This is a genomic window from Denitratisoma sp. agr-D3 (assembly GCF_054658675.1).
Genome location: NZ_BAAGIA010000002.1, coordinates 504,757 through 617,032 on the forward strand (window position 1 = coordinate 504,757; position 112,276 = coordinate 617,032).

Below are 112,276 nucleotides of genomic sequence, written 5' to 3' on the forward strand. Positions count from 1 at the left end.
CAACGCCGTCGGCGGCGAAGGATTCCAAGGCGGCGGCCGTGGTGCCGCCCTTGGAGGTCACCTTGGCCCGCAGTTGGGAGATGCCTTCACCGCTGGCCTCCGCCAGCTTGGCGGAACCGAGGAAGGTTTCCACGGCGAACAGCCGTGCCGTGGGCACATCGAAACCCAGGTCCAGGGCCGAGCGTTCCAGGGCCTCGATGAAGTAGAAAACGTAGCCGGGACCGCTGCCGGAAATGGCGGTGACGGCGTCCATCTTGGCTTCATCGTCCACCCACAGGGTACGGCCCACGGCTGCCAGGATTTTTTCCGCCGTGGTGCGGCCTTCCAGGTCCACCGCCGGGGCTGCGCAGAGGCCGGTGATGCCGGCGCCGATCATGGCCGGGGTGTTGGGCATGGTGCGCACGATGTTGCCGTAGCCGCCGAGCCAGCGCGACAGCACCTCCAGGCGCAGGCCGGCGGCGATGCTGATCACCAACTGACTACCCAGCTGGCCGGTGACGGGAAGCAGGGCCTCGCGCATGACCTGGGGTTTCACCGCCAGCACCAGCACCTCGCAATTGAGGGTGGCGGCGTCCACCTGGGGCGTGCAGCGCACGCCGTAGGCGTCGGTGAGGGCGCTGCGCAGCTCTTCCACCGGTTCCACGACCTGGATGCCGGCGGCGGAATAGCCCTGGTGGCGCAGGCCGCTGATCAAGGCGTTGGCCATGTTGCCGCCACCGATGAAGGTAATTTTCATTTTGACTCCCGTTGAAGATTGAAGGCCGCAGGGGCGGACATAAGGTGGTGGTTTTGCATGGTCAGTGGCCCGTTGCCGGGTATTGCCGGGCGCCGAAAATCGCGGTGCCGATCCGCACCATGGTTGCCCCTTCGGCGATGGCCGTTTCGAGGTCGTGGGACATGCCCATGGACAGGGTGTCGAGGGCCAGGCCCCGGGCGTTGAGGCGATCCTTCAGTTCGCGCAGCAGGGCAAAGCGTCGATGCAGCAGTCCCGCTTCGTCGCTGGCCTCGGGAATCGCCATCAGGCCGCGCAGGTTCAGCCGGGGCAGGGCGGCGACCGCCAGGGCCAGGGCTTCCGCTTCTTCCGGCGGGCAACCGCTTTTGCTCGCCTCGCCGCTGACGTTGACTTGGATGCAGACCTGGAGCGGCGGCAAGGCCGCCGGGCGTTGTTCGGACAGACGCTGGGCGACCTTGAGGCGATCGATGGAATGCACCCAATGGAAGTGCTCCGCCACGGGCCGGGTCTTGTTGCTTTGCAGGGGACCGATGAAGTGCCATTCCAGTCCGGGCAGGTCGTTCAGGGCGGCGATCTTGTCCACCGCCTCCTGCACGTAGTTTTCGCCGAAGGCCCGTTGTCCGCTGGCTGCCGCCGCGCGCACGGCTTCGGCGGGGAATGTCTTGGCAACCGCCAGCAGGGTGACGCTGTCGGTAGGACGTCCTGCCGCCGCACAGGCCGCGGAAATGCGGTATTGAACCGTGCGGAGGTTGGCTTGCAAGTTGGGCGGGATTGTTATCATATAGCGGCCTTCGAGTATATCGCAGCGACCCCGCACGCAAGGACCTCCATGGACATCACCGAGCTGTTGGCTTTCGTCGTCAAAAACAAGGCTTCCGACCTCCACCTTTCCGCCGGCCTCCCGCCCATGATCCGGGTGCACGGCGACGTGCGCCGCATCAACCTGCCGCCCCTGGAGCACAAGGACGTGCACGCCATGGTGTACGACATCATGAACGACGGCCAACGCAAGGTGTACGAGGAACACCTGGACATCGACTTCTCCTTCTCGGTGCCCAACCTGGCCCGCTTCCGGGTCAACGCCTTCGTCCAGCAGCGGGGCGCCGGTGCCGTGTTCCGTACCATTCCCTCCAAGGTGCTTTCCCTGGAGCAGTTGAACGCACCCAAGATTTTCGCCGACATCGCCCGTACCCCTCGGGGCATCGTGCTGGTCACCGGCCCCACCGGCTCCGGCAAGTCCACCACCCTGGCGGCCATGATCGACGACATCAACGAGAACGACTACGGCCACATCCTGACGGTGGAGGATCCCATTGAGTTCGTGCATGAGTCGAAGAAGTGCCTGATCAACCAGCGGGAAGTGGGGCCGCACACCCTGTCGTTTTCCAACGCCCTGCGCTCCGCCCTGCGGGAGGATCCAGACGTGATCCTGGTGGGGGAAATGCGCGACCTGGAAACCATCCGTCTCGCCCTCTCCGCCGCCGAAACGGGCCACCTGGTGTTCGGCACCCTGCACACCTCCAGTGCCGCCAAGACGGTGGACCGGATCGTGGACGTCTTCCCCGCCGCCGAAAAGGAAATGGTCCGCGCCATGCTGTCCGAGTCCCTGCGCGCCGTGATCTCGCAAACCCTGCTCAAGACCAAGGACGGCCAGGGCCGGGTGGCCGCCCACGAAATCATGATGGGCACGCCGGCCATCCGCAACCTGATCCGGGAGAACAAGATCGCCCAGATGTATTCGGCCATCCAGACCGGTCAGCAATTCGGCATGCAGACCCTGGACCAGAACCTGCAAGACCTGGTCCGGCGCAACATCGTCTCGCCCGCCGAGGCGCGCAGCAAGGCAGCGAACAAGGACAACTTCCCGGGCTAGGCCCGGGATTTGTCTTTGTTGCCTAACTGATACTGTTCCTCCCATCCTCTCCTCGCGGGGAGGCTTTTAGCAAGCGCCGCCTGGGCGGCGAAGGAAACCGAAAATGGAACGCGACGAAGCCCTCAAGTTCATGTACCAACTGCTGGCCATGATGGTCCAGAAAAAGGGGTCGGACTTGTTCATCACCGCCGGTTTCCCGCCGGCCATCAAGATCGACGGCAAGATGACGCCGGCCACCACCCAGGCCCTAACGCCCCAGCACACCCTGGAACTGGCGCGGGCGATCATGAACGACAAGCAGGCCGCCGAGTTCGAGGCCAGCAAGGAATCCAACTTCGCCATTTCCCCGGCCGGCATCGGTCGCTTTCGGGTCAATGCCTTTGTCCAGCAGGGGCGGACCGGCATGGTGCTGCGGACCATCAACGTCTCCATTCCCGACTTCGACGACCTTAAGCTGCCCCAGGTGCTGAAGGACGTGGTGATGACTAAGCGCGGCCTGGTGCTATTCGTCGGCGGCACCGGTTCCGGCAAGTCCACCTCCCTGGCGGCCATGATCGGCTACCGCAACCAGAACAGCTACGGCCACATCATCACCATCGAGGATCCGGTGGAATACGTGCATGAGCACAAGAATTGCGTCGTCACCCAGCGCGAGGTGGGCGTCGACACCGACTCCTGGGAAGCCGCCCTGAAGAACACCCTGCGCCAGGCGCCGGATGTGATCCTGATCGGCGAAATCCGCGACCGGGAAGTGATGGAGCACGCCATCGCCTTCGCCGAAACGGGCCACCTGGCCATGGGCACCCTGCACGCCAACAACTCCAACCAGGCCCTGGACCGGATCATCAACTTTTTCCCCGAGGAGCGCCGGCCCCAGTTGTTGATGGACCTGTCGCTGAACCTCAAGGCCATCGTCTCCCAGCGCCTGATTCCCCTCAAGGAAGGCAAGGGCCGCGCCGCCGCCGTGGAGGTGCTGCTCAACTCGCCCCTGATCTCTGACCTGATCATGAAGGGTGAGGTGCACGGCATCAAGGAGATCATGAAGAAGTCGCGGGAACTGGGCATGCAGACCTTCGACCAGGCCCTGTTCGATTTGTACGAGGCCGGTCGCATCAGCTACGAGGATGCCTTGCGCTTTGCCGACTCCATGAACGAAGTGCGCTTGATGATCAAGCTCCACGGCCAGGACGCCAAGGACAAGGATCTCAACGCCGGCATCCAGCACCTGGATATCGTTTAGCCGGAGCGCTGTCCCGGCGCCCGGGCGCGCCGGGAATCCGGTAATTCCCCTACTGCTTGTCAAACAATTCCGCATGTCATATACTATGCTGTTAGTAATACATGCATCGCGGCATCTATTTGTTTTTATTGAAAAATAAATAATCACCATAATGGTGCGACGCCGCCGGTGCCTCTTTAAAGCAGAGGAGAAAAGATGTTCGGCATGGTCAGCAAGCAAGCTCTGGAACAAGTGAATGCTGCCCTGGCGGCGGCGCTGTTGCGGGAACAGGAATACCAGCAGCGCATCGCGGCTCTGGAGCAGGAAACCCAATCGGTGCGGGAGGATGTGGAAACGGTCCGGCTGCGCAACGAGGTTTACGAGGCCCTGATGGCCCAGTTGGAAACCTTTTCCGCCAGCTTCGCCCTGAGTCAGAAAAGCCTGGCCCACTTGGCCGGCACCATGCAGCAGGAACGTAATCATGCGGTGGATACCTCTAAGGTCTCCTCCGCCAGCCGGGATTCCTTCGGCCAGATCGCCCAAAGTCTGGACCAACTGTCCATGCGCTCCCAGGCCGCCGCGGACAGCGTCGCCAGCCTGTCCTCGCGGGCTTCCCAGATCGTGGGCATCGTCAACCTGATCAAGGAAATCGCCGACCAGACTAATCTACTTGCGCTGAACGCCGCCATTGAGGCGGCCCGTGCCGGGGAACAGGGCCGTGGTTTTGCCGTGGTGGCTGACGAGGTGCGCAAGCTGGCGGAGCGCACCACCAGCGCCACCAAGGAAATTTCCACCCTGGTCACCCAAATTCACCAGGACACGGGTTTTGCCACGGAGAGCATGGGTGCCCTATCCGGCGAGGCCCAGGTGTTCAGCCAGGAGGGCAGTACCGCCACGGAAAGCATGGAAAAGCTGCTGGGACTGTCCCAGGGCATGGAAAAGACCATTTCCGCTTCGGCCCTGCGCTGTTTCGTCGAGGTGGCGAAGGTGGACCATCTGGTCTTCAAGTTCGCTGTCTATGAAGCCTTCTTCGGCTTGAACAACAAGACCGCCGACGACTTGGCGGACCATACCCATTGCCGCCTGGGCAAGTGGTACTACGAGGGCGAGGGGCGGGAGTGCTACTCCACCCTGGACGGTTACCGGGAGATGGAAGGGGCCCACAAGGCCGTGCACGAAGCGGCAAAGGCCGCCCTGCGGGCGCTGCGCAACGGCGACATGACCAAGGGCGCGGCGGAGGTCGGGCGCATGGAGGCGGCCAGCCTGGATGTGGTGCACGCCCTGGAAAAAATCGCGGCCTACGGCGAAGCCCACCCCGAGCTGCTCTGCGTCACCGAGCAAGCGGTGGTCTAACCGAGTTCCGGATCCGGTCGGCCCGACCCCCGTGGGGCGGGCCGCCGTCCCGGCTGGCCGAGGCGGCTGCGCGCGCCTGGCGACGTCGGCAGTGCCGCCTTAAAGGGAGAGGATGAACTCCTCGTAGCTCACGCCCTTTTGCGTCAGGACGTTGACCAGCCAGGTCAGGGAGGCCGTCATGGCGTCCTTGGGGCCGGCCTGCTGTTCTTCCGCCAGCATGGCCCGATAAACGTCGGCCATGGTATCCACCGCTCCCCGTCCCGGTTTCCGGCGCACGGAAAAATAACCGGTGATGTTGCCGTTCTGGTCGTAGTCGGGCGTGACGTTGGCGAACACCCAATAAAAGCTGCCGTCCTTCGCCATGTTCTTGACGTAGGCGAAGCATTCGTTGCCTTGGCCGATGGTGTCCCAGAGAAACTTGAACACGCCGCGCGGCATGTCCGGGTGGCGGATGATGTTGTGCTGGGTACCGAGCAGCTCCGCCTCGCGATAGCCGGAAAACTCGATAAAGATGCTGTTGCCGTAGGTAATGCGCCCCTTGGTGTCGGTCTTGGAGACGATGAAGTCTCCTTCGCGCATCACCTTTTCCTGCTGGGTTGGTTGAATTTTCGGCTTCACGCCGGTCTCCTGGCGCAGGATCGAGGAGACGTTCTAAGGACAGAAAATCCCTTTCCCCTGAGAATATTGAGGGCTAGGGCTGAATGATATTACTTTCGGATGATAAATACCAAGCCCTGGCCATGAGCGACTGGCCGCTGGGGCGTCAGCGATCGGGGCGGGGCGCCCCGGCGCGGTGAGGCTGAGTTACAAGTCCCGGGCGGTGCCCGCCACCATGGGAAAGGTATACAAACGGCATTCCAGGTTGCCGTTGAACAAGGGGGTTTTGCGCTTGGGCTTGAGGCCCATCAGCTTGGGCAGACGTTCGTCGGCGGTGAGGAAGCAGCAGGTCCAGCCGGCGAAGCGTTGCTTGAGCACGCTGCCCAGTTGCGGATAGAAACGGGCCAGATAATCGTCGTCGCTGAGGCGTTCGCCGTAGGGCGGGTTGCTCACCAGGATGCCCGTGGCCGTCGGCGGCGACACGTCGAGGATGTCGGCCTGGCCCAGCCGGATCAGGTCGTCGTAGCCGGCGTGGGCCAGGTTCTGCCGTGCTCGGGCCACGGCGTCGGCGGAAACATCCGAGCCCCAGATGGGCAACTGGTTCACCGACACCCGCTTGTCCGCCGCCTCGATGCGCAGGCGCTTCCAGAGGGCGCCGTCGAAATTCTTCAGCCGTTGGAAACCGAAGCCTCCCGCGTCCCGGGACAGGCCGGGCGCATCGCCCAGGCTCATCTGGGCCGCTTCCAGGAGGAAGGTGCCGCTGCCGCACATAGGGTCGAACAGGGGCGTGCCCGGCGTCCAGCCCGACAGGCGCAGGATGCCGGCGGCGAGGTTTTCCTTGATGGGCGCTTCCACCTTGGCGATCTTGTGGCCGCGCTGGTAGAGGGGTTCGCCCGAGGTGTCCAGATAGAGGGTGGCTTCCCGGTCGGTCAAGAACAGGTGGATGCGGATGTCGGGGTTCTTGGTGTCGATGCTGGGACGGGAACCTAGTTCGGCGCGGAAGCGGTCGCAGACGGCATCCTTCACCTTGAGGGTGATGAACTCCAGGCTCTTCAGAGGCGAGCGTTGGGCCGTGACGTAGATGCGGATCGTCCGCGCCACGTCGAACAGCTTGTGCCAGGCGACGTCGTAGGCCAGGCGATAGATGTCGGTCTCGCTGCGGTAGGGGCCGCTGGCCTGGCGCCACAGCACCCGGGTGGCGATGCGGGATTCCAGGTTGGCCCGGTAGCAGGCTTCCCAGCGGCCGTCGAAGCCCACGCCGCCGGGGACGATCTTGACGTTGCTGGCACCGATGGCCGTCATGTCTTCCTGTAACAGGGGCTCCAGCCCGCGCGGACAGGGAGCGAAAAACTGTTCGCTGCTGGATGCGCCGGAGGGGGCGGCGGAGGTGACTTTGCGCAGGATAGCCATCAGAAGGGTTTCACCACGACGAGGATGAGGATGGTCAACAGGGCCAGCACCGGGATTTCGTTGAAGACGCGGAACCAGACATGGCTACGGGTATTGATGCCGGCCTGGAAGCGTCGCAACAGGGCGCCACAGCCCAGGTGGTAGGCCACCAGACCGAGCACCAGGGTGGTCTTGGCATGGAGCCAGCCGCCGGAAAAACCGAAGCCGAACCAGAGCCAGAAGCCGAAACCCACCGCCAGGGCGCCGATCGGCGTGACGAAGCGGTAGAGCTTGCCGGCCATGAGCAGTAGCCGCTCCCGCACGGCGCTGGGTTCATTGCCGCACAGGGCCAGGTTCACGAAGATGCGCGGCAGGTAGAACAGGCCGGCGAACCAGCTGACGACGAAAAAGATATGGAAGGTTTTAACCCACAACATGGAAGAACCTCGGATGGTGGAAGGCGACCGTTGCCGGCGGAGTCAGGCTTGCGCCCTTTTCCCCGCCGCGCCGGCCAGGGCAGCGGCGATGCCGGCGGTCACGGTCGGATGGATCAGGCGCAGACCCAGCTCGGTTTTCAGCCGGTCATTGCGAATGCGGCGGGATTCTCCCATGAAGGAGCGTTGCATGGGGCTCAGGGCGGCCATCGCCGCCGCCTTGTCCAGGCGCGGCGCGCGGGGCAGGGCGAAGGCATCCGCCAGCAGGTCGAACCATTCGCCCATGGCGATGGCAGAGTCGTCCACCACGTTGATGGCCCGCTGCGGGGCACCATGCCGGAGCGCGGCGACGCAGGCGGCGGCCAGGTCGTCGGCGTGGATGTGGTTGGTGTAGGCGTCCTCCTCGGCCCGCACCAGGGGCGTGCCGGCCCGCAGGCGTTGCAGCGGCAGGCGGTCGGCGGCGTAGATGCCCGGCGCCCGCAACAGCACCACGCGGCAGCCGCTGCGGCGGCCGAAGGCGCGCAGTTGTCGTTCCGCGTCGGCCCGACGCCGGGCCCGGTCCGAGAGGGGCGCCAGGGGTCGGGTTTCGTCGATCTGGGCGCCGTCGCAATCGCCGTAAACCCCCGTGGTGCCGATGTAAACCAAGCTGCGTGGTAGACTTTTCCCCTTGCCCAGGGCCGCCAGCAGCCGCGTCGTGCGGGGATCTTTTTCCCCTGTCGCGGGGGGCGGGGCGCTGTGCAGCACCGCGTCGGCGATGCCGGCCAGGCGGTCGAGGCTGCGGCCCCGGTCCAGGTCGCCGACCAGTTGCACCACGCCCAGTCCGGCCAGGACCGGGTCGTGCTGGCGCACCAGGGCGATGACCCGCCAGTGGTGCAGCAAGCTTGGCAATGCGCGGCGCACCACGTCGCCGCAGCCAATGATCAACAACCGTCTCATCGTTGGATTATCTCCGAATTTTTCCTATGAGCTACCAAGTCACCCTCCAGCCCAGCGGCCATACCTTCAGCGCCGACCCGGATCAAACCCTGCTGGCCGCCGCCGATGCGGCCGGCCTCAGCCTGCCCTACGGCTGCCGCAACGGCGCGTGTAGCGTGTGCAAGGTCACCGTGCTGCAAGGCCAGGTGGATCACGGCGAAGCACAGGAATGGGGCCTGCCCGCCGAGCAACGGGCCGCCGGCAAGGCCCTGCTCTGCTGCGCCATGGCCCGTTCCGACCTGGTGTTGGAAACCAAGGAGGTGAAGGTCAACCGGGACATCCCGGTCAAGACCCTGCCCTGCCGCGTGCAGCGCATGGAAAAACTGGCCCCGGACGTGATGGCCCTGTGGCTCAAACTGCCCGCCAACGAGCGGCTGCAATTCCTTGCCGGCCAGTACATCGAGTTCATCCTCAAGGACGGTGGTCGGCGCGCCTTTTCCCTGGCCAACGCGCCTCACAGCGACGACACCCTGGAGGTACATGTGCGCCTGATTCCCGGCGGCCAGTTCACCGGCCACGTGTTCGAGGGCATGAAGGAAAAGGACATCCTCCGCTTCGAAGGTCCCCTGGGGACTTTCTTCCTGCGGGAGGATTCGTCCAAGCCCGTGATCATGCTGGCCGGCGGCACCGGCTTCGCCCCGGTCAAGGCCCTGGTGGAACACGCCATCCACAACAAGATCGCCCGCCCCATCCACATCTACTGGGGCAGCAAGGACAAGGCCGGGCTCTACATGCCCGACCTGCCCGCCCAGTGGGCCGCCGAACACGCCAACATCCAGTTCGTGCCCGTGCTGTCCGAACCGGCGTCTGGTGACGATTGGGTGGGACGGACCGGCCTGGTGCACAAGGCCGTGCTCGCGGATTTCCCTGATCTGTCTGGCTTCCAGGTCTATGCCTGCGGTTCGCCGGTGATGATCGAGGCCGCCCAGAAGGACTTCGCCGCCGCGGGCTTGCCCGAGGACGAGTTCTTCGCCGACTCCTTCACTTTCGCCGCACCCAAGCCGTGACCGCGGCGAAGAAGCCCTGCGTCAATTGCACCTGCGCCACCACGGGCTTCTGCCCCCGGGGCGTGGGGGCGAACATTCCCGAGTCCATGAAAAAGACCGAAGCGGCGTTGACGCCTGTTCAACTAGCCAAGCGTCGGGCGGAGGCCCGCCAGGCCGAGTTGCGGCAGTTGCCGCAGAATCGCAAGCGGATGCGGTTTTAGCCGAAGAGGAGGGGCGGCGCTAGCGGCGCCGCGTGTCGGAGTGAGTCGGGGTGGGGCGCAATGAGCCGCGTTGGCCGTACGGCCCGGCGGCTCCTGCGCTACTCGCCCAGATAAGCCGCCCGTACCCGGGGATCGGCGGCCAGATTGGCGGCGGTATCCACCAGGGTGATGGCACCGCTTTCCATAACATAACCCCGCTGGCAGGTTTCCAGGGCCAGCCGGGCATTCTGTTCCACCAACAGGATGCTGACCCCCTTGGCGGCGATGGCGCGGATCAGTTCGAACACCTTCTCCACCATGATCGGCGCCAGGCCCATGGAGGGCTCGTCCAGCAGCAGCAACCGGGGGCGGCCCATGAGGGCGCGGCCGATGGCCAGCATCTGCTGTTCGCCGCCGGAAAGGGTGCCGGCCAATTGGGTGCGCCGCTCCTTGAGGCGGGGCAGCAGGGTGTAGATCTCTTCCATGTCGGGGCCGATGTCGCCATCGCGGCGCAGGTAGGCGCCCATGGTCAGGTTTTCCGCCACGCTCATGCGGGCGAAGACGCCGCGGCCTTCCGGCACCAGGGCCAGGCCCTTGCCGATCAGGGTGTGGCTTTCCTCATGGTCGATGCGCTGACCGGCGTAGTGGATCTCACCCCGGCTGGGCAGCATGCGGGCCAGGGCCTTGAGGGTGCTGGTCTTGCCGGCGCCGTTGGTGCCGATCAGGCAGACCATTTCTCCTTCATCCACGGCAAAGGACACGCCCTTCACGGCCGCGATGCCGCCGTAGTGCACTTCGAGGTTGAGGGCGTCGAGCAGGGGGCGGGTCGGCTTATCCATGGCTGCCCCCCAGATAGGCTTCGATGACTTTCGGATTTTTCTGAACCACCTCTGGTACGTCTTCGGCGATCTTCTCGCCGTAGTCGAGGACCGCCAGCCGGTCGCACAAACCCATCACCAGTTTGACGTCGTGCTCGATCAGCAGCACCGTGAGGCCGTCGTCCCGCAGGCCGACGATGAGCTTGCGCAGCTCGGCGGTCTCGGTGGCATTCATGCCGGCGGCGGGTTCGTCGAGGGCCAGCAGTTTGGGTTCCGTGGCCAGGGCCCGGGCGATTTCCAGGCGGCGCTGGTCGCCGTAGCTGAGGTTGCGGGCCAGGTCGTTGGCGCGGTGGGCGATGCCCACATAGCGCAGCAGTTCCTCGGCCCGGCGCTGGATGGCGGCTTCTTCCTGGCGGTTCTGCCGAGTGCGGAACATGGCGCCGATCAGGCCGCTACGGGTGCGCACATGGCGACCCACCATGACGTTTTCCAGGGCGGTCATGTTGGCGAAGAGGCGAATGTTCTGGAAGGTGCGGGCAATGCCGGCGGCGGCCACGGCGGAAGGGTTGCCCAGTTGCAGGGGCTGGCCGTTGAACAGCACCGCGCCATCGTCCCGGGAATAAAGCCCTGTCAGCACATTGAAGAAGGTGGTCTTGCCGGCGCCGTTGGGGCCGATCAGACCGTAGATTTCACCGGCATTGATGGTCAGCGACACATCCTTCAAGGCCTGCACGCCGCCAAAGCGCTTGGCGATGCCAACCGCTTCCAGCAAAACAGTGCTGCCCCTCCCAGCCGCCCCTGCCGGACGGAGGAGCTGACTGGCTTGAGCCGCAGCTGCGGTCTGGGTCAGGTGGTTGCTCATGCCGCCTCTCCCCGTTTCTGCTCCAGCTCTCGGCTACGACGTTTTTCCGGCCAGAGGCCGGCGGGGCGATAGAGCATCACTACCACCAGGGTCAGACCGAACAGCAACATGCGCAGGGTTTCCGGGTCGATCAGCACCTTACCGAAAATCCATTGCTGCACCGGTGTGGCGGCATAGCGGAAGAACTCGGGCAGGATAGTCAGCAGCAGGCTGCCCAGGATGACACCGGGGATGTGGCCCATGCCGCCCAGCACCACCATGGCCAGGATCATGATGGAGTCGATCAACTGGAAGCTCTCGGGGCTGACGAATTGCTGGAAGCCGGCGAACAGCCCGCCGGCCACGCCGCCGAAGCTGGCGCCCATGGCGAAGGCGGCAAGCTTGATGTTGCGGGTGTTGATGCCGCAGGCCTTGGCGGCGATCTCGTCCTCGCGGATGGCGACCCAGGCACGGCCGATGCGGGAATCTTCCAGTCGTACCGACACCACGATGATCAGTAGCACCAGCACCAGGAACAGGTAGTAGTAGAGGTGCAGGCTGGGGATGACGAAGCCGAACAGATTGAAACCCCGATCCAGGGCCAGGGGCCCCAAGTGGATGCCGTCGATCTGGGTGATACCCTGGGCGCCGTTGGTGATGTTCACCGGCCGGTGCAGGTTGTTCATGAAGATGCGGATGATCTCGCCAAAGCCCAGGGTGACGATGGCCAGGTAGTCGCCCCGTAGGCGCAGGGTGGGCGCGCCCAGCAGAATGCCGAACACGCCGGCCAGCACGGCCCCCGCCGGCAGCAACAGCCAGAGGGGACCATGCAGGCCCTCGGGGAACATGGTGGCGATGGCAGGGAAATTCTGAACCAGATGGGGACTGGAGAGCAGGGCGTAAAGGTAGGCGCCCACAGCGTAGAAGGCCACGTAGCCCAGGTCCAGCAGGCCGGCGTAGCCCACCACGATGTTGAGGCCGAGGGAAAGCAGTACGTAGAGTAGGGCGAAGTCCAGCACCCGCACCCAGGCCGGGCCGGCGGCGGCACCGACGACGAAGGGCAGGAAGGCGAGGCTGGCGGCAACGAGGGCCACGCCCCACCAGGGCTTGTCGAAAATGAATCTGCGCATCACAGACATCAGCTATTCGCGCCGCAGGCGCGCAAATCAGTCGCCCCCACCCTCGGGGTGGGGGATGGGGGGAGGGTAATCCCTTTCCCGAAGGGGAGCGCGGGCGCTCCCCCCACCCTTGGGGTGGGGGATGGGGGGAGGGTAGTTGTTTTCGCCGTAGGCGGAGCGGGCAGGTTTCTCATGCGCGCTCCGCTACGCGTTCACCCAGCAAGCCGGAGGGGCGGAAGATCAGCACCACGATGAGGACGATGAAGGCGAACACGTCCCGGTAGTTGGAACCGAACACGCCGCCGGTCAGGTCGCCCACGTAGCCGGAACCCAGGGCCTCGATCAGGCCCAGCAGCAGGCCGCCCACCATGGCCCCGGCGAGGTTGCCGATGCCGCCCAGTACGGCGGCGGTAAAGGCCTTGAGGCCCAGCATGAATCCCATCTGGTAGTGGGCCACGGAGTAGTTGATGCTGACCAGCACGCCGGCGATGGCGCCGAGGCCGGAACCGATGACGAAGGTCATGGTGATCACGTGATTGATGTTCACCCCCATCAACCGGGCGACGGCAGGGTTCTCGGCGGTGGCGCGCATGGCCCGGCCGAGGCGGGTGTGGTGCACCAGCCAGAGCAGGGCGCCCATCATCAGGGCGGAGAACACCACGATGATGATCTGGGCCGGGCTGATGCGGGCACCGGCGATGTCGATGGGGGTCGTGGGCAGCAGTTCGGGGTAGGGGTGATAGCTGCGACCCCAGATCAGCACCACCAGGTATTGCAGCACGATGGACACGCCGATGGCGGTGATCAGCGGCGCCAGGCGTGGGGCATTGCGCAGGGGGCGGTAGGCGACCCGTTCGATGGTGGCGCCCAGGGCCATGCAGGTGGGAATGGCGACGGCGAGGGCGATCAACAGTTGCACCGTGAGGGGCAGGCCGCTACCGGCCAGCAGCTTGATCACGGCCAGGGTCACCATGGCGCCCACCATGACCACCTCGCCGTGGGCGAAATTGATCAGGCCGAGGATGCCGTACACCATGGTGTAGCCGAGGGCCACCAAAGCATAGACGGAGCCCAGGACGATGCCGTTGATGAGCTGCTGGAGAAGGGTTTCCATGGGCCGCGATATTAAGGGAGACGACATGAAAACGGCGCTTGAATAAGCGCCGTTTTATGGGGGTGAAGGCTGCTGTTTACTTGGCCGGAGCGGTATTGGTACTGGCGTTGATAGTCTCCACCGGCACCCACTTGCCGTCCTTGACCACGTTGATGGTGATGGGACCGTTCTTCAGGTCGCCCTTGTCGTCGAAGGCGATGGGGCCGGTGACGCCGTTGAATTGAACTTTCTTCAATTCGGCCAGGACCTTGGCGGACTCGGTGGAGCCGGCTTTCTTCATGGCTTCGGCGATGGCGAAAACGGCGTCGTAGCCCATGGGGGCGAACAGTTCCACCTCGACGCCGAAGCGTTTTTTGAACTTGTCGAGGAAGGCGGTGCCGCCGGGCATCTTGTCCTTGGGCAGGCCGGGGATGGAGGCGATGGTGCCTTCGGCGGCGTCGCCCGCCAGGTGCACCAGATTGGGGGTCTGGATACCGTCGCCGCCCATCAGCTTGGCGTTGAGACCGAGGGACTTGATCTGCTTGAGCATGGGGCCGGCCTGGGTATCGATGCCGCCGAAGAAGATCAGGTCGGGGTTCTTGCTCTTGATGTTGGTCAGGATGGCGGCGAAGTCCGTGTCCTTGTCGGTGGTGTGCTCGATGGCCACTACGTCGACACCGGCGGCCTTGACCGTGCGCTCGAAGGCCGAGGCCAGGCCCTGGCCATAGGAAGTGCTGTCGTCCACGATGGCGACTTTTTTCACCTTCAGCGTGTTAAGGGCGTAGGTGGCGCCGGCCGGGCCCTGCTGGTCGTCATTGGCTACGACGCGGAAGGTGGTGGCGTAGCCCTGTTGGGTGTAGCGGGGGTTGGTGGAGCCCGGGGAAATCTGGGGAATGCCCGCATCGGCATAAACCTTGGAGGCCGGGATAGAGCAGCCGGAGTTGAAGTGGCCCACCACGGCCACCACCTTGGCGTCCGCCAGTTTCTGGGCCACGGTGGTGGCCTTGGCGGGATTGGCCTCGTCGTCCTCCGCCAGCAATTCGAACTTGACCTTCTTGCCACCGATCTCGATGCCCTGGGCGTTGAGTTCCTCCACGCCGAGCAGGGTGCCGTTCTTGATGTCCTGGCCAATGTGGGACTGGGTGCCGGTCAGGGGCGAGGCCATGCCGATCTTGATGGTGTCGCCGCCGTTGGCGGCGGTTTCCTGTTTGCCGCAACCGGCAAGGACCAGGCTCAGGGCGGCGGACAACAGGGCGGCGGAAGTGCGCAGATTCATGTAAGGGCTCCGGGGGATGGGCAACCGCCGGATTCTTGCGGCGGCACGACGCCTTGTCAACAATCTTCAGGCATAAAAAAACCGCTCCGAAGAGCGGTTTTGGCGAAGCCGGGAAGAATCACTTGAGGGACAGGATCCAGCCCACCAGCTTCTTGGCGTCGGCTTCGGTCAGGCCGGTGGCCTTGTTGGCGGGCATGGGCACGGCACCCCAGACGCCGGAGCCGCCTTCCAGAACCTTCTTCACCAGCTTGTCGGTGTCCTTGGCGGTGTACTTCTTGGCCACGTCCTTGTAGGCGGGACCGACAACCTTGGCGCCCACTTGGTGGCAAGCCATACAGCCCTTGGAGGTGGCCAGGGCGGTTTCGTCGGCAGCGTTGGCGACACCGGAGAACAGGCCGGCGGCGGCGATCAGGGAAATCAGGGAGATCTTCTTCATGTTTCGCTCCAAATTCGGTGAAAGAGAAAAAAGCTCGGGGAGTTTATAAGGTTTTCGCCATGTTGCCCACTCGTATCAGCACCCTAGCTGGGATGCCCTGTTGCAGGAACACGGGGAGCGACGGGGCATGGGATTAACGCCCTGCCCTGATGGCGCGTTGACTGGACCCTCGCCAAGCAAGCGAGTTCCCCATCCTGTGGCGCAAGTTCGCCGGCATGCTTTACCATGGCCGTTCACCAACAAAAACAAAGGAGGAGATTCGCTATGGCGATCAAGAACATCATGGTCCATCTGGACCAGAGCCCCCGCAGCGAACTACGGCTGACGCTGGCAGTGGCGTTGGCAAAGCGCCACCAAGCCCGCCTGGTCGGTGTCTTCGGCCAGCGGGGACAGGCCCAGCAGGTGGGTTTGGTGGCGGTCTGGCCGAGCCCGGAATATGCCGCGGCTGCGGCGGCCAGCAAGACCCGCTTTGAACAGCTTGCCGCCGGTCTCGCTAACGCGGAATGGCAGGACGTCAATCGGGGCAGCGACACCGAGGTCATCCGCCGGGTGGTGGACTGCGCCCGTCATTTCGACCTGGTCATCGCTGGCCAGCACGAGGAAGCCGCCGCCCTGCTGCCCAAGGATCTGGTGGAAATGCTGGTGCTCGATTGCGGTCGGCCGGTTTTGATCCTGCCCTATGCCGGCGAGTTCGGCGACGTGTTCGGCCACCCGATGATCGCCTGGAACGATGCCCGGGAAGCGGCCCGGGCCCTGAACGACGCCCTGCCCCTGATCACCGGTGCCGGTGAGACTGTCGTGGTGCGGGTGGCGCGGGACAACAAGGACGTCCAGGCGGACCAGGCCGCGGTGATGGCCCAGCTTGCCGCCCACGGCATTCCCTCCCGGATGCGGGTGGTGGTGCCTGACAGCGACCAGGTGCAACTGATGGACGTCCTGCTCAATAGCGTCAGCGACGAAGGCGCGACCCTGCTGGTCATGGGCGCCCAGGGCCACGGCAACAGCCCCTTCAGCGGACGCGGGGCCGGCACGCGCTATGTGCTGGAGCACATGACCGTGCCGGTGCTGATGTCCCATTGATGCGCCATGCTCCCGCCCCGGGCGGGAGCTTTCAGTTGCGTTTGTTGCCGTTTTTCCAGTGCTGGACGTAGTTCATGGCGAAGGCGCAGATGAACTCCCGCTCCCGTTCGGGCAGTTCGTCCAATAGGGCGTTCAGCGTCTGGTCAACGCACAGGTTGTCGGTGAGCAGCAGCGCCAGGGACAACCCCAAGGCCGCGGCAATCTCCTCCAGTCGTTCGAGGGAGGGGAGTTGCGCCCCGGTTTCGATCCGGGACACCGTTTCCACTTCCACTCCGATGATTTCCGCCAATTGTGCTTGGGTCATGCCTGCACGCCCTCTGGCCATTTTGATGTTCTGGCCAACGCGCACCCCTAGCCCGTTGTGATTCTTCTTTTTTCTCGGCATCTGATGTGTCGCTTTCCAATGGCATCACATAGTCAGCCGAGGCGCCGAAGTATGAAAAGACATAAGATGACGTGAGTATTGACATAAAAAATCATCCCTGTAGCATTTGAAAAAAACGTCCGTTTGAGCCCTTCGGGACGGAAGGGAAAAAACGACGGATTGGGTGCTCATCTTCCACTCCTTTACTGTGACGTACCCGGCCATGGGTGAAATGCCTGCCAAGATGCGATTAACGTGAGATGAGCTATTCACCGGACGAAACCGTGGTGGACAACGCCTCTGCACTCCTGCTGGGGTTGATGGAAAGTCTGGCCGAGGGCGTTGCCATTACCAACGCCGAAGGCCGCATCATCAAAACGAACGCCGCTTTCTCAGCCATCACGGGCTACGCCGAGCAGGAAGCGAATGGGCAAAGCTTGTCCATGCTCAAGCCCCGTGCGGCGGATGCCATGCTTGATGGCGACGAGGACGGTTGGCTGCGGCGGCGGGATGGCTCGGTGATTGCCACGACGCGCCATCAGTATCCAGTGCGCGGCCAGCGGGGGGCGATCACCCACCATATCGCGGTGATTACCGACTTGACCCCGCAGCGACAGAACGACACCCATAGCGAACGATCGGTCCATTACGACGAACTTACCGGCCTGCTCAACCGGCAGATGGTGCTGCAACAACTGGCCAAGCTGATCGAGGACGGGCAGCGGGAGCGAACGACCTTTGCCGTCTTGTTGATCGACCTGGACCGGTTCAAAACCTTCAACGATTCCCTCGGCCACACCGTCGGCGACCGGATTCTGCAAGAAGCCGCACAGCGGATTGAATCAGCGATCCGCCGCTCGGAACTTGTATTCCGTCAAGGCGGAGACAAATTCGTCACAGTGCTGCCCCAATTGAAAGGGCCGGAAGAAGCCGCGCTGGTGGCGAACAATATCCAAGTGGCAATGGCTAGGCCGATTTCGGTTCCTCCCTATCTGCTCACGGTGACCGCCAGTATAGGCATCAGTCTCTATCCCCACGATGCGCCCAACCCCGAAACCCTGTTGCGTTGTGCGGATACGGCCATGTGTCACGCCAAGGAAAAGGGACGCAACAATTATCAGTTCTACACTCCCGCCCTCAATTATCGGATTCAACAGCGCATGGCGCTGGAAACCGCCCTGCGGGCGGCCATGGCGGCCGGGGAATTGAGCGTGCATTTCCAACCGCAAATCTCCCTGGAAAATGGTGGGGTAATCGGCGCCGAGGCGCTCCTGCGCTGGCAACGGCAGGATGGCACGTGGACGCCGCCGGCCCAGTTCATCCCCGTGGCCGAGGAATGCGGGCTCATCGTCAGCCTGGGGGGCTGGGTGCTGAACGAAGCGTGCCGCCAGCGCAAGGCATGGAACGACCAGGGTTTGCCCGCCTTCCCCATCGCGGTCAATTGCTCGGCCCTGCAATTCCGCCAAGCCAATTTCAAGCAAACGGTGCTGGACACCATCGCCGCCTACGGCCTGGGCAACGACGCCATCGAGCTGGAAATCACCGAATCCATCCTGATGGACAGTCCCGATCTGGCGCGCAAGGTGCTCGAGGAATTGCGCGCCGAAGGCATCCGGGTAGCCATCGACGACTTTGGCACCGGCTATTCCAGCCTTGCCTATCTCAAGCGCTTTCCGGTGGACCGGCTCAAGATCGACGGCGTGTTCATCCGCGAACTGGACCAGGACGCCACCAACCGGGCTATTGTCCAATCCATCATCACCCTGGCCGACAACCTGGGGATGGACCTGATGGCCGAGGGCGCCGAAACGGCGCCGGTGATCGACCTCCTGGCCCATCTGGGCTGCCGCGGCGTGCAGGGCTACGGCATCTGCCGTCCCATTCCAGCGACGGCGCTGACCGCCTGGATCCTCGCCCGCTCAGGGGCGGCCGAGGAATAAGTAGATCGCCCGGTAGCCGCCCTCCGCCGCGCCCACTGCCACATAGGCCGGTCCCAGGGGCGTGTCGGCGGCGAGGAACAGGCTGCCTGCCTTGCGCATCCGGCCCCAATCCATCTGACTGCGGTCCGCCCAGGCGTTGCCCATCTCGTAGGAGGCGCCCACATAGGCCGCCCGGCCAAAGGGAGTGATCTCCGCCAGACGATAGCGGTAGCTGACCTTACCCAGGGCGAGGAAGTTGCCGTCGATCTGGTCGTTGCGGTAGCCCGACAGACGCTGGAAGCCGCCGAGACGGAAGTCCGAATAGCCGATCCGACTGCGGTCCATGAAGCCGCCCAGTTCCCCGCCCCACTGCCAGGTGTGGCGACCGCTGCTGACGGCGCCGGTGGCGGCGGCCTTCCAGCGGGTGTAGCTGGCGGCGGTGATGGTGTCGCTGGCCGAATGGTTGCGGGCGTTGAAGAACTCGCCGGCCACCCGCCAGCCGCTGCGGGGGAAGGCGGCGTTGTCGAGGCGGTCCAGCACCAGGCTGCCGGTGAGGCCGGACTCGTTGAAGTGAATGTCCGCCGCGCCGGGCGAACCGATGGTCTGGTCCGCCTGGAAGCGTCCCCGGGCCAGACCCAGCCGGGCTTCGCCGAGGGTGCCGAACACCCCCACGGGCATGCCCAGGTCGATGCCGATGCGGTCGAAGCCGCCCTGCCACTGGGAGGTGCGCTGATCACCCTGGAACACGTCCAGGGTGCGCCGTTCCAGTTCGATGCGGGGGGCGACGAACAATGGCGTGTGGGTGCCCAGGGGCTGGACGAACTCGCTCTTGAAGGCGCGGGTACGGCCCAGCTGCAAGCGGTTGCGCCATTCACCGCCCAGGTCGTTGACCCAGGGCAGACGGTGACCCAGCAGCAGGTCGAAGCCCGCGTCGCCGCGAAAATCCGTGCTGCCCCCCAGGCCGATGCGCAGGTAGTGGGGACCCCATTCCTTTTCCTGGACTTGGTAAACCACGCCGAAACGGTCCTCGCTGAGGCTCGATGCCACCAGGCGGTAATCCACCCGCTCGAAGTCGCCCCGTCCCAGCAGACGGGCGGCGTCGGCCTGGAGCTGGGCGTCGTCCACCTCCTGGCCCGGTTCAGTGACGATGGCGCCGAGCAAGGTTTCGCTGTTGCTGCGGCGGGTGCCTTCCACCTGGACGAAGGCCAGCTTGCCCCGCAGCGATGTCGGCGCTGGCCGGGCCGCCAGGTGTTTCTGCCAGGCGTCGTCGCCGAGGGCCAGGGCTGCCAGCCGCGATGCCGTGCCCCGGGCGGCCTGCTCCCCGGCGGCGATGCCGTTCAAGGCATTGGGAAAATCGAGGGAACTGAGGGCACCCAATTCCGGGGTGATCAGCACGTCTTTCGCCGTGAGCCGGGCCAGTTGGGCCTTGACGTTCTGCCCGGCAAGGATGGAAATCATCTGCCGCGTCACCCCCAGCACGTTGCTCAGGCTTTCCCGGGAGGCCAGGGGTGTGCCGATGTTCACCGCGATCACCACGTCGGCGCCCATGGCGCGGGCCACGTCCACCGGCAAATTGGCCACCAGGCCGCCGTCGCCGAAGATGCGTCCCTCCACCTCGATGGGGGCGAAGGCGCCGGGGACCGACATGCTGGCGCGCATTACTTGGGCCAGGTTGCCGTGGTCGAACACCATCTCCTCGCCGCTGACCATGTCCGTGGCCACGGCGCGGAAGGGGATGGGCAAATGGTCGAAATCGGGCACCGCCGACACCCGGCGGGTCAGCCGGGACAGCATGCGTTCGAAGCCGACGCCGCCCAGGGTGCCCTTGGGCAGGCGCAATTGGCCGTTGCCGTAGCCCAGTTCCAGGGAAACGGGGAAATCGAAGTCCTCGTTCTTCTGCTGGAGGGAACGTTCCTGGCGGGGCGGCTTGTCGTCGAACTGCTCGGCCCAGTCCAGGTCGCGCACGATCTTTTCCAGTTCGTCGGCGGAATAGCCGGCCGCATAAAGGCCGCCGACGATGGCGCCCATGCTGGTGCCGGCGATGCAATGGATGGGCACGTGGTGCTGTTCCAGCACCCGCAGCACGCCGATGTGGGCGATGCCCCGGGCGCCGCCACCGGACAGGACCAGGCAAATCCGGGGGGCGGCGCCGGCGGTTTCGGACGTAGTGGGGGTGGTGGTGAGCGCGGCGGCGGGGGAGGCTCCCGGCAGCGCCAACAACAGGGCGAGACAGGGGGCGAGCAGATTTTTCAGGGACATGGCGAGCGGCAGGGTCCGGCGGGACCGCCATTATCGGCCAGGGCGGTCCTCAGCGCAGCTTGATCTCCACCCGCCGGTTGCGCGGCTCGGGCACGCCGGGCCGGCCTGTGACCAGGGGTTCCCGTTCGCCCCGGCCCACCACCTGGATCACGTCGCGGGGAATGCCGGCGCCCACCAGCAGTTCGCGGATGCGCTGGGCCCGGTCCAGGGACAACTTGTCGTTGTAGGCGGTGTCGCCCACCGAATCCGTGTGGCCGATCACCACCACTTCGGGGGCGGGGAAGTCCTTGAGCATTTTCAGGATGTCCGGCACCAGGGCCCGGGACTGGGCGGTGAGCCGGTCCGAGCCGAACTCGAAGTTGAGTTCAATGCGGCGCGGACGGGAGGGCAGCCCTTCCAGCACCGCGCCGTAGCGACGTTGCACGGCTTCGCCATCGGACTGGCTGGTGCGGGGACCGCTGCTGCTGACCTCCGCCACGGCGTAGGCCTGGGACAGTTCTGTGGCGCCGCCCCGGGTGCGTACCTCGATCCGTCCTACCTTGCCGTCCCGGTCGGGCAGCAGCACGACTTTTTCGCTGGCGCAGGCGGCCAGCAGGGCAACGGCGGGCAGCAGAAGCAGGCGGCGGTCCATCAATTGGCCACCTCCACGATGAATTCGGTGCCGCGGATGCCCAGGGTGGCGGTGGGGGTGGTGACCCGCATCGCGTCGGGGGAGCTTTTCGCCACCAGGCCGGAAACGAAGGCGCTCACGCCCCGCAGCACGGCCACTACGACGCTGCCCTTCTGGGTGGAAGGATTGAAAACGAATTCATTGATCAGTAACTGGCTGTCGGGGCCGCCAGAAATCAGCGTGTCGTCGCGCAGGGTGACCGCGACCTGGCTGTTCTTGCCGGTCAGCAGCTTGTCCTGGGGATAGACCTTGTCACCCAGGGCCAGGGGCAGGCGCTTGCCCTCCCGTTCCACTTCCACGCTGCCGCTGGCGGCCTTGACGGTGCCGGCCCATTCCGCCGCCAGGGCGGGACAGGTGGCGAGCAACAACAGCAGGGGCAGGATGCGGGATCGCAACGATGGGCTCATGACGATGCTCGACAAAAGGCGCGGGGCGCGGAGGGGCTTACTCTACGGCGCCCGCCGGGCGCCGCCAAGGAGATGCGTCACGACTGCGGGGCGCGGTTTCCGGGTACTGCTGCCCGGAAACCGCGCGGCCGCCTCATTTGCGCTTCAATTGTGACGCTTCAATTGGCTTACGTCCCGCACCGCGCCGGTGTCGGCGCTGGTGGTCATCGCGGCGTAGGCCTGGAGAGCCGGGGAAACCACGCGCTGGCGGTTGACCGGCTGCCAGGCGTGGGCGCCCTTGGCGGACATTTCGGCCCGGCGCCGGGTCAGCTCGGCCTCGGTCACGGCCAGGTGGATGCGGCGGTTGGGGATGTCGATCTCGATGCTGTCGCCCTCGTTCACCAGGCCGATGGCCCCGCCTTCCGCCGCCTCGGGGGAGGCATGGCCGATGGAAAGGCCGGAGGTGCCGCCGGAGAAGCGGCCGTCGGTGAGCAGGGCGCAAGCCTTGCCCAGGCCCTTGGACTTGAGGTAGCTGGTGGGATAGAGCATTTCCTGCATGCCGGGGCCGCCCTTGGGGCCTTCGTAGCGGATCACCACCACGTCGCCGGCCACCACCTGGTCGGCCAGGATGGCCTCGACCGCGTCATCCTGGGACTCGAAGACCCGGGCACGGCCGGTGAACTTGAGGATGGAGTCATCCACCCCGGCGGTCTTGACGATGCAGCCCCGCTCGGCGATGTTGCCGAACAGCACGGCGATGCCACCGTCCTGGGAGTAGGCGTTGGCCTTGTCGCGGATGCAGCCGTTGCTGCGGTCCATGTCCAGTTCGGGATAGCGCTTGTCCTGGCTGAAGGCCACCTGGGTGGGCACTCCGCCGGGGGCAGCCTTGTAGAACTCGAACACCGAGCCATCGTGGGTCTGCATCACGTCCCACTGCTCCAGGGCGCCGCCCAGGGTCTTGGTATGGACGGTATGGGCGTTGCGATGGATCAGGCCGGCCCGGTCCAGTTCGCCGAGGATGGCCATGATGCCGCCGGCCCGGTGCACGTCCTCCATGTGGTACTTCTGGGTGGCGGGGGCCACCTTGGCCAGGCAGGGCACGCGACGGGATAGGCGGTCGATGTCCTTCATGGTGAAGTTCACCCCGGCTTCACGGGCCGTGGCTAGCAGGTGCAGCACCGTGTTGGAGGAACCGCCCATGGCGATGTCCAGGGTCATGGCGTTCTCGAAGGCCTCGAAGGTGGCGATGGAGCGGGGCAGCACGGAGGCGTCGTCCTGCTCGTAGTATCGCTTGGCCAGTTCCACGATCAGGCGGCCGGCCTTGAGGAACAGGTTCTTGCGGTCGGCGTGGGTGGCCAGCAGGGAACCGTTGCCGGGTAGGGACAGGCCCAGGGCCTCGGTCAGACAGTTCATGGAGTTGGCGGTGAACATGCCGGAACAGGAACCGCAGGTGGGACAGGCGGAGCGTTCCATGCTGTCCACTTCGGCGTCGCTGTTGTGGCTGTCGGCGGCTTCGATCATGGCGTCGATCAGGTCCACCTTGCGGAACTGGCCGTGCCACTGCACCTTGCCGGCTTCCATGGGGCCGCCGGAGACGAACACGCAGGGGATGTTGAGGCGCATGGCGGCCAGCAGCATGCCAGGGGTGATCTTGTCGCAGTTGGAGATGCAGACCATGGCGTCGGCGGTGTGGCCATTCACCATGTATTCCACCGAGTCGGCGATCAGGTCGCGGCTGGGCAGGGAATACAGCATGCCGCTGTGGCCCATGGCGATGCCGTCGTCGATGGCGATGGTGTTGAATTCCTTGGCGATGCCGCCGGCCGCCTCGATCTCGCGGGCCACCAATTGGCCCAGGTCCTTCAGATGCACGTGGCCGGGGACGAACTGGGTGAAGGAGTTCACCACGGCGATGATGGGCTTGCCGAAGTCGCCGTCCTTCATGCCGGTGGCACGCCAGAGGGCGCGGGCGCCGGCCATGTTGCGGCCGTGGGTGGAAGTGCGGGAACGGTATGCGGGCATGGTGGGGCTCCGGGAATGCGCAAAGTCGAGCCGCGCATTTTAGCCCCGCCGTCCCCTCCCGCGGGGAGGGGAATGACCCTGACTGGGGTGCGGTTCGGGAAAGGAGGAGCAACCCGTTCCGCACCCAGCCCTGGCTACTGCGAGCCGGCGGCTCGCCAAAACCGCCGGCAGACCAATAGTGGCGGCGGACGGCTGTCGTTGTCCTGACAGCAGATGGTCGTTTTTTTTTACGGTATTCCTATTGCCCCATCCCTTCTTTTTGCAAAATTTTTAGACACCTCTGACTAGGATGGCTTTGTCCCAATACACAAGGGGAGTGGTCATGGACGTCGTCTATTTTGCAGGCATCGTTCTGTTTTTATTTGTTTTTCTTGGCATGGCCAAAGGCTGTGCCCGGCTGGGAGGGGAGAAATGAGCTGGATCACCATCGTCAGTGCCATTGCTGCCGTAGGACTGCTGGTTTATTTGATCGCAGCCCTGCTTAACCCGGAGGATTTCACATGACAAATCATGCCTGGCTCCTGCTCGGATTGTTTTTGTTGAGCTTGCTGCTCTTGGTGAACCCCTTGGGCACTTTCATCGCCGACATCATGGAAGGGCGCGCCAATTTTCTACAGCGTGTCGGTAGTCCGATCGAATCTATGCTCTATCGTCTTTGCGGCGTGCGTAAAGATCAGGAAATGGGCTGGCTGCACTACGCAGTGGCCATATTGGTCTTCAATGCCTTCGGCGCCATGGCGGTGTACGGGTTGCAACGGCTGCAACTCTGGTTACCGCTGAATCCCCAGCAGCTGGCCAATGTCAGCCCGGACTCATCCTTCAATACCGCCGTTAGCTTTGCCACCAACACCAATTGGCAGGGGTATGCCGGCGAGGCCACCATGAGTTACCTGACCCAGATGTTTGGCCTGACGGTGCAGAACTTCCTTTCTGCCGCCACCGGTATTGTTGTCGTCATCGCGTTGATCCGGGGTTTTGCCCGCCACTCGGCCAAGACTGTAGGGAATGCCTGGGTGGACCTGACCCGCGTCACGCTCTACGTGCTGCTCCCCCTCTGCCTGGTTTATTCGGTCTTTCTGGTGAGCCAGGGTGTTATCCAGAACCTCGATGCCTACAAGGAGGTGACCACCGTGGAAGTTACCCACTATGACGATCCCCAGATGGATGCTGATGGACAGCCGTTGAAAAATGAAAAGGGTGAGGTCATCACGCGACCGGCCGAAACCCGCATTCAAACCCTGGCCATGGGGCCGGTGGCCTCTCAGGAAGCGATCAAGATGGTGGGAACCAATGGCGGAGGTTTTTTCAATGCCAACTCGGCCCATCCCTTTGAGAATCCGACACCGCTTTCCAACTTCATCCAAATGCTGTCGATTTTTCTTATCCCCGGGGCCCTGTGCGTCACCTTTGGGCGGATGGTGGGAGACAGCCGCCAGGGTTGGGCGGTTTTGACCACGATGACCCTTCTTTTCGCGGCCATGGCGATGGCGGCAATTTTCTTCGAGCAACTGGGTAATCCCGCCTTGGCGCAAATTGGCGTCGATCAGTCGGCTTCCGTTCTTCAGGCCGGCGGCAACATGGAAGGCAAGGAGGCACGTTTCGGCATTGCCGATTCCAGTCTGTTCGCCACCATCACCACCTTGGCTTCCTGCGGCGCGGTCAATGCCATGCATGATTCCTTCACCCCCATGGGGGGCTTTGTTCCCCTCTGGAACATGATGCTGGGCGAAGTGGTGTTTGGCGGGGTCGGCACCGGTCTCTACGGCATGCTGGTCTTCGCCATCTTGGCTGTTTTCATCGCTGGCTTGATGATCGGCAGAACACCGGAATACCTGGGAAAAAAGATCGAGTCCTTCGAGATGAAGATGGTTTCCATCGCCATTTTGGTCACCCCTTTGCTGGTGTTGGCGGGGACCGCGGTCGCCTTGGTATCGACAGCCGGCATTGCTGGCGTCGCCAATCCCGGTGCCCACGGTTTCTCGGAAATTCTCTATGCCTTTACGTCGGCGGCCAATAACAACGGCAGTGCCTTTGCCGGTCTCTCGGCCAATACGCCCTTCTACAACGTCATGCTGGCTATCGCCATGTGGTTCGGCCGTTTCGGCGTGATCGTGCCGGTCCTGGCGCTGGCCGGTTCCCTGGCCGCCAAGAAACGCATCGCTACCAGCGTCGGCACCATGCCCACCCATGGCCCCCTGTTCGTGGTGTTGTTGATCGGCACCGTGATTCTGGTCGGGGCACTTAACTATGTCCCTGCACTCGCTCTTGGTCCGGTAGTCGAGCATTTGATGCTTTGGTCCGGTCATTGAGGCAAAGGAGAAGCGTGATGACACACAAAAAACTTGCCATGTTCGACCCGACCTTGATCCGGCCGGCCATCGTCGACTCCTTCCGCAAACTCAACCCGGCCGTGCAGTGGCGCAATCCGGTGATGTTCGTGGTCTATGTCGGCAGTCTGCTGACTTCGGCCTTTTGGATTCAGGCCATGAGCGGCCAAGGCGAAGCGCCTTCAGGTTTCATTCTCGCCGTATCCCTCTGGCTGTGGTTCACCGTGTTGTTCGCAAATTTTGCCGAGGCTTTGGCCGAAGGTCGCAGCAAGGCCCAAGCGGCTTCACTGCGCGGCTTGAAGAAGGAAACCTGGGCGAAAAAACTGCATGACCCACGCTTTGGTGCCGAGTGGCACACGTTGCCCGCCGCCGATCTGCGCAAAGGCGACGTGATCCTGGTGCAGGCAGGAGAAACCATTCCTGCCGATGGCGAGGTGATCGAAGGGGTTGCCTCGGTGGACGAGTCTGCCATTACGGGCGAGTCGGCACCTGTGATCCGGGAGTCTGGCGGCGACTTTTCCGCCGTCACCGGCGGCACCCGGGTTTTGTCCGACTGGATTGTGGTCAAGGTGACCGTGAATCCGGGTGAGACCTTCCTTGATCGCATGATTTCAATGGTGGAGGCCGCCAAGCGGCAAAAGACGCCCAATGAAATCGCCCTGACCATCCTTTTGGTGGCGCTGACCATCGTTTTTCTCGGCGTGGTGGTGACATTACTGCCCTTCTCCATGTTCAGCGTGGCGGCATCCGGAGCCGGTTCCCCCGTCAGCATCACGGTGCTGATCGCGCTACTGGTTTGTCTGATCCCCACCACCATCGCCGGCCTGCTCTCGGCCATCGGCGTGGCCGGCATGAGTCGTTTGATGCAGGCCAACGTGATTGCCACCTCGGGGCGTGCCGTGGAGGCCGCAGGCGATGTTGACGTCCTGTTGCTGGACAAGACGGGCACCATCACCTTGGGCAATCGGCAAGCGACCGCCTTCATTCCGGCGCAATGGGTGACTGAGGCGGAGTTGGCCGATGCTGCCCAATTGGCCTCCCTTGCCGACGAAACGCCGGAAGGGCGCAGCATCGTGGTGCTTGCCAAACAGAGATTTGGGTTGAGGGAGAGGGATATTCAGGCCCTGGACGCCCATTTTGTGCACTTCTCGGCCCAAACGCGCATGAGCGGGGTGGATCTGGGGGATCGATCGATTCGGAAGGGGGCTGCGGACGCCGTTCGCCAGTATGTTGAATCCCTTGGCGGAACCTTCCCGACCTCTGTGCTCGGCTGCGTGGATGAAGTGGCGCGGCGCGGGAGTACCCCTCTGGTCGTGGCGGAAGGCGACAAGGTCTTGGGTGTCATCGAACTCAAAGACATCGTCAAAGGCGGAATCAAGGAGCGATTTGCCGAGTTGCGCCGGATGGGCATCAAGACGGTGATGATCACCGGTGACAACCGACTCACTGCCGCCGCCATCGCCGCCGAGGCCGGGGTGGATGATTTCCTTTCAGAGGCCACGCCTGAGGCCAAGCTGGCTCTGATTCGTCAGCACCAAGCCGCTGGACGCCTGGTGGCCATGACTGGTGATGGCACCAACGATGCGCCAGCCTTGGCGCAGGCGGATGTGGCGGTGGCCATGAACACCGGTACGCAAGCTGCGAAGGAGGCGGGGAACATGGTTGATCTTGACTCCAATCCGACCAAGCTGATCGAGATCGTCGAAACCGGGAAGCAAATGTTGATGACTCGGGGCTCCCTGACAACCTTCAGTATCGCCAACGATATTGCCAAATATTTCGCCATCATTCCGGCGGCCTTCGTCAGTACTTATCCACAACTCTCGGCCCTCAATGCGATGAACTTGGCCAGTCCCGCCTCGGCGATTCTTTCGGCGGTGATCTTCAATGCGTTGATCATCATGTTCCTCATTCCGCTCGCGTTGAAGGGGGTGAAGTACCGGCCCCTCGGTGCCGCCATTCTGTTGCGCCGCAATCTGCTGATTTACGGTCTCGGTGGTGTGATCGTTCCCTTCATCGGGATAAAACTGATCGACATGGTCATTGCCGCTGCCGGCTTGGCGTAGTTCGGGCATTACAAGGAGACATTCCATGAGCAACATCCTGCGTCCCGCTGCTTCTCTTTTTATTGCTCTTTCGGTCATCACCGGCTTGGCCTACCCTCTGGCGGTGACTGGTCTGGCCAAGGTGGTGTTTCCGCACCAGTCGTCGGGCAGTCTGATCGAGCAAGACGGCAAGGCCATCGGTTCGCGCCTGATCGGGCAAAACTTCTCCGATCCAGGCCACTTCTGGGGCCGTCCGTCGGCCACTGCTCCCCAGGCGAACAATGCCGCCGCTTCCGGTGGTTCCAATCTGGGACCAACCAATCCCGCCTTGATCGAAGCGGTCAAGAGTCGCATCGAAACCCTCCGGGCGGTGGATCCGGAAAACCACTTACCGATTCCGGTCGATCTTGTGACGGCTTCAGCGAGCGGTCTTGATCCTCATATCAGCCCGGCGGCGGCGAGCTACCAGGTCAGCCGTGTGGCACGAGCACGGAAATTATCCGTGGTCGAAGTGTCTGCGCTGGTTGAGCAACATACGGAAGGGCGACAATTCGGCTTGCTCGGTGAGCCCCGGGTGAACGTGTTGACGCTGAATCTTGACCTTGACCGGATTGCAGGTAAGTAGACTTGCCGGGTCTGCGCCGCCTAGGGCCAAGTACCATTGGCGGATCGTGCTGCAAGCTCCTATTGTTGTCGCCAACTGTTCCCAGCCTATCCGATGATCACTAACCAACGTCCAGACCCAGATCAGTTGTTGGATCGCCTGAAAGAAGACGAGGCCCGTGCCCGCCGGGGGAAATTGAAAGTATTTTTTGGCGCTTCTGCCGGGGTCGGCAAAACCTACGCGATGCTCGCCGCGGCACGGCAACAGCAGGCATTGAGTGTCGATGTGCTGGTTGGCGTGGTGGAAACCCATGGCCGTAGGGAAACCGAGGCCATGGTGGTTGGTCTTGAGCGGCTGCCCATGAAAGAAGTGAGCTATCGGGGGCGGGTGCTGAAGGAGTTTGACCTGGACGCCGCACTGGCACGCAAGCCGGCCCTGATTCTGATGGATGAGTTGGCCCATTCCAATGTGGAGGGTTCTCGTCATCCCAAGCGCTGGCAGGATGTGGAAGAGCTATTGGCGGCAGGCATTGATGTTTATTCCACCGTGAACGTTCAACACCTGGAAACGCTCAACGATGTGGTGGGGGGCATTACTGGCATTCGAGTCTGGGAGACAGTTCCCGATCGGATATTCGACTTGGCGGACGAGGTCGTGTTGGTGGATTTGCCCCCGGATGAATTGCTACAGCGACTCAAGGAGGGCAAGGTTTATCTGCCGCATCAAGCGGAACGGGCCATACGCAATTTTTTCCGCAAGGGTAATTTGATTGCCCTGCGGGAACTCGCCCTACGCCGCACGGCCGATCGGGTGGACGATCAGATGCAGCGTTACCGACGCGATCAGTCGGTATCCGCGGTATGGAAAACGAGAGAGTCGCTGTTGGTTTGTATCGGTCCTGGTGAAGGGAACGACAAAATCATCCGTAGCGCGGCGCGACTGGCCAATCAGTTGGACGTGCCCTGGCATGCGGTGTATGTGGAAACTACTGAGTTACAGCGTTTGCCCGAGGCCCGCCGTGACCGAATCCTGTCCTCCCTCAAGCTGGCGGAGAGTAGCGGGGCGCAAACGACAACCTTGTCGGGCGAGGATGCCGTGCAAAAGGCCGTGGAGCATGCCCGCCGCTACAACCTGACCAAAATTGTCGTCGGTCGCGATCACCCCCGCCGCTGGCGGCCATGGCACTTGTCCTTTGCCGACAGAATCGGACGCCAAGCGCCAGATATCGACGTGATACAGGTGGCTAGAAACAATGCGACGGAAACCCGTCCGCACTGGGGAAAGCGAGATGAACTGAATCCGATCGACGAGACGATTCACTGGAAATCCTACCTGTATAGCGCGTTGGCGTGCGCCTTCGCCGGCTTTGTCGCCTGGCCGTTGTACAAATACTTTGATCTGGCCAACATCGTCATGCTGTTCCTGTTGGCCGTTGTTCTGATCGCCGTGCGCTGGGGGAGGGGGCCGGCGGTGCTGGCCTCTTTTCTCAGTGTGGGGATTTTCGACTTTTTCTTTGTTTCCCCTCGTTTGTCCTTTGCCGTCAGCGACGTGCAGTATCTGATGACTTTTGTCATCCTGCTCGTCGTTGGCTTGATCACCGGGCAGTTGATGGCCAGCATGCGTTACCAGGCGCGCATCGCCACCCAGCGCGAGGCACGGGTGCGTGCGCTGTATGAGATGTCGCGGGATCTGTCCGCTGCACTGCTGCCGGAACAGATTGCCGAGGTCAGCCACCAGTTCTTATCCACCGGTTTCGATGCCCACTCGACCATCTTGTTGGCAGATGACAATGACCAACTGACGACGATTCAAAGCGGAATCCCCGGCGCGGCGTTTGACCCGGGGATTGCCCAATGGGCTTTCGATCATCAGGAGTCTGCTGGCAATGGCACCAATACCCTGTCCGCCAGTCCGCTGCTTTATTTGCCGCTCAAGGCGCCGATGCGCATTCGAGGCGTGCTTGCCATTGAAGCGCAGAACCCTCAGCGTCTGCTGATCCCGGAACAACGTCGTCTGTTGGACACTTTTGCCAGCCTGATCGCCATTTCATTGGAGCGTATCCACTATGTGGACATTGCGCGCAGTACGATGGTCCAGGTGGAGTCGGAACGTTTGCGCAACTCCCTGCTCTCGGCGATTTCTCATGATTTGCGCACACCCTTGACCGCATTGATTGGCCTCGCCGAATCCTTCTATCTGACGCAGCCGCCACTGTCGCCGCAACAGGAGGAAATCGCAGGGGATATCCGCGAAGAGGCGCTGCGCATGAATGCCCTGGTGAACAATTTGCTCGATATGGCTCGCTTGCAATCTGGCGAGGTCCAACTGAATCGGCAATGGCAACCATTGGAGGAAGTCGTGGGGAGCGCCCTGAAGGCAACCCGACTTCCCCTGGCGGGACACTTAACCCAAGCCCGTCTGCCGGACGATATTCCCTTGCTGGAGTTCGATGCCGTGCTGATGGAGCGTGTGCTCGTCAATCTCCTGGAAAATGCCGCCAAGTACACTCCATCCGGTAGCACGATTGAGGTGGGCGCCCAGGCGCGGCCCCAGGAGGTGGAGGTCTGGGTGGCGGATAATGGTCCAGGACTACCGGTGGGAGGTGAGGAGGAAATTTTCAAAAAATTCGCCCGGGGTCAAAAAGAAAGCGCCACTCCCGGGGTCGGTCTCGGTTTGACTATTTGTCGTGCCATCATTGAAGCGCACGGCGGACACATCCGCGCCGAAAATCGGCCGGGAGGTGGCGCCCGGTTTATTTTCACCTTGCCGCGAGGGACGCCTCCGGCCTTCGATGAACAGGAATTGGCATGAATGATCCGGCTCCCGTGGTGATCGTGGTTGAAGACGAGCCCGCTATTCGCCGTTTTATTCACATGGCCTTGGAGAGCGAAGGGTGCGACGTCCATGAAGCCGACTCCCTCAAGCGCGGGCTGATCGAGGCGGGGACACGCAAGCCCGACATGGTCGTGCTGGATCTGGGACTGCCGGACGGTAATGGCGTGGACTTCATCCGCGATCTGCGTACCTGGTCGGGGATCCCCGTCATCGTGCTGTCCGCCAGAACCGCCGAAGCCGACAAGATCGACGCCCTCGACGCCGGTGCCGACGACTACCTAACGAAACCCTTTAGCATTGGCGAACTGTTGGCGCGGGTACGGGCTCAACTACGGCGTCACTCCCGTAGCAGCGAAACCGGGCAGACCGTATTCGAATTTGGCGACAATCGGGTGGACTTGACTCGACGGACGGTTGAACGGAGTGGGGTTGCGTTACATCTGACCCCGATCGAATACCGCCTGCTGACCTACCTGATTGCAAATCCCGATAGCGTATTGACCCATCGCCAGTTGTTGCGCAATGTCTGGGGCCCCTCCCATGGGGACGACAGCCACTATGTGCGCATCTACATGGGGCATTTGCGTAAGAAACTCGAAAATGACCCCTCACAACCTCAGCATTTTGTGACGGAGTCCGGCATCGGGTATCGCTTTATTCCCCGTTGATGCCTTCTTGATGGCCTTGGCAGCCACCCTGCCAAGCTTTTTTACACAATTTTTATACCCGCATCGCAACAATAGTCGGCGAAGGGTTGTGGCTTTTGTCGTCCATACCCCATGCCTTCAATCAACCGAGTTTGCGATGAACCCCACTTCTCTCTCCATCCGTGAAAAGGATGGCATTGCGGCACTTTCTCTTGCCGCCCTCGGCGTCGTCTACGGCGACATCGGCACCAGCCCCCTCTACACCATGAAGGAGGTCTTTGCCGGGGCCCACCATCCGGTGCCCATCACCCCGGACAATGTGTTGGGCATTCTCTCCCTGATCTTCTGGTCCCTGATGGTGGTGGTCACCCTCAAGTACGTGGCCTTCATCCTCAAGGCCGACAACAAGGGCGAGGGCGGCATCATGGCGCTGATGGCCCTGGCCCTGCGGCCCACGCCGGCCGGCAGCCGGCGCCAGGCGGTGATCCTCGGCCTGGGCCTGTTCGGCGCGGCGCTGTTCTACGGCGACGGTGTCATCACCCCGGCCATCTCGGTGCTGTCGGCGGTGGAGGGACTGGAAGTGGCGACCCCGGCCTTCAAGCCCTACATCATCCCCATCACCCTGGCGGTGCTGGCGGGCCTGTTCCTCATCCAGCGCCATGGCACCGGCAGTGTCGGCAAGTTGTTCGGCCCCATCTGCGGGCTGTGGTTCCTGACCCTGGCGGTGCTCGGCGTGCTCAACGTCGTGGACCATCCCCGCGTGCTGCTGGCCCTGGACCCAAGTCACGGCCTGGCCTTCTTCTTCGCCCAGCCCAGGCTGGCCTTTCTTTCCCTTGGCGCCGTGGTGCTGGCCTTGACCGGGGCCGAGGCCCTGTACGCCGACATGGGCCACTTCGGTCGCAAGCCGATCCAGTTGGCCTGGTTGGGCCTAGTGCTGCCTTCCCTGGTGCTCAACTATTTTGGCCAGGGCGCCTTGCTGCTGGACGATCCCAGTGCCATCGACAATCCCTTCTATCGCCTGGCGCCGGAATGGGCCTTGTTGCCCATGGTGGCCCTGGCCACCATTGCCACGGTGATCGCCTCCCAGGCGGTGATTTCCGGCGCCTACTCCATGACCCAGCAGGCCATGCAACTGGGCTACTCGCCGCGCCTGGAGGTGCATCACACCTCGGCCAAGGAAATCGGCCAGATCTACCTGCCGGGCATCAACTGGACCCTGATGATCGCCGTCATGGCCCTGGTGCTGGGTTTCGGCTCCTCCACCAATCTGGCGGCGGCCTACGGCATCGCGGTGACCGGCACCATGGCTATCACCAGCGTGCTGGCCTTCTGCGTCGCCTACTGGCTCTGGGGCTGGCCCCTGTGGCGGGCCCTGCTCGGCGCCACGCCCTTCCTCATCATCGACCTGGCCTTCTTCTTCGCCAACGCCCTCAAGATCGCCGATGGCGGTTGGTTTCCCCTGGCCTTCGGCCTGCTGGTGTTCCTCTTGCTCACCACCTGGAAGCAGGGGCGCAATCTGCTGAGCCGGCGCCTGGAGGCGGAGTCCATTCCGGTGGACGCGTTTATTCAAAGTTGTGGTCCTGGCAGCGTGACCCGGGTGCCCGGTACCGCCGTTTTCCTCACCACCAATCCCGACGGCGTGCCCCATGCCCTGCTGCACAGCCTCAAGCACTACAAGGCCCTGCACGAACGCGTCGTGCTGACCACCGTCAAGGTGCTGGATGTGCCCCGGGTGGCCGAGTCCCAGCGCATCCAGGTGGAAAAGCTGGCCAACGACTTCTGGCGGGTGCGGGTCTTCTACGGTTTCATGGACCAGCCGGACTTGCCGGCGGCCTTGGATTGGTGCGGCGAGCAGGGGTTGGCCCTGGACACCATGGACACCACCTTCTTCCTCGGCCGGGAAACCTTGATTCCCAAGCTCAAGTCGGACATGCCCTTCTGGCGCGAGGTGCTGTTCGTCACCCTGTTCCGCAATGCCGGCAGCGCGGCGACCTATTTCCAGCTCCCCCCCGGGCGAGTGGTGGAACTGGGTGCCCAAGTGGTGCTCTGAGCACCACGCGGCTCAGTACTCGTCGTCGTCCTTGGGCGGGCTGTGGCGGGCCCGGTCCAGTTCGACAAACCAGGACGGCCGGGCCGGGACTTGCAGGCGCACCGTGAAGCGCTCGCCATCGGGCAGTTCCACGGCCAGCAGGCGCGGCCCGGGGGCAACGTCGGGCAGGCGGAAGAAGCCCTGGCCATCGCTGCTGACCATGGCCCCGTCGCCCAGCCGAATGCGGGCACCCTCGTAACTGCGTTGCTCCTGGCTATCCACTACCCGACCGGTGAGGGTCAGGGCCGAGGCTGGCAAGGCGGCCAGGACAAGGAGCCAAGGCAAGGTTCGCCGCAGCGTGTTTGCGCGCATGGAATTCACCATCCCGTCACCATGCCGCCGCTCGCGCCGGGGACATTCCCCTTGCCGCCGAGGGCGCGTACCAGTCGTGGCGTGATGCTGGTGTTCTCATAGACGCCGCTGAAATGGTTGGCGCCGGCACCGTCGGCGGAGACGGGCACGTCATCGCCGGCGTGGGGCGCGATGTTCACCGCGCCGCTGGTCTTGTTGGCACCGCCGCTGACGTTGGCGGTGGGCAGGTTGCCGCTCATGAACAGGCCCTCGGGCTGGCGCTGGGGATTGGGCAGGGCGGTGCGTTCAATGGCCTTGCCCGCGCTGTTCTTGCCGTTGAAGGAGGGCTCCAGGGGATAGGGGTTGGTGCGGTAGCTGGTGCTGTAGGCCGGGCGGAAGCCGTCTTCGATCACCAGCTTGATGGCGGGATCGGGATCGTCCGGGAAACCGTCGCCATTGGCGTCCACATAGGTGGGCGGCGTGGCGTCGTTGAAGGTGCCCAGGGCATCCTGTAAGGGGCAGGGACGATCCGGATCGCTGGCGGCGCCCAGCAACACGGGAAAGGCATTGTCGCTGCTGGCAAAACAGGAATTCGGCCCACCCACCAGGGCGTCGGTGAGCACGACGCCGCCCAGGGTTTCCGGCTGGGCGTGATCGGAGGTGACGACACGCAGGCTGCGCTTGCCCTCCTTGAGGGATGCCAGTTTCTTGCCCACGGCGGCCACGGTGTTGTCGGCCTCGATGACTTCATAGACCACCCGGTCGTATTCCAGGATGTGGCCCAACTTGTCGGTCTGGGATTGCTCCACCAGCAGGATCCATCCCCCCTTGCCGCCGGAGAGGCCTTCCAGCACGTCGATGGCCTTGTCCGCCATTTCGGTTTTCATGGGCACCTTGCGGAAGCATTCAGCCACGGTGTCGCCGCAGCCCTTGCCTTTGGGCGGCGCCAGGTTGAGGGCCAACTCGGCGTCGTTCACGCCCTTGCCGTGAATGGTGGCGGCACCCCGGGCGGCGAGGCGATCCAGCACGCCGGGAATGTTGTCGGGGCCGAGGCCGCTGGAGGCGGGACGGAATTCGCCGGTGAACAGGCCCAACAGCTTGCGGTTGTTGGGGGCGACCTTGAGTTCATCCCCGTTGCGCACCACGCCGTAGCCCAGTTTGGGCGCGGCGTCGGCCACCAGGTCTACGTCCTTGCGACCGCCCTTGCCGTATTGATAGAACTCCGCCAGTTGCGGATTGCTCTCCTTCAACCAGTAGGCTGCGCCGCCGCCCAGCATCACGTCCAGGGGCTGGGCCAGGGCGGCCAGGGCCGCGTAACCGCTCTTGGGCTGGGCGCTGCCGTCGGCGTACCAGCCGATCATCTGCTGGGTGATGGCGTTGTAGATGCGGCGGGAACGGCTGTGGGCCACGGTGGCGGCGGGGGTGGCGTCGGCCAGGAAGGCGTCGGTGACCACGCCGATCTTCCAGCCGTGGACCCGCTTCATGTACTCGAAAATGGTTTCGATGCGGGGATTGTCCAGGGCGTTTTCCGGCGTGTTGTCCGGACTCACGTTGAGGGCGTTGTTGGCCTGCTTCATGCCGGTGACCAGGCTGGCCATGCCGGGGGCGGAGTCGGTGATGATGGTGTCGAAGGCGGCGGTCATGGACAGACCCTGGACCGGCATCTTTTCCATGGCTAGGCGGTCCCGGGCGCGGCCCTCGAACACGCCGCGCGAAGCAATGCGGGCGGCGGTGCGCAGGGGCAGGCCGGTACCGTCGGTAAGGAAGAAGACGATGCGCTTGGCGGCATCCGCCGCCTTGGGATTGGGTGCCGCCGCCACGTCGTAGTGGTTGCGGATGCTGCGGCTGACGCCGTCCACCGCCACGTCGACCTGCACTTCGTAGCGGCCCGGCTTGTCGAAGCTCAGGTTGCGGGCGGAGGCGCCGAAGAGTAGGGAACTCTGGGGCGTGCCGGACTCGGGGCCGTTGCCCTGGCGCGCGATGCGGGCCCTGAAGGCCTCGGTCACATCCTTGCCGTTCACGCGAAGACGCAGCAATTGGACGCTGCGCTCGGCGGGCAACTGGGTTTCCACCCGCAGGTCGAAACGCTGGCCGGCGAACAGCTCGGTGCCCGTGGGCGGGAAGATGCGCAGACCCGATTCCGGCTCGGCATGGGTGGGAAAGTCCGCCAGCTTGCCGCCGAAATAGATGGGGTCGCTGGCGTTGCGGCTCTTGCCGTCGCTCTTGAAAGGGGCGTCGTCGTCCTGGCCGGCCAGGGTGGGCTGGGCCAGCAGTGCCAGGGCAAGGGAAACCAGAAGGGCGGACGTGCGGGGGAAAGAATGGCGGGCTGACATGGAGGCTCCGGAGGGTGCGATCAGGGAAACCCCGGTGGATACGCCCCTTTGATGACAATTTTATGTCACCACAGCCGGCTGCTGCGGGCCACGGCGGGATGTCCGTTGTCGATCACGCTGGCTCCCTGAGAGTGAGCCCGACGCCAATGCCGTCGGGGCGAACCCACCCTGGTCCTTATAATGGCCGTCTCGTTCCATACCCCCGTTCGCCGATGCTGATCCATCCCCAATTCGACCCCGTCGCCCTGCACCTGGGACCCCTGGCCATTCGCTGGTACGGGCTGATGTACCTGGTCGGTTTCATGGCCTTCATGGGCCTGGGCCACTATCGGGCCCGGCAGAACGTGCTCAACGGCTGGTTGCCGCGGGACATCGACGACTTGTTGTTCTACGGCGTGCTCGGCGTGGTGATCGGCGGCCGCCTGGGTCAGGTGCTGTTCTACGAGCCCGGCTACTATTTCAGTCAGCCCCTGGAAATCCTCGCCGTGTGGAAAGGCGGCATGAGCTTCCATGGCGGTTTCCTCGGCGTGCTGGTGGCCATGGCCTGGTTCGGCCACAAGACCGGTCGCAGTTTTTTCCAGGTCACCGATTTCATCGCTCCCCTGGTGCCCCTGGGCCTGATGACGGGTCGCATCGGCAACTTCATCAACGGTGAGTTGTGGGGCCGCGCGGCCGATCCCAGCCTGCCCTGGGCCATGGTGTTCCCCCAGGTGGACGACCTGCCGCGCCATCCTTCCCAGCTTTACCAAGCCGGCATGGAGGGGCTGCTGCTGTTCCTGATTCTCTGGTTCTATTCCGCCAAGCCCCGGCCGCGCCGGGCCGTGTCAGGTGTTTTCCTGGTGGGCTATGGTACGTTCCGCTGGATCGGCGAATACTTCCGCGAACCCGATGCCGGGGTGTTCGGCCATTCCTATCTGGTCAGCATGGGTCAGTGGTTGTCCCTGCCCATGATCGTGATCGGAATCCTCATGCTCATCCATGCCTATCGTCAGGAGAAAACCCAATGACCCGTCCCTTCAAAGTACTCGGCATCCAGCAAATCGCCATTGGCGGCCCCAGCAAGGAAAAGCTCAAGACCCTCTGGGTGGACAAGCTGGGCCTGGAAGTGACCGGCACTTTCCAGAGCGAACGGGAAAACGTGGACGAGGACATTTGTGCCATGGGTACGGGCCCCTTCAAGGTGGAAGTGGACCTGATGCAGCCCATGGACCCGGAAAAGAAGCCCGCCGTGCACGCCACCCCCCTGAACCACGTGGGGCTGTGGATCGATGATCTGCCCAAGGCGGTGGAATGGCTGACGGCCAACGGCGTGCGTTTCGCCCCCGGCGGCATCCGCAAGGGCGCGGCCGGGTTCGACATCTGTTTCCTGCACCCCAAGGGCAACGAGGAGTTCCCCATTGGTGGCGAGGGCGTGCTGATCGAACTGGTGCAGGCCCCGAAGGAAGTGGTGGACGCCTTCGCCAAGCTGGCGGGCTGAATCCCGATTTCCGGCCCGCCCTGGGCGGGCCTAGCCGGCCTTGAAACAGGCCCGCTTGCCGCCGGCGGCCTTGGCCTCGTACATGGCCAGGTCGGCCCGGGCGATCAAGGCTTCGCGGGTGATGTCCCGCTCCGTCATCAGGGTGACGCCGATGCTCACGCCCACCTGGACGTGGGGCCCCGCGGAGAGCCGCACCGGACGGCAGAGGGCCTCGATCAGCTTGTCCGCCACGGCCATGGCGGCTTCCACCGAGGCCACCGATTCCAGCAGGATGATGAATTCGTCGCCGCCAAGGCGGGCCACCGTGTCGCTTTGACGGACGATGCCCTGCATGCGCAGGGCCAGTTCGATCAGCAAGTCGTCGCCGCCGCCGTGGCCGTACTGATCATTCACCGGCTTGAAGCCGTCCAGGTCCAGCAGCATCACCGCCACCGTCCCGCCTTGGCGCGAGGCCGACTGCATCGCGTGTTCCAGGTGGATGTCCAGCAGCAGCCGGTTGGCGAGGCCGGTGAGGGCGTCGTGGTGGGCCATTTCCCGCAGCAGTTTCTGGCTTTCCTGGAGTTTGGCGTTGGCCTTTTCCAGCTCCTGGGTCCGGTCGGTCACCCGTTGTTCCAGCAGATATTCGTTTTGTTGCAGGGCCTCCACCATGTTCTGCTTGGACAGCAGGGCTTCCTGCTGGGCCGATTCCTTTTCCTGTTGCAGCATGTTGTAACGGTGGGCCAGGGCGAAGGAGAGCAGCATCATCTCCAGGGCCGAACCGATCTGCATGCCGTTGAGGGTGATGAAGTTGCTCGGCAACCAGCCCAGGTTGCGCAGGGACATGGTGGTGGTGAAGATCAGCAGCAGGCCCCAGGCCGCCAGATAGAAGCGGGCGCCGTGGTGGCGACGACGGACGAACCAGATGCCCAGGGCCAGGGCGAAGGGTGAGAACACCGTGGCGGTGAGGGAGACGAAGATGGCCCCCCACTGGTATTGGACGAAGGGCAGCACCGCGTTGAAGGCGAACAGGCCGATGAGGATTTTGAGGAAGCGGTCGGAGCGCGGGACGTGCCGGGGCGTGTCGAGGAAGCGGCGGGTGAACAGGGCGCCGAACATGCCGGTCAGGGCGAAGCCGCTGGGATAGGCCACGTTGGCGATGAGGGGCGACTGGGGCCAGAGGAACTGGTAGGCCAGGCCATATTGGCTGGACAGGCCGATGGCCATGCTGGTGACGAAGGCCACGTAGATCAGGAACACCCGGTCCCGCAGGGAGAAGAACAGGATCAGGTTGTAGATCGCCATCGCCAGGAAGGCGCCGAAATACAGGGCCAGGATGCCGTAGCCCTGTTGGTTGTATTGAAGGAAGGCCTGACTGCTCCAGAGGGCGAGGGGCAGGGTGAGGCTGCCCTGGGAGCGGATGCGCAAATAGTAGGTTTGCGGCGTGCCGGCCGGGGCGCTAGCCAGGTCGAGGGGGAAAACGTAATTGCGGTGGTTGATGGGGCGGGTGGCGAACAGGGTGTGGTCGCCGGTTTCCAGCCCCGTGTATTCGCCCCAGGCTTGGTTGCGGTAAAAGGTCACCGAATCCAGGGTGGGAAAGGCGAGTTCCAGCAGCCAGGCGTCCTTGCTGCCCGACGGCGGGGTGCGCACCACGGTCTTGAGCCAGACGGTGCCGTTGTAATAACCCAGGCTGAGATTTTCGTCGGAGGACAGGGACTGGAACGCCGCCTTGCCCTGGACGATGTCCTGGATCGTCAGGCGATTGTCGGGGTCCCGCAGGATTTCCACCCGGCCCGCCAAGTCGTAATGGCCGACGCCGTCCTGGACGGTGATCGGTTCGGCCCAGGCGAGGCAGGGGACGAGAAAAAGGAGAAGGACGAACAGGGGCATGTGCCCCCATTCTAATCGGCTATGCGGTCTGGGAAACCGGGCCGCAAGCTCCTGCCCCGGATGGCGTTGCATCCGGGGCAGGGCGCTGCCTTACTTGAAGGCGATGATCACCTGGTCCACCGAGAGGCTTTCGCCGGGGGCGGCCTGGATTTTTTCCACCACGCAGTCACGTTCGGCCTTGAGGACGTTTTCCATCTTCATGGCCTCGATCTTGGCCAGCACTTCGCCGGCCTTCACTTCCTGGCCCACCTTCACCGCCACTTCGGTCAGCAGACCGGGCATGGGGGAGAGCAGGTACTTGGACATGTCGGGCGGTGCCTTGAAGGGCATCAGCTTTTGCAGTTCGGCGGCATGGCCGTCCAGCACCAGCAGGTTGGCCACGGTGCCCCAATGGAACAGGCGGTACTTGAGGCCATGGCGTTCCACCTGCATGCAGAACGGTTCGCCGTTGAAGGTGCCGGTGTACAGCAGATCGCCGAAGTTCCAGTCGGAGCGCACGGTGTAGGTCTGGCCGGCGTAGGTGATGTCGAAACCACCCTCGGCGGGCTTGACGGAGACCGGATGGTGCTCGTCGCCGCGGATCACTACGTAGTCGTCGCCGGGCTTGAACTCATGGCCGGGCATCTGGCCGCTGATGCTGCTGCTGCGTTCCAGGTACTGGCGATGGATTGCGGCGCCCACGGCCACGATCATGGCGGGGTCGTCGTGGGGCACGTCGGCGGCGTTGAAGCCCTTGGGATACTCCTCGGCGATCAGGCCGGTGTTGAAGTTGCCGGAGATGAAGCGGGGATGCTGCATCAGGGCGGCCTGGAAGGAGATGTTGGCGGCCACGCCACGGATGACGAAGGCGTTGAGGGCTTCGCGCATACGGGCGATGGCCTGGTCGCGGGTGGCACCGTGCACGATGAGCTTGGCGATCATCGAGTCGTAGTACATGGAGATCTCGCCGCCTTCATAGACGCCGGTATCCACCCGTACGCCGCCGCTGGCGGGCATGGGCGCGGCGGCGACCATGGTCTGGGCCGGGGGCTGGAACTTGACCAGGCGACCGGTGGAGGGCAGGAAGCCGCGGAAGGGATCCTCGGCGTTGATCCGGCATTCCATGGCCCAGCCGTTGATCTTCAGGTCTTCCTGCTTGAAGGCCAGCTTTTCGCCGGCGGCCACGCGGATCATCTGCTCCACCAGGTCGAGGCCGGTGATGCACTCGGTGACGGGGTGTTCCACCTGGAGGCGGGTGTTCATTTCCAGGAAGTAGAAGCTCTTGTCCTTGCCCACCACGAATTCCACGGTGCCGGCGGATTCGTACTGCACGGCCTTGGCCAGGGCCACGGCCTGTTCGCCCATGGCCTTGCGGGTGGCGGGGTCGATGAAGGGGGACGGTGCTTCCTCGATCACCTTCTGGTGACGGCGCTGGATGGAGCACTCGCGCTCGTGGAGGTAAACCACGTTGCCGTGGGAATCGCCCAGCACCTGGATTTCGATGTGGCGGGGTTCTTCCACGAACTTCTCGATGAAGACGCGATCGTCACCGAAGGCATTCTTGGCTTCGGTTTTGCAGGAAGCGAAACCTTCGTGGGCTTCCTTGTCGTTGAAGGCCACCCGCAGACCCTTGCCGCCGCCGCCGGCGGAGGCCTTGATCATCACCGGATAGCCGATGCCCTTGGCGATCTCGACGGCCTGTTCGGGGGTGTCGATGGGATCGTTGTAGCCAGGAATGGTGTTGACCTTGGCTTCCTTGGCCAGCTTCTTGGAGGCGATCTTGTCGCCCATGGCGGCCACGGAGTGGGCCAGGGGGCCGATGAACTTGATGCCTTCCTCAGCCAGACGGCGGGAGAAGGCCTCGTTCTCGGAAAGGAAGCCGTAGCCGGGGTGCACGGCCTGGGCGCCGGTTTCCTTGCAGGCGGCGATGATCTTGTCCATCACCAGGTAGCTGTCCTTGGACGGCGCGGGGCCGATGCACACGGCCTCGTCGGCCAGCTCCACGTGCAGGGCGTCCTTGTCGGCCTCGGAATAGACGGCAACGGTCTTGATGCCCATCTTGCGGGCGGTCTTGATGACGCGGCAGGCGATTTCACCGCGGTTGGCAATCAGGATTTTGGTAAACATGTCTCTATTTCCTCCCCGGCATCACAGCGGAATGTTGCCGTGCTTGCGCCACGGATTGGTCAGTTGCTTGTTCTTCAGCATCACCAGGGAACGGCAGATGCGCTTGCGGGTTTCGTGGGGCTGGATCACGTCGTCGATGAAGCCCCGGGCGCCGGCGATGAAGGGGTTGGCGAACTTGGACTTGTACTCGGCTTCCCGCTCGGCCAGCTTGACCGGATCGTTCTTGTCCTCGCGGAAGATGATTTCCACGGCACCCTTGGCACCCATCACGGCGATTTCGGCGCTGGGCCAAGCCAGGTTCACGTCGCCGCGCAAGTGCTTGGAGGACATCACGTCGTAGGCGCCACCGTAGGCCTTGCGGGTGATCACGGTGATCTTCGGCACGGTGCACTCGGCGTAGGCGTAGAGCAGCTTGGCGCCGTGCTTGATGATGCCGCCGTATTCCTGGGCGGTGCCGGGCATGAAGCCGGGCACGTCCACCAGGGTGATGACGGGGATGTTGAAGCTGTCGCAGAAGCGCACGAAGCGGGCGGCCTTGATGGAGGACTTGATGTCCAGGCAGCCGGCCAGCACCATGGGCTGGTTGGCGACGATGCCCACGGTCTGGCCTTCCATGCGGGCGAAGCCGATCACGATGTTCTTGGCGTGGTCGGGCTGCAACTCGAAGAAGTCGCAGTCATCCACCATCTTGATGATCAGTTCCTTGATGTCGTAGGGCTTGTTCGCATTGTCCGGCACCAGGGTATCCAGGCTGTAGTCCAGACGATCGGCGGGATCGTTGGTGGGACGGATGGGCGGCTTTTCCTTGTTGTTCAAGGGCAGGTAGCTGAAGAAGCGACGCAGCATGACCAGCGCGTCCACGTCGTTCTCGAAGGCCAGGTCGGCCACGCCGGACTTGCTGGTGTGGGTCACGGCGCCACCCAGTTCCTCGGCGGTCACTTCTTCGTGGGTCACGGTCTTCACCACTTCAGGACCGGTGACGAACATGTAGGAGGTGTCCTTCACCATGAAGATGAAGTCGGTCATGGAGGGGGAATACACCGCACCGCCGGCGCAGGGGCCCATGATCATGGAGATCTGGGGCACGACACCCGAAGCCATCACATTGAGCTGGAACACGTCGGCGTAACCGCCCAGGGCGGCGACGCCTTCCTGGATCCGGGCACCGCCGGAGTCGTTGAGGCCGATCACGGGGGCGCCCACTTGCATGGCCTTCTCCATGATCTTGCAGATCTTCTCGGCGTGGGTCTCGGACAGGGCGCCGCCGTAGACGGTGAAGTCCTGGGAGAAGACGAACACCATGCGGCCGTTGATGGTGCCGTAGCCGGTCACCACGCCGTCACCGGGAATCTGCTGGTCGGCCATGCCGAAGTCGGTGCAGCGGTGCTCCTTGAACATGTCCCATTCTTCGAAGGTGCCCGGATCGAGCAGCAGTTCGATGCGTTCCCGCGCGGTCAGCTTGCCCTTCTTGTGCTGGCTGTCGATACGCTTCTGGCCCCCGCCGAGGCGGGCCCTTTCGCGCTTTTCCTCGAGCTGATGGATGATGTCGTACATGGAAAACTCCCTATAGAAAATCGGGTGACGTGGTTCAGTGGTTCAGACAATCGAGCAGGGCGTAGGCGGCAGCAGCGGGTGTGCTACGGCCCTCCTCGACGGCGCGGGTATACGCGGGCAGGTTTTCCTGCACGCGGGGATGATGACGGAACAATTGATGCAGGCCGCTTTCGATCAGCTGCCACATCCAGGCCAGGGACTGATGTTGGCGTTTGGCGGCGAATTCGCCGCTGGGCTTGAGGGCGGCCTGGAATTTCTCCACCTGTTCCCAGAAGTCGACGATGCCCTGCTTGTGCAGGGCGGATAGGGCCACCACCGGCGGCGACCAGTGGGCAGAAGCCGGCCGCAGCATGTGCAGGGCGTTTTTCCATTGGGCCTTGGCCACGGCGGTGGCCTGGGGATCGATGTCGGCCTTGTTGATCACCACCAGGTCGGCGATCTCGACGATGCCCTTCTTGATGGCTTGCAGGTCGTCGCCGGCATTGGGCAATTGCAGCAGGCAGAACATGTCCACCATGCCGGCCACGGTGGTTTCGGACTGGCCGACGCCCACGGTCTCGATGATGATCACGTCGTAGCCGGCGGCTTCGCAGAGCAGCATGGCTTCCCGGGTCTTCTCGGCGACGCCGCCGAGGGAACCGGCGGAGGGGCTGGGGCGGATGAAGGCCTCCTCGCGCTGGGACAACTGCTCCATGCGGGTCTTGTCGCCCAGGATGGAGCCGCCGTTCACCGACGACGAGGGATCGATGGCCAGCACCGCCAGGCGCTTGCCCTGGTCGATCAACCAGACACCGAGGGCTTCGATGAAGGTGGACTTGCCGGCACCGGGCACGCCGGAAATACCGATGCGGATGGCCTTGCCGGTGTGGGGCAGCAGCGCCGCCAGCACCTGCTGGGCGCGCTGCTGGTGATCCAGCCGAGTGGATTCGATCAGGGTGATGGATTTGGCCAGTGCACGGCGCTGGCCGGCCAGGACACTGTCCACCAGTGTCTGGTCGGCTGCCGAGAGCGGATGGGCCTGCACCATGAAGCTGCCGTGATGCCCGGGATCAGGCGCGGGCCTTGCGGATTTCTTCCAGCACCTTGCGGGCGGAATCCTCGATGCGGGTACCGGGGCCGAACACGGCCTTGGCGCCCGCAGCCAATAGCGCATCGTAGTCCTGGGCAGGGATCACACCGCCGGCGAAGACGATGATGTCGTCGGCGCCTTGGGCCTTCAGGGACTGGATCAACTGGGGCACCAGGGTCTTGTGGCCGGCGGCCAGGGAAGAACAGCCGATGGCGTGCACGTCGTTCTCGATGGCCTGGCGGGCGGCTTCATCGGGGGTCTGGAACAGGGGGCCCATGTCGATGTCGAAGCCCAGGTCGGCGTAGGCGGTGGCCACCACCTTGGCGCCCCGGTCGTGGCCGTCTTGGCCCAGCTTGGCGATCATGATGCGAGGGCGACGGCCCTCTTCTTCGGCGAACTTGGCCACGTCGGCCTTGATCTGCTCCCAGCCTTCCTGACCTTCCACGACGCCTCCGTACACCCCGGAAATGGTTTGGTTGTTGGCGCGGAAGCGACCGAAGATCTTTTCCAGCGCGTCGGACACTTCGCCTACGGTAGCACGCAGACGGATGGCCTTGACGGTCAAGTCCAGCAGGTTGCCTTCGCCGCTTTCGGCGGCCTTGGTCAGGGCTTCCAGGGCCGCATTGACGGCGGCGCTGTCGCGGCTGGCGCGGATGCTCTTGAGACGGGCAATCTGGGCTTCGCGCACGGCGTGGTTGTCGATGTCGAGGATGTCGATCTCGTCTTCCTTGGCCAGCTTGTATTTGTTCACACCGACGATCACGTCCTTGCCGGAGTCGATGCGGGCCTGCTTGTCGGCGGCGCAGGTTTCCACCTGCATCTTGGCCCAGCCGGATTCCACGGCCTTGGTCATGCCGCCCATGGCTTCGATTTCCTCGATGATGGCCCAGGCCTTGTCGGCCATGTCCTGGGTCAGCTTTTCCATCATGTAGGAGCCGGCCCAGGGGTCCACCACGTTACAGATATGGGTTTCTTCCTGGATGATGAGCTGGGTGTTACGCGCGATACGGGCGGAGAACTCGGTGGGCAGGGCGATGGCTTCGTCCAGGGCGTTGGTGTGCAGGGACTGGGTACCGCCGAACACGGCCGCCATGGCTTCGATGGTGGTACGCACCACGTTGTTGTAGGGATCCTGCTCGGTCAGGGACCAGCCGGAAGTCTGGCTGTGGGTGCGCAACATCATGGACTTGGCGTTCTTGGCGCCGAACTTCTGCATGATGCGCCACCACAGCTGGCGGCCGGCGCGCATCTTGGCGATTTCCAGATAGAAGTTCATGCCCACCGCCCAGAAGAAGGACAGGCGGCCGGCGAAAGTGTCCACGTCCATGCCGGAAGCGATGCCGGTGCGCACGTATTCCATGCCATCGGCCAGGGTGAAGGCCAGTTCGATGGCCTGGTTGGCCCCGGCTTCCTGGATGTGATAACCGGAAATGGAAATGGAGTTGAACTTGGGCATGTTCTTCGCGGTGTAGGCGAAGATGTCCGCGATGATCTTCATCGAGGGCTTGGGCGGGTAGATGTAGGTGTTCCGCACCATGAACTCTTTGAGGATGTCGTTCTGGATGGTGCCGGACAACTGTTCCTGGGACACGCCCTGTTCCTCGGCGGCGACGATGTAGCCCGCCAGGATGGGCAGCACGGCGCCGTTCATGGTCATGGAGACGGAAATCTTGTCGAGGGGAATGCCGTCGAACAGGATCTTCATGTCCTCCACGGAGTCGATGGCCACACCGGCCTTGCCCACGTCACCGACGACGCGGGGATTGTCGGAGTCGTAACCGCGGTGGGTGGCCAGGTCGAAGGCCACGGACACGCCTTGGCCACCGGCCGCCAGGGCCTTGCGGTAGAAGGCGTTGGAGGCTTCGGCGGTGGAGAAGCCGGCGTATTGGCGGATGGTCCAGGGCCGGGCGGCGTACATGGTGGCCTGGGGGCCGCGCTGGTAGGGGGCAAAACCGGGCAGGGTGTCGGCGTAGGGCAGGCCCTTGATGTCCTCGGCGGTGTACAGGGGCTTGACGGTCAAACCTTCGGGGGTGGTCCAGTTCAGGGCGCTGACATCGCCGCCGGGGGCGGACTTGGCGGCAGCCTTGTTCCAGGCGTCGAGGGAAGGAATGTCCACTTGAGGATACTTGCTCATGTTCGGCCCTGTCTCTATTGATGGTCTATGCGGCCCTGGGGGGCCGGGTTGCTGATTTTGCGTGATTTTGTGGTGCAATGCCGGCCTTCGGCCTTGACAGCACCCACCCTCACATAATACGTTATCCATAATTATGAATGCAAGAGAGCCGCAAGGAAGCCCGGACATGAACCCCCAACCCCTCGCCCGAACCGCGCTGTATGAGGAAGTCGCCGAGCTTTTGCGCACCCGTATTTTCACCCACGAACTGGCCCCCGGCAGTTGGATCGACGAGCAGGCCATCGCCGAGGAGCTCGGCATTTCCCGCACCCCCATGCGGGAAGCCCTCAAGGTGCTGGCCTCGGAAGGCCTGGTGATCCTCAAGCCGCGACGCGGCTGCTACGTTGCCCAATTGTCCGAGCAGGACCTGGACGAGGTGTTCCCCATCATGGCCCTGCTGGAAAGCCGTTGCGCCTTTGAAGCCGCGCGCAAGGCCACGGACGAGGACATCGCCCGTCTGGAGGCCCTGCACCAGGCCCTGGAGGACTACGCCGCGCAGGGCGATGCCGACCGTTTTTTCGCTGCCAACGACGCCTTCCATGGTGCCTTGCAGGACATCGCCGGCAACGGCTGGCTCAAGCACCTGATCGACGACACGCGCAAGGTGATCAAGCTGACCCGCCGCCATTCCCTGCAACTGGAAGGCCGGGTTGAGCAATCCTTGCTGGAGCACCGGGAAATCATGGCCGCCCTGCGGGCCAAGGACGCGGAACTGACCTCCCGCCGCATGCACGACCACCTGCTCTCCGGGCGCCAGGCCCTGGCCAAGCTGAGCAGCAACTAGCGCAACGCCCAGGCCCAAAACAAAAGCCCCGCACTGCGGGGCTTTTGTTTTGGGGGATGACCCGTGTTCAGAGATTGCAGAAGGTCAGGTCGAACTTCACGTCCGCTTCCACCTGCTTGGGGCGTTGATCGACGCCGGGGCCCATGAAGCGGATGTTGAGGGCGTACTTGCTGGCGCTGATTTCCGGTACGAAGGGGTCGCCGTTGGCCAAGCGCAGGCGCACCAGTTGGGCGCTGCGGCCGGCGAGCATCATCTGGTAGCTGCCGTGGCCGGCGAACTGCTCCTCGGGGCGGCCCGAGGAACGCAATAAGCGCAGGACGATGGCGATGGCCTGGCGCATGCCCAGCATGGGATTGAGCCAGCCTTCCAGGTCGGTCCGACGCGACGAGGCGTCCCGGTGCAGCCAGTAATGATAGGAAGGCAAGTCGAATTCGCAGACCCCACCGGGGATGGCTGCCCGGTTCTTGATGGCCATCAGCCACTCGTTTTCCCGCAGGTAGTGGCCGATGCGGCCCTGCATGGCGAGCAGGGCGGCGGACGCCTGCTCGATCTCGTAGAGAGCGCCGGACAGGGCGTCCTCGGAAATGTCGGGGTTGTTGCGGAAGGACAGCAGTATCTGGCGCTGACGTTCCAGTTCCTGCATCAGGTCGAACTTGAGGTCGGCGCGGCCGGCGACTTCCAGCACCTCGAACAGGGTGACCAGGGCCACGTGGTGCGCTTCGGCCGCTTCGGCGGCAACGAAGTAGGTGACCTTGTCGAACAAATCCTCCAGGCGCAACAGGGTGCGTATGCGCTCGTTGAGAGGATATTCGTAAGTAATCACACGGTCGCCCAAAAAAATTTCATTGGATTCTGACCGATTCGATGGCAAATCACAACGAGAAAAGGAGGATCAAGGGCCGGTAATTGCTCTTTATTCATGCCTCAAACGGCGAAAATTTGCATCCAGCATATTTATCTGGTGGTGCAGGGCGGCCATGTCGCCGCTGTTGTCGATCACGTCGTCTGCCGCTGCCAGCCTGGCTTCGCGGCTGGTCTGTGCCGCCAGGATGGCAAGGGCATCGGCCTCGCTTAAGCCATTGCGACGCATGACTCGCGCGACTTGCATGGATTCGGGACAGTCGACCACGACGACCCGCTGCACACGCTGCCGATAGTCGCCGGACTCCACCAGCAGCGGTACCACCAACACCACGTAAGGGACGCCAGCGGCGATGGCGGCGGCAACCTGGCGATCACTTTCGCGGCGGATCAGGGGATGGAGCACCGCTTCCAGTCGTTGTCGTTCGGCCCCGTCAGCGAAAACACGGCGGCGCATGGCGGCGCGATCTAGAGCGCCCGTGGCATCCAGGATGTCGGTGCCGAAGGCGGCCTGCAAAGGGGCGATAGCCGCGCCACCGGGGGCGGTGAGTTGATGGGCGATGCGGTCGGTGTCCACGATGGCGGCACCGAGGTCGGCGAAGGCGTCGGCGGCCGCACTCTTGCCGCTGCCGATGCCGCCGGTGAGGCCGATCACCGGCACGTCAGTCAGTGTTCCTGGCATTCGCTGATACGGACGTCGTTCCGTCCCGCCAGTTGTTCCTTGAGGTCCTTGAGATGGGCAGCGTCCAGGTTGCGGACCTCCACCGTGGCCAGGGCGTTGGCGCCGAAGCGCGGCACAACGCGGGCGGTGCGCACGCCCTTTTCCATCAGGCCTTGCAGGGCCGACTTGGCCTCGGCTTCGCTGCCGTGGCTGGCAAAGACCAGGGCGAATTTGTCCGGCCCGTCGGGCACGGTTCGGGGCTGCGCCGTGATGCCCAGGGCCTTGAGTTCCTTGAGCTTGGCATCGACGCCGTCACGCCCGGCCAGGGCGGCGATCAGCACCTCATAGCTGGCGGCGGCATCGGTGGGCTGCACGGTGAGTTTGGCTTCCGGCAATTTGTTCGCGATGGCCGTGGTCCATTGACGCGCGTCGGCCAGCTTGAAGCCCGTCAGCAGGCGGCAGAGGGGGCCGGCCTTGGCGGTCTCGGCGGCGGCTTGCGGCGAAGCGGGGGGCGACACGGCAGCATCCTGAGGCGGCGGCGTATCGGCAGTTGATGCCTTGGTATTGTCGTCCGCGTCCTTGGCCGTGACCAGGCGCAGCTTGTCGGCGTTGCGTTGATCGTCCAGTCGCTGGGGTTCGCGACCGTCATCGCCGCCGAAGGGACCGGTTTGCCAGGCCAGAACGGCGGCGTTGGCCAGGATCAGCAGCAGGAACAGGAGACGCAGGCTTTTCATGGCGGTGAATTATGGCTCAAGGCAGCGTCGATGGTGGCACCCGGCTCAAGCCATGCAGGACCAGCAGGGGTTCGTGGCGCAGCGGCAGGGAGACATGGGGAAGCAGGCGGGGCGCGGCACCACCGGCCAATAGGCAAATCGGCGGATGACCGCATTGGGCCAGGCGCTCGGCCATGCGCGACAGGGCCCCGAGGGTGGCGTGCAGCGTGCCGGCGGTGATGGCGTCCTCGGTATTGCGCGGCACTTCGGCGTAGTGGCCCGGGTTGGCGGGCAACTGGGCAGTGTGGGTGGCCAAGGCCCGGGCCATCAGGTCCAGGCCGGGCAGGATCAGTCCGCCGAGAAAGCGGCCGTCGGCGTCCAACAGGTCGATGGTGGTGGCGGTGCCCGCATTGACCACCAGGCTGGCGCCGTGGTGGAGGTGCCGAGCCCCGATCAGGGCGGCCCAGCGGTCGGCACCAAGGCGCTCCGGGGTTTCGTAGCCATTGGAGACGCCGGCCTGGGCGGATTGGGCCGTATTCCACTGGATGGCCGGGAAACGGGCGGTGATGGCTGCCGCCACGGCAGGGCCGGCCACGTTGCAGCCGACGACCAGGTCGGGCGGGGGCAGGTCGGCCAGGGCCTCGTCCAGGTGCTCCGGCTCGGTACTGGCAACGGCGCCGTGGGCCAGCCACTGGCGCCCATCATGAAGGCCCCATTTGATGCGGGTGTTGCCGCAATCGAGGCAGAGCCTCACGGCTGGCTTCCGTCGGACAAGGGGCGCAGGCTGACGTCGCCGCTGACGACGGTGCGCAGCCCGGTTTCCGTTTGTAGCAGCAAGGCGCCTTCCCCGTCCACGCCGAGGCAGATGCCCTCGGTTTCGGTGCCGCCGCTGATGCGCACCAGGCGGCCCTGGTGGGCGTGGCGGGCGGCCCAGTCCTGGCGCAGTTCGGCAAAGCCAGTGACGGCGTAAGTGTCCAGGGTGCGTTGCAAGCTGGTGAGCAGGGCGGCGAGCACCCACTCCCGGGCGGCGACAAATCCGCTGCGGTCGAGGGCGGTGGCGATGCCGCGCACGTCGTCGGGCAGGTCCGGCGGCAGGTGCAGATTGATGCCGATGCCGATCACCGCGCTGCGTAATTGCCCCGGCTGGAGTTCCACCAGGACCCCGCCCAGCTTGAGACCGCGTAGCAGCAGATCGTTGGGCCACTTCAAGGCAATGCCGGCGATGCCCAGGGATTCCAGGCCCTGGGCCAGGGCCAGGCCAACGGCCAGGGAGAGGCCGGCGGGGGCGGGGGAATCGGCGGGGAAGCGCCAGAGCAGGGAAAAGGTCAGGCTATCGCCCGGGGCGCTGAGCCAGGGCCGGCCGCGGCGGCCGCGTCCGGCGCTTTGCCGGTCAGCCACCAGCACCGAGCCGGACGGGGCGCCGGCCTCGGCCCGGGCCAGTAGCTGCGTATTGGTGGAGTCGCACTCGGCCACGGCATCCACGTCGAAGCGGCAGGACGCGGCGCCCAGGGCCAGGGCGAGGCGATCGATTTGGAAGGTGGCGGGGACAGTCGGGGCGCTCATGCCCCGGATTATCCCTGCTCTTCCTCTCCTTTGGCGTCGTCGAGCCCCAGTTCCTGGATTTTCCGGGTGATGGTGTTGCGGCCGATACCCAACAGGTTGGCTGCCTCGATGCGGCGACCACCGGTGGCGATCAGGGCGCGGCGGATCAGGGTGCCCTCGAAGCTGCGGGTGAGCAGGTCGAACACCTGGCCGGGATGGGTGGCGATCATGCGGTCCGCTTCCTGGGCTAGGACTTCCTGCCAATCGTAGGGGCCGCTGCTGGAGGTCTGCTCCCGCAATTCGCCGGGCAGGTCGGCCACTTCCACGGACTGGCCGGGGGCCATCACCGTGAGCCAGTGGCAGAGGTTTTCCAGTTGCCGCACGTTGCCGGGGAAGTCGAGGCCGGTCAGGTATTTGACGGCGCTCTCGGCCAGGCGCTTGGGCTCGACCCCCAGTTCCTTGGCGCTCTTGGCCAGGAAGTGCTTGGCCAGCAGGGGAATGTCCTCGCGCCGTTCGCGCAGGGAGGGCAGGCGCAGGCGGATCACGTTGAGGCGGTGGAATAAGTCCTCGCGGAACAGTCCGTCCTTGACCCGCTGCTCCAGGTTCTGGTGGGTGGCGGTGATGACGCGGACGTTGGCCTTGACCGGGGAGTGACCGCCGACCCGGTAGAAATGGCCGTCGGACAACACCCGCAGCAGGCGGGTTTGCAGTTCGGCGGGCATGTCGCCGATTTCGTCGAGGAACAGGGTGCCTCCCTCGGCCTGTTCGAAACGGCCGCGGCGCTGGGCGGCGGCGCCGGTGAAGGCGCCCTTCTCATGGCCGAACAGTTCGGATTCCAGCAGGTCGCGGGGAATGGCGGCAGTGTTGATGGCGATGAAGGGGGATTCCTTGCGCGGGCTGTGGCGGTGCAGGGCGCGGGCCACCAGTTCCTTGCCGGTGCCGGACTCGCCGTTGATCAGCACCGTGGCGTGGGACTGGGACAGGCGGCCGATGGCGCGGAACACCTCCTGCATGGAGGGCGCCTGGCCGAGGATTTCGGGCACCAGGCTGACGGACTCGGGGGCGCTTTCCTGGTGGGGCGTCTCCTCGATGGCGCGGCGCACCAGGTCCACCGCCTGGTCCACGTCGAAGGGCTTGGGCAGGTATTCGTAGGCACCGCCCTGGAAGGCGGCCACGGCGGAATCCAGGTCGGAGTAGGCGGTCATGATGATGACCGGCAGGTCCGGCCACATGGCCTTGACGTGCTTGAGCAGTTCGAGGCCGGACTGGCCGGGCATGCGGATGTCGGACACCAGCACCCGGGGCAGTTGGCCCGATTCCAAAGCGGCCATGGCTTCGACGGCGGAGCTGAAGCTGCGGTAGCTGATTTCTTCACGGGCCAGGGCTTTTTCGAAGACCCAGCGGATGGAGCGGTCGTCGTCGACAATCCAAACCGGATTCATTGTGTTTTGCCTTGTTCGTTGGACAGGGGCAGCTTGATGTGGAAGCAGGTGCGGCCGGGCCGCGATTCCACCTCGATGCTGCCGTGGTGTTGATGAATAAAACTCTGGGTCAGGGTCAGGCCCAGTCCGCTGCCGCCTTCCCGCCCGGAAACCAGGGGATAGAAAATCTTGTCGCGGATTTCCTCGGGAATGCCGGGACCGTTGTCGATCACTTGCAATTCGAGTGCCAGGGGGTAGCGTTTTTTCGCCAGGGTGACCTGGCGCAGGGCGCGGGTGCGCAGGATGATCTCGCCCTTGCCGCTCATGGCCTGGGCCGCGTTGCGGGTGATGTTGAGAATGGCCTGGATCAGTTGTTCCCGGTCGCCGGTCAATTCCGGCAGGGAAGTATCGTAGTCGCGGCGAACGCGAACGCCGGCGAACTCGGCGTGGATCAGGCGCAGCACCCGTTCCAGGATTTCGTGGATGTTCACCTGCCCCGGCTGCATGGTGCGGTGGGAGGAGAGCAGGCGTTGCATCAGATCCTGAAGGCGGTCCGACTCGCTGATGATGACCTGGGTGTATTCCCGCAGGGCCGGGTTGTTCAACTCGCGTTCCAGCAATTGGGCAGAACCGCGAATGCCCCCCAGGGGGTTCTTGATTTCATGGGCCAGGTTGCGGATCAGTTCCCGGTTGGCCTGCTGCTGCACGGCCTCCCGTTCTTCCCGCGCCACCTTGAGTTGCTGGTCGATGGGGCGGAACTCCAGCAGCAGGCGGATGCCCGGCGCCTCCAGCGGCGTGACGGTGCAATCGAGGTGCAGCACCGCCTTCTCGCCCCGGGCAACCTGGATGTTGTGGCCGGTGTAACTCCAGTTGTTGCTGATGGCGCTGTCGAGGGCCGAGGCCAGCACCGAGGAGTTGCCCAGCAGTTGGAAGAGGGAACGCCCCAACCAGGTGCGTTGGCTCACCGCCAACAGATTCTCCGCCGCCGGATTCATGTGGCGGATCAGATTGCGCTCGTCCAGCAGGATGACTGCAGAGGAAAGCAGGTCCAGGCCGGCGAGGGAACCCGCCAGTTCGGCGGAGGGCGCAGCCAGGGAGGCGTCGGGTGAGTTCATGGCGGTCAGGTCAGCAAGAAGTACGCCACAGAATTTTCCATTGTCATAACTGCGCCACTCCTGTGAAACTTAGTGAAATTTTTCCAGTTCACGGCGTAGGGCATCGAGGTTTCGGTTGTGCAGGGCAATGCGATCACGCAGGGCTTGCAGGCGCTCGGGCGCAACACGGGCCGCTTCCTGTTCGGCCAGGGCCTTGCGGGCTTCTTCCAGGCCTTTTTGCTCACTGGCCACCTCCTGGTCGAGGATGCGGCGGCGGTCATTGTCACGGCTTTTCTGGGTGTCGCCGCTGACCTTGGGAAAGTCGGCGGGTGAACTGGTGGAGCTCTTGGCGCGGGCCGGTGCGGAGACGGCGGCGGGGCCGTCGCGGGAAACCACGGTGCAGTTGCGGTAACCGTCGCGGGTGTTGGTGTAGGTGGTACCGCCGTTTTCGCTGGTGCATTTGTAAAGCACGCCGGCCTGGGCGGCGGCGGGGATGAGCAGGGCGAGCAGAAGTGGACGGAAGCGGAGGCTCATGGCGTGGATCGGTAATGGAATTGGCACCAGTGTAGTGCCAAGGGCTGGAAATAAAAAAGGACGGGTTGCCCCGTCCTTTTTACGCCGCACTTCCGAGGAAGTTAGACAGAGTAGTACATGTCGAACTCGACCGGGTGAGTGGTCATGCGGAAGCGGGTCACGTCTTCCATCTTGAGGCCGATGTAGGCGTCGATCCAGTCACTGGAGAACACGCCGCCGCGGGTCAGGAACTCGCGATCCTTGTCCAGGTATTCCAGGGCCTGTTCGAGGCTGGAGCACACGGTGGGGATCTTGGCGTCTTCTTCGGGGGGCAGATCGTACAGATTCTTGTCGGCGGGATCGCCGGGGTGAATCTTGTTCTGCACGCCGTCCAGGCCGGCCATCATCAGGGCGGTGAAGGCCAGGTAGGGGTTGGCACCGGGATCGGGGAAGCGGGTTTCGATACGGCGAGCCTTGTCGCTGTGAACGAAGGGGATACGGATGGAAGCGGAACGGTTCTTGGCGGAGTAGGCCAGCTTCACGGGGGCCTCGAAGCCGGGCACCAGACGCTTGTAGGAGTTGGTCAGCGGGTTGGTGATGGCGTTCAGGGCGCGAGCGTGCTTGATCACGCCGCCGATGTAGTACAGGGCGAACTCGGACAGGCCGGCGTAGCCGCTACCGGCGAACAGGTTCTTGCCGTCCTTCCAGATGGACTGGTGCACGTGCATGCCGGAACCGTTGTCGCCAACGATGGGCTTGGGCATGAAGGTGGCGGTCTTGCCGTATTGGTGGGCCACGTTGTGCACGATGTACTTCAGGGCCTGGGTCCAGTCGGCGCGCTTCACCAGGGTGGCGAACTTGGTGCCGATTTCGTTTTGACCGGCGGTGGCCACTTCGTGGTGGTGCACTTCGACGGGGATGCCGATGGCTTCGAGGGCCAGCACCATTTCAGCGCGGATGTCGTTGAAGGAGTCGACGGGGGGAACGGGGAAGTAGCCGCCCTTCACAGCGGGACGGTGACCGGTGTTGCCACCTTCGAACTTCTCGGAAGAGGACCAGGCGGCTTCTTCGGAATTAATCTTGACGTGGGCGCCGGACATATCCACGCCCCATTCGACGGAGTCGAAAATGAAGAATTCGGGTTCGGGGCCGAAGTAGGCGGTGTCGCCCAAGCCGGAGGACTTCAGATAGGCTTCGCCACGCTTGGCGATGGAGCGGGGGTCGCGGTCGTAGCCCTTGCCGTCGGTGGGGTCCACCACGTCACAGGTCAGCACCAGGGTGGTTTGATCGAAGAAGGGATCGATGTAGGCGGAGTCGGCATCGGGCATCAGTTGCATGTCGGAGGCTTGAATGCCCTTCCAGCCGGCGATGGAGGAACCGTCAAAGGCATGGCCGTCTTCGAACTTTTCCAGGCCGAAGGCGGACACGGGCACGCCAACGTGCTGTTCTTTGCCGCGGGTATCGGTGAAGCGGAAGTCGACGAATTTGACTTCTTGCTCCTTGACAATCTTCATCACATCTTGAGGCGTGGTCATATTGGTTGCGCTCCTAAGCGTTAAACACAGATCAGATTGGGAACTGGCGATATTTTTCGCAGTCCGGCGATTTAGCAGCTTCTATGCCAAACGCCGGAAAAGAGGGGAGTAATTGTGCCATAACGAATTTCCCCCAGCCTGATCATCGTCAATCAAATATGTAGCACCTTTATGGTGCAAAAAACAAATAATACGCATCATTGTTGTGCGAAGCTAGGATTTTCGGCGAGAAAACACCTCCCGAGGGCGCATTTCGGCGCGTCAATGGTGCACTGCCGAGGCGCAGCCGTCTGCGGGGCGTGCGGGGAATGTGGTCGCAGCGAAGACAGGGTGTCTGCTGTGGCACACGAACTGGCCGGAACGAGGGCGGTGGGGATGAGGGTGACAACGCTGGGGCTACTCCCTACTGGCGGTTCGCCCGGCCAGTAGGGAATGCCTTGCAGCGTCAGTGCCCGATTGTTTCTAGTTGCCCAACACGCCCTTGAGGCCGGTGTAGATGGAAATGGCCGTGGTGGCGAGGGTGGTGATGGTGCCGATCATGTCGTTCAGCTTGTTGGCGATGGCGTGGGCCTTTTCAGCGCTTTCCTTGCCCTTGCCCAGGGTCTGCGCCAATCGCAGCGCGGCGCTGTCGCGGTTTTCCCGCAGTTGGCGGCGCACCCGCAGCATGGTGCCGACCACCGCGCCACTGATGAAGCTGAAGCCGACGCTGGCGGCATATTCAAGAAACTCGCGCCATTCCCGCGCGTCCTGGGGCAGGACCGGGACATGGTCCACCTGCGCGGTCATCCAACTCATGCCGAGCACCGCCAGCAGCGCCATGGCAAAGGCGCTGACCAGGGTCGTGGTCAGGCCGACGGCGTGGCGACGCAGCAGGAAGAAACCGAAAGGCAGGGGAATCAACAGGGATACCAGGCGCAAGTACAAGGTGTCCAGGTCGTACGCCAGCACGATCAGGCCGTGGGCCGTGAGCAGCAGGGCTAGGGGCAACAGCCAGAACTGTAGCCAGCGGCCGAGCAGGGTGGGCCAGGACGGCGCGGCCAAGGCCGCCGTCGCCGGCGCTGCCGCAAGAACGTCCTGGTGCAACTGCGCTTCCAACTCCTCGATGCGGGATTGGAGGATGGGCACGGCTGCCGCTTGCTGTTCCAGCGTTTCGATCTTCGCCAGAAGCGGTTTGAACAAGTACAGATCGCGGCGGCAGTGGACGCAGACGAGGGCGTCGTCGTTGAGTTCGGAAACGCAGTAGGGACACTTCATGAAGCTTATTTCACGACCTTGAGTTCGACGATGGAGCTGGACTGACGACCCTCGCTATCGGTGACGGACACCCGGATCTGATGGTCGCCAGGGGGCACTTCCGCGCCGGACAAATCAATGCCGGTCTCGCTCAGGCCCGGCTTGACCCGGTCGAGCAGCTCCACCGAGGGCGACTTGAGGTAGGTCACCTTGACGCTGGAGAGGTCGATCTTGGCGCCGCCCCGGGGTTCGAAGGCCACCTTCAGATTGAGGGGCGACTTGATGTCCTGGGATGGGTCGGGGGAAATCTGCTTGATGCCGGGACCTCGGGTGATGCCGCGCGTGGCCAGGCCGCCGCTGGCGGCGGGGAGCTTGGCCTCGCTATCCTTGATCAGGGGGGCGGCGGAGGCGCTGGTCGAGACGGCCAGCACGGCGGCGGAGACGAGGGACAGCAGCAAGGTCTTGTTCATAAAGGCTCCCGCAAAAAAGGTTTAGTCGCCCACCACGATGAAGGGCGCCCAGAATAACGGATGAGCGTAGGAAAAGCTGACACGCTTGGTTTTGGCGTCCACGCTGCCCGGTCCATCCATCAGGCCCAGCATGGCCTGGCGCAGGGCTTCGGCCTTACCCAGGCTGGCGTTATCGCTCTGGCGGCGGAACAGGTCCGTCATTAAGCCGCGGGCGGCCACGGTTTCCACCGGCCAGTTGGACACCAGCAGGGCCCGGGCGCCGGCGTAGAAAAAGGCCCGGCCCAAGCCGGACACGGCCTCCGATCCGGCGCCCTCGCCGGCCGCCGTGTTGCAGGCGGAGAGCACCACCCAGTCGGCATTGAGCTTGAGGGTAAGGATTTCTTCCATGGTCAGCAGGCCGTCGCCGCCCGGGTCGGCCACTTCCGGCGAGGTCAGGGCCAGGGCCGGTTGAGTCAGGCCATCCAGTTCGCCGGGGACCAGGCCGTGGGTGGCGAACATCACCACCCGGCGGTTGTTGAGGGGGGTATTCAGCACGGTTTTTTCCGTGGCCCGGGCTTGCAGGTAGATGTCCTGGGCCGGATCGGCCTTGAGCACCTTGGCGATTTCGCTGATTTCCTCCTGGGTGTCCGGCAGGCGCGGTAGCAGGGAAAGCTCGGCGGAACTGACGCCGGAGGTGTGGGGCGCGCTGCGCAACTTCAGCGGTGCGCCACGGGTCGCCAGTTGGCTGCTGGCCAGGGCAACCTTGGCCTTGCGGGCCTGGTCGACGCTGAACAGTGGGTCGCCAAAGCCGATGAATGGGCGGCGGTTGGCATCGCCCGGTGGTAGTTTGCGCAAGCTGGCGAGTGCCGTAACGGAAGGTAATTGCGCAACCGCGATGCGACGAGCCAGCCAGGGGACTTGGCGGTAGCCCTCAAAGGGCGGCATGGTTTTGGCAACCCCAGCGACGGACTCGGTGGGCAGTAGGGGCAAGGGTAGTTGGCCTAATTCGGCATGGGGGACAGCGAGCAGAACTTGAGCCTTGCCCCATACCGATTCCACCGGTTTGAGGATGGCGGCGTACAACTGATAGGACTTGGACAAATCAAAGTCGGGAATTTCATCAATGGAGGCGACGCCGGGATCAAGGGCCTGTCGAAGCTTGGTCACGATTTTGCTGAGTTCGGTCCGGTTAAGGCCCACATCAAAAAACTGTGGCTCGCCGTCTTTGGATATCGCCCATACCCAGCCCCCCTCTTCGCCAAAGTACCAGGAAACCAGGGCCTCTCCCGGCCGCAGCAGGCGTTGGGCGCCTGCCAGGGTAGCGGGCTGGGGTTCCACCAGGTCGGCATAGTCCGGGAAACGCTGGGAAATGGTTTTCTTCAGTTGTTGCCGTTCGGACTTGAGCGTGTCGATATCCTGCTTCAGCTTGGCCTGGATTTGCGGCAATTGCTGATCCGGTGGCGACGACAGCAACTGGGTCAGGAGGTTGGTTAAGGCGTTGCTGCGCTGCTGGGCATCCTGCTCGCGTCGGGCCAGGTCCGCCAGTTGGGGATCGGCGATGGTGGCCCGGGCGGCGCTGGCAGTCAGGGCACGCTGCACACTGCTGCCCCGGGCAATGTCTGCCAGGCGGAAGGACTCCGCCGCGGCCTCCCGGCGCAGGGCCGGGTTGTCCCGTGCATCCTCCGCCAGCAGGCGAATATAGCGTTCGATCAGCGTATTCAGTCGACGGACATGTTTTGCGCTGCCGGTGCCAGCATCTTCATCGGAACGGGCTTGTTCGATCAGAATGGGCAGGGATTCGCGGAAAGCCTTGCGGGCCGCGTCATGGTCTCTCTTGTCGGCCAGGGCCATGGCATAGAAGGCCCTGGCTTCGGCCGTTTTCAATCCCTTTTCGCCAAAGTTGCGGACATATTTGTCCAGCATGGCCTTGGACATGGATTCCGCGCCACTGATGTTCCTGACACGCAGCATGGCTAGCACCCAGTCCAGGTCGCCGGAGCCATAGCGCCTGGCCACTTCCGGGTCTGCCTCAAGGGCTCTGCGCATTTCTTCAAACGCCTTGACGGCATCGGCATAGCGTTGCTGGGCGACCAAGGTGATGGCCAAGGATTTGCGGGCGTTGGCAATGGCTATGGATTCGGGGGCGGCGCCGGACTCCTGTAGCGAACGAATAGCTTCTTCCGCCAGCCGGATGGCTTCGGGGTAACGGTTTTCCTCGGCAATGACATTGGCCAGTTGCAGCAGGCCTTGTCCCGTGTCGATGCTGGCGCGGCCAACCCGTTCAAGGGAGTGGCGCAGGGCCTGGCGGATGAAGATTTCCCCTTCCAGGAGCTTTCCTTGGGCCACCAGGGTTTGGCCGATGTTGCGCTCCAGCCCATCGCGGAATCGTTCGCTATTGTTCAGGGCATTGGGGCTCAGGTTGGGGTGAGTGGCACCACCCCTTAACTGGGCAATAAAACTTTCCACCCAGCGTAGCGCCTTGCGATACGCACCCTCGGCCTCGATCATGCGACCCTGGGATTTAAAGGATTCGGCACGTGCCCGTTCGGTCTTGGCATTCCAGTCCGCTTCGAAGAAGGCATAGTTGCGGCTGTTTTTCAGTACCCCGATCAGGCCCTCGATTTCCTTGAGCTGCACCGAGGCGGCATCGAAATCGCCCACCAGGCCGTACTGCATCACCAGGGTCTGGCGAATGGAGAGTTGAAGTCCCTTGATGCCGGCAGGAGCTGTCTTGAGGGCGGTTTCCGCGGTTGTGAGGGCCCGGACCAAATTGCCGCCGCTGTTCTCCGCGCTGGCCAGTTCCAGCAGCATGCGGACGTATTCATCCGCGCCAGCAAGCTTGGCCAGTTCCGACGCCTTGCGTAGATCGGCGATCTGCTGGTTGATCCGACCAATTTTGGCGGCGGCACTGCCGCGCTTCCAATAGAACTGGGATAGGCTGGCATTGTCGGCACCGCTTGGTTCTGGCTGGTCGGCCTCCGCCAGGGACTTGGCGGCCAGGGTGGGGTCCGGCTTGTAGTGGGCCAGTTGGCGGGTGATGTCGTCGATGGTGCGCGGCGGCACCCGGGGCATGGGCTCATCCGCCGCATGGGACGTCGTGGCGGCCGCCACCAAAGCGGCCATGGCCCAGCGATGCCAGTGGTAAAATGCCGAAGGTTTCACCTGCGCTTCTCCCTTGTATCTCCAGGGTTTTCACCCTGGCACGGCCCAACGAAAGCCGGATTTTCCCTATTCCCGACCACTATGCAAGTCGCCCCCATCAGTTTCGACAAGTTCAACGCCCTGGCCGACCAGGATGCCCAGGCCCGCATCGTCGCCGCCAAGGCCAAGCTCGGCAAGCGGGTGGTGATTCTTGGCCACCATTATCAACGGGCCGACGTGTTCCAGCATGCCGACCTGTCGGGCGACTCCCTCAAACTGTCGCGCCTGGCTTCCCAGACCGATGCCGAATACATCGTCTTTTGCGGCGTGCACTTCATGGCCGAGGTGGCGGACATCATGTCCAAGCCCGAGCAAATTTCCATCCTGCCCGACCTGGCCGCCGGCTGTTCCATGGCCGACATGGCCAACCTGGCCAAGGTGGAGCGCTGCTGGCGCGAGCTGGGTACGGTGCTGAATCCGGACGAGACGATCACCCCCGTCACCTACATCAACTCCGCCGCCGACCTGAAGGCCTTCTGCGGCGAGCACGGCGGCATCGTCTGTACTTCCTCCAACGCCCCCAAGATCATGGAATGGGCCTTCGCCCAGCGGGAGAAGATTCTGTTCTTCCCCGACCAGCATCTGGGCCGCTGGAGCGGCTACAAGATGGACATTCCCCTGGACGACATGGTGGTCTGGGACCCGGACCAGGAAATGGGCGGCCTCACCGCCGAACAGATCAAGCAGGCCAGGATCATCCTTTGGAAGGGCCACTGCGCCGTGCACCAGATGTTCCAGCCCAACCACATCCTCAAGTTCCGCAATCAGTACCCGGACGGCATCGTCATCAGCCACCCCGAGTCGGCCTTCGAGGTGTGCAAGCAGTCCGACTACGTGGGCAGCACCGAATACATCCTCAGCACCGTCAAGGCCGCCGCGCCGAACACCCGCTGGCTGGTGGGCACCGAATTGAATCTCGTCGAGCGCCTGGCGGAGGAGGTCAAGCACGAGGGCAAGATCGTCCAGTTCATGTCCCCCACCATCTGCATGTGTTCCACCATGCAGCGCATCGACCCCCAGCACCTGGCCTGGACCCTGGAGAACCTGGTGGAGGGCAAGGTGGTCAACCGCATCGAAGTGCCCCAGCACGAAGCCAAGCTCGCCAAGATTTCCCTGGACCGCATGCTGGCGGTGTCTTGATTGGGCAGGGGCTGGAGGCTAGGGACTAGGGGAAACCCGGGACCGAACCTTGGTAGATACAAATATAAAGGGTGAGAAAAACCAAAGGCATTCTTGAATGTCTTGCCGCCCTAGCTCCTAGCCCCTAGCTCCTAGCTCTCCATCCCCGCCGCTATAATCGCGGCCTTTGCCGTCAATGCCTTACGCAAGCATCACAATGCCCTTCGATCCCAAACAACACCTGTCTTCCCTGTTGCGCACCGCCCTGGCCGTGGTCGCCCCCGACCAGGCGGCCACCGAAATCCTGCTGGAACGTCCCCGCGACGCCAGTCATGGCGACTGGGCCAGCAATCTGGCCATGCAACTGGCCCGGGCGCTGAAGAGCAACCCGCGCAAGATTGCCGAAAGCCTGCTGGCGGCCCTGCCGCCCTCCCAATGGCTGGCCAAGGTGGACATTGCCGGCGCCGGCTTCATCAATTTCACCCTCACCGCCGCTGCTAAGACCCGGGTGGTGCACAACGTCCTCGCCGCCCAGGACGGCTACGGCAAGGGCGAGGCCAAGGAAGGCAAGGTCCAGGTCGAGTTCGTCTCCGCCAATCCCACCGGTCCCTTGCACGTGGGCCACGGTCGCGGCGCGGCCGTGGGCGACTGCCTCTGCCGCCTGCTGGACGTGGCGGGTTGGAACGTGACCCGGGAGTTCTACTACAACGACGCCGGTGCCCAGATCGACAACCTGACCCGCTCGGTGCAACTGCGGGCCAAGGGCGTCACCCCGGACAGCCCCGAGTGGCCCGAGGACGGCTATCGCGGCGACTACATCATGGACGTGGCGAAGGCCTTCCTCGCCAAGGAATCCGTGGTGTCCGACGACCAGCAATTCACCGCCAACGGCGATGCCGACGACGCCGAGGCGATTCGCCATTTCGCCGTGGCCTACCTGCGCCGCGAGCAGGACCACGACCTGAAAGCCTTCGGTGTCAAGTTCGACGTGTTCTCCCTGGAGTCCGCCCTGTACACCGACGGCAAGGTGGACGCCGCCGTGCAGACCCTGGTCAAGAACGGCTACACCTATGAGCAGGACGGCGCGCTGTGGCTGCGCACCACCGACTTCGGCGACGACAAGGACCGCGTCATGCAGAAGAAGGACGGCGGCTACACCTACTTCGTGCCCGACGTGGCCTACCACTTGGACAAATGGCAGCGCGGCTTCACCAAGGTCATCAACGAGCAGGGCGCCGACCACCACAGCACCGTGACCCGCGTCCGCGCCGGCTTGCAGGCCCTCCAGGCCGGCATTCCCCAGGGCTGGCCCGAGTACGTGCTGCACCAGATGGTGATGGTGATGAAGAACGGCGAGGAGGTGAAGATCTCCAAGCGCGCCGGCAGCTACGTCACCCTGCGCGACCTGATCGACGAAGTGGGCAAGGACGCCACCCGCTACTTCCTGGTGGCCCGCAGCCCCGATTCGCAACTGGTGTTCGACATCGACCTGGCCAAGTCCAAGAGCAACGAGAACCCGGTCTATTACATCCAGTACGCCCACGCCCGCATCTGTTCGGTGTTGCAACAAGCTGAGGATAAAGGGGCAGGTGCATCTTTCCTGGGCCAAATCGAAAGTCTTGATTTGTCCTCTCTGGGCAGCGAACGGGAACTGGCCCTGTGCGCCCGTCTCAGCGCCTACCCGGCCCTGATCGAGGCCGCCGCCCGGGAATACGCGCCCCATCTGGTGGCCACCTACCTCAAGGATTTGGCGGCCGATTTCCACGGCTGGTACAACAGCGACCGCGTGCTGGTGGAGGACGTCGCCACCCAGAACGCCCGTCTGGCCCTGGCCCTGGCCACCCGCCAGGTATTGCGCAACGGTTTGAACATTTTGGGCGTGCAAGCGCCAGAGAGCATGTGAGATGAGCCGCGATTCCAAGTCTTCCCCGCGTGTTTCCCTGAGCCACGGCGCGCCCGCCAAGCACCACGGCAGCACCGTGCTGGGCATCGTCATCGGCGTGGTGATCGGCGTGCTGATCGCCTTCGCCTTGGTCTGGTACATGAACCGCGCCACCATGCCCTTCCAGGACAAGACCAACCGCAACGGCGACAAGACCGCCGCCGCCAAGCCGGCCCCCGCCCCGGCGGCCCCCGGCGCCGCCACGCCGGAGCCCCTGCCTGGCAAGCCCGGCGACAAGCCGGTGGAAAAGCCCCGCTTCGAGTTCTACAACATCCTGCCCGGCAAGCAGGACGCCGCTCCCGACCACGCCCCGGCACCGGCCGCCGCCGCGCCGGCCGCGCCCGAACAGACCACCTACCTGCAAGTGGGCGCTTTCCAAAAGCCCGCCGATGCCGACAACCTCAAGGCCAAGCTGGCCCTGATCGGCGTTGAAGCCAGCGTCCAGCAGATCACCATCGCCGACAAGGGCACCCTGCATCGCGTGCGCACCGGGCCCTACACCAAGCTGGACGACATGAACAAGGTGCGGACCCTGCTCAGCCAGAACGGCATCCAGGCCACCGTGGTCAAGGGCGGAAACTAATTCCGGCCCCGGCGGGTCCCAGGCATTCCCAACACGATACGCACAACCCTCGATGGAGTCCTCCATGCGCGCATTCAAGTCCTTGTTGCTGTCCCTCGTCCTGGCCGCCACGGCCTTCGCCGCCACCGCCGCCGAGCCCCAGGAGGGCAAGGACTACGTGACCCTCAACCCCGCCGTGCCCGGCGACAGTCCCGGCAAGGTCGAGATCACCGAATTCTTCTGGTACGGCTGCCCCCACTGCTACCACTTCGAACCCACCTTCAACCAGTGGGCCAAGAAGCAGGCCAAGGATGTCACCGTGCGCTTCATCCCCGCCCCCCTCAATCCTTCCTGGACCCCCGGTGCCAAGCTCTACTACGCCCTGGACGCCCTCGGCCTGCAAGACAAGCTGCGCAACGACATCTTCGCCGCCATCCACACCGAGCGCCAACTGTCCCCCAACGACGAGCGGGGCTTCGCCGCCTGGTTGGGCAAGAAGGGCGTGGACACCGCCAAGTTCGCCGAGGTGTACGGCTCCTTCAGCGTGCAAAGCAAGGTGCAGCGCGCCGGCCAGTTGAGCAACGCCCACAAGATCGACGGCACGCCCTCGGTGGTCATCGCCGGCAAGTACCGCATCGTCGAACCGGCGGGCATGGCTCCCGAACACTTCATGCAGGTGGCCGACGCCCTGGTGGCCAAGGCCCGCAAGGAAATTGGCAAGTAAGCCCGGTTCCCGGCCCGGCCCAGAACCCGCAGCACGCCCCGACATCGGGGCCCTGCGGGTTTTTTTGACCGGTGCCTCCTCCGGCATCGGTGCCGCCTTCGCCCGCCACTACGCTAGCCGGGGTGCCACCCTGGGCCTGCTGGCCCGGCGTGGGGACATGCTGCAAGAACAGGCGCGGGCGCTGACGCAGCAGTACGGCGTCGTCGTCCATTGCTACGGTGCCGACGTGGCCGATGCCCAGGCCGTCGCTGCTGCCGCACAAGACTTTCTTTTGCAGGCCGGCGTGCCCGACGTGGTCGTCGCCAATGCCGGCATCTCCGTCGGCACCCTGGCCGAAGAAACGGAAGACCTGGCCGCCTTTCGCCGCGTCATGGAAGTGAACGTCCTCGGCGTGGTGCACACCCTCTCCCCCTTCGTCGCCGCCATGAAGCAGGCCGGCCGTGGCCGCTTGGTAGGCGTCGCCTCCGTGGCCGGCGTACGCGGCCTGCCCGGCGCCGGCGCCTACTCCGCCTCCAAGGCGGCCGTGGTCAAGCTGCTGGAAAGCCTGCGGGTGGAATTGCGCGGCAGCGGCGTCAAGGTGGTCACCCTGGCCCCTGGCTATATCGAAACCCCCATGACGGCGGTGAACACCTACGCCATGCCCTTCCTCCAACCCGTGGACAAGGCCGTCGCCGCCATGGCCCGCATGATCGACGCGGGGCGCAGCATCGGCACCGTGCCCTGGCAGATGGGCGTCGCGGCAAGAGTGATGGGGTGGTTGCCGAATTGGCTGTATGACCGGCTGGCCAGCCGGGCGGGGCGGAAGCCACGGGCGTTGAAGCTTTGAGAGGATTGGTGGTCGATTAACCACCGTTCGCCCTGAGCGTAGCGTAGCGAAGTCGAAGGGCCTCGTACCCGTTAACCGTTCGTGCTGAGGTATCGAAGCACAAACGCAAATTTCATCAGTGTCCGCAGAACAAAGACCGCGCCGGGAGTTCGCCCCGGCAGGCGACCTACTTTCTTGCTTCTGCAAGAAAGTAGGCAAAGAAGCAGCCCCGGCCACACCGCCCCTAACGGGGTTCCCTCCCTCCGAACCACCCGAACGGCCGGTCTTGCAAACTAGCGGCCTAAAAATCAGGCCGCGTCGGACAGCAAGCCCGGACATCCCCGTTCGGGCGGCTCTCCGCTCAGCGGCGCGGAACGGGATAGGGGGGCAGATTGATCTTTGTCTTGATCTATTCTTGGCACGCCACTTTCAGTTACGAAAGAAAAATATGAATGATCGCCATATCGCCGCCCCAGATCTTCTAACTGCCATGCGTTGGTATGTTTCTACTCTTGCCGATCCAACATTGGTTCCGCATATGGTTTCAATTGATCATTCGCCAACCGAACAGATTATTGGTGCAGAGTGGCACCATTCAGCACTGATTATTTCCCAAAACGTTGAGCACCAAGCTCTTGCAGATGACTTAGGAAAAACTCTTAACCCGAGTACGGGTGTGTTGAGACAGTGGAAGTATGCCGATCAAAGATATCGAACTCATTTCCACCAGGAGTTTTTCCACGCACTAAGAAAGTACCCAGTATTAACCCTGGCAGTTTCTGCAAAAGAAAACACGATACTTTTAACTGAGCCAGAGAATGCTCGCCAGTTGGGGATTTCTGGGTGTTATCGCCGTGTTGAATTGGGAGGAAAGCTAAAGCTTGAATTCGGCCCATATGTGCGGGCAGAAGGAGCGGAACCTGAAATACTGACTGTTACCGAAAAGCAAGCCCCAATGGCAATCTTTAATGCCAACTATCTGCTACGTATCCATTCCACCTTACATCAGGCTGTTAGTGAAAGGCTTGGTACTCCAGTGCCTTTATGGATGCAGGTGATGTCGGACAAACCGCCCAATGATTTTGGCGGTCGTTACGCTGAACTGATGTGGTTACTCCTTGGGGGACCGACTACCCATGGAAAATTTACATGGGGAGGTTTCACCGGGGATGGGGACCAACCAATTGATCTTTTGGCTGATAACTTGGCTGGCTTGCTTAACGAGATAACCCAGCAACCCGAGATATACCATTACAAAGGGCCAGAGTTACAGCCGCCGGTTGTCGGGGTTTTCCATTGGGAGCGGCTTGAGTAACGGAGTTAGGTGGTCAATTGGGATCGAGTTACCATCCCGTTCCGCGCCGCCGAGCGGAGAGCCGCCCGAACGGGGAAGTCCGGGCTTGCTGTCCGACGCGGCGTAGCCGCTAGTTTGCAAGACCGGCCGTTCGGGTGGTTCGGAGGGAGGGAACCCCGTTAGGGGCGGTGTGGTCGGGGCTGCTTCTTTGCCTACTTTCTTGCAGAAGCAAGAAAGTAGGTCGCCTGCCGGGGCGAACTCCCGGCGCGGTCTTTGTTTTGCGACCACAAATAAAATTTGCATTCGCCCTTCGATACCTCAGGGCGAACGGGAGTAAGAGCAAAGGGCCCTTCGACTTCGCTGCGCTACGCTCAGGGCGAACGGGGTTTAGGCTGCGGATATCCTTGCGATGGGTGACGGCTCATGCACCAATTCCGCCAACAACACATCCGGCTTGAGGATCTGGAACATCCCTGCCAACTTCTGCCGTCGGGCGCAGCGCAGGAGTAGCTTGTCCGAGGTCACCAGCCAATCCGCGCCGGCATCTCGCGCCAACTCCAGAAACTTCTGATCGTCGCGGTCCTTGCAGCGGGGCAGTTCCGCCGTCAATGCCTCGCCCTGCCAGCAGAGGGCTTGGCTTTCATAGGCGGCGTAGGCCGCCTCTTGGCGGGCAGCGTCGAACTTGAATTGGGGATAGGTCAGCACCCGGCGCAATTCATCCAGGCAGTCGGGTCGGGTCAGGGCGAGCCAGCGGCCGGCGTCCACTTCGGCACGCAGGGGGGCGAAGCGGCTGTCGGTGAAGGCCCAGAGGGAGAGGATGGCATTGGTGTCAAAAACAACGCGCCGCAGGGGGCTGCCCTGCGGCGCGTTGTTCGATGCCGTTACTGCTGCGCTCACTGGTCGTGGTTCAGGCTTCTGCCTTGGGGGCGTCGAGGCGGAACTTGGCGAAGGAGCCGGGGGCGTCTTCCAGGACCTTGAGCTTGCCCTTGGCCGGATCGCGGGCGGGGACCTTCTCGTCGCCGTTGAGCTTTTCCACCCACTGTTCCCAGTCGGTCCACCAGGAGCCCTCGTTCTGCTTGGCCTCGGCCAGCCAGGCTTCGGGGTCCTCGGGATAGGTTTTCTGCTGGTTGGTCCAGTAGCCGTACTTGTTGGCGGAGGGCGGGTTGACGATGCCGGCGATGTGGCCGGAGCCGCCCAGGACGAAGCGGATGGGGCCGGAGAAGAGGCCGGTGCCGGCGTAGGTGGACTTCCAGGGGGCGATGTGGTCTTCGATGGTGGAAATGAAGTACACCGGGGTCTTGATCAGGGACAGGTCGATGGGTACGCCCATCAGGGTGATGCCGCCGGGTTCGCGCAGCTTGTTGTAGAGGTACATGTTGCGCAGGTAGAAGCTGTGCATGGCGTAGGGCATGCGGGTGGAATCGGAGTTCCAGAACAACAGGTCGAAGGGGAAGGGTTCCTTGCCCATCAGGTAGTTGTTCACCACGAAGGACCAGATCAAGTCGTTGGCACGCATGGCGTTGAAGGTGCCGGCCATTTCGGTGCCTTCGAGGAAGCCGCGCTGCTCCATCTTCTTTTCCAGGTTGGCGACGGATTCCTCGTCGATGAAGACGCCCAGTTCGCCGGGGTTGGCGAAGTCCAGCATAGTGGTGAAGAAGGTAGCGGAGGCGATCCGGTTGTCCTTCTTGGCGGCCAGGTAGGCCAGGGTGGTGGCGAGCAGGGTGCCGCCCAGACAGTAGCCGGCGGCGTTCACCTGCTTCTCGCCGGTCTGCTTTTCGATGGCGTCGAGGGCGGCCAGGGTGCCTTCTTGCAGGTAGTCGGCGAAGCTCTTCTTGGCCAGGTGAGCGTCGGGATTGACCCAGGAGATACAGAACACGGTGTGGCCCTGATCGGTGGCCCACTTGATGTAGGAGTTCTTCTCCCGCAGGTCGAGGATGTAGTACTTGTTGATCCAGGGCGGCACGATCAGCAGCGGCTTCTTGAACTGTTCCTTGGTGGTGGGATTGAACTGCATCAACTGGATCAGGTCGTTCTGGAACACCACCTTGCCCGGCGTGGTGGCGACGTTCTTGCCCATTTCGAAGGCATTGAGGTCGGTCATGGTGACCTTCAACTGGCCGTCGCCCTTCTCGATGTCCCGCAGCAGGTTGTTGAAGCCGTTGAGCAGGTTCTGACCGTGGCTTTGCACGGTTTCCTTGAGCACCAGGGGATTGGTCAGGGCGAAGTTGGACGGGGAGAGGGCGTCCACGAACTGGCGGGTGAAGAAGTTCACCTTCTTGCGGGTGTTCTCGTCCAGGCCCTCGACGCCGGCGACGGATTGGTGGATGTGGCGCGAGGCGATCAGGTAGGACTGCTTGATGAAGTCGAACAGGAAATGTTCTTCCCAGGTTTCATCCTTGAAGCGGTTGTCGCCCTTGACCGGCTTGGCCACGGGATTCAGTTGAACGCCGGCGAAGCGCAGCATGGAGGTCTGCCACAGGGACATGTAGTCCCACACCAGGTTCATCTGGGTCTGGGCCAGCTTGTAGGGATTGGCCAGCATCTTCGTCACCATGTCGGTGAAGGCCTGGCCCACGCCCATTTCGTCGCTGGGCGTGCTGATGCCGTTCTTCATCTGGCGCTGAAGATGGTCGGTGAACAGTTTGGCGGCCCGTTGGGCGACTTCGGCGTAGGTGTTGACGATCTGGGCGGGATCGGGCAACTGCGGTTTGTTTTCCTGTTGCGACATGGGCGACCTCTTCAGACGGTGATGAAACGGATGATGGGACCGGCGTCGTCCCGGCGCAAGCGGCCGGCGCGATGCAGGTGGTTGAGGTGGGCGATGGCCTCGCCCAGGGCGAAGAAAATCTGGTTGGCGTCGTCGATGGGGCGCTCGAACAGCACGGGGATCAACTCGGCGGCGGTCTTCGGCACGACGCAGGCCTCGGTCAACACCTCGCAACGTTCGGCGTGGTGGGCCTTGAGCTGGGCGATGCGCAGGTGCAGGCCGCGGAAGGGCTTGCCGTGGGAGGGTAGCACCAGGGTGTCCTCGGGCAGGGCCTCGAAGCGGCTGATGGCGTCGAGGAAGCGGCCCAGGGTGTCGTCCTCGGGACAGGTGGGCAGTACCGAGACGTTGGTGGAAATGCGCGGCAGCATCATGTCGCCGGAGACCAGCACGCGCAATTCGTCACAGTAGAGGCTGGCGTGTTCCGGCGAATGGCCGTAGCCGGTGATGACCCGCCACTCCCGCTCACCGATGGTGAAGTGGTCGCCGTCGATCATGCGCCGATAGGCGGCGGGCAGGGCCGGCACGCCCTTGCGATAGGCCCCGGCACGTGTGGCGAGGGCGGCCAGCATCTCCTCGCCCAGACCGTGGCGGGCGTAGAGCGCCTCCACGGCGGCGAAGGACCAGGCGCCCAGCTGGTGGAAGAACAATTGGGCGGTGGAGTATTCACCCAGGGTCATCCACAGGGGGGCGCCGGTCTGCTCCTGGAGCCAGGCGGCGAGGCCGACGTGGTCCGGGTGGAGGTGGGTCACCACCAGGTGGGACAGGGGATGGTCCGTCAACACCTGTTGCCACAGCGCTTTTTGCGAATCGGTGGCGATGCCGGTGTCCACTGCCGCCCAGCGCTCGCCGTCGGCCAGCAACCAGAGGTTGACGTGGTTCAGGGCGACGATGGGCAGGGGCATGCGCACCCAGCGGATGCCGGGCAGTACTTCCTGGGTTTGTCCCGGCTCGGGCAGGGGGATGTCCGGGTAGTCGAGGATGGTGTCTTTTTTCTGAAGGAGGTCCACGGTTGGGGGATGCCGTTTGTATTAGTTGAATTCTAATCTACAGGAAAACTATTTTGTTGCGTTGCAGCAAAATAAGCCGGGACCGGGCTGCCCGCCCCAAAGCGGGTGCAGCGAAGTAATATCGGGCCATGGAATACGAATGTATCGGCATCTGCACCCCCGACCCTCAGACCGGCTTGTGCCAGGGCTGCGGGCGCCCCTTGGTGGAGCTAGAGCCCGCCGTTCCCACGGCTGCGGAAACACCATCGCCCCAGGGGGCGGAAGCGCCGGCCACGGCCGACGGAAAGGCCCCATGCAGCTCATCCTGATTTCCGGCTTGTCCGGTTCGGGCAAGAGCGTGGCGCTGCGGGTCCTGGAGGACGCCGGCTACTACTGCGTGGACAACCTGCCGGCATTGCTGTTGCCCCAGCTGGTGGCGCAAATGCGCGCGGAGGGTTACGGCAAGGTGGCGGTGGCCATGGACATGCGCGGCGGCAGCGGCATCGCCGCCCTGCCCAGCCAATTGCGCAGCCTGGAGGCGGAGGGGGGCATCGACCTGCGTTTCATTTTCCTCGATGGCCGGGACGACGTGCTGATCCAGCGGTTTTCCGAAACCCGCCGCCGCCATCCCCTGGCCGCCGACGATAGCGACGTCACCCTGGCGGAGGCCATCGCCCGGGAGCGGGAGGCCCTGGAAACCCTGTCCACCCTCGGCCACCGCATCGACACCAGCGACTTGCGGCCCAACGCGTTGCGCAATTTCATCAAGGAACTGGCCGGCATCGGCACCGTGGACAGCCTGGCGATCCGTCCCGAGTCCAGCCTGACCCTGCTCTTCGAATCCTTCGGCTTCAAGCACGGCCTGCCCCTGGACGCCGACCTGGTGTTCGACGTGCGCTGCCTGCCCAATCCCTACTACGATCCGGCCCTGCGGCCCCAGACCGGACAGGATTTGGCGGTGATCGCCTTCCTCGAAGCCCAGCCCGAGGTGCTGAAAATGCGCGAGGACATCCGCCGCTTCATCGCCGACTGGCTGCCCGCCTATTTGCGCGACAACCGTTCCTACCTGACCGTGGCCGTGGGCTGTACCGGCGGCCAACACCGCTCGGTGTTCATCGCCGATTGGCTGTCGCGCCAGTTCTTGCAACAGGCCCGGGTACTGGTGCGGCACCGCGCCCTGGGCGCCTAGTGCCCATGGTTCGCGCGGCCCAGCCGTGGCTGGCCCTGTTGCGGTCGGGGGATTGGGGCACGGTCCTGGTCGGCGCGGTGTTGGTGGCCCTGTCCTATCCCCTGTTGTGGCAGGGCGGCACGGCGGAAAAAGCCGTGGTCCGGCGCGACGGCGCCCTGGTGGCCGAATTGCCCCTCACCATCCACAAGCGCATCGAGGTGAGCGGTCCCATCGGCGTCACCACCATCGAGATCGAACCGGGCCGGGCCCGCGTGTTGTCCGACCCGGGGCCGCGCCAGTACTGCGTCCGCCAGGGCTGGCTGAGCCGGCCCAACGCCATCGCCATCTGCGCGCCCAACCACATCAGCCTGTCCTTGAAGGGACCGGCGAGCGCTTCCCATGCCACCGACTCCATCAGCTATTGAACTGCGGGTGACGGCGGAAGACCGCCGCATTGCCCGCTACGCCGCCGCCGCCATCGCCCTCACCGTGGCCGAAGCGGCGATTCCCACGCCCCTGCCCGGCGTCAAGCCGGGCTTGGCCAACATCGTGGTGCTGCTGGTGCTGCTGCGCCACGGCTGGGTGGACGCGGCCTGGGTCTCCCTGCTGCGGGTACTGGCCGGCAGCCTGGTGGTGGGGCAGTTTCTCGCCCCCGGATTTTTCCTCAGCCTGACCGGGGCACTGCTGAGCCTGGCGGTGCTGGCTCCGGCGGCGCGCCTGCCCCGCCGCTGGTTCGGGCCGGTCACCCTGTCCATCCTCGCCGCCTTCGCCCACATCGGCGGCCAGGTGCTGCTGGCCCGGCTGTGGCTGGTGCCCCACGACGGTGTTTTTTATCTGGTGCCGGTATTCGCCACCACCGCGTTGTTCTTCGGTATCGTGAACGGCTTGATCGCCGCCCATCTCGATCGGGCGGCCCCTTCGGATCGCGAACCCCCCGCCCCATGAAAACCGTCGCCCTTGCCTTCACCGGCGCCTCCGGACTGCCTTACGGCCTGCGCCTGCTGGAATGCCTGCTCAAGTCCGGGCAACGGGTCTGGCTCACCTATTCCCAGGCGGCCCAGATCGTCGCCAAACAGGAAACGGATTTGGTGCTGCCGAGCCAGCCACGGGAGGCGGAGCGGGCGTTGCGCCGCCATTGCGGCCTGGCCGAGGACGAAGGCCAACTCACGGTCTACGGCCGCGACGACTGGAACGCGCCCATGGCCTCGGGCTCCAATCCGCCCGACGCCTACGTCATCTGTCCCTGCACCAACGGCACCCTGGCCAAGGTGGCCGCCGGCATGGCCGACGACCTGCTGACCCGGGCCGCCGACGTGGTGCTCAAGGAAGGCCGCAAGCTGATCCTGGTGCCTCGGGAAACCCCCCTGTCGGCCATTGCCCTGGAAAACATGCTGCGCCTGTCCCGGGCCGGAGCGGTGATCCTGCCGCCCAATCCGGCCTTCTATCACCGCCCGACGGACATGCAGGGGCTGATCGATTTCGTCGTCGCCCGCATCCTGGACCAACTGGGCATCGCGCACCAGCTCATGGCGCGCTGGGGAGACGCATGAAGATCACTGAAATCGCCCTCTTTCCGCTCCAGACCGTGCTGTTCCCCGAGGGCACCTTGCCCCTCAAGGTGTTCGAGCAACGCTACCTGGACATGGCCAAGGAATGCCTAAGGGACGAACTGCCCTTCGGCGTCTGTCTGATCGCCGCCGGCGAGGAAGTGGGGGAACCGGCGGAGCCCCACGAGGTGGGCACCCTGGCCCGCATCGTCGATTGGGACATGCCCCAGTTGGGCTTGTTGCAACTCATCGCCGTGGGCGGCGAACGCTTCCAGATCCGGGAACGCTGGGCCAGCGCCAAGGGCCTGCTGCGGGCCACGGTGGAAGTCTTGCCGGAACAAGATGCCGCCGGCCTGGCGCCGGAGCATGGCCGCCTGGTGCCCCTGCTCAAGCGCGCCCTGGAGGAGGCGGTGAGCCAGGGCTACCGGGCGACGGAGCCCTACCGTTTCGACGATCCGGCCTGGGTGGCTTGGCGCTTTTGCGAATTGCTGCCTCTGCCAGTGGCCCTCAAGCAGGACCTGCTGGAACAGGACAACCACCACGAACGCTTGGAAGAAGTGTTCCGCTTCTGCGCCCAACGCGGACTCTTGGAAACCTGAGGGAAACTTAAGGGAGACCTGCGGGAGTCCTGAGTCAGAGCCGCGAAGCGGCTTCCTGCAACAAGCGCCGGATCGGTGCCGGCAAGGCGGCGGCTGCCAGGGCGTGAATGGGCAAGTACTGCAAACCCGTTTCCCTTGTCATGGGCGGGAAGTGCTGGACCCGGGCCAACAGGGGCACCAGTTCCAGTTTGAAATGGGTGAAGGTGTGGTTGAGGGCGGGCAGCTCTTCCCAATCCGCCAGCGTCTCAAGTCCCAGGGCCAAGGTGCGCGCGGCGGGGCTTTCTTCCGTCGTCAATTCCGGCAAGCACAACAGCCCGCCCCAGATGCCGCTGGCGGGGCGCTGTTCGAGCAGCACGCGGCCCTCGCCGTCCACGATCACCAGGTAACGGGCGCTCCGCTCAGGCACGGCTTTTTTCGTCTTGCGCACGGGCAGTTCCGCCTGGCGATCATCCCGTCGCGCCACGCAGATCTCCGCCAGTGGGCAGGTGCCGCAGCGGGGCTTGCTGCGGGTGCAGACCGTGGCGCCCAGGTCCATCTGGGCTTGGATGTAGGTGCCTACGTCGGTATCGGGGAGCAGGCTTTCCGCCAGGGCCCACATTTCCCTTTCCACCGCCGGCGTGCCGGGAAACCCCTCGATGCCGTAACAGCGGGCCAGCACCCGCTTGACGTTGCCGTCGAGGATGGGCACTGGCGCCTTGAAGCAGAAGGCGGCGATGGCATTGGCGGTGGAGCGGCCGATGCCGGGCAATTCTGCAATCAAGGTGGGGTCCCGGGGAAAGACACCGCCGTGGTCCGCCACCACCGCCCGTGCACAAGCGTGCAGGTTGCGGGCGCGGGCGTAGTAGCCCAGGCCCGCCCAATAGGGCATCACCTCTTCCACCGGAGCGGCGGCCAGATCGGCCAGGGTGGGAAAGCGCTCCAGGAAGCGCAGGTAATAGGGAATCACCGTTGCCACCTGGGTCTGCTGCAACATGATTTCCGACAGCCAGACCCGGTAGGGATCGGTGGTGTTCTGCCAGGGCAGGTCGTGGCGACCGGCCTTTTTCTGCCACGCGATCAGGCGCGTGGCGAAGTTGGACATCTGGCCTAATCCTCGTTCAAATTCTCGCTCAAGCCTTGACCGGCTTGACCTTGGAGGCCGCCAGCTTGGCCCGCTGACGGGCTTCATCGGTGGTATCAGCATTCGCCACGGCCACGCCCATGCGGCGCTTCTTGAAGCTCTCGGGCTTGCCGAACAGGCGCAGGTCGGACTCGGGCACTCGCAGGGCCTCGGCCACGCCTTCGAAGGCGATGCCCTTTTCTTCCATGCCGCCGTAAATCACGGCAGAGGCACCGGGGCGGCGCAGGCTGGTATCCACCGGCAGGCCCAGGATGGCCTTAGCGTGGAGTTCGAATTCGGAAAAGCGCTGGGTAGCCAGGGTGACGAGGCCGGTGTCGTGGGGGCGCGGGCTGACTTCGGAGAACCAGACCTGATCGCCCTTGATGAACAGCTCCACGCCAAACAGGCCGCGCCCGCCCAGGTTGCCGGTGACAGCCTTGGCGATGTCGCGGCTCTTTTGCAGGGCCACCGGCGTCATGGCCATGGGCTGCCAGGATTCCACGTAGTCGCCGTCCACCTGCACATGGCCGATGGGGTCACAGAAGAAGGTTTCCACTTCGCCACTCTCGCCCACGGCGCGCACGGTGAGTTGGGTGATTTCGTAATCGAAGTCGATAAAGCCTTCGACGATGATGCGCCCGGCACCGACCCGGCCACCGGCCTGGGAGTAGTCCCAGGCTTTTTGCACGTCGGCGGCGCTGCGAATCAGAGACTGGCCCTTGCCGGAGGAGGACATGACCGGCTTCACCACACAGGGATAACCGATACCGCCATCAATGGCGGCTTGCAGCTCGGCCAGGGAGTCGGCGAACTTGTAGGGCGAGGTGGGCAGGCCCAGGGTTTCAGCGGCCAGACGACGGATACCTTCCCGGTTCATGGTCAGTTGGGCGGCGCGGGCGGTGGGGATGAACTCGGCCAGACCTTCGGCTTCCATCTTCACCAATTCGTCGGTGGCTATGGCCTCGATCTCGGGCACCACCAGATGGGGCTTTTCCAGTTCCACCAGTTTGCGCAGGGCGGCGCCGTCGGTCATGGCGATCACATGGCTGCGGTGCGCCACCTGCATGGCCGGTGCGTCGGCGTAGCGATCCACAGCAATGACCTCGCAACCCAGCCGTTGCAGGGCGATCACGACTTCCTTGCCCAGTTCGCCGCTACCGAGCAGCATGACGCGGATGGCGGAGGAAGAAAGAGGGGTACCGAGGCGCATGGGAGGCTCCGCAAAGAAAAGAGCCCGGATTTTACCGGGCTCTTGAAGGGCTTCAGGGCAAGATTGTTCAGACCTGGCGATAGACCTCGGCGCCAGCCTTGACGAACTCCACCGACTTCACTTCCATGCCCTTCTGCAAGGCGTCCTGTTCGCTCACCCCCTGGGCGGCGGCGAAGTCGCGCACGTCCTGGGTGATCTTCATGGAACAGAAGTGAGGACCGCACATGGAACAGAAGTGGGCGATCTTGGCGCCGTGTTGGGGCAGAGTTTCGTCGTGGAATTCCTTGGCCTTGTCCGGGTCCAGGCCCAGGTTGAATTGGTCTTCCCAGCGGAATTCGAAACGGGCCTTGGACAGGGCGTTGTCGCGGATCTGAGCGCCGGGGTGGCCCTTGGCCAGGTCGGCGGCGTGGGCCGCCAGCTTGTAGGTGATGATGCCTTCCTTCACGTCCTGCTTGTTGGGCAGGCCCAGGTGTTCCTTGGGGGTCACGTAGCAGAGCATGGCGGTGCCGTACCAGCCGATCTGGGCGGCGCCGATGGCGCTGGTGATGTGGTCGTAGCCGGGGGCGATGTCGGTGGTCAGGGGGCCCAGGGTGTAGAAGGGGGCTTCGTCGCACCACTCCAGCTCCTTGTCCATGTTCTCCTTGATGAGATGCATGGGCACGTGGCCGGGGCCTTCGATCATCACCTGCACGTCGTGCTTCCAGGCGATCTGGGTCAGTTCACCCAGGGTCTTGAGTTCGCCGAGTTGGGCTTCGTCGTTGGCATCGTAGATGGAGCCAGGACGCAGGCCGTCGCCGAGGCTGAAGGCCACGTCGTAGGCCTTCATGATGTCGCAGATTTCCTCGAAGTGGGTGTAGAGGAAGTTCTCTTTATGGTGGGCCAGACACCACTTGGCCAGGATGGAACCGCCGCGGCTGACGATGCCGGTCATGCGCTCGGCGGTCATGGGTATGTAGCGCAGCAGCACGCCGGCGTGGATGGTGAAGTAGTCCACCCCTTGCTCGGCCTGTTCGATCAGGGTGTCGCGGAACATTTCCCAGGTCAGGTCCTCGGCCTTGCCGTCCACCTTCTCCAGGGCTTGGTAGATGGGCACGGTGCCGATGGGCACGGGGGAGTTGCGGATGATCCACTCCCGGGTTTCGTGGATGTGCTTGCCAGTAGACAGGTCCATCACCGTGTCGCCGCCCCAGCGGATGGACCAGGTCATCTTGTCCACTTCCTCGGCGATGGAGGAGGTGACGGCGGAGTTGCCGATGTTGGCGTTGATCTTCACCAGGAAGTTGCGGCCGATGATCATGGGCTCGCTTTCCGGGTGGTTGATGTTGTTGGGGATGATGGCGCGGCCCCGGGCGATTTCGTCGCGGACGAACTCGGGGGTGATCTCTTCCGGAATGGCGGCGCCGAAACGCTGACCGGGGTGCTGGCGGCCCAGCAGCTTGGCCATTTTCTCGCCGGTGGGGCCGGAAGTCCGCAGGTTTTCCAGGTAGGCCTTGCGGTTCAGGTTCTCGCGGATGGCCACGTATTCCATTTCCGGCGTGATGATGCCGCGCCGGGCGTAGTGCATCTGGGAGACATTCATGCCCGCCTTGGCCCGACGGGGCTGGCGATGCAGGCCGGGAAAGCGCAGTTCGGCGGTGGACGGGTCAGCGGCCCGTTCCCGGCCGTAGGCGGAGGTCAGGCCGGCGAGCAGTTCGGTGTCCTTACGTTCCTCAATCCACTGCTGGCGCAGGGCGGGCAGGCCGGAACGGATGTCGATCTTGGTCGCCGGGTCGGAATAGGGGCCGGAACAGTCGTAGACGTAAATCGGAGGGTTTTTTTCGGCGCCCTGGGCGGCGGGCGTGTCGGTCTGGCTGATTTCCCGCATGGGGACGCGAATGTCGGGACGGGAACCCGGCACGTAGATTTTGCGCGAATTGGGCAGGGGCTGGATGGCGGCCGCGTCCACGTGGGCTTGGGCGGCGAGGAATTTATCGTTTGCGTTCATGGACTTGCTCCGGTTTGTCCGGGCGGTGTTGAGTCGAGTCGGGCGAAACTACCGGAAGCCGGCAGGCAATGCAACCGCACTGGAATCAAGGATAAGCGTGAATTAGAGGCTAAAGTGTATAGGCTTGCTGCCGTAGACCCGTCGACGACGAAGAATAAGAGGGGTTCGTACCATGCGCTTTATTCCTTCCGCTTTGACCGCAGCCCTGGCTGCTTCCATCCTCATTTCCACGCCGGCCCTGGCCGCGCCACAATGGCAGAAGCTGGCCTCGGCGCGGGGGGCGGAACTGGACGTGTCCCGCATCAGTGCCGTCGAGGCGGGCCGGGTTCAGGCCTGGTCCCGACTGGCCCTGCACAAGGCCGTGACCGATGAGGAAAGCGGCACCACCTACAACACGGTGGAGGTGCTCAATAGCTACGATTGCGCCGCCAAACGCTACACGGCGGTGAAGCGCCTGTACCTGGATGGCGACAAGGTGCTGCGGGTCGAGCCCATCTACGCCTTCAAGGACCAGCCCGCCAAGAGCGGCGTCGAGGCGGCCATGCTGAAGGAGGTCTGCCGTCGTCCGACGGTCCAGACCGCCCAGCGCAAGGCTGACAAGGGCGACGGCGACAAACGGTTTTCCGTGATGCACGCCGAGTTGGTGACCAACGGCAAGGACAACCTGGCCCGTGTCATGCCCGTGGCCGACAAGGCCCCCGACAGCGGCAAGGTGGAACCTCCCAAGCGCATGATCGACCTGCCCAAGATCGATTCCTCCCAGGTGGAAAAACCCGGGGACGGCAAGCCGGTCGAGGGCTCCACGGTGAAGGCCCTGGAAAAAACCAATTGCGACAAGTGCCCGCCTGATGCCAAGCCGGGCGACAAGAGCGCCGCTGCTGCCGCGGTCAATGCCTTGAGCGGCCTGGATCGGCGTTCCCGCGAAGTGGCCCTGGCCACGGCCGGTCCGCGCCGGGTGACAAGCAAGAAGAAGCCCGCGCCGAAGAAGGAAATTCACTGGAGCTACGAAGGCGAGGGCGGTCCCGAGAACTGGGCCAAGATCGACAGCAAGAACGCCCTGTGTGGCAGTGGTCTGCGCCAGTCCCCCATCGACATCGGCGAAGGCGTCAAGGTGGACCTGGAAGGCATCCGTTTCGACTACCGTCCGCAACGGGTCCGCATCGAGGACAACGGCCACACCATCCAGGTCAATGTGAACGAAGGTAACGTGATCCGCGTCATGGGTCGCAGCTACGAACTCAAGCAACTACACTTCCACCGTCCCTCCGAGGAAAAGGTGGGCGGCAAGCGCTTCGACATGGTGGCCCACCTGGTGCACAAGGATGACGAAGGCCACATCGCCGTGGTGGCGGTGCTGCTGGAGCGTGGCGAGGTGGAGCAACCGGTGATCCAGACCATCTGGAACAACATGCCCCTGGAGGCCGGCAGCAGCACCAACCCGCCCCAGCCCCTGGATGTGGCCAAGCTGCTGCCCCAGGACCGCAGCTACTACACCTACATGGGTTCCCTGACCACGCCGCCCTGCGACGAAGGCGTGCTGTGGATGGTGTTCAAGCAGCCGGTGGTGATCACCCCCGAGCAACTGGCGGTTTTCTCCCGGGTGTACAAGAACAACGCCCGTCCCACCCAGCCCAGCAATGGTCGGCTGATCAAGGAAAGCCGCTAAGGCGGCCTCCTTTCCCCGCCCTGGCCGTGGTCGCGTTTTGCCGCGCCCGGCCCTGGCGGAACGGGGAGTCAGCCCCGCCAATGCCTGCCGGCACCACGGTTTTCCGCGGTGCCGTGTTTTTTTGTGGGGCTGCCCACAATATTTTCCGGCCTGGATCGTCTTCAAGGCATGGAAACCACTTATCCCCTCGACGCGGCCATGGCTGACCAGGACCACCACCTCACCGCCGCCATCCGCCGCGAACGGGGGCGCCTGGGCAACTTCATCCGCCAGCGGGTGCCCGATCCGGACGAGGCGGAGGACATCCTCCAGGAGGTATTTTTCGAATTCGTCTCCGCCTGGCGACTACCGGACCCCATCGAGCAGGTCGGCGCCTGGCTGTTCCGGGTGGCCCGCAACCGCATCGTGGACCGCTTTCGTAAACACCGCGAAGTGCCCCTGCCCGAGGCGGACGACGACGCCAGTCTCGATCTGCTGCTGCCGGACCCGGCCGCCGGGCCCGAGGCAGCCTACGCCCGGGCCGTGCTGCTCGACGCCCTGAGCAGCGCCCTGGACGGATTGCCCGAGGAGCAACGGGCCGTCTTCATCGCCCATGAGCTGGAAGGCCGCAGCTTCAAGGTCATGGCCGCCGAAAGCGGCACCCCGATCAATACCCTGCTTGGGCGCAAACGGCTGGCGGTGCGCCAGTTGCGCGCCCGCTTGCAACCGTTTTACGACGAACTCGATTCCTGAAGGAGCCCCACCATGTCCCGTATGTCCTCCCCCTGCTCTCCCCGTCGCGTCGCCAAGATCGGCCTGATGGTCCTGTGCGGCATCGCCGCCTTCGGCGCGCTCGTCATGGGCCTGTGGAACTGGCTGATGCCGGCCCTGTTCGACGGCGTGCGCGAAATCAGCTTCGTCCAGGCCCTGGGCCTGATCCTGTTGTGCAAGCTGTTGTTCGGCGGCTTCCGTGGCCGGGGCCATTTCCGCCGTCGTTTCCATGGCGAGCACCTGAGCGAGGAAGAGCGGCAAAAGCTCCACGCCGGCTGGCATCGGTGGTGCTGCCATGGCCGGGAACAGGCGCAAGCGCCCGGCGCATCTCCTAGCGAACCCCAGGCCTGACCTCCGTCGGGTCGGCGAGCCGAGGGTAAAGAAGCGGTAAAGGGGCGCGGAATGAAAATGTTCGTTGACTACTGACTGACCGGTTAGTTAGCATGGCCGGCCATGAAAAAAACCGCGACCCTTTCCGTGCCGCTCACTGATCCGGCCGACGAGTCCTCCGCCTCACCGATCCGCCAGCGGCGCAAGGAAGAGCGCCCCGGCGAATTGCTGGCGGCGGCGCTGGCCCAGTTTGTCGAGCGGGGCTACAGCGCCACCCGCCTCGACGACGTGGCGGCTCAGGCGGGGGTGACCAAGGGCACCCTCTATCTCTACTACGACAACAAGGAAGCCCTGTTCAAGGCCGTGCTGGCCCAGAACCTGGTGCCCCTGATCGACGAGGGCCGACGCTACATCGAACAACACCAGGGCAGCCAAGCCGAGTTGCTGAAGGGCTTGATGATGACCTGGTGGCAGCAGGTGGGCGCCACCGCCACCGGTGGCATCTTCAAGCTGATCATCAGCGAGTCCGGCAATTTTCCCGATGCGGCGGCCTACTACTACGAAGCGGTGATCCTGCCGGCCCGGGAAATGATCGGCGGCGTCCTCCGGCGCGGCATCGAACAGGGGGAGTTCCGCCCGATGGACGTGGAATCCGCCTTCCACGTGATCTTCGCCCCCCTGTTGATGCTGTCCCTCTGGCGCCATTCCTTCGCCATCTGCGGCCAGGGCATCGACCCACAAAAATATTTGGCAACCTCCGTCGAAATGACCCTGAACGGTCTGCGGCAGGAAGGCATTGCCGTCCATTCCTCCCACCCCAACCCTTCCCTTTGAAAGCCCCGCCATGGACGCTACCGTGAAGCTTCGGCTCCTGCCCTTCGCCTTGCTCGGCCTTGCCGCCTGCTCGTCGCCGCCGCCGCCGGAAGTGCAGCCGCGCTTGGTGAAGTCGATCGTGGTCGGCCAGGGGGGCGAGGCGACGGGACCCATCTACAGTGGCGAAGTGCGCGCCCGGCGGGAAAGCCTGCTGGGTTTCCGCATCGGCGGCAAGATCGTCGAGCGCCTGGTGGATGCCGGCGCGGTGGTCAAGGCCGGGCAACCCCTGGCACGCATCGACGGTGCCGACGCCGCCCTGCAAGTGGTCCAGGCGGAAGCCCAGCGCAGCCTGGCCGAGGCCGAGGCCAGGCGTTATCGGGACTTGAAGGAAAAGAACTTCATCAGCCAGTCCGCCCTGGACGGCAAGGAGACCACCCTCAAGGCCGCCGCCGCCCAGGCTGCCCTGGCCCGCAACCAGGCCGCCTACACCACCCTGGTGGCCGACAGGGATGGCGTGATCGCCGCCGTGCTGGCCGAGGTGGGGCAGGTGGTGTCCGCCGGCCAGGGCGTCATGCGCCTGGCCCAGAAGGGGGAGCGGGAGGTGGCGCTGAACATTCCCGAGGAAGGCCTGACCGGCCTCAAGCCTGGGGTCGAGGCCGAGGTGACTTTGTGGGCGGGCGAGCGCCGCGCCATCCAGGGAAAGTTGCGGGAACTGGCGCCGGCCGCCGATCCGGCGACCCGCACCTATCCGGCCCGGATCGCCCTGCCACCGGCCGAGGCCGCCTTGCCCCTGGGCTTGAGCGCCACGGTCAAGTTCGTCGGCACCAGCAGCGCGGCGCGGGACGCGGGCAAGCAATTCAGCATTCCCCTCGGGGCCGTGTTCCAGGACGGCGACAAGCCGGCGGTGTGGGTCATCGACAAGGACGGGATGCTCAGTTTGCGGCCGGTCGGCATCAGCCGCTACGGCGAGCGGGAGGCGGTGGTCAATGCCGGTCTTGAGGGCGGCGAGCGCCTGGTGGCGGCCGGGGTGCACAAGCTCCATGGCGGCGAAAAGGTGCGGCTGGTGGACGCCGCCCAAGCCCGCTGAGAGCCCGCGCCCATGAAAAAAGTCAATCTGTCGGCCTGGGCCCTGGAACACAGCCAGATGGTGATGTACCTGATGGCGGTGCTGCTGCTGGGGGGCGTGATGTCCTTCTTCAAGCTGGGCCGCAGCGAGGACCCTCCCTTCACCTTCAAGGTCATGGTGGTGCGCACCCTGTGGCCCGGCGCCACGGTGAAGGAGGTGGAAGGCCAGCTCACCGAGCGCATCGAAAAGAAATTGCAGGACACGCCCTGGGCCGACGTGGTGCGTTCCGCCTCCCGTCCGGGCGAGTCCCTGGTGTTCATCGCCCTCAAGGACTACACGCCGCCCAAGGAAGTGCCCGATGCCTGGTACCAGGTGCGCAAGCAGTTGAACGACATCCGTAGCACCCTGCCCGCCGGGGTGCAGGGGCCCTTCCCCAACGACGAGTTCGGCGACGTGGACATCCTGATCTACGGCCTCACCGGCGACGGCGTGGACCTGCCGGAATTGCGCCGCTACGCCGACGACATGGCGCGGGACCTGCGCACCCTGAAGGACGTGAAGAAAATCGAAATGATCGGCGTCCAGGAGGAGCGCATCAACGTGGACATCGCCCCCACCCGGCTCGCCGCCCTGGGGCTGACGCCCAAGCAGATCGGCGATGCCATCGATCAGCAGAACGCCGTGGTGCCCTCGGGCTTCGTCGAGACCGCCAGCGACCGCATCCAGTTGCGGGTCAGCGGCCGCTACGATAGTGTCGAGGCGGTGCGCAACACGGCCCTGATGGCCGGCGGCAAGACCGTCAAGCTGGGGGACATCGCCCGCGTCAGCCGCGGCCTGGTGGATCCACCCGCGCCCCAGATGCGCATCGACGGCAAGCCGGCGGTGGCCTTCGGCGTGGTCATCGCCAAGGGCGGCAACGTGCCCCAGCTGGGGGAAACCGTGGGCAAGCGCATGAAGCAGTTGGAAGCAGCGCTGCCCGTGGGCGTTGAGGTGCACGTGGTGGCCGACCAGCCGGAAGTGGTGCGTTCTTCCATCGAGCTGTTCGTCCATTCCCTGGCGGAGGCGGTGATCATCGTTCTCGCCGTGTCCTTCCTCAGCCTGGGCTTGCGCACCGGGGCCGTGGTGGCCTTGTCGATCCCCATCGTGCTGGCCCTGACCTTCCTGCTGATGGGCATCTTCGGCATCGACCTGCAACGGATTTCCCTCGGCGCCTTGGTGATCGCCCTCGGCCTGCTGGTGGACGACGCCATCATCGCCGTGGAAATGATGGTGGTGAAAATGGAACAGGGCTGGGACCGCTTCAGCGCCGCCACCCACGCCTACACCTCCACCGCCTTCCCTATGCTCACCGGCACCCTGATCACGGCGGCGGGCTTCCTGCCCGTGGCCTTCGCCAAGTCGGCGGCGGGGGAGTACACCTTTTCCATCTTCGCCGTGGTGACCATCGCCCTGCTCACCTCCTGGGTGGTGGCGGTGGTGTTCACGCCCTGGCTGGGCCACAAGATCCTCGATCCCAAGGCCCTCATGGCCAAGGCCCAGAAACATAGCGAGGACATCTACGACACGCCCTTCTACCGCCGCTTCCGCGCCTTGGTGGAATGGTGCCTGGACCATCGTTGGCGGGTCATCGCCGCCACGGCGGGGGCTTTCGTCGTCACCATCGTGCTGTTCGGCGTGGCGGTGCAAAAGCAGTTCTTCCCCGCCTCCAGCCGGCCCGAGCTGCTGGTGGACGTGTGGTTGCCCCAGACCGCCTCCCTCAAGGCGAGCGGCATGGAGGCGGCCCGGGTCGAGGCCCTGCTGGCCAAGGAGCCGACGGTGGAGAGCTACTACACCTACATCGGCAATGGCTCGCCGCGTTTTTATCTGCCCCTGGACCAGCAATTGTTCAGCGACAACTTCGCCCAGATCGTGGTGGTGACCAAGGGCCTGGAAGAGCGGGAAGTGCTGAAGAAAAAACTCGACGCCCTGTTCGAGGGGGATGATCCCGGCTGGAGCCACCTGCGGGTGCGCACCGGTCGCCTGGAAAACGGCCCTCCCGTCGGTTATCCGGTCCAGTTCCGCGCCTCCGGCCCCGACGCCGAGGTGGTGCGGCGCATCGCCGCCGACGTGGCCGTCGTGATGCGCGCCCATCCCGGCCTGCGCGACGTGCACCTGGACTGGAACGAGAAGGTGAAAAGCGTCCGCGTCGAGGTGGACCAGGAGCGGGCCCGGGTGCTCGGCGTCAACAGCCAGGACATCGCCCTGACCCTGCGTGCTTGGCTCAACGGCGCGGCCGTGACCCAGTATCGGGAGGGCGACCGCCTGATCGACGTGGTCTGGCGCGCCGGGCGCCGCGACAACGACAACGCCGCGACCCTGGAACGCCTGCCGGAACTGGATATTTCCGCCAGCGACGGCCGCCATGTGCCCCTGGCTCAGGTGGCCAAGCTGGTGCCCGTGCTGGAGGACGGCGTGATCTGGCGCCGCGACCGGGTGCCCACCATCACCGTGCGCGGCGACCTGGCGGACCAGAAGGTGCAGGCCCCCACCATTTCCACGGCCCTCGATCCGCAAATGGACGCCCTGCGCGCCAAGCTGCCGTCCGGTTACCGAATCGAGATGGGCGGCGCCATCGAGGAATCGGCCAAGGGTTCGGACTCCATCGCCGCCGTCATGCCCCTGATGCTGCTGACCGTGGTGACCCTGCTGATGATGCAGTTGCAGAGCATCAGCCGCACCGTGATGGTGGTGCTCACCGCGCCCCTGGGCCTGATCGGCGTGTTGCTGGGCTTGCTGGTGTTCCAGGCCCCCTTCGGTTTCGTCGCCAACCTGGGCGTGATCGCCCTGATGGGCATGATCATGCGCAACTCGGTGATCCTCATGGACCAGATCGAGCAGGACGAAGCCGCCGGCCTGTCCCGCTGGGAGGCCATCGTCAGTTCCACCGTGCGCCGCTTCCGCCCCATCGTGCTCACCGCCGCCGCCGCCATCCTGGCCATGATCCCGCTCACCCGCCAAGTGTTCTGGGGGCCCATGGCCATCGCCATCATGGGCGGCCTGATCGTGGCCACGGTGCTGACCTGCCTGTTCCTGCCCGCCTTGTACGCCGCCTGGTTCAAGATCGGACGGCAGGAAAGCGCGCCGACGACATGAGGGCCGGGGCTAAAATGATCTTTTCCACCGCTTTGAGCCCGATCGGGGTCAAGGTAAATTAGAATTTACTGATATTTAGGGGTAGCCATGAGCGTCGCCGTCAATTTTGATCAAGCTCGTTACAACATGGTCGAGCAGCAAGTCCGTCCCTGGGCGTTGTTCGACCAGGAAATCCGCGAGCAGCTGTCCGCCGTGCGGCGGGAGGACTTCGTGCCCGCTGCCTATCGGGCCCTGGCCTATGCCGACACCGCCATCCCCCTGGGGCACGGTGCCGAGATGCTGCACCCGGTGATCGAAGCCCACGCCCTCAAGGCCCTGGAACTGAAGAAGCATGCCCAGGTGCTGGAAGTGGGCACCGGCTCCGGCTACATGGCCGCCCTGCTGGCGACCCATAGCGCCCAGGTGTGGACCGTGGAAATCGAGCCTGCCCTGGCCGAAACGGCCCGTGCCAACCTGCGTCGGGCCGGGGTGGACAACGTCACCGTCAGCGTTGGCGACGGCCTGCAAGGTCTGCCCGCCCATGCCCCCTACGACGCCATCATGGTGTCCGGTGCCGTGACCGAGATTCCCCGCGTCCTGCTCGACCAGCTCAAGGTGGGCGGTCGCCTGTTCGCCCTGGTGGGCAGCCCGGTGCAAACCATGGTGGTGGTGAGCAAGGTGGGCGAGGGTGAATTCAGCCGCCGCGTCATCCTCGAAGCCGGCGCCGCCTATTTGCGCAGTGCCGCCCCCCGTTCCGCCTTCACCTTCTGAAAGTAAAGTCCGCCATGGAACAACTCTCCCCCGTCGATCTCAAGGCCTGGCTCGATGACCCCGAGCGGCCCAAGCCCCTGCTGCTGGACGTGCGCGAGCCGCGGGAGTTTGAGATCTGCCACATCGACGGCGCCCAGTTGATGCCCATGAGCAGCGTGCCGGCCAGGGCGGCCGAGCTGCCCCGGGACGGGGAGATCGTGGTGATCTGCCACCATGGCGGCCGCAGTTTCCAGGTGGCCATGTTCCTGCAACAGCATGGTTTTTCCCGGTTGTACAACCTGAATGGCGGGGTCGAGGGCTGGGCGCTCCAGGTGGACCGCACCATGGCCCGCTACTGATCGAGGTGAAACCGATGAAGTCCAAAGCTGTCCGCAACCTCGGCCTGTTCGGCGCCCTGCTGCTGGCCGGGGCCGCCCAGGGCGCCGACCTGCTCGCCGTCTATCGCGATGCCCTGGGCTACGATGCCCAGTACGCCGCCGCCAAGGCCGCCGCCGACGCCGGGCGGGAAGCCCTGCCCCAGGGCCGGGCCGGCTTGCTGCCCAACATCGCCTTGACGGCCAATACCCAGAACAACGACATCGAATCCCGGGTCAAGAGCAATCCCGTCGTCAACCGCAGCGTGGACTACCGCAGCAACGGCTGGACCGTGAGCCTGAGCCAGCCCCTGTTCCGCTGGGACCGTTGGGCCGGCTACAACCAGGCCAAGGCCAAGGTGGCCGCCAGCGAGGCCCAGTTCGGCCTGGCCAAGCAGGACCTGATCCTGCGCACCGCCCAGGCCTATTTCGACGTGTTGCAGGCCCGCGAGGCCCTGTCGGCCGCCGAGGCCAGCCGCAAGGCCATCGCCGAGCAACTGGAGGAGGCCAAGAAGGCCTTCGAGGTGGGCACCAAGACCGTGGTGGAAGTCCATGACGCCCAGGCCCGCTACGACCTGGCCACGGCCCAGGAAATCGTCGCCGGCAACGACCTGGAAGTCAAACGCCAGCAGCTGCGTCTGGTGGCGGGCAAGCCCTACGACTACTTGAAGGACCTGGGCAAGAACGTCAATCTGCTGCGTCCCGAGCCCGACAACGGCGAGCAATGGGTGACCAGCGCTGAGGAGGCTTACTTCGGCGTTCAGGCCGCCCAGGCCCAGGTCACCGTGGCCGAACAGGAGGTGTCCAAGCAGCGCGGCGGCCATCTGCCCAGCCTGGATTTGGTGGCGAGCCGGGGCCGCAGCAACCAGAACGACAACATCCTGACCCCGGGCATCGGTAGCGACACCCATTCCACCGTGGTCGGCTTGCAACTGACCGTGCCCATCTTCGCCGGCGGCGCCGTCAGTTCTGCCGTGGATCAGGCCGTGGCCCTGCGCGAAAAGGCCAACGCCGACCTGGACAATGCCCGCCGTAGCGCCGCCCTGCTGGCCCGCCAGTCCTATCTGGGGGTCAATGCCGGCCTGGCCCAGGTCAAGGCCCTGGAAGCCGCCCTGATTTCCTCCCAATCCGCCCTGGAGTCCAACAAACTGGGCTTCGAGGTGGGGGTGCGCACCAATATCGAGGTGCTCAATGCCCAAAGCCAGTACTACGACACCCGGCAAAAGCTCAAAAAGGCCCGTCTCGACACGCTGGTGGCCCTGCTTCGCTTGAAAAGCGCCGCCGGCACCCTGGGCGAAACCGACCTGGAGGCCATCAACCGCCTGCTCGAGTGAGGGGGGCTTTACCCCGGCGCCAACCATGCCGCCCCGAGGGGCGGTATTTTTTTGCCAATTCCCTAAAGGTTTCCCTCAAGTTGCCGATAAAGGGACTAGATAGGGTTGATGCCGCCGTGAGAAACGGGGCTGAAGCCAGGTGGAGATATATGACAAACGGCTGAATTGGAAATTGCCAACCAGCTGAATAAAAAGCCTAATTTGGCAAAGGGTTGATCATGAGCGTGGATCTTTCTACAAAGCTGCCGAGCGTCGCCAGCGTGCCGACCCAGGGGGGCGGGGCGACGACGACCGGCGTGCCGACGGCGGATGCCGGACGGGCTGCCGCGGCCACGACTGCCGCCGTGCAAACCGCGGCGCCGACCGCCGCCGCGACCGCCGCGCACGAGAAAAGCGTGCAAAAGGTGGTGGACGACCTTCAGCAACGGGTGCAATCCGTGGCGTCCAGCTTGCAGTTCTCGGTGGACAACGAGTCCGAGCGATTGGTGGTCAAGGTGGTGGACGAAAACACCAAGGAAGTGATCCGCCAGTTTCCTTCCGAAGAGGCCCTCAAGCTGGGCCGGGAAATCGACCGCATGCGGGGCCTGCTGCTCGACGAAAAAGCCTGACGACAGCCGGTTTGTGGTGATACATGGCCTCGGTGACGAGGCCATTTCTTTGTCCGGCGCTCCTGCCCGGGCCGCTGTCAGGAGCGGGATGCGCGGAACCCCGTCATGAATTGCGCCAGGTTCTGCACCGCCGGCAAGGTCATGGCGTTGTAGATCGAGGCCCGCAGTCCGCCCAGGGAGCGGTGGCCCTCCAGCCCGGAAAACCCCTCGGCCTGGGCGCGGCGCAGGAACTCCGCTTCCAGGGCGGCATCGGCCAGGGAAAACACCACGTTCATGCGGGAACGGTCGGCCGCCGCCGCGTGCCCCCGGTAGAAGTCGGGGTGTGCGTCGAGGACGTCGTAAAGGCATTGCGCCTTGGCCTCGTTGAGACGGGCCATGGCTGTCAGGCCGCCGATGTCCCGCAGCAGCCAGCGGGTCACCAGCAGGGTCACGTAGATGGCGAACACCGGCGGCGTGTTGTAGATGGAATCGGCCCGCAGGTGACTGCGGTAGTCGAGGATGGCGGGAATGCCGGCGGGCACCGCATCGAGCAGTTCGCGACGGAGGATCACCACGGTCACGCCGGCCGGCCCGAGGTTCTTCTGGGCGTGGGCGTAGATCAGGTCGTAGCGGCGCGGGTCGATGGGGCGCGAGAGGAAGTCCGAGGACATGTCGCAGACCCGGCGCACGCCGTCCAGACCGGGCACTTCGTGGAACTGGAGGCCCTCCACCGTTTCGTTGGAAACGTAGTGGAAATAGGCGGCGTCCGGCTGACAGGCCAGTTCGTCGGCTTGGGGCAGGCGGCGGAAGCCGAGGGGCTCGCCGTCCCAGAGCACCCGCACCGGCCCTTCGTGGCGGGCCTCGGGGATGGCCTTGGCGCTCCAATAGCCGGTGCGCAGGTAGTCGGCGGTTTTGCCGCTGTTGCGCAACAGCAGCATGGGCACCATGGCGAACTGAAGGGAGGCACCGCCCTGGAGGAACAGCACGGCGTAGTCGTCGGGCAGGCCCAGTAGTTGGCGGATGTTGCTTTCGGCTTCGTTCACCACGGTGGCGAACCAGTCGGAGCGGTGGCTGATGCCCAGTACCGACAGGCCCGTGGCGTCCACGGCGGTGATGGCCTGCTGGGCCTCGGCCAGGACGCCCTCGGGCAGCACGCCGGGACCGGCGGAGAAATTGTGGCGGTTGTTATGGTGGTTCATGGCGGGCCGTTCAGGCGGCTGCGTCCTGGCAGCCGGCGGCGCGCAGCACCATGGCGCGGAAGGCGGCGAACAGCTTTTGCATGGGTGCCTGCTTGTAGGCGAAACGGTCCACCGGGTCCATGGCGTGCACCACCATGGCGTGTTCGGCCTCGAAAATCAGCAGGCGGCCATCGGTCGTCTCGGCGCAGTCGATGCCCAGGTAGTCGAGGCCGATGGCGCGGTACACCGCGTCCAGGGCCGCCTGGTGGCGCAGGGCGAAATCCTGGTCGAAATGTTCCATGAAGGCCGCCTCCTCGGCGCGCTTGGCCGCGCTGTCGGCCATGCCGGCGTTGAGGTAGTGGATCATCCAGTGGTCCGAGATGCCCATGTGACAGGCGAAAGGCCGACCTGCGACGAGGACCACGCGGTATTTGCGGAACAGGCCGTCGGCGCTGCGGTAGTCCACGAAGGGGGCGATGAAGAATTCGTCCCCCGCCATGGCGGCGAGCTTCTGCGCCAATTCGGCGCGGTTGTCCACCTTGTACAGGTCGTTGCCGGCGTGGGAATCGAGGGGGCGGAGGATCAGGGGAAACGCCGTGCCGGCAGGTCCTTCCCAACCGGCGACGATGGCGTCGAGGTTCTCCCGGGTGAGGCGGAAGGTGGGCGGCACGGCCAGGCCGGGATGGTCCTGCAACAAACGCGAGACGGTATCCCGGGCGACGCGGTGGATATGGGCGGGGTCGTTGATGACGGGCTTGGGCCAGGCCGCCAGACGCGCCGCCCAGGCCTCGATCAGGGGACGGTTGTCCTCGGTCTCGCTCATGGCGAAGAACAGCACGTCATGCTCGGGCAGTTCGATGGCGGCGGGATCGGCCGTGGCGTAGCTGATCGTCAGTTCGATGTCGGAATCTTCCAGCAGGCATTCCACCGGCACGTTGGCCATCAGGTTGCCCGGCGCCATCAGGGCCAGCAGGCGCAGGCGCAGCGGACGGGTCGTCGGTTGGCGGTAGTGGCGACGCAGCTTGAGGGCCTCGGCCTGGACTTGCAGCGCCAGCTCGGGCTGGCGATAGAACTGGAGCAGGACCGAAGCGTCGAGCAGGGCGTAGGCGTCGTCGGGGTCGGCTTCGGCCCGGGCCAGCAGGCTCTGGCACAGGGAAGTCAATTCGACGCCGGCGAAATTGAGGCGCATCAGCCGGGCGAGGCCGAGGAATTCGGGGTGGGACGGGGACGGACAGGAGGCGGCGTGGTCGGGCAAGGGAATCGTTACAGCCATGAATCGCGAAGCGTCCGAATCTACGCGATGTCGGGGTAATCCGAAAAAGAGAATTGCGGCTAAATGTAACGGGTAGTAAAGGTCATGCGGACGGCATGGAAGCCGGCGCTGGCAGCGGCTTTGCGCCGTTCAGGCGTGGCGCGGCAGGCGCGTTTCGACCCAGGCCAGCAGACGCTCGGTGGCGCCCCGGTGGCGGTCGCTGAAAGCCTGGGCGGCGGCGCCCATGGCTTGCCGCCGGGGGCCGTCCGCCAGTAGGGCGAGGGCGGTCGCGAGGGCGGCCGGGGCGTCGGCGGCCTGGAGCGCCGCCTTTTCCGCCAGGGCGTTGGCGGCGGCCTCGGCGAAATTGTAGGTGGAAGGCCCCAGTACCACGGGCTTACCCAGGGCGCAGGCCTCGATCAGGTTCTGGCTGCCGAAGTCGAGCAGGCTGCCGCCGATCACCGCCACGTCGCAGGCTTCGTAGTAGGCGAACATTTCCCCCAGGCTGTCCCCCAGCCAGACGTCCGTGCCCGCCGCCAGGGGCGATTCATCGGAGCGGAACTGCAAGGTCAGCCCGCGCTGGCGCACCAGGTCGGCCACTTCGTCGCGGCGCTGGGGGTGACGGGGCACCAGTGCCAGCAGCGCGTCGCCCCGCTCCAGTCGGCACCAGGCATCCAACAACAGGGCTTCTTCCCCTTCCCGGGTGCTGGCGCAGAGCAGCACCGGCCGGCTGCCCAGGCGCTGGCGGAAGGCTTGGCCCAGGGTCACCTGTTCGGCCGGGGGAGTGATGTCGAACTTGATGTTGCCGACGACGCTGACCTGCAAGGCGCCCAGTTGGGTCAGGCGGCGGGCATCGGCCTCGGCCTGGGCGGCGACGCCGGCCAGGCTGCCCAAGGCTTCGCGGGTGAGGGCGGCGAGACGGTCGTAGCGCTTGGCGGAGCGCTGGGACAGGCGGGCGTTGGCCAGCAGCAGGGGAATTTCGCGGGCGGCGCAGGCGGCGATCAGGTTGGGCCACAGCTCGGTTTCCATGATCAGGCCGAAGTCCGGCTGCCAGTGGTCGAGGAAGCGGGCCACGGCACCGGGGTAGTCGTAGGCCAGGTAGGCCCGGTCCACCTCGTCGCCGTACAGGGCGACGCCGGTTTCCCGGCCGGTGGGGGTCATGTGGGTGAGCAGGATGCGGTGCGTGGGGTAGCGTTGGCGCAGGGCCGCCACCAGGGGTTGGGCGGCGCGGGTCTCGCCCACTGAGACGGCGTGGATCCAGATCAGGGGACGACGTTGCCGCCGCGCCGGGTAGCGGCCGAAACGTTCTCCCCAGTGTTGGCGATATTCCGGTTGCAGGCGGGAACGCCACAGCAGGTGGAGCAGGATCCAGGGCAGCAGCAGCCAGAGCAGCAGGGTGTAGAGCAGGCGGGGCATCAGCGAAGGGGCGGAACGCCAGGCAGGGCGGCGAGGGCGTGGATCACCCGGGCCAGGTCGGGGGGCTGGCCCTTGCTCCCCAGGTTCACCGCCAGGGGGCCGGCATGAACGCCGGTGAGGCCGGGATTGGAGCCGGCAAACAGGGCCAGGGTAGGGCGGTGCAGGGCCGCCGCCAGGTGGGTGAGGCCGGTATCCAGGCCCACCACCAGGGCGGCGCCGGCGAACAGCCGGGCCAGGTCGGGCAGGCCCAGGGGCGGCGCCACCTGGGCATCGGGAATGGCGGCGGCGATGCGGGCGGCACGCTCCCGTTCGCGCGGGCTGCCCGCCGGCAGCAGGCAGGCGAGACCCCGTTGGTGCAGGTGTTGGCCGAGGGCGGCCCAGCGCGCTTCGGGCCACAGCTTGTCGTCCCGGGAGGTGGCGGTGAGCAGCACGGCGTGGGCTGCCGCGCCGCCTTGGGGCGATGGGGGCAACCAGTCCGCCGCCAGGGGCGCGGCGCGCAGGCCGTAGTCCAGGGGCAGGGGGGCGAGGTCATAGCCCAGGGCGGCGGCGGCCAGTTCCCGATTGCGTTCCACCGCATGGTGGCCCGGCGCGATGGCATAGCGGCGGTCGTAGCTGCGGGCAGCCAGGGGCTCCCGGGCCGAGGCGGCGTCCTGGCCGCAGCGCAGGCCGCCGGGGGCGAGGCGGGCGAGACGGACCAGCAGGGCGCTCTTGATCAGACCCTGGCTGTCGATCACCCGGTCGTAGGCCTGGGCTTGCAGTTCGTTGCGGAAGCGCCCCATCTCACGCCAGGTGGCGGCGGAGAACAGGTGGCGGCGCCAGCGCCGGATCGCCACCGGAATCACCCGGTCCACGCCGGGGTGGAGGCGGGGAATGGCGCTGAAGCCTTCCTCCACCAGCCAGTCGATGCGCGCCTCGGGGTGCTGCCGTTGCAGATCGCTGACCACCGGCAGGTTGTGGATCACATCCCCCAGGGACGAGGTTTTGACAAGGAGAATGCGCATGGCTGACCGGGGGCGGCGAAGCGGTCCGGTAGAATCGGAAAGAGCGAAATTATAGCCAAGACATGACTTCGACCCTGCCCCTGTCCGCCACTCTCATCACCAAGAACGCCGCCACGGTGCTGGCGGACTGCCTGGCCAGCCTGTCCTTTTGCGACGAAATCCTGGTGGTGGATTCCGGCAGCACCGACGGCACCCCGGACCTGGCGCGGCGCCTGGGCGCCCGGGTGATCGAGAGCGAATGGCGCGGCTTTGGTCCGCAAAAACAGTACGCCGTCAGCCAGGCCCGCCATGATTGGGTGCTTTGCCTCGACGCCGACGAGCGGGTCAGTCCCGCCCTGGCGGCCGCCATTGCCGCCGCCCTGGCCGCGCCCAGCGCCCAGGCCTACCGCTTCCCCCGCTGCAACCGGTTTCTCGGTCGCTACCTGCGCCACGGCGAGGGCTATCCCGATTGGAGTCTGCGTCTGTTCCACCGCGGCCATGGCCGCTGGTCCGATGACGCCGTCCATGAAAAAGTCGTGGTGGCAGGCCCGGTGGCCGAGCTGCGCGGCGATCTGCTGCACGACAGCGCCGAAACTTTGGAAAGCTACCTGTCCAAGCAGAATCGCTACACCAGCCTGGCGGCAGCCGAGGCCCTGGCCCGGGGCAAGGCCGCCGGCGCGGGGCGCCTGCTGCTTTCCCCCCTGTTCCGTTTCATCAAGTTCTATTTTCTGCGGCGCGGTTTTCTCGACGGCTTGCCGGGATTGATCCACATCCTCATCGGCTGTCAGAACAGTTTCGCCAAGTATGCCAAGATGTTGGAGGCGCGCCGGAGCAGTGGCGGCGAATCCTGATCGAGTGACGGGGAGGGACAATGGATAAGCGCGAAGCCTTTCAGGCCATGGCGGCGGACATGGCGCGGGGGATACAGGCCTTTCCCACCAATGCCCAGGTGGCCATGAAAGTCCGCCAGGCCCTGGACGATCCCGATTGCCATGTGGATGCCGCCGCGACCCTGGTCCAGGCCGAGCCGCTGTTGGCGGCCCGGGTGGTGGCCCTGGCCAATTCCGCCGCCTACAACCGTTCCGGCCGGGCCGTGACCGACATCCGCACGGCGGTGTCCCAGGTGGGATTCCGTACCCTGCGTTCCCTGGCCTCGGCCCTGGTGACCCGGCAACTGGCCAGCAACAACGAAGATCCCGCCGTCCAGGCCATGGCGGCCCAGTTGTGGGAGCACACGGCCCACGTGGCCGCCCTGGCCCACGTCATCGCCCGCCGGGTGACCCGCCTCGATCCCGAGACCGCCCTATTCGCCGGCCTGGTGCACGAAGTGGGCGGCTTCTACCTGCTGTCCCGGGCGGCGGATTTCCCCGGCCTGCTGGATGGCGACTTCAGCGAATGGGTGGACGAGGGTGAAACCCTGGTGGGCAGCGCGGTGCTCAAGGTGTTGGAAGTGCCGGCGGCGGTTCAGGAGGGCGTGCAGGGCTATTGGCACGGATTCCTTTCCCTGCCGCCGCTGACCCTGACCGACACCCTGCTCCTGGCGGAGGAACTGGCCCCGGTGCTGTCGCCGGTGCATCACTTGGCGGGCATGGATCCGTCCCTCGACCATCGTGCCGAGGTGGACCTGGTGCTGGGCAGCGAAACCCTCAGCAGCATTCTCGCGGAATCGGCCCAGGAGGTGGAATCCCTCACCGGCGCCTTGCAGTTCTAGGCGGGGCTACAGTTCCAGGGGATCCACGTCCAGGTGCCAGCGCAGGTCGCGGGGCGCCTTGAGGTCGTAGAGTTGCGCGCTCCACTGGCCGAGGAACTGTTGCAGGGCCGGGCGGCTCGGGGATTCCACCAGCAGTTGCGCCCGTTCCAGACTCATCAAGCGCACCATGCGCATCGGCACCGGGTCGTAGAGGCTGACGCCAGGCGGCAGCAGGGCTTCGGCCAGTTGCCGGGCCTCGCCGAGGAAGGCCAGGGATTGTTCCACCGTGCGCGCCTCGGCCCGCAGCAGGGCCTGGTGGGCGAAGGGCGGAAAGCCGGCGTCCTCCCGCTCCGTCAGTTGACTGCGGGCGAAGGCGGCGTAGTCGTGGTCGGCCAGGGCGCGGTACAGCTCGTGGTCCGGGTATTCGGTCTGGATCAGCACCTCGCCGGGCAGGTCGGCCCGACCGCTGCGGCCGCCCACCTGCATCAACTGGGCGAAGAGCCGTTCCGGGGCGCGGAAGTCGGCGGCGAACAAAGCCGCGTCGGCGCCCACGGCACCCACCAGCGTGAGCTTGGGAAAGTCGTGGCCCTTGGCCAGCATCTGGGTGCCGATCAGGATGTCCGCCTCACCGCCGTGGATGGCCTCCAACAGCGCCTGCCATTTCTTCGGGCTGTTGGCCGAGTCCCGGTCGATGCGCAGCACCCGGGCCTCGGGAAAGTGTTGTTGTAGGGCTTCTTCCAGGCGCTGGGTGCCACGACCGAAGGGCATGATGTCCTGGTTGCCGCAACTGGGGCAGGCCTTGGGGATGCCGGTTTCCAGACCGCAGTGGTGGCAGCGCAGGCGCTTGTCGGCCAGGTGCACCACCAGATTGGCGGCGCAGCGGCGGCAGCGGGAAATCCAGCCGCAGGCGGCACAGGCCAGCACCGGGGCGTAGCCGCGCCGGTTGAGGAAGACCAGGCTCTGCTCGCCCCGTTCCAGCCGGGTGCCGATGGCGGCCAGCAGTTCGGCGCTCATGCCATCCTGTAGTTTTTGGCGACGGGTGTCGATGACCCGCACCGTGGGCATGGTCTCGGCCACGGCCCGCTGGGCCAGGAGCAGATAACCATAACGACCCGTGGTGCCATGGTGGTAGGTCTCCAGGCTCGGCGTGGCGGAGCCCAGCACGATCGGCACGTCCCGCTGCTTGGCGCGGTAGATGGCCACGTCCCGGGCCGAATAGCGCAGGCCATCCTGTTGTTTGAAGGAGGCGTCGTGCTCCTCGTCCACCACGATCAGGCCGAGGCGGGGCAGGGGCATGAAGACCGATAGCCGGGTGCCCAGCACGATGTCGGCCTTGCCTTCCAGGGCGTCGAGAAAGCCCCGTGCCCGGGCCGCGTCGGCCACGCCGCTGTGGGCGGCGACGATGCGGGCATTGGGAAAGCGGGCGGCGACCCGGCCCTGCAACTGGGGCGTGAGGGCGATTTCCGGCACCAGCATCAGGGCCTGCTTGCCGGCGGCGAGGACTTCCTCGATGGCGTGCAGATAGACCTCGGTCTTGCCGCTGCCGGTGACGCCGTGGAGCAACAGGGTTTCAAACCCCGTGGTGCGGGTGATGGCGGCCACGGCCCGTTGCTGTTCCTCGGTGAGCTGGGGCCGGGCCGGGGGCGGCACTTCCTTGTGAGGCTTGTCCTTCAGGGCCCGGGGCAGCTTGCCCTTGCGCAGCAGGGGCGGCAGGGCGAAGTTCATCACTTCGCCGAGGGGGTGCTGGTAGTAGCGGGCGCAGAACTCGGTGAGGGCAATCCAGTCCGGCGGCAGGGGCGGCATGTCCCGCAGGATTTCATCCACCGGTTTGAGTTTGTCCGCCGGTTGGTCGCTTTCCGCCAGCAGATCCAGGATGAGGCCGATCTTCTCGCCCCGGCCGAAGGGAACCTTCACCCGCAGGCCGATTTCATCGCCGACGAGGCCTTCTGCCCGGTAATCGAACAGGCGGGGCAGGGGGACGTCGAGGGCGACCCGGACAATCGCCGAGGCGGCAGAAGGGGTTGCCGTCGCAAGCTCGACTTCACTTTCCTTTTTGATGCTAACCCCCTGCCGGAAAAGGACTTCTAAGTTGCTAACAGAAACTGTGGATAACTTTGTGAATTATGACGGGGCCAGGGGGCTAAGTATTGGGCCCACAAGGCGATTTCTTAAATTGCGCAACAATTCAGCAACATTAAATTCAAACAAAATCAATGACTTGATTTGTTTTCCTTAAAACGGGGCATGTTTCTCCCCCCGTTTTAGGGGGTGGCCCCAATTCTGTGCATAAGTCCAGGTTTTTGGTGCGATGCATCGATGCCGCCCGGTGACTGGACGGGCGGGCTTGTCAAGGGTTTCAAGCAGTCGTTGGGACTATTTTTTTCGGCTGTGCTTATGCACGGTATCCACCAGCACCGCCACATTTTCGGGCGGGGTGAACTGGTTGATGCCATGGCCCAGGTTGAAGACGTGCCCCCCCTGACTGCCGTCGCCGAAACTGTCGAGGACGCGCTTGGCCTCCGCCGCCACCGCTTCGGGCGTGGCGAACAGGCTGAAGGGGTCCATGTTGCCTTGCAGGGCCACCTTGTCGCCGACGCGGCGGCGGGCGGCGCCGATGTCGGTGGTCCAGTCCAGGCCCACGGCGTCGCAGCCGATGGCGGCGATGTCCTCCAGCCACTGGCCGCCGCCCTTGGTGAAGACGATGCTGGGAATGCGCTCGCCGTCCCAGGTCTTGTGCAGGCCGGCGACGATTTGCTGCATGTATTGCAGGGAGAACTCCTGGTAGGCCGCGTGGGACAGGGCGCCGCCCCAGGTGTCGAAGATCTGCACCGCCTGGGCGCCGGCTTCGATCTGGGCATTGAGGTAGGCGGTCACTGCGTCGGCGTTGATCTTGAGGATGCGGTGCAGCAGGTCGGGCCGGCTGTAGAGCATGGTCTTGACGGTGCGGAAGTCGTCGGAGCTGCCGCCTTCCACCATGTAGCAGGCCAGGGTGAAGGGGCTGCCGGAAAAGCCGATGAGGGGCACGCTGCCGTCCAGGGCGCGGCGGATTTCCGCCACGGCGTCCATCACGTAGCGCAGGTGCACGTTGGGGTCCGGGGCTTCCAGGTCGCGGATGGCCCACTCTTCCCGCAGGGGACGTTCGAACTTGGGACCCTCGCCCTCGGCGAAGTAGAGCCCCAGGCCCATGGCGTCGGGCACGGTGAGGATGTCGGAGAACAGGATGGCCGCGTCCAGGTTGTAGCGGGTCAGGGGTTGCAGGGTGACCTCGCAGGCCAGGGCCGGGTTCTTGCACAAATCGAGGAAGCTGCCGGCCCGCTTGCGGGTTTCGCAATACTCGGGCAGGTAGCGGCCCGCCTGGCGCATCAGCCAGAGGGGGGTGTAATCGACGGGTTGCCGCAGCAGGGCACGGAGGAAGGTGTCGTTCTTGGGGCGGGCCATGGGGGCTCCCGGAGCAGTAAAACCTGGGATTTTACCCGTGGCGGGCAGCGTCGCCGCGCACTGATTGAAAAGCCGACACCAGCCTCATCCCCGGGGGCGGAATGCTGGTGTCGGCAACGACCGACCGGCGCCGGGGAAGGCCGGTCCGGGCCGGAGGAAGACTCAGCGGATGGCGGCCGTCAGGCGGGCGATGGTGTCGTCGAACAGGCCGAACAGATCCTTGGCCTGCTCGTCGCCGCCCACGGTGAAAGGCAGCACCACCACGGGCGTGCCGGTCTTTTGCGAGAACCACTCGGCCGGGCGGGCCGGGTTGTAGGCGGCGCGGATCACGGCCTTGGGCTGCTGGGCGGCGACGCGGCCGGCCAGTTCGCCGAGCCAGGCCACGGACGGCTCCATGCCCGGCTTGGGCTCCAGGGTGCCCACTTCCTTGATGCCCAGCCAGTCGTAGAGATAGGCCCAGGCCTTGTGCTGGCTCACCACGGTCTTGCCGCGCAGCGGGGCCGCCGCCGCTTCCCAGCGGACGATGGCCTTCTGCCAGCGCTCGGCGAAGGCTTTGTAGTTGGCCTGGTAGGTGGCGGCGTTGGCGCCATCCAGGTCCGACAGGCGCTTGGCCAGGGCCTCGCCGATCTTGAGGAAGTTGCGCGGATCGGTCTGGATGTGGGGATTGCCGGCGGCATGGACGTCGCCGTCGGCCCGGTCGAGGCGGGTGGGTACTTCCAGCATGCGCACATGCAGGTAGGCCTCGAAATAGCCGGGCTGGCCCGGCTGGGTCTTGCCGTTGCCGGATTCGCGCAGGGCCAGGGGCAACCAGCCGATTTCCAGCTCGGCGCCGGTGGCCACCACCAGGTCGGCGTTGCGCAGGCGGGCGATCAGGGACGGCTTGGCTTCCACCCGGTGGGGATCTTGCAGCCCCGAGGTGGCGGCGAAGACCTTCACCTTGTCGCCGCCGATTTCCTGGGTCAGGGCGGCCCATTCGGGCACGGTGGCGAAGACGTTGAGGGCGGCCAGGGCCGGCAGGGCGATCAGGCTGCCCACGAGGCCGACGAGGCCGGCGAGAAAGAGCGACAGGGATTTCTTCATGATGGCTTCCTTTAGTACTTGTGGGCGCCGTGGGCGCCGAGGCTGACGATGTAGTGCAGCCATATCTGGTTGTCGGCTTCGCCGCTGCGGGACTTGTCGCGGGCGTATTGCAGCCGGATCAGGGAGAACTCGGAGGGCGACCAGTCCACCATCACCGTGTTGCGGCTGGGGTCGTGGCGGGCCAGGATCGGCAGGTCGGCGCTGTTCAGGTTGGCCCCCAGGTTCACGTTGCCGTAGTCGAGACGGTCGTAGCGATAACCGGTGCGCCAGGTGGGGGCGAACTTGTAGACGGCCTGGGCATACCAGCCGGATTGGCGGCTGTCGAGGCTGTCGGAGATGCCGCCGGTGCAGTTGCTGGCGTTGGCGGTGTCCTTGTCGGCGCAGGTCAGGGTGCCGTTTTCCTGGCGGCGGAAGTATTCGCCCTGGACCTTCAGGTAACGCTGGCTGGGGTCGCCGTTGGGCGCCCATTTCCAGACGCCGTCCGCGATCCAGGTCTTGCTGGTGCCGCTGAAGGTGTTGGCGGTGGCCACGCCGTTGGCGTCGCTGTCGTCGTAGCTACGGCCCTGGGGCTTGCTGCCGACGAAGGACAGGCCGGCGCGCCAGGAATGCTCGATGCCCACGTCGCCGCCCACGTGGGCGAACACGCTGCCGGTGGTGAAGCCGTTCTTGTTGCGGTTGGTGCTGGGGAAGCTGCCGCCCTTGCCGCCCTCGACGCCGAACTCAAGGAAGGTGTCGGTGGGGGCCAGCCATTTCAACTGTACTCCCTCGCCCTTCATCTGACCGCCGAAGAAGGCCTTGTAGGCCAGGGGCGCATCGGAAAAATCCCAGGCGTGGGCATGCTGCTCGTTGATGTAGCCGACGCCGGAGAAGAAGCGCCCGGCCTTCAGGTTGAAGCCGTTGGACAGGCCCAGGGTCTGGATGAAGCCTTCCTCCACGGTGGGCGAGGCGCCTTCTTCGGGGGGAATGGCGAGCACCATCTTGCCGCGGAAGTAGCTGTCGATGTTCGACTCCACCACCAGTTCCGACTCGCCCAGGTTGAAGCCCCGGGCCGGCGGCGCCACTTCGCCGTTGGAGGGGACGAAGCCGTTGATGGCGTAGGGACGATTGTTGGCGTTTGCCTTAATGTTGTTGTACATGCCCGACAGGATCAGGGATACGGCGGGGTTGAAGGCCGCTTCGTTGCTGGGGCGGGCGGTGGCTGCCACCGAGGCCGCCTGGGCTGTCGCCGTGGCGCTGCTGGCCGCCTGGGCGGCTTCGCTGGCCTGATTCTGGGCCTTGCCGGCGGTGGTTTCCGCCTGGGCCAGACGTTGCTCCAGGGCGTTGATGCGGGATTCGTAGCTGTTGCGCATGCGCGCGATTTCTTCCTTCAGGGCCTTCAGGCCGGCACTGTCGGCGGCCAGGGCCGGCGCGGAAAAGAGGGGCAGGGCGACCATCATCGCCCAGCAGGTGCGGGGTTGGAACATGGAGATTCTCCAAAGCAATGAACAACGCCATCCGCGTGGGCGGATGGAACGGCGTGGTCGGGACTTCAGAGGGGGAGTGGCGGCGCCCGGGCGCGGAGGGTGACGATGCCGGCGCTGCTGCGGGCGACGGCGATGGCCGGGGTGCGGACGTGGGCCGCCCCGGCGGCGGGAAGCTGCCAGGTCGGACTGGCAGCGAAACTATCCAGGGCGGAAAAGGCGATGCAGGTGGTGCAGGCGTGGGACAGGCTCAGGGCCGCGCCATGGCCGTCCTCGTTCTGCTGGATGGCGCTCTGGGCCGCCGCCCCGGTGTGGCCGATCATGTGCGCCAAGGCGGCCTGCTGGGCTAGGACCAGGAGCAGGGCGGCGAGGAGCGCGATGAAGGGACGGGGCAGGCGTTTCATGGAGGCGGCATCAGACCACAGTCGGTGACGGGAATCAACCCAGGGCGGCGGGATGGGTATCATGCCTCAAATGCAACATTGTTGCAAAAGCAATTTTGTTGTGTTTCAATCGACCAATCATGATCGACGCCATCGAAAACACCTCCCCGGCGGACCTGCTGCGGGCCAGCGGCGCCCGGGTGACCGCCGGGCGCACCCGCGTCCTGGCGCTGTTGCGGGGTGCCCCCCATCCCGTCAGTCACGGCGAACTGGAGTCGGCCCTTGCCCAGGACGGGCAACCCGGCCTGGACCGGGTGACCCTGTACCGCATCCTCGACGACTTCATCGCCCGGGGCCTGGCCCTCAAGGCCGCCGACGCCCGGGGCGTGTTCCGCTACTCCGCCGTGGAGCCCGCGGCGGACCATGGCAGCCATGCCCATTTCCGTTGCAGCGAATGCGGCCGGGTGTTCTGCCTCGACGTGCCGCGGCCGACGCCGCCGACCCTGCCTCCAGGGTTCCGTCTCGACCGGATGGAGTTGGACATCCGCGGCGTGTGTGCCCGCTGCAATGCCGGCGGGGCGGGGGCATGACCTCCCTGTTCAACCTGTCGCCCTTCTGGCAGGCCCTGGCGGGCAGCCTGCTGGGCGGCTTCCTGAGCATGGCGGCGGCGGCCTGTTTCACCTTCGCCCTGCCCCGCCGCTGGATCGTGCGCCTAGTCAGTTTTTCCGCCGGCCTGCTGCTGGCCGTGGCCTTGCTGGACCTGCTGCCGGAGGCCGTGGCGTCGGGCATGACCATGGAGCGGCTGGGCCTGTGGTTGTTGCTCGGCCTGGTGGGGCTGTATCTGCTGGAACGCAGCGCCCTGTGGCGCCACGACCACGCCGGGGAGGCGGGCCACCATCACGATCAGAGCGTGCCGCCCCTGCTGATCATGAGTGGCGACACCCTGCACAACTTCACCGACGGCGTCCTCCTGGCGGCGGCGTTCCTGGTGGATCCAGCCCTGGGCTGGAGCACGGCCCTGGCGGTGGCCGCCCACGAGGTTCCCCAGGAAGTGGGGGATTTCGTTCTGTTGCGGGAAGCGGGCTGGAGCCGGGGCCGGGCCTTTTTCTGGAACGCCGTTTCCAGCCTGGGTTCCGTCCTCGGCATGGTGGTGGGCTGGGTCTGGCTGGAACAGGCCAGGGACTGGCTGCCCGTGGTCATGACCCTGGCCGCCGCCAGTTTTCTGTATATCGCCGTCAGCGACCTGCTGCCCTGGCTCAAGCGGCAACGGGAAGGCGTGGCCTGGCAGGCCGGGCTGCTGGCCAGCGGCGTCGGCGCGGTGATGGCCGGTGCCACCTGGTTCCATTGACGGACCACGGGCGATGAGGACGACGGTCAAGTTCCCCTGGGTCTGGCTGCTGGCATTGCTGGTGTGCCTGGTGCAGCAGGGGGCGGTGCTCCACGGTCTTTCCCACGGCCTGGAAACCCTGGCTGGAAGCCAGAACGGTGCAGTGCAAAGCCTGTCCCTTCTGGTTGACGATGGTCCGGGCGAACCCGACGATGCCCTCTGCCTCACCTGTGTCGCCCTGAATTGTTTTTCCGCCCTGGCCCTTGCGGCGTGCTTCCTTTGTCCCGTCGCTCAACGACGGGAGGTGCTTGCCCGCTGGCGCTGGCGACGGTTGTCCCAGCGCCATTCTCCCCGCACCCGGGCCCGTTCTCCGCCGCTTACCTCCGCCGCTTTCTAAGCCGCGCCCATCCCGTCGTCGCTTCATCGCGCCGATCTCTGGGCAGGGGCTTAGTCATCCGTGTTTCCTTTGTTGCCTTGCCTGCCTGGAATGTCGATCCCGACGGGACACAGGCGACAAAGGGAGAAGACGCCACACCGGCCCAAAGGGGCCGCCGTCGGAGCAAGGCCATGAACGATTACCGCATTCCCGTCACCGTCCTCACCGGGTTTCTCGGCGCAGGAAAAACCACGCTGCTCAACCACTGGGTCAAGCAAGACGCCATGGCCGACGTGGCCGTGCTGATCAACGAGTTCGGCGAAGTGGGGCTCGACCACCTGCTGGTGGAAAAGGTGGAGGACGACATGGTCCTCCTGGATTCCGGCTGCATCTGCTGCACGGTGCGGGGCGACTTGTCCCGGGCTTTGGAGGAACTGTTCCAGCGCCGGCTGCAAAAAAAGATCGCCGGGCTCAAGCGGGTGGTGATCGAAACCACCGGCCTGGCCGATCCGGCGCCAGTGATCTACACCCTGATGGAAGATTTCCCCATCGCCGAGCGCTACCGCCTGGACGGCGTCGTCAGTGCCGTGGATGTGAACTTCATCGCCGGCCAGTTGGCGGACTACCCCGAGGCGGTGCGGCAAGTCACCATGGCTGATCGCCTGCTGCTGACCAAGTGCGACCTGGCCACGGCGGAGGTCATTGCCGGCGCGGGGCGGCAGTTGTCCCGCCTCAACCCCGGGGCAGCCCAGATCCACGTCCATCGCGGCCAATGCGCCGCGGAGTCGGTGCTCAACTGCGGCCTCTATCAGGTGGCCCAAAAGCCAGATGAGGTGGCGGCCTGGCTCGGCGTGGAGGCGGCCAAGGCGAGCCGGAGCGGCGGACACCACCATCACCACCACGACGTGAATCGCCACGGCGACAAGATCGAGGCCCATGTGCTGCGCATTGAGCAGCCCCTCAAGTGGGGGGAGTTCTCCACTGCCCTCGACGTGCTGCACACCACCCTGGGCCAGGGGATTTTGCGCATGAAAGGCCTGGTCAATGTGGCCGGGGAGGAGCAACCCCGGGTGGTGCATGGGGTGCAGCATGTGCGCTATCCCCACGGCACCCTGCCCTCCTGGCCGGACGCGGACCGGACCACAAGGCTGGTGTTCATCGTCCGGGATTTCCGTCGGGAATGGCTGGAACGGGCCTTCGAGATGTTTTGCAAAACATCGGTGCTGCCCGAGGAAGCGGCGGAAGTCGGCACGGAGGCGGAGCTGCCATGAATGTCCGCGATCCCTTGGTCCCGCCCGGGGCGGCAACCCACCGCGCCGAAAATTTGCTGGCACTGACCGCCATTTTCGAGCCCGAGGTCCAGGCGGTGCATTGGCCGCGCCGGGCCAAGGGCGATGTGCTGGCCTATCTGGCGGAGGCCGCCCGCCATGGCCGCCTGGGCCGGGGCCTGCGACAGACCGTGGCCCAGGATGCCGCGCCGGACTTGACCGACCTGCCCGACTTGCCCGGCCGCGCCGCCCTGGCCGCCGAGGTGGCCACCCTGTGCGCGATTTACGGCGACTTGCTGGGCTGTCCCGCCATCGGCCTGCGCATCGAGGTGGTGGATGGGGCCATGTGTCCTCGCTTCCACGTGGATCGCACCGGTATCCGCCTGGTGTGCACCTGGCGCGGCAGCGGCACCGAATGGGTGGACGACCCAGGCCTGGATCGCGCCCGCCTGGGGCTGGGCAGCGGCGGCCTGGCCGACGAGCAGAGCGGCCTGCTGTCGGTCGCCGCCACCATCCACCAGGCTCAGGCCTTCGACGTCGTCCTGCTCAAGGGGTGCCTCTGGCAGGGCAACGAGGGCTGCGGCGCGGTGCACCGCTCGCCGGCGGTCACGCCGATTCAGGCGCCGCGGGTGCTTTTGGCCCTGGACGCCCTGTGGGAGGACTGACATGGAAGTGTGGGATGTGCTGATTGAGGATTTATGCCATACCTGGCCGGGGAGCAGGCATTGCCTGCGCGTGCCCGAACTGCGATTGGCCCAGGGCGAACGCCTGTTTCTCCACGGCCCCAGCGGCAGCGGCAAGAGCACCCTGCTGGGCCTGATCGCCGGCGTCCTGTCGGTGGAAGCCGGCCAATTGTGGGCCTTGGGAGCACCCCTTCACTCCCTCAAGCCCGCTGCCCGGGACCGCTGGCGCGGTGAGCGGCTGGGCATTCTGTTTCAGACCTTCAACCTACTACCGGCCCTGCCGGTGCTGGACAACGTCCTGCTCGCCTGCCGCTTTGCCCCGGCACGGATGGCCCGTTTGGCGACGCCGGGACAAAGCCCGATGGTCGCGGCGGAGGCCGAGGCGCGCCGCCTGTTGCGCCATCTGGGCATCGGCGACGAACTGCACCGGCGTGCCGTCACCGCCCTTTCCCTGGGGCAGCAGCAGCGGGTAGCTGCCGCCCGCGCCCTGCTCGGCCGGCCCGCCCTGGTGCTGGCCGACGAGCCCACCTCGGCCCTGGACGAAGACAATCGCCAGGGTTTTCTCGATCTGCTCCTGGCCGAGTGCGCCGCCAACGGGGCATCGCTGCTGTTCGTCAGCCACGACCGGCGGCCGATGGACCGCTTCGATCGCAGCCTGTCCCTGACGGACATCCTTCAGGAGGAGACGCCATGAATCCCAGCCGTTTTTTCCTGCTGCGCCTGGCCTTGCTCAGCGCCTGGAACCGGCGCGGGACGTTGTTCTGGGTGGTGCTCAGCCTGGCGCTTTCAACGGCCTTGATGCTGGCGGTGGAAGGGCTGCGGCAACAGGCCCGGGCCACCTTCGAGGAATCCGTGGCGGGGGTGGATCTGATCGTCGGCCCGCGCAACAGTCCGGTCCAGATTCTGTTGCAGGCCGTGTTCCAGGTGGGCGAAGCGGGGCCGGGTCTGTCCTGGGCCAGCGCCCAGGCCCTGGCGCGGCAGGACGGCGTGGCGTGGACGGTGCCCATCGCCCTCGGCGATTCCCTGCGGGGTTATCCCGTGCTGGGCACGACCCCGGCCTATCTGGAACACATGGCCTTCGGCGGCGAACGGCTGCGGCTGGCGGCGGGCGCGGCGCAACTGGGCCTGTTTCAGGCGGTGGTTGGCAGCGAGGTGGCGGCCCGCCTCGGCTATCGACCCGGCGACCGTCTGGTCCTGAGTCACGGCATGTCCCTGGACGGCGATGATGATGACGATCATGACGCTGGCCATGGAGCGCACGCCGACGATCACCACGGCCTGCACCATCACGACCATGGTGACAAACCCTTCCAGGTGACCGGCGTGCTGGTCGCCACGGGCACGCCGGTGGATCGGCAGGTGTTGGTGAGCCTGGCTTCGCTCCAGGCCATCCACCTGGACTGGCAGGGCGGCGCGCCCTTGCCGGGCTTCGTCATTCCGCCCGAGCTGGTGAAGAAATTCGACCTGACGCCCAAACAGGTGGATGCCGTGTTTGTCGGCCTGGAGCGGCGCAGCGACGCCCTGGCCCTGCAACGGGCCATCAACGACGGCAAGCTGCCGGGACTGTCCGAACCCATGACGGCCCTGTTGCCGGTCCTCACCCTGGAACGCCTCTGGCAGGTGGTGGCTGTGGTGGAGCGGGCCCTGCGGGCGGTGGCCGTCCTGGTTCTGGTGACCGGGCTGGCGGGCATGGTGGCGGCCCTGATGGCCGGCCTTAATGAACGCCGACGGGAGTTGGCCCTGCTGCGGGCGGTGGGGGCCGGGGCGCAGCACGGTTTCTGGTTGCTGGCCCTGGAGGGGCTTTGGCTGGGCCTCATCGGCGTGGCCGGCGGTGTGATTCTGGTGCTGCTGGGTTTCGATGTGGCGGCGCCCCGCTTGTGGGCGGCTCTGGGTTTTGCCGCGCCCCCCAGCGGCCATCTGGCGGATCACCTGCCTTGGGCCTGGCTGCCCGTCCCCCTCCTGGCGACCTGGTTCGCCGCCCTGTTGCCGGGCTGGCGGGCCTGGCGCCTGTCCCTGGCCGACGGGCTGACGCCGCGTTTGTGAGGCTGATGATGAAAATATTTGGACGATTTGTGTTGCTGGCCGTGCTGTTCCTTTGGGCGCTTTCCGCTTCGGCCTTCACCGTGGGGGAGGGCTTGTCCGCCGGCCCGAAAACCGCGCCCGCCGCCGCTCCGGGGGGCGACCGGGATTTTCGTGAAATCACGTGGGACGATCTCATCCCCAAGGGCTGGGACCCCCGCAGCGCCTTCAAGGGCCTCGACCTGTCCCGCGTGCCGGATAGCGATCCCCGCGCCAGCGCAGCATTGGAAAAACTGCGGGATCTCTGGGCCAATGCTCCCACGGAGCCCAGCCTCAAGGGCGAGCGGGTGCGCATTCCGGGTTTTTTGCTACCTATCGAACGCAAGGGCAACACGGTGAGTGAATTCTTGCTGCTGCCCTATTTCGGCGCCTGCATCCACGTACCGCCGCCGCCGGCGAACCAGATCATCCAGGTCAGTATTTCCCCGCCCTTGAAAAACGCCCAGGCCATGGACCCGGTCTGGGTCAGCGGCATATTGGACGTGGACCGGCGCGACACGCCCTGGGGTAAGGCCGGCTATCGGATGAAGGGAGAGAAGGTGACGCCCTACAAAATGCCGGCGCGGTGAGGAAGCTTGGTCGAGGTATTTGACTGAACGCCCGTGACGACGCGGCTAGCGCATCTGGAAAACGCAAAACCCTGGATTCCCGCTTTCGCGGGCATGACGCCGACGTGAGACGGCGGTAAAGGTGCGCTACGCCGTCACTCCACCTGCACCAACAAGCCCTTCAAATACTCGCCTTCGGGAAACGCCAAAGCCACCGGGTGGTCCGCCGCGCCTTGCAGGCGCTGGACGATGCGGGCTTCGCGGCCTGCATCGAGGGCGGCTCCGGCGGTGATGGATTGGAACAGTTCCAGGCCGATGCCGCCGGAGCAGGAATAGGTCATGAGCAGGCCGCCGGGGGCGAGGAGTTTGAAGCCGTTGAGGGCGATGTCTTTGTAGGCGCGGCTGGCGGTGTCGGCGTGTTTGGCGCTGGGGGCGAATTTGGGCGGGTCGAGGACGATGATGTCGAAGGTCTCCCCGGCGTCCTTGCGGCGGCGCAGTTCGTCGAAGACGTTGGCGCAGACCCACTGGGCACGGCTAGGGTCCAGCGCGGGGTTGAGGGCTAGGTTGGCGCTAGCGGTGTCGAGGGCGGGTTGGGAGCTATCCACGGAGATGACTTCTTTGGCGCCGCCCGCCAGGGCTTGCAGGCTGAAGCCGCCGGTGTAGCAGAAGCAGTTGAGCACCCGTTTGTTTTTGGCCAGTTGGCCCAGGAGCTGGCGGTTGTCCCGCTGGTCCAGATAAAAGCCGGTTTTGTGGCCGCCGATGATGTCCACTTTCATCTGGACGCCGTTTTCGCGGATGACGATGTCGTCTGCCGGGGCGTCGCCATGGAGCCAGCCGGTGGTGGGCTCCAGCCCTTCTAGCTTGCGCACGTCGGAGTCGGAGCGTTCAAACACCCGGGCGCAGCCGGTGGCTTTGACCAGGGCGGCGACGATGGCTTTGCGCCATTTGTCGCTGCCGGCGCTGGTGAGCTGGATGACGACGGTGTCGCCGTACTGGTCGGCGATGAGGCCGGGCAGGCCGTCGGATTCGGCGTGAATCAGGCGCAGGCCACCCTGGCCTTGCAGGGCGGGCAGGGCTTGGCGACGGGCCACGGCGGCGGCGATGCGGCGTTTGAAGAAGGCGTCGTCGATGGTTTCTTCGCCGTCAAAGGTCCATACCCGGGCGCGGATTTGCGACTCGGGGCTCCAGGCGGCCTTGGCCAGCAGCTTGCCGCGGTGGTCCAGAACGTCCACCGTGTCGCCGCTGCGGGCGCGGCCTTCGAGGCTTTGCACGGAGGTGGAAAAAATCCAGGGATGGCGGCGCAGGACGGAGCGTTCTTTGCCTTTGACGAGAATGAGTTGGGCCATGGCGGAAGGAAGTTCAGCGGGCCACGGTCAACCAGAAGGGAATGGTGACCATGGCGAGGACGGTGGTGACGGAAATGACCCAGGCCACGGCGGCGCCGTCGCCGCCCATGCGTTGGGCGAGGATGTAGGCGGAGCTGGCCACGGGCAGGGTGGCGAAGATGAGGGCGGTATCGGCATCCACCCCGGCCAGGCCCAGCCAGGCGGCGCTGGCCAGGGCCACCAGGGGCAGGGCCAGCAGCTTGACCGCCATCAGGTAGGCGGCGGCGGGGAGAGCCTTGAGGGGCATGCCGCCGCGCAGCTTGAGGGCGGCGCCGACGGACATCAGCCCGAGGGCGATGGAGGCATCGGACAGCCGGGCGAGGAAGGCGCGGACCGGCTCGGCCAGCTCCAGGCCGAGGCCGCTCCAGATCAGGCCGGCGACGGTGGACAGGATCAGCGGGTTGCGCGCCAGTTCGCGCCAGATGCCCAGGTTGCCGTGGCGGGCCAGCATCCAGACCGCGCCGGCGTTGGCGATGGGCACGGCCACGCCGCACAGCAGGCCCATGGCGGCGATGCCGGCGGCGCCGTTGATCTTGCCGGCCACCGCCAGGGCGACGTAGGAGTTGAAGCGATAGGCGCACTGGTAGAGGGAGGCGAATTGCAGCGCGGGAATGCGGAACACCAGGGCCACCAGGCCCAGCACCACGCCGCCGCCCATGATGCAGACCGCCACGGCGGCCAGGGGGCCGGCGCTGCTCAGGGCGATGGGGTTGCGGGTGATGGCGTTGAACAGCAAGGCCGGGAAGAGGATGAAGTACACCAGCTTTTCCAGGCCGCTCCAGAAGTGGTCCCCCAACTGAAACGCGCGACGCAGCCAGGCGCCGAGGGCGATCAGGGCAAAGTCCGGCAGCAGGAGCAGGGCGGTTTGCATGGGGGCAAAAGAAAAGGGCGGAGGCGCATTCTACGCACTCCGCCCCGGCGCGGCGGGCAGCCGCGGGCCGTTCGCGTCCGGGTCAGGCCGCCGCGGCCATGGAGGGGCCGGCTTGGTTCTGGGCGCGGGGCTGGGTGTTGGCGCTGTCGTCCTCGTCGTCGAGGATGTCGATCTGCAACAGGTCCAGCACTTGGCGGGCGACGCCCCGGCTGGCGTTGTTGAGGGCCGAGGGCAAGGGGGCGGGCAACTGCTTTTGCAGCAGCACCTTGCTGGCGGACAGAGCGTAGACCGGGTCGAGGATGCGGTCGTGGAAGGGGGCCAACATCTCCTGCACGGTTTTTTCCGCCGCTTCCTTCTGCCAGGCGTTGGTGGGCCACTGGGTGGGAATGGCGTAGGCCCGGGGGAACATCTCCAGGTCGCGGATCACGGTGCGGATGTCCTCGTGGGAGTCGCGGAAGGGCAGCAGCACCAGGTCGGCCAGGCCGTAGAGGCGGCGGTCCATTTCGGTGCGGTTGCCACCGCCGTCAATGACGCCGAGCCAGGCCTTGAGGCTGCGGATCTTGTCGGTGACCTTGCCCAGGGCCTCGCGGGAACGGGCGTCGGCCACCAGGTAGCGGCGTCCGGCGGGATCGAGGGGCTCGCGATAGGTGTCGGTCAGCACGCAGACGGAACGCTGGCCGAGCAGGCCGAGGCCGTGGCTGAGCATGTGGGACAGTGTGGTCTTGCCGGTGCCGCCCTTGTTACCGATGACGCAAATAATGTCTGCCATGTTGTCTCTCCAGTGGAGGGAGTCCGCCGTGATCCGGCGTGGCCG

Annotated in this window: 102 protein-coding genes (1 of these 102 cut by a window edge); 48 read left to right on the top strand and 54 right to left on the bottom strand. The window is 64.8% G+C overall.

Translation table 11 applies throughout. The features are described 5' to 3' along the window. On the bottom strand, positions 1–736 hold the 5' portion of the coding sequence (proC, locus tag ACYQ2U_RS07390) for a pyrroline-5-carboxylate reductase (protein WP_459949714.1). The gene continues 80 nt to the left of window position 1, outside the view; 736 of the gene's 816 nt are visible here — the first part of the coding sequence; the start codon lies at positions 734–736; its stop codon lies beyond the left edge, outside the window. A gap of 61 nt (positions 737–797) precedes the next feature. Further along, positions 798–1,514, bottom strand: a complete 717-nt coding sequence (locus tag ACYQ2U_RS07395; protein WP_459949715.1) for a YggS family pyridoxal phosphate-dependent enzyme — start codon at positions 1,512–1,514, stop codon at positions 798–800. A gap of 48 nt (positions 1,515–1,562) precedes the next feature. On the opposite strand from ACYQ2U_RS07395, the gene ACYQ2U_RS07400 reads away from it, so the two are divergent. The 3 genes from ACYQ2U_RS07400 to ACYQ2U_RS07410 all read left to right on the top strand — a co-directional run bounded on the left by ACYQ2U_RS07400 (position 1,563) and on the right by ACYQ2U_RS07410 (position 5,178). Continuing rightward, positions 1,563–2,606: a type IV pilus twitching motility protein PilT gene (locus ACYQ2U_RS07400; RefSeq protein WP_459949716.1), complete on the top strand. Its 1,044-nt coding sequence runs from the start codon at positions 1,563–1,565 to the stop codon at positions 2,604–2,606. 103 nt (positions 2,607–2,709) lie between these two features. After that, entirely contained in the window at positions 2,710–3,846 is a 1,137-nt protein-coding gene (locus tag ACYQ2U_RS07405) for a PilT/PilU family type 4a pilus ATPase (RefSeq protein ID WP_459949717.1), read from the top strand. A 195-nt stretch (positions 3,847–4,041) separates the two neighbouring features. Further along, on the top strand, positions 4,042–5,178 hold the full coding sequence (locus tag ACYQ2U_RS07410) for a methyl-accepting chemotaxis protein (RefSeq protein ID WP_459949718.1): 1,137 nt from the start codon (positions 4,042–4,044) through the stop codon (positions 5,176–5,178). A 99-nt stretch (positions 5,179–5,277) separates the two neighbouring features. Here the strand turns inward: ACYQ2U_RS07410 and ACYQ2U_RS07415 are convergent, their stop codons facing one another. The 4 genes from ACYQ2U_RS07415 to ACYQ2U_RS07430 all read right to left on the bottom strand — a co-directional run bounded on the left by ACYQ2U_RS07415 (position 5,278) and on the right by ACYQ2U_RS07430 (position 8,534). Then, complete coding sequence (locus tag ACYQ2U_RS07415; RefSeq protein ID WP_459949719.1) at positions 5,278–5,796, bottom strand: PAS domain-containing protein; 519 nt, start codon at positions 5,794–5,796, stop codon at positions 5,278–5,280. A gap of 186 nt (positions 5,797–5,982) precedes the next feature. Beyond that, positions 5,983–7,185, bottom strand: coding sequence for a THUMP domain-containing class I SAM-dependent RNA methyltransferase (locus ACYQ2U_RS07420; protein ID WP_459949720.1), 1,203 nt, complete (start codon positions 7,183–7,185; stop codon positions 5,983–5,985). Then, complete coding sequence (locus tag ACYQ2U_RS07425) at positions 7,185–7,601, bottom strand: CopD family protein (protein ID WP_459949721.1); 417 nt, start codon at positions 7,599–7,601, stop codon at positions 7,185–7,187. The genes ACYQ2U_RS07420 and ACYQ2U_RS07425 overlap by 1 nt, the downstream gene beginning before the upstream one ends. 42 nt (positions 7,602–7,643) lie before the next feature. After that, positions 7,644–8,534 carry an NAD-dependent epimerase/dehydratase family protein gene (locus ACYQ2U_RS07430; RefSeq protein ID WP_459949722.1) on the bottom strand — a complete coding sequence of 297 codons (891 nt, stop codon included), beginning with the start codon at positions 8,532–8,534 and terminating at the stop codon, positions 7,644–7,646. A gap of 26 nt (positions 8,535–8,560) precedes the next feature. Here ACYQ2U_RS07430 and ACYQ2U_RS07435 point away from each other — a divergent pair, with 26 nt between their 5' ends. Both ACYQ2U_RS07435 and ACYQ2U_RS07440 read left to right on the top strand, forming a co-directional pair. Next, positions 8,561–9,580: a CDP-6-deoxy-delta-3,4-glucoseen reductase gene (locus tag ACYQ2U_RS07435; protein ID WP_459949723.1), complete on the top strand. Its 1,020-nt coding sequence runs from the start codon at positions 8,561–8,563 to the stop codon at positions 9,578–9,580. Then, positions 9,577–9,780, top strand: a complete 204-nt coding sequence (locus ACYQ2U_RS07440) for a hypothetical protein (RefSeq protein ID WP_459949724.1) — start codon at positions 9,577–9,579, stop codon at positions 9,778–9,780. The genes ACYQ2U_RS07435 and ACYQ2U_RS07440 overlap by 4 nt, the downstream gene beginning before the upstream one ends. Positions 9,781–9,878: 98 nt before the next feature. Here ACYQ2U_RS07440 and ACYQ2U_RS07445 read toward each other — a convergent pair whose 3' ends face one another. The 6 genes from ACYQ2U_RS07445 to ACYQ2U_RS07470 all read right to left on the bottom strand — a co-directional run bounded on the left by ACYQ2U_RS07445 (position 9,879) and on the right by ACYQ2U_RS07470 (position 15,341). After that, positions 9,879–10,577 carry an ABC transporter ATP-binding protein gene (locus tag ACYQ2U_RS07445; RefSeq protein WP_459949936.1) on the bottom strand — a complete coding sequence of 233 codons (699 nt, stop codon included), beginning with the start codon at positions 10,575–10,577 and terminating at the stop codon, positions 9,879–9,881. Positions 10,578–10,590: 13 nt separating this feature from the next. Then, positions 10,591–11,439, bottom strand: coding sequence for an ABC transporter ATP-binding protein (locus ACYQ2U_RS07450; protein WP_459949725.1), 849 nt, complete (start codon positions 11,437–11,439; stop codon positions 10,591–10,593). After that, positions 11,436–12,548 (bottom strand): branched-chain amino acid ABC transporter permease, encoded by a 1,113-nt coding sequence (locus tag ACYQ2U_RS07455; protein ID WP_459949726.1) that lies wholly within the window; start codon positions 12,546–12,548, stop codon positions 11,436–11,438. Before ACYQ2U_RS07455 ends, ACYQ2U_RS07450 begins: the two co-directional genes overlap by 4 nt. A 178-nt stretch (positions 12,549–12,726) precedes the next feature. Then, on the bottom strand, positions 12,727–13,650 hold the full coding sequence (locus ACYQ2U_RS07460; RefSeq protein ID WP_459949727.1) for a branched-chain amino acid ABC transporter permease: 924 nt from the start codon (positions 13,648–13,650) through the stop codon (positions 12,727–12,729). Between the two features lie 76 nt (positions 13,651–13,726). Then, a complete protein-coding gene (locus ACYQ2U_RS07465; RefSeq protein ID WP_459949728.1) occupies positions 13,727–14,905 on the bottom strand; it encodes a branched-chain amino acid ABC transporter substrate-binding protein in 1,179 nt (392 codons plus the stop codon). 118 nt (positions 14,906–15,023) lie between these two features. Then, on the bottom strand, positions 15,024–15,341 hold the full coding sequence (locus ACYQ2U_RS07470) for a c-type cytochrome (RefSeq protein WP_459949729.1): 318 nt from the start codon (positions 15,339–15,341) through the stop codon (positions 15,024–15,026). A gap of 264 nt (positions 15,342–15,605) precedes the next feature. On the opposite strand from ACYQ2U_RS07470, the gene ACYQ2U_RS07475 reads away from it, so the two are divergent. After that, complete coding sequence (locus tag ACYQ2U_RS07475; RefSeq protein WP_459949730.1) at positions 15,606–16,421, top strand: hypothetical protein; 816 nt, start codon at positions 15,606–15,608, stop codon at positions 16,419–16,421. A 31-nt stretch (positions 16,422–16,452) separates the two neighbouring features. On the opposite strand, the gene ACYQ2U_RS07480 is transcribed toward ACYQ2U_RS07475, so the two are convergent. Beyond that, positions 16,453–16,806, bottom strand: coding sequence for a helix-turn-helix transcriptional regulator (locus ACYQ2U_RS07480; RefSeq protein WP_459949731.1), 354 nt, complete (start codon positions 16,804–16,806; stop codon positions 16,453–16,455). A gap of 239 nt (positions 16,807–17,045) precedes the next feature. On the opposite strand from ACYQ2U_RS07480, the gene ACYQ2U_RS07485 reads away from it, so the two are divergent. After that, positions 17,046–18,725 carry a putative bifunctional diguanylate cyclase/phosphodiesterase gene (locus ACYQ2U_RS07485; protein WP_459949732.1) on the top strand — a complete coding sequence of 560 codons (1,680 nt, stop codon included), beginning with the start codon at positions 17,046–17,048 and terminating at the stop codon, positions 18,723–18,725. Here ACYQ2U_RS07485 and ACYQ2U_RS07490 read toward each other — a convergent pair. From ACYQ2U_RS07490 to ilvD, 4 genes are all read right to left on the bottom strand, one after another. Continuing rightward, the gene (locus ACYQ2U_RS07490) at positions 18,705–20,963 is read right to left on the bottom strand and encodes a patatin-like phospholipase family protein (protein ID WP_459949733.1); all 2,259 of its coding nucleotides are present in this window, start codon (positions 20,961–20,963) and stop codon (positions 18,705–18,707) included. The two genes, ACYQ2U_RS07485 and ACYQ2U_RS07490, sit on opposite strands and share 21 nt — an antisense overlap. 49 nt (positions 20,964–21,012) lie before the next feature. Beyond that, on the bottom strand, positions 21,013–21,594 hold the full coding sequence (locus ACYQ2U_RS07495; protein ID WP_459949734.1) for an OmpA family protein: 582 nt from the start codon (positions 21,592–21,594) through the stop codon (positions 21,013–21,015). After that, positions 21,594–22,040 (bottom strand): FecR family protein, encoded by a 447-nt coding sequence (locus ACYQ2U_RS07500; protein WP_459949735.1) that lies wholly within the window; start codon positions 22,038–22,040, stop codon positions 21,594–21,596. Before ACYQ2U_RS07500 ends, ACYQ2U_RS07495 begins: the two co-directional genes overlap by 1 nt. Before the next feature lie 144 nt (positions 22,041–22,184). Beyond that, positions 22,185–24,041: a dihydroxy-acid dehydratase gene (ilvD, locus tag ACYQ2U_RS07505; RefSeq protein WP_459949736.1), complete on the bottom strand. Its 1,857-nt coding sequence runs from the start codon at positions 24,039–24,041 to the stop codon at positions 22,185–22,187. Positions 24,042–24,452: 411 nt separating this feature from the next. Between ilvD and kdpF the strand changes: the two genes are divergently transcribed. From kdpF to ACYQ2U_RS07540, 7 genes are all read left to right on the top strand, one after another. Then, the gene (kdpF, locus tag ACYQ2U_RS07510; protein ID WP_459949737.1) at positions 24,453–24,545 is read left to right on the top strand and encodes a K(+)-transporting ATPase subunit F; all 93 of its coding nucleotides are present in this window, start codon (positions 24,453–24,455) and stop codon (positions 24,543–24,545) included. Then, positions 24,542–26,350, top strand: a complete 1,809-nt coding sequence (gene kdpA / locus ACYQ2U_RS07515) for a potassium-transporting ATPase subunit KdpA (RefSeq protein WP_459949738.1) — start codon at positions 24,542–24,544, stop codon at positions 26,348–26,350. Before kdpF ends, kdpA begins: the two co-directional genes overlap by 4 nt. A gap of 17 nt (positions 26,351–26,367) precedes the next feature. Then, complete coding sequence (kdpB, locus tag ACYQ2U_RS07520; RefSeq protein WP_459949739.1) at positions 26,368–28,434, top strand: potassium-transporting ATPase subunit KdpB; 2,067 nt, start codon at positions 26,368–26,370, stop codon at positions 28,432–28,434. A 25-nt stretch (positions 28,435–28,459) separates the two neighbouring features. Continuing rightward, positions 28,460–29,038: a potassium-transporting ATPase subunit KdpC gene (gene kdpC, locus ACYQ2U_RS07525; protein ID WP_459949740.1), complete on the top strand. Its 579-nt coding sequence runs from the start codon at positions 28,460–28,462 to the stop codon at positions 29,036–29,038. Positions 29,039–29,131: 93 nt separating this feature from the next. Next, positions 29,132–31,828: a two-component system sensor histidine kinase KdpD gene (kdpD, locus tag ACYQ2U_RS07530; RefSeq protein ID WP_459949741.1), complete on the top strand. Its 2,697-nt coding sequence runs from the start codon at positions 29,132–29,134 to the stop codon at positions 31,826–31,828. Then, positions 31,825–32,520 carry a two-component system response regulator KdpE gene (gene kdpE / locus ACYQ2U_RS07535; RefSeq protein ID WP_459949742.1) on the top strand — a complete coding sequence of 232 codons (696 nt, stop codon included), beginning with the start codon at positions 31,825–31,827 and terminating at the stop codon, positions 32,518–32,520. The genes kdpD and kdpE overlap by 4 nt, the downstream gene beginning before the upstream one ends. Before the next feature lie 136 nt (positions 32,521–32,656). Then, the gene (locus tag ACYQ2U_RS07540; RefSeq protein WP_459949743.1) at positions 32,657–34,549 is read left to right on the top strand and encodes a potassium transporter Kup; all 1,893 of its coding nucleotides are present in this window, start codon (positions 32,657–32,659) and stop codon (positions 34,547–34,549) included. A 12-nt stretch (positions 34,550–34,561) separates the two neighbouring features. Here the strand turns inward: ACYQ2U_RS07540 and ACYQ2U_RS07545 are convergent, their stop codons facing one another. Then, complete coding sequence (locus ACYQ2U_RS07545) at positions 34,562–34,900, bottom strand: carboxypeptidase-like regulatory domain-containing protein (RefSeq protein WP_459949744.1); 339 nt, start codon at positions 34,898–34,900, stop codon at positions 34,562–34,564. Between the two features lie 5 nt (positions 34,901–34,905). Beyond that, positions 34,906–37,212 (bottom strand): alkaline phosphatase, encoded by a 2,307-nt coding sequence (locus ACYQ2U_RS07550; protein ID WP_459949745.1) that lies wholly within the window; start codon positions 37,210–37,212, stop codon positions 34,906–34,908. Positions 37,213–37,424: 212 nt separating this feature from the next. On the opposite strand from ACYQ2U_RS07550, the gene lgt reads away from it, so the two are divergent. Both lgt and ACYQ2U_RS07560 read left to right on the top strand, forming a co-directional pair. Further along, a complete protein-coding gene (gene lgt / locus ACYQ2U_RS07555) occupies positions 37,425–38,219 on the top strand; it encodes a prolipoprotein diacylglyceryl transferase (protein ID WP_459949746.1) in 795 nt (264 codons plus the stop codon). Continuing rightward, the gene (locus ACYQ2U_RS07560) at positions 38,216–38,689 is read left to right on the top strand and encodes a VOC family protein (RefSeq protein ID WP_459949747.1); all 474 of its coding nucleotides are present in this window, start codon (positions 38,216–38,218) and stop codon (positions 38,687–38,689) included. Before lgt ends, ACYQ2U_RS07560 begins: the two co-directional genes overlap by 4 nt. A gap of 30 nt (positions 38,690–38,719) precedes the next feature. Here ACYQ2U_RS07560 and ACYQ2U_RS07565 read toward each other — a convergent pair whose 3' ends face one another. The 5 genes from ACYQ2U_RS07565 to scpA form a co-directional block, all read right to left on the bottom strand. Next, entirely contained in the window at positions 38,720–40,555 is a 1,836-nt protein-coding gene (locus ACYQ2U_RS07565; RefSeq protein ID WP_459949748.1) for a 7TM diverse intracellular signaling domain-containing protein, read from the bottom strand. Positions 40,556–40,645: 90 nt separating this feature from the next. Beyond that, positions 40,646–42,661: an acetyl-CoA carboxylase biotin carboxylase subunit gene (gene accC, locus ACYQ2U_RS07570; protein WP_459949749.1), complete on the bottom strand. Its 2,016-nt coding sequence runs from the start codon at positions 42,659–42,661 to the stop codon at positions 40,646–40,648. A 21-nt stretch (positions 42,662–42,682) separates the two neighbouring features. Continuing rightward, a complete protein-coding gene (locus ACYQ2U_RS07575; protein ID WP_459949750.1) occupies positions 42,683–44,215 on the bottom strand; it encodes an acyl-CoA carboxylase subunit beta in 1,533 nt (510 codons plus the stop codon). A gap of 34 nt (positions 44,216–44,249) precedes the next feature. Continuing rightward, the gene (gene meaB / locus ACYQ2U_RS07580) at positions 44,250–45,242 is read right to left on the bottom strand and encodes a methylmalonyl Co-A mutase-associated GTPase MeaB (protein WP_459949751.1); all 993 of its coding nucleotides are present in this window, start codon (positions 45,240–45,242) and stop codon (positions 44,250–44,252) included. Between the two features lie 22 nt (positions 45,243–45,264). Beyond that, complete coding sequence (scpA, locus tag ACYQ2U_RS07585) at positions 45,265–47,418, bottom strand: methylmalonyl-CoA mutase (RefSeq protein ID WP_459949752.1); 2,154 nt, start codon at positions 47,416–47,418, stop codon at positions 45,265–45,267. 166 nt (positions 47,419–47,584) lie between these two features. On the opposite strand from scpA, the gene ACYQ2U_RS07590 reads away from it, so the two are divergent. Then, on the top strand, positions 47,585–48,241 hold the full coding sequence (locus tag ACYQ2U_RS07590; RefSeq protein ID WP_459949753.1) for a GntR family transcriptional regulator: 657 nt from the start codon (positions 47,585–47,587) through the stop codon (positions 48,239–48,241). A 67-nt stretch (positions 48,242–48,308) separates the two neighbouring features. Here the strand turns inward: ACYQ2U_RS07590 and zapD are convergent, their stop codons facing one another. From zapD to ACYQ2U_RS07650, 12 genes are all read right to left on the bottom strand, one after another. Further along, a complete protein-coding gene (gene zapD, locus ACYQ2U_RS07595; protein ID WP_459949754.1) occupies positions 48,309–49,064 on the bottom strand; it encodes a cell division protein ZapD in 756 nt (251 codons plus the stop codon). 90 nt (positions 49,065–49,154) lie between these two features. After that, the gene (gene coaE / locus ACYQ2U_RS07600; protein ID WP_459949755.1) at positions 49,155–49,784 is read right to left on the bottom strand and encodes a dephospho-CoA kinase; all 630 of its coding nucleotides are present in this window, start codon (positions 49,782–49,784) and stop codon (positions 49,155–49,157) included. Beyond that, positions 49,769–50,497 carry a hypothetical protein gene (locus ACYQ2U_RS07605; RefSeq protein WP_459949756.1) on the bottom strand — a complete coding sequence of 243 codons (729 nt, stop codon included), beginning with the start codon at positions 50,495–50,497 and terminating at the stop codon, positions 49,769–49,771. Before ACYQ2U_RS07605 ends, coaE begins: the two co-directional genes overlap by 16 nt. 16 nt (positions 50,498–50,513) lie before the next feature. Next, the gene (locus ACYQ2U_RS07610) at positions 50,514–51,230 is read right to left on the bottom strand and encodes a type III pantothenate kinase (RefSeq protein WP_459949757.1); all 717 of its coding nucleotides are present in this window, start codon (positions 51,228–51,230) and stop codon (positions 50,514–50,516) included. After that, on the bottom strand, positions 51,227–52,039 hold the full coding sequence (locus ACYQ2U_RS07615) for a biotin--[acetyl-CoA-carboxylase] ligase (protein WP_459949758.1): 813 nt from the start codon (positions 52,037–52,039) through the stop codon (positions 51,227–51,229). The genes ACYQ2U_RS07610 and ACYQ2U_RS07615 overlap by 4 nt, the downstream gene beginning before the upstream one ends. 8 nt (positions 52,040–52,047) lie before the next feature. After that, positions 52,048–53,460: a nitrogen regulation protein NR(I) gene (gene ntrC / locus ACYQ2U_RS07620; RefSeq protein ID WP_459949759.1), complete on the bottom strand. Its 1,413-nt coding sequence runs from the start codon at positions 53,458–53,460 to the stop codon at positions 52,048–52,050. Beyond that, positions 53,457–54,554 (bottom strand): nitrogen regulation protein NR(II), encoded by a 1,098-nt coding sequence (gene glnL / locus ACYQ2U_RS07625; RefSeq protein ID WP_459949760.1) that lies wholly within the window; start codon positions 54,552–54,554, stop codon positions 53,457–53,459. The genes ntrC and glnL overlap by 4 nt, the downstream gene beginning before the upstream one ends. A gap of 69 nt (positions 54,555–54,623) precedes the next feature. Next, positions 54,624–55,067, bottom strand: a complete 444-nt coding sequence (locus tag ACYQ2U_RS07630; protein ID WP_459949761.1) for a DUF4124 domain-containing protein — start codon at positions 55,065–55,067, stop codon at positions 54,624–54,626. 101 nt (positions 55,068–55,168) lie between these two features. Next, a complete protein-coding gene (gene glnA / locus ACYQ2U_RS07635) occupies positions 55,169–56,581 on the bottom strand; it encodes a type I glutamate--ammonia ligase (protein WP_459949762.1) in 1,413 nt (470 codons plus the stop codon). Between the two features lie 462 nt (positions 56,582–57,043). Then, complete coding sequence (locus ACYQ2U_RS07640; protein WP_459949763.1) at positions 57,044–57,835, bottom strand: hypothetical protein; 792 nt, start codon at positions 57,833–57,835, stop codon at positions 57,044–57,046. 5 nt (positions 57,836–57,840) lie between these two features. Further along, on the bottom strand, positions 57,841–58,284 hold the full coding sequence (locus tag ACYQ2U_RS07645; protein WP_459949764.1) for a hypothetical protein: 444 nt from the start codon (positions 58,282–58,284) through the stop codon (positions 57,841–57,843). Positions 58,285–58,305: 21 nt separating this feature from the next. Continuing rightward, a complete protein-coding gene (locus ACYQ2U_RS07650; protein WP_459949765.1) occupies positions 58,306–61,425 on the bottom strand; it encodes a CHAT domain-containing protein in 3,120 nt (1,039 codons plus the stop codon). 81 nt (positions 61,426–61,506) lie between these two features. On the opposite strand from ACYQ2U_RS07650, the gene nadA reads away from it, so the two are divergent. From nadA to ACYQ2U_RS07680, 6 genes are all read left to right on the top strand, one after another. Continuing rightward, positions 61,507–62,604: a quinolinate synthase NadA gene (nadA, locus tag ACYQ2U_RS07655; protein WP_459949766.1), complete on the top strand. Its 1,098-nt coding sequence runs from the start codon at positions 61,507–61,509 to the stop codon at positions 62,602–62,604. A 196-nt stretch (positions 62,605–62,800) separates the two neighbouring features. Then, a complete protein-coding gene (argS, locus tag ACYQ2U_RS07660; protein WP_459949767.1) occupies positions 62,801–64,486 on the top strand; it encodes an arginine--tRNA ligase in 1,686 nt (561 codons plus the stop codon). 1 nt (position 64,487) lies between these two features. Further along, positions 64,488–65,108, top strand: a complete 621-nt coding sequence (locus ACYQ2U_RS07665) for an SPOR domain-containing protein (protein WP_459949768.1) — start codon at positions 64,488–64,490, stop codon at positions 65,106–65,108. 64 nt (positions 65,109–65,172) lie between these two features. Further along, positions 65,173–65,811, top strand: a complete 639-nt coding sequence (locus ACYQ2U_RS07670; RefSeq protein WP_459949769.1) for a thiol:disulfide interchange protein DsbA/DsbL — start codon at positions 65,173–65,175, stop codon at positions 65,809–65,811. 64 nt (positions 65,812–65,875) lie between these two features. After that, a complete protein-coding gene (locus tag ACYQ2U_RS07675) occupies positions 65,876–66,637 on the top strand; it encodes an SDR family oxidoreductase (protein WP_459949770.1) in 762 nt (253 codons plus the stop codon). A gap of 427 nt (positions 66,638–67,064) precedes the next feature. Further along, positions 67,065–67,931 carry a hypothetical protein gene (locus ACYQ2U_RS07680; RefSeq protein WP_459949771.1) on the top strand — a complete coding sequence of 289 codons (867 nt, stop codon included), beginning with the start codon at positions 67,065–67,067 and terminating at the stop codon, positions 67,929–67,931. Between the two features lie 366 nt (positions 67,932–68,297). On the opposite strand, the gene ACYQ2U_RS07685 is transcribed toward ACYQ2U_RS07680, so the two are convergent. The 3 genes from ACYQ2U_RS07685 to ACYQ2U_RS07695 are packed head-to-tail and all read right to left on the bottom strand — an operon-like array spanning position 68,298 to position 71,684. Then, positions 68,298–68,807 (bottom strand): putative toxin-antitoxin system toxin component, PIN family, encoded by a 510-nt coding sequence (locus ACYQ2U_RS07685; protein WP_459949772.1) that lies wholly within the window; start codon positions 68,805–68,807, stop codon positions 68,298–68,300. Between the two features lie 10 nt (positions 68,808–68,817). Then, a complete protein-coding gene (gene phaC / locus ACYQ2U_RS07690) occupies positions 68,818–70,638 on the bottom strand; it encodes a class I poly(R)-hydroxyalkanoic acid synthase (RefSeq protein WP_459949773.1) in 1,821 nt (606 codons plus the stop codon). A gap of 11 nt (positions 70,639–70,649) precedes the next feature. Beyond that, positions 70,650–71,684, bottom strand: coding sequence for an MBL fold metallo-hydrolase (locus ACYQ2U_RS07695; protein ID WP_459949774.1), 1,035 nt, complete (start codon positions 71,682–71,684; stop codon positions 70,650–70,652). 292 nt (positions 71,685–71,976) lie between these two features. On the opposite strand from ACYQ2U_RS07695, the gene rapZ reads away from it, so the two are divergent. Genes rapZ through ACYQ2U_RS07720 form a run of 5 tightly spaced genes read left to right on the top strand, consistent with a single transcriptional unit; the run spans position 71,977 to position 74,977 of the window. Beyond that, complete coding sequence (rapZ, locus tag ACYQ2U_RS07700) at positions 71,977–72,852, top strand: RNase adapter RapZ (RefSeq protein ID WP_459949775.1); 876 nt, start codon at positions 71,977–71,979, stop codon at positions 72,850–72,852. A 5-nt stretch (positions 72,853–72,857) separates the two neighbouring features. Further along, positions 72,858–73,256, top strand: coding sequence for a NusG domain II-containing protein (locus ACYQ2U_RS07705; RefSeq protein ID WP_459949776.1), 399 nt, complete (start codon positions 72,858–72,860; stop codon positions 73,254–73,256). Then, positions 73,231–73,776 carry a Gx transporter family protein gene (locus ACYQ2U_RS07710; RefSeq protein ID WP_459949777.1) on the top strand — a complete coding sequence of 182 codons (546 nt, stop codon included), beginning with the start codon at positions 73,231–73,233 and terminating at the stop codon, positions 73,774–73,776. The genes ACYQ2U_RS07705 and ACYQ2U_RS07710 overlap by 26 nt, the downstream gene beginning before the upstream one ends. Next, complete coding sequence (locus ACYQ2U_RS07715) at positions 73,773–74,381, top strand: flavin prenyltransferase UbiX (protein ID WP_459949778.1); 609 nt, start codon at positions 73,773–73,775, stop codon at positions 74,379–74,381. The genes ACYQ2U_RS07710 and ACYQ2U_RS07715 overlap by 4 nt, the downstream gene beginning before the upstream one ends. Next, positions 74,378–74,977, top strand: coding sequence for an LON peptidase substrate-binding domain-containing protein (locus ACYQ2U_RS07720; protein ID WP_459949779.1), 600 nt, complete (start codon positions 74,378–74,380; stop codon positions 74,975–74,977). The genes ACYQ2U_RS07715 and ACYQ2U_RS07720 overlap by 4 nt, the downstream gene beginning before the upstream one ends. Positions 74,978–75,011: 34 nt before the next feature. Here the strand turns inward: ACYQ2U_RS07720 and mutY are convergent, their stop codons facing one another. The 3 genes from mutY to thiC all read right to left on the bottom strand — a co-directional run bounded on the left by mutY (position 75,012) and on the right by thiC (position 79,270). Beyond that, positions 75,012–76,058, bottom strand: coding sequence for an A/G-specific adenine glycosylase (gene mutY / locus ACYQ2U_RS07725; RefSeq protein WP_459949780.1), 1,047 nt, complete (start codon positions 76,056–76,058; stop codon positions 75,012–75,014). Between the two features lie 28 nt (positions 76,059–76,086). Next, positions 76,087–77,286 carry a formate-dependent phosphoribosylglycinamide formyltransferase gene (gene purT / locus ACYQ2U_RS07730; protein WP_459949781.1) on the bottom strand — a complete coding sequence of 400 codons (1,200 nt, stop codon included), beginning with the start codon at positions 77,284–77,286 and terminating at the stop codon, positions 76,087–76,089. A gap of 67 nt (positions 77,287–77,353) precedes the next feature. After that, entirely contained in the window at positions 77,354–79,270 is a 1,917-nt protein-coding gene (gene thiC, locus ACYQ2U_RS07735; RefSeq protein ID WP_459949782.1) for a phosphomethylpyrimidine synthase ThiC, read from the bottom strand. Between the two features lie 172 nt (positions 79,271–79,442). Here thiC and ACYQ2U_RS07740 point away from each other — a divergent pair, with 172 nt between their 5' ends. The 10 genes from ACYQ2U_RS07740 to ACYQ2U_RS07785 all read left to right on the top strand — a co-directional run bounded on the left by ACYQ2U_RS07740 (position 79,443) and on the right by ACYQ2U_RS07785 (position 90,072). Further along, entirely contained in the window at positions 79,443–80,936 is a 1,494-nt protein-coding gene (locus tag ACYQ2U_RS07740) for a carbonic anhydrase (RefSeq protein WP_459949783.1), read from the top strand. A gap of 168 nt (positions 80,937–81,104) precedes the next feature. Next, positions 81,105–81,668 carry an RNA polymerase sigma factor gene (locus ACYQ2U_RS07745; protein WP_459949784.1) on the top strand — a complete coding sequence of 188 codons (564 nt, stop codon included), beginning with the start codon at positions 81,105–81,107 and terminating at the stop codon, positions 81,666–81,668. Positions 81,669–81,680: 12 nt separating this feature from the next. Next, positions 81,681–82,037: a hypothetical protein gene (locus tag ACYQ2U_RS07750; protein WP_459949785.1), complete on the top strand. Its 357-nt coding sequence runs from the start codon at positions 81,681–81,683 to the stop codon at positions 82,035–82,037. Positions 82,038–82,139: 102 nt separating this feature from the next. After that, positions 82,140–82,850 (top strand): TetR/AcrR family transcriptional regulator, encoded by a 711-nt coding sequence (locus tag ACYQ2U_RS07755; RefSeq protein WP_459949786.1) that lies wholly within the window; start codon positions 82,140–82,142, stop codon positions 82,848–82,850. A gap of 22 nt (positions 82,851–82,872) precedes the next feature. Then, positions 82,873–83,916 (top strand): efflux RND transporter periplasmic adaptor subunit, encoded by a 1,044-nt coding sequence (locus tag ACYQ2U_RS07760; RefSeq protein WP_459949787.1) that lies wholly within the window; start codon positions 82,873–82,875, stop codon positions 83,914–83,916. Between the two features lie 12 nt (positions 83,917–83,928). Further along, on the top strand, positions 83,929–87,027 hold the full coding sequence (locus ACYQ2U_RS07765) for an efflux RND transporter permease subunit (protein WP_459949788.1): 3,099 nt from the start codon (positions 83,929–83,931) through the stop codon (positions 87,025–87,027). Positions 87,028–87,114: 87 nt separating this feature from the next. After that, positions 87,115–87,777: a protein-L-isoaspartate O-methyltransferase family protein gene (locus ACYQ2U_RS07770; RefSeq protein ID WP_459949789.1), complete on the top strand. Its 663-nt coding sequence runs from the start codon at positions 87,115–87,117 to the stop codon at positions 87,775–87,777. 14 nt (positions 87,778–87,791) lie between these two features. Further along, positions 87,792–88,115, top strand: coding sequence for a rhodanese-like domain-containing protein (locus ACYQ2U_RS07775; RefSeq protein WP_459949790.1), 324 nt, complete (start codon positions 87,792–87,794; stop codon positions 88,113–88,115). 14 nt (positions 88,116–88,129) lie between these two features. Next, positions 88,130–89,464, top strand: coding sequence for a TolC family outer membrane protein (locus ACYQ2U_RS07780; RefSeq protein WP_459949791.1), 1,335 nt, complete (start codon positions 88,130–88,132; stop codon positions 89,462–89,464). 218 nt (positions 89,465–89,682) lie between these two features. Then, on the top strand, positions 89,683–90,072 hold the full coding sequence (locus tag ACYQ2U_RS07785) for a flagellar protein FlaG (protein ID WP_459949792.1): 390 nt from the start codon (positions 89,683–89,685) through the stop codon (positions 90,070–90,072). 77 nt (positions 90,073–90,149) lie between these two features. On the opposite strand, the gene ACYQ2U_RS07790 is transcribed toward ACYQ2U_RS07785, so the two are convergent. The 4 genes from ACYQ2U_RS07790 to waaC form a co-directional block, all read right to left on the bottom strand. Beyond that, a complete protein-coding gene (locus ACYQ2U_RS07790) occupies positions 90,150–91,250 on the bottom strand; it encodes a phosphoserine transaminase (RefSeq protein ID WP_459949793.1) in 1,101 nt (366 codons plus the stop codon). Positions 91,251–91,260: 10 nt separating this feature from the next. Continuing rightward, a complete protein-coding gene (locus tag ACYQ2U_RS07795) occupies positions 91,261–92,502 on the bottom strand; it encodes an ATP-grasp domain-containing protein (RefSeq protein ID WP_459949794.1) in 1,242 nt (413 codons plus the stop codon). Positions 92,503–92,631: 129 nt separating this feature from the next. After that, entirely contained in the window at positions 92,632–93,894 is a 1,263-nt protein-coding gene (gene waaA, locus ACYQ2U_RS07800; RefSeq protein ID WP_459949795.1) for a lipid IV(A) 3-deoxy-D-manno-octulosonic acid transferase, read from the bottom strand. Beyond that, positions 93,894–94,895, bottom strand: coding sequence for a lipopolysaccharide heptosyltransferase I (gene waaC / locus ACYQ2U_RS07805; RefSeq protein ID WP_459949796.1), 1,002 nt, complete (start codon positions 94,893–94,895; stop codon positions 93,894–93,896). The genes waaA and waaC overlap by 1 nt, the downstream gene beginning before the upstream one ends. Before the next feature lie 62 nt (positions 94,896–94,957). Here waaC and ACYQ2U_RS07810 point away from each other — a divergent pair, with 62 nt between their 5' ends. Together ACYQ2U_RS07810 and ACYQ2U_RS07815 are read left to right on the top strand one after the other, a co-directional pair. Next, positions 94,958–95,725, top strand: a complete 768-nt coding sequence (locus ACYQ2U_RS07810; protein WP_459949797.1) for a glycosyltransferase family 2 protein — start codon at positions 94,958–94,960, stop codon at positions 95,723–95,725. A gap of 20 nt (positions 95,726–95,745) precedes the next feature. Further along, positions 95,746–96,585 (top strand): HDOD domain-containing protein, encoded by an 840-nt coding sequence (locus ACYQ2U_RS07815; protein ID WP_459949798.1) that lies wholly within the window; start codon positions 95,746–95,748, stop codon positions 96,583–96,585. A gap of 6 nt (positions 96,586–96,591) precedes the next feature. Here ACYQ2U_RS07815 and ACYQ2U_RS07820 read toward each other — a convergent pair whose 3' ends face one another. The 5 genes from ACYQ2U_RS07820 to ACYQ2U_RS07840 all read right to left on the bottom strand — a co-directional run bounded on the left by ACYQ2U_RS07820 (position 96,592) and on the right by ACYQ2U_RS07840 (position 102,946). Continuing rightward, complete coding sequence (locus ACYQ2U_RS07820) at positions 96,592–98,622, bottom strand: primosomal protein N' (RefSeq protein WP_459949937.1); 2,031 nt, start codon at positions 98,620–98,622, stop codon at positions 96,592–96,594. A gap of 315 nt (positions 98,623–98,937) precedes the next feature. After that, positions 98,938–100,002 carry a uroporphyrinogen decarboxylase gene (gene hemE / locus ACYQ2U_RS07825; protein WP_459949799.1) on the bottom strand — a complete coding sequence of 355 codons (1,065 nt, stop codon included), beginning with the start codon at positions 100,000–100,002 and terminating at the stop codon, positions 98,938–98,940. Positions 100,003–100,164: 162 nt separating this feature from the next. Continuing rightward, on the bottom strand, positions 100,165–101,082 hold the full coding sequence (locus ACYQ2U_RS07830; protein ID WP_459949800.1) for a metal ABC transporter substrate-binding protein: 918 nt from the start codon (positions 101,080–101,082) through the stop codon (positions 100,165–100,167). An 11-nt stretch (positions 101,083–101,093) separates the two neighbouring features. Then, on the bottom strand, positions 101,094–102,545 hold the full coding sequence (locus ACYQ2U_RS07835; protein ID WP_459949801.1) for a hypothetical protein: 1,452 nt from the start codon (positions 102,543–102,545) through the stop codon (positions 101,094–101,096). A 65-nt stretch (positions 102,546–102,610) separates the two neighbouring features. Beyond that, entirely contained in the window at positions 102,611–102,946 is a 336-nt protein-coding gene (locus ACYQ2U_RS07840) for a hypothetical protein (RefSeq protein WP_459949802.1), read from the bottom strand. Positions 102,947–103,065: 119 nt separating this feature from the next. Between ACYQ2U_RS07840 and ACYQ2U_RS07845 the strand changes: the two genes are divergently transcribed. The 8 genes from ACYQ2U_RS07845 (at position 103,066) to ACYQ2U_RS07880 (ending at position 109,227) form a co-directional block, all read left to right on the top strand. Then, complete coding sequence (locus tag ACYQ2U_RS07845; RefSeq protein ID WP_459949803.1) at positions 103,066–103,515, top strand: Fur family transcriptional regulator; 450 nt, start codon at positions 103,066–103,068, stop codon at positions 103,513–103,515. After that, positions 103,512–104,273: a ZIP family metal transporter gene (locus ACYQ2U_RS07850; protein ID WP_459949804.1), complete on the top strand. Its 762-nt coding sequence runs from the start codon at positions 103,512–103,514 to the stop codon at positions 104,271–104,273. The genes ACYQ2U_RS07845 and ACYQ2U_RS07850 overlap by 4 nt, the downstream gene beginning before the upstream one ends. Before the next feature lie 13 nt (positions 104,274–104,286). Further along, positions 104,287–104,649, top strand: a complete 363-nt coding sequence (locus ACYQ2U_RS07855; protein WP_459949805.1) for a hypothetical protein — start codon at positions 104,287–104,289, stop codon at positions 104,647–104,649. A gap of 170 nt (positions 104,650–104,819) precedes the next feature. Next, entirely contained in the window at positions 104,820–105,899 is a 1,080-nt protein-coding gene (locus ACYQ2U_RS07860) for a CobW family GTP-binding protein (RefSeq protein WP_459949806.1), read from the top strand. After that, positions 105,896–106,561, top strand: coding sequence for a DUF1826 domain-containing protein (locus ACYQ2U_RS07865; RefSeq protein ID WP_459949807.1), 666 nt, complete (start codon positions 105,896–105,898; stop codon positions 106,559–106,561). Before ACYQ2U_RS07860 ends, ACYQ2U_RS07865 begins: the two co-directional genes overlap by 4 nt. Position 106,562: 1 nt before the next feature. Then, positions 106,563–107,273 (top strand): ABC transporter ATP-binding protein, encoded by a 711-nt coding sequence (locus tag ACYQ2U_RS07870; RefSeq protein WP_459949808.1) that lies wholly within the window; start codon positions 106,563–106,565, stop codon positions 107,271–107,273. After that, positions 107,270–108,622, top strand: coding sequence for an ABC transporter permease (locus tag ACYQ2U_RS07875; RefSeq protein WP_459949809.1), 1,353 nt, complete (start codon positions 107,270–107,272; stop codon positions 108,620–108,622). Before ACYQ2U_RS07870 ends, ACYQ2U_RS07875 begins: the two co-directional genes overlap by 4 nt. A 5-nt stretch (positions 108,623–108,627) precedes the next feature. Further along, entirely contained in the window at positions 108,628–109,227 is a 600-nt protein-coding gene (locus tag ACYQ2U_RS07880; protein ID WP_459949810.1) for a DUF3299 domain-containing protein, read from the top strand. A 134-nt stretch (positions 109,228–109,361) separates the two neighbouring features. On the opposite strand, the gene ACYQ2U_RS07885 is transcribed toward ACYQ2U_RS07880, so the two are convergent. The 3 genes from ACYQ2U_RS07885 to ACYQ2U_RS07895 form a co-directional block, all read right to left on the bottom strand. Beyond that, positions 109,362–110,552 (bottom strand): class I SAM-dependent rRNA methyltransferase, encoded by a 1,191-nt coding sequence (locus tag ACYQ2U_RS07885; protein ID WP_459949811.1) that lies wholly within the window; start codon positions 110,550–110,552, stop codon positions 109,362–109,364. Between the two features lie 13 nt (positions 110,553–110,565). Continuing rightward, positions 110,566–111,462 carry an AEC family transporter gene (locus ACYQ2U_RS07890; RefSeq protein ID WP_459949812.1) on the bottom strand — a complete coding sequence of 299 codons (897 nt, stop codon included), beginning with the start codon at positions 111,460–111,462 and terminating at the stop codon, positions 110,566–110,568. 82 nt (positions 111,463–111,544) lie between these two features. Beyond that, the gene (locus ACYQ2U_RS07895; protein WP_459949813.1) at positions 111,545–112,231 is read right to left on the bottom strand and encodes a P-loop NTPase family protein; all 687 of its coding nucleotides are present in this window, start codon (positions 112,229–112,231) and stop codon (positions 111,545–111,547) included. Positions 112,232–112,276: the final 45 nt, after the last annotated feature.

Bases quoted from the DNA above. Each gene is read 5' to 3' on its own strand.
- ACYQ2U_RS07395 (WP_459949715.1), bottom strand. From the start codon at position 1,514: ATGATAACAATCCCGCCCAACTTGCAAGCCAACCTCCGCACGGTTCAA.
- ACYQ2U_RS07400 (WP_459949716.1), top strand. From the start codon at position 1,563: ATGGACATCACCGAGCTGTTGGCTTTCGTCGTCAAAAACAAGGCTTCC.
- ACYQ2U_RS07405 (WP_459949717.1), top strand. From the start codon at position 2,710: ATGGAACGCGACGAAGCCCTCAAGTTCATGTACCAACTGCTGGCCATG.
- ACYQ2U_RS07410 (WP_459949718.1), top strand. From the start codon at position 4,042: ATGTTCGGCATGGTCAGCAAGCAAGCTCTGGAACAAGTGAATGCTGCC.
- ACYQ2U_RS07420 (WP_459949720.1), bottom strand. From the start codon at position 7,185: ATGGCTATCCTGCGCAAAGTCACCTCCGCCGCCCCCTCCGGCGCATCC.
- ACYQ2U_RS07425 (WP_459949721.1), bottom strand. From the start codon at position 7,601: ATGTTGTGGGTTAAAACCTTCCATATCTTTTTCGTCGTCAGCTGGTTC.
- ACYQ2U_RS07430 (WP_459949722.1), bottom strand. From the start codon at position 8,534: ATGAGACGGTTGTTGATCATTGGCTGCGGCGACGTGGTGCGCCGCGCA.
- ACYQ2U_RS07435 (WP_459949723.1), top strand. From the start codon at position 8,561: ATGAGCTACCAAGTCACCCTCCAGCCCAGCGGCCATACCTTCAGCGCC.
- ACYQ2U_RS07450 (WP_459949725.1), bottom strand. From the start codon at position 11,439: ATGAGCAACCACCTGACCCAGACCGCAGCTGCGGCTCAAGCCAGTCAG.
- ACYQ2U_RS07455 (WP_459949726.1), bottom strand. From the start codon at position 12,548: ATGCGCAGATTCATTTTCGACAAGCCCTGGTGGGGCGTGGCCCTCGTT.
- ACYQ2U_RS07460 (WP_459949727.1), bottom strand. From the start codon at position 13,650: ATGGAAACCCTTCTCCAGCAGCTCATCAACGGCATCGTCCTGGGCTCC.
- ACYQ2U_RS07465 (WP_459949728.1), bottom strand. From the start codon at position 14,905: ATGAATCTGCGCACTTCCGCCGCCCTGTTGTCCGCCGCCCTGAGCCTG.
- ACYQ2U_RS07470 (WP_459949729.1), bottom strand. From the start codon at position 15,341: ATGAAGAAGATCTCCCTGATTTCCCTGATCGCCGCCGCCGGCCTGTTC.
- ACYQ2U_RS07475 (WP_459949730.1), top strand. From the start codon at position 15,606: ATGGCGATCAAGAACATCATGGTCCATCTGGACCAGAGCCCCCGCAGC.
- ACYQ2U_RS07480 (WP_459949731.1), bottom strand. From the start codon at position 16,806: ATGCCGAGAAAAAAGAAGAATCACAACGGGCTAGGGGTGCGCGTTGGC.
- ACYQ2U_RS07485 (WP_459949732.1), top strand. From the start codon at position 17,046: ATGAGCTATTCACCGGACGAAACCGTGGTGGACAACGCCTCTGCACTC.
- ACYQ2U_RS07490 (WP_459949733.1), bottom strand. From the start codon at position 20,963: ATGTCCCTGAAAAATCTGCTCGCCCCCTGTCTCGCCCTGTTGTTGGCG.
- ACYQ2U_RS07495 (WP_459949734.1), bottom strand. From the start codon at position 21,594: ATGGACCGCCGCCTGCTTCTGCTGCCCGCCGTTGCCCTGCTGGCCGCC.
- ACYQ2U_RS07500 (WP_459949735.1), bottom strand. From the start codon at position 22,040: ATGAGCCCATCGTTGCGATCCCGCATCCTGCCCCTGCTGTTGTTGCTC.
- ilvD (WP_459949736.1), bottom strand. From the start codon at position 24,041: ATGCCCGCATACCGTTCCCGCACTTCCACCCACGGCCGCAACATGGCC.
- kdpF (WP_459949737.1), top strand. From the start codon at position 24,453: ATGAGCTGGATCACCATCGTCAGTGCCATTGCTGCCGTAGGACTGCTG.
- kdpA (WP_459949738.1), top strand. From the start codon at position 24,542: ATGACAAATCATGCCTGGCTCCTGCTCGGATTGTTTTTGTTGAGCTTG.
- kdpB (WP_459949739.1), top strand. From the start codon at position 26,368: ATGACACACAAAAAACTTGCCATGTTCGACCCGACCTTGATCCGGCCG.
- kdpC (WP_459949740.1), top strand. From the start codon at position 28,460: ATGAGCAACATCCTGCGTCCCGCTGCTTCTCTTTTTATTGCTCTTTCG.
- kdpD (WP_459949741.1), top strand. From the start codon at position 29,132: ATGATCACTAACCAACGTCCAGACCCAGATCAGTTGTTGGATCGCCTG.
- kdpE (WP_459949742.1), top strand. From the start codon at position 31,825: ATGAATGATCCGGCTCCCGTGGTGATCGTGGTTGAAGACGAGCCCGCT.
- ACYQ2U_RS07540 (WP_459949743.1), top strand. From the start codon at position 32,657: ATGAACCCCACTTCTCTCTCCATCCGTGAAAAGGATGGCATTGCGGCA.
- ACYQ2U_RS07545 (WP_459949744.1), bottom strand. From the start codon at position 34,900: ATGCGCGCAAACACGCTGCGGCGAACCTTGCCTTGGCTCCTTGTCCTG.
- ACYQ2U_RS07550 (WP_459949745.1), bottom strand. From the start codon at position 37,212: ATGTCAGCCCGCCATTCTTTCCCCCGCACGTCCGCCCTTCTGGTTTCC.
- lgt (WP_459949746.1), top strand. From the start codon at position 37,425: ATGCTGATCCATCCCCAATTCGACCCCGTCGCCCTGCACCTGGGACCC.
- ACYQ2U_RS07560 (WP_459949747.1), top strand. From the start codon at position 38,216: ATGACCCGTCCCTTCAAAGTACTCGGCATCCAGCAAATCGCCATTGGC.
- ACYQ2U_RS07565 (WP_459949748.1), bottom strand. From the start codon at position 40,555: ATGCCCCTGTTCGTCCTTCTCCTTTTTCTCGTCCCCTGCCTCGCCTGG.
- accC (WP_459949749.1), bottom strand. From the start codon at position 42,661: ATGTTTACCAAAATCCTGATTGCCAACCGCGGTGAAATCGCCTGCCGC.
- ACYQ2U_RS07575 (WP_459949750.1), bottom strand. From the start codon at position 44,215: ATGTACGACATCATCCATCAGCTCGAGGAAAAGCGCGAAAGGGCCCGC.
- meaB (WP_459949751.1), bottom strand. From the start codon at position 45,242: ATGGTGCAGGCCCATCCGCTCTCGGCAGCCGACCAGACACTGGTGGAC.
- scpA (WP_459949752.1), bottom strand. From the start codon at position 47,418: ATGAGCAAGTATCCTCAAGTGGACATTCCTTCCCTCGACGCCTGGAAC.
- ACYQ2U_RS07590 (WP_459949753.1), top strand. From the start codon at position 47,585: ATGAACCCCCAACCCCTCGCCCGAACCGCGCTGTATGAGGAAGTCGCC.
- coaE (WP_459949755.1), bottom strand. From the start codon at position 49,784: ATGCCAGGAACACTGACTGACGTGCCGGTGATCGGCCTCACCGGCGGC.
- ACYQ2U_RS07605 (WP_459949756.1), bottom strand. From the start codon at position 50,497: ATGAAAAGCCTGCGTCTCCTGTTCCTGCTGCTGATCCTGGCCAACGCC.
- ACYQ2U_RS07615 (WP_459949758.1), bottom strand. From the start codon at position 52,039: ATGAGCGCCCCGACTGTCCCCGCCACCTTCCAAATCGATCGCCTCGCC.
- ntrC (WP_459949759.1), bottom strand. From the start codon at position 53,460: ATGAATCCGGTTTGGATTGTCGACGACGACCGCTCCATCCGCTGGGTC.
- glnL (WP_459949760.1), bottom strand. From the start codon at position 54,554: ATGAACTCACCCGACGCCTCCCTGGCTGCGCCCTCCGCCGAACTGGCG.
- ACYQ2U_RS07630 (WP_459949761.1), bottom strand. From the start codon at position 55,067: ATGAGCCTCCGCTTCCGTCCACTTCTGCTCGCCCTGCTCATCCCCGCC.
- glnA (WP_459949762.1), bottom strand. From the start codon at position 56,581: ATGACCACGCCTCAAGATGTGATGAAGATTGTCAAGGAGCAAGAAGTC.
- ACYQ2U_RS07640 (WP_459949763.1), bottom strand. From the start codon at position 57,835: ATGAAGTGTCCCTACTGCGTTTCCGAACTCAACGACGACGCCCTCGTC.
- ACYQ2U_RS07645 (WP_459949764.1), bottom strand. From the start codon at position 58,284: ATGAACAAGACCTTGCTGCTGTCCCTCGTCTCCGCCGCCGTGCTGGCC.
- nadA (WP_459949766.1), top strand. From the start codon at position 61,507: ATGCAAGTCGCCCCCATCAGTTTCGACAAGTTCAACGCCCTGGCCGAC.
- argS (WP_459949767.1), top strand. From the start codon at position 62,801: ATGCCCTTCGATCCCAAACAACACCTGTCTTCCCTGTTGCGCACCGCC.
- ACYQ2U_RS07665 (WP_459949768.1), top strand. From the start codon at position 64,488: ATGAGCCGCGATTCCAAGTCTTCCCCGCGTGTTTCCCTGAGCCACGGC.
- ACYQ2U_RS07670 (WP_459949769.1), top strand. From the start codon at position 65,173: ATGCGCGCATTCAAGTCCTTGTTGCTGTCCCTCGTCCTGGCCGCCACG.
- ACYQ2U_RS07680 (WP_459949771.1), top strand. From the start codon at position 67,065: ATGAATGATCGCCATATCGCCGCCCCAGATCTTCTAACTGCCATGCGT.
- phaC (WP_459949773.1), bottom strand. From the start codon at position 70,638: ATGTCGCAACAGGAAAACAAACCGCAGTTGCCCGATCCCGCCCAGATC.
- rapZ (WP_459949775.1), top strand. From the start codon at position 71,977: ATGCAGCTCATCCTGATTTCCGGCTTGTCCGGTTCGGGCAAGAGCGTG.
- ACYQ2U_RS07705 (WP_459949776.1), top strand. From the start codon at position 72,858: ATGGTTCGCGCGGCCCAGCCGTGGCTGGCCCTGTTGCGGTCGGGGGAT.
- ACYQ2U_RS07710 (WP_459949777.1), top strand. From the start codon at position 73,231: ATGCCACCGACTCCATCAGCTATTGAACTGCGGGTGACGGCGGAAGAC.
- ACYQ2U_RS07715 (WP_459949778.1), top strand. From the start codon at position 73,773: ATGAAAACCGTCGCCCTTGCCTTCACCGGCGCCTCCGGACTGCCTTAC.
- ACYQ2U_RS07720 (WP_459949779.1), top strand. From the start codon at position 74,378: ATGAAGATCACTGAAATCGCCCTCTTTCCGCTCCAGACCGTGCTGTTC.
- mutY (WP_459949780.1), bottom strand. From the start codon at position 76,058: ATGTCCAACTTCGCCACGCGCCTGATCGCGTGGCAGAAAAAGGCCGGT.
- purT (WP_459949781.1), bottom strand. From the start codon at position 77,286: ATGCGCCTCGGTACCCCTCTTTCTTCCTCCGCCATCCGCGTCATGCTG.
- thiC (WP_459949782.1), bottom strand. From the start codon at position 79,270: ATGAACGCAAACGATAAATTCCTCGCCGCCCAAGCCCACGTGGACGCG.
- ACYQ2U_RS07740 (WP_459949783.1), top strand. From the start codon at position 79,443: ATGCGCTTTATTCCTTCCGCTTTGACCGCAGCCCTGGCTGCTTCCATC.
- ACYQ2U_RS07745 (WP_459949784.1), top strand. From the start codon at position 81,105: ATGGAAACCACTTATCCCCTCGACGCGGCCATGGCTGACCAGGACCAC.
- ACYQ2U_RS07750 (WP_459949785.1), top strand. From the start codon at position 81,681: ATGTCCCGTATGTCCTCCCCCTGCTCTCCCCGTCGCGTCGCCAAGATC.
- ACYQ2U_RS07755 (WP_459949786.1), top strand. From the start codon at position 82,140: ATGAAAAAAACCGCGACCCTTTCCGTGCCGCTCACTGATCCGGCCGAC.
- ACYQ2U_RS07765 (WP_459949788.1), top strand. From the start codon at position 83,929: ATGAAAAAAGTCAATCTGTCGGCCTGGGCCCTGGAACACAGCCAGATG.
- ACYQ2U_RS07770 (WP_459949789.1), top strand. From the start codon at position 87,115: ATGAGCGTCGCCGTCAATTTTGATCAAGCTCGTTACAACATGGTCGAG.
- ACYQ2U_RS07775 (WP_459949790.1), top strand. From the start codon at position 87,792: ATGGAACAACTCTCCCCCGTCGATCTCAAGGCCTGGCTCGATGACCCC.
- ACYQ2U_RS07780 (WP_459949791.1), top strand. From the start codon at position 88,130: ATGAAGTCCAAAGCTGTCCGCAACCTCGGCCTGTTCGGCGCCCTGCTG.
- ACYQ2U_RS07785 (WP_459949792.1), top strand. From the start codon at position 89,683: ATGAGCGTGGATCTTTCTACAAAGCTGCCGAGCGTCGCCAGCGTGCCG.
- ACYQ2U_RS07790 (WP_459949793.1), bottom strand. From the start codon at position 91,250: ATGAACCACCATAACAACCGCCACAATTTCTCCGCCGGTCCCGGCGTG.
- ACYQ2U_RS07795 (WP_459949794.1), bottom strand. From the start codon at position 92,502: ATGGCTGTAACGATTCCCTTGCCCGACCACGCCGCCTCCTGTCCGTCC.
- waaA (WP_459949795.1), bottom strand. From the start codon at position 93,894: ATGCCCCGCCTGCTCTACACCCTGCTGCTCTGGCTGCTGCTGCCCTGG.
- waaC (WP_459949796.1), bottom strand. From the start codon at position 94,895: ATGCGCATTCTCCTTGTCAAAACCTCGTCCCTGGGGGATGTGATCCAC.
- ACYQ2U_RS07810 (WP_459949797.1), top strand. From the start codon at position 94,958: ATGACTTCGACCCTGCCCCTGTCCGCCACTCTCATCACCAAGAACGCC.
- ACYQ2U_RS07815 (WP_459949798.1), top strand. From the start codon at position 95,746: ATGGATAAGCGCGAAGCCTTTCAGGCCATGGCGGCGGACATGGCGCGG.
- hemE (WP_459949799.1), bottom strand. From the start codon at position 100,002: ATGGCCCGCCCCAAGAACGACACCTTCCTCCGTGCCCTGCTGCGGCAA.
- ACYQ2U_RS07830 (WP_459949800.1), bottom strand. From the start codon at position 101,082: ATGAAGAAATCCCTGTCGCTCTTTCTCGCCGGCCTCGTCGGCCTCGTG.
- ACYQ2U_RS07835 (WP_459949801.1), bottom strand. From the start codon at position 102,545: ATGTTCCAACCCCGCACCTGCTGGGCGATGATGGTCGCCCTGCCCCTC.
- ACYQ2U_RS07840 (WP_459949802.1), bottom strand. From the start codon at position 102,946: ATGAAACGCCTGCCCCGTCCCTTCATCGCGCTCCTCGCCGCCCTGCTC.
- ACYQ2U_RS07845 (WP_459949803.1), top strand. From the start codon at position 103,066: ATGATCGACGCCATCGAAAACACCTCCCCGGCGGACCTGCTGCGGGCC.
- ACYQ2U_RS07850 (WP_459949804.1), top strand. From the start codon at position 103,512: ATGACCTCCCTGTTCAACCTGTCGCCCTTCTGGCAGGCCCTGGCGGGC.
- ACYQ2U_RS07855 (WP_459949805.1), top strand. From the start codon at position 104,287: ATGAGGACGACGGTCAAGTTCCCCTGGGTCTGGCTGCTGGCATTGCTG.
- ACYQ2U_RS07860 (WP_459949806.1), top strand. From the start codon at position 104,820: ATGAACGATTACCGCATTCCCGTCACCGTCCTCACCGGGTTTCTCGGC.
- ACYQ2U_RS07865 (WP_459949807.1), top strand. From the start codon at position 105,896: ATGAATGTCCGCGATCCCTTGGTCCCGCCCGGGGCGGCAACCCACCGC.
- ACYQ2U_RS07870 (WP_459949808.1), top strand. From the start codon at position 106,563: ATGGAAGTGTGGGATGTGCTGATTGAGGATTTATGCCATACCTGGCCG.
- ACYQ2U_RS07875 (WP_459949809.1), top strand. From the start codon at position 107,270: ATGAATCCCAGCCGTTTTTTCCTGCTGCGCCTGGCCTTGCTCAGCGCC.
- ACYQ2U_RS07880 (WP_459949810.1), top strand. From the start codon at position 108,628: ATGATGAAAATATTTGGACGATTTGTGTTGCTGGCCGTGCTGTTCCTT.
- ACYQ2U_RS07885 (WP_459949811.1), bottom strand. From the start codon at position 110,552: ATGGCCCAACTCATTCTCGTCAAAGGCAAAGAACGCTCCGTCCTGCGC.
- ACYQ2U_RS07890 (WP_459949812.1), bottom strand. From the start codon at position 111,462: ATGCAAACCGCCCTGCTCCTGCTGCCGGACTTTGCCCTGATCGCCCTC.
- ACYQ2U_RS07895 (WP_459949813.1), bottom strand. From the start codon at position 112,231: ATGGCAGACATTATTTGCGTCATCGGTAACAAGGGCGGCACCGGCAAG.